Below are 109,607 nucleotides of genomic sequence, written 5' to 3'. Positions count from 1 at the left end.
AGCAGGTCGCTCATCGCCGCAGCGTTCCCGGCCAGTTGCGTGTCGAAAAATTCGCCGCCACCACATTCGGCACCACATACGACCCAAACACCATCGAGCTGTTCGACATCCCGATCCAACACCCGGCGGATCTGTCCGTGTCACGGTCCAATCCGGCTGTGACGGCGAGTACGCGACGAGGATCCACCCGGATCTCGGGCACCCCGGAGCGCATCGCGCGGCTGACCACCGCGCGGCCGCAGCGCCCGGGGGCGTACTCGCTGTGCTCTGAGACGCCCGCCCGCTAGGGGGTGACGATGTCGAAAGCGGGGTCGAAGTCTTCGACCACCGTGGCCAGGGTGTCGAGGACTCCGGTGTCACCGGCGGTGCTCAGCGTGTACTTGTCGATGACAGCCGCGGCGTTCTTGGGCTGGAGCAGGATCGCCGCGAGTGCTGGTTTGGGACCGGTGACGGTGAGCTGAGCCTCAGGGCTGTGGCCGCGTCGGGCGTTGAGGACGCCGTTGCGGACCCACATGGTCCACTCGTCACCGATGTCGTCGAAGGTGGTGTTGATGCGGATATCGACCTCGGCGGCGCGTTCGCCGACGATGTGAACACCGAGGAAGTCGAAGAGCAGCTCGACCGGCATCGCCAAGATGGTGTCCTCGTTGGCGGTCTGCGCGGCATTCTCGGCGTCGATGCCGTTGCGCAATTCCATTGCCGCGGTCAGGAAGATCCCACGGTACTGCGGGACTTCCTGCTGATAGCCGAACTGTTCGTAGGCGTCGGCTTGCAGGTTCTTGGCCTCGGTGTCGTCGGGGTCGGCGAAGACGAGGTGATGCAGAATCTGCACAGCCCAGCGGTAGTCGCCGGCGTCGACCGCTTTGCGGCCTTCGGCCAGGATGCGGTCACGGCCGATCAGTTCGACATGGCGGCGGGCGTTGTCGACCGGCAGCAGCGGCCAGATGGTGGCCGGGTCGCCGTCCCAGAACCCGAGTTCCTTGTGGAAGACCGCGCGGACGTTGTGGTGCAGGCCGCCGTGGTAGTAGCGGTTGTACCAGGGCTTGCCGATCGCGTCGGGCAGCTCGACGATCTCGGCGGCCTCGAGCGGGGTCAGGCCCTGGTTCGCCAGCCGCAGCGACTGATCGTGGATGTACTTGTACATGTCGCGCTGGTCCTCGAGGAACTTCACCACGGTCGCGTTGCCCCAGACCGGCCAGGTGTGGGGCCCGTAGTGCACTTCGGCCTGATCGCCCCAGCGGACCAGGGTTTCGTCGAGGTAGCGGGCGAAGTTGCGGGCATCGCGCGTGCGGGCACCGCGGATGGTCTGGATGTTGTGCATCGTGTGATTCGCGTTCTCCGCGCAGGTCAGTGCCTTGATCTGGGGGATCCAGATGTGCATTTCCTCCGGCGCTTCGGTGTCGGGTGCGTAGAGGAATTCGAAGGTCCACCCACCCAAGGACCGGGTCTCACCGGTCTTGGTGATCGGATCGGTCGGCGCGATATAGGAGATCCGGGTGTGGAAGGAGTCGTCGTTTGCGCCGATACCGCCGGTGACCAGGCCACAGTCACAGCGCGGCAGCATCAGCGCGAAGGTATAGGCCATCCGCCGTGACATCGCGCTGCCGGTGATCACGTTCTCGCCGATCGCGTATTTGTTGAACGACTCGATCGTGCCCGGCGCGATGATCGGGATCTTGGCCGAGACCACGTCGGCTTCCTCGACGACGCCCTTGACCCCGCCATAGTGGTCGAAGTGGGTGTGGGTGTAGATGACCGCCACGACCGGCTTGGCGTTTCCGGTGTGCTTGCGGAACAACGCCATACCCGCCGCGGCCAGATCCACGCTCTGGGTGGTGTCGATGATGACGAGACCCTCGGGCGCGTCCACGATGGTCAGGTTCGCGCTGAAACGCACCTGGTAGAGCCCGTCGACCACCTTGTACAGTCCGACTCGCTTGATCAGCTGCGACTGCCGCCACAGGCTCGGGTTCACCGTGTCCGGGCACGGTGTCTGGTCGGTGATGTAGTCGAGCAGATGCCCGTCATAAACGACCTCGCCGTCTGGGGTCGTGATCCGGTCATCCGGGATACCGGCGATGAACCCTCGATCGATGACGTCGAAATCAGCGCGGTCGTCCATCGCGTAGTTCGCCACCGCGTCCTTGTTCGCCTGCGCGGTGTTCGAGCTCGCGGGTTTAGGGTCCCACTCGGCCATCTGCCCAGCCTCCTGTCCATCAACGGCCCACGCCAGGACGCGCAAGCTCCCACCAGCCAATCCGACCCCGTCATGCTCGCGCCTCACCCGAAACGAATGAACTTTCCCTACCCTGCCGACCCGCCACGACCGCCGCCGACACCGTCGTCCTGACGCTGGACACGAGCCGCTGAACGGGACTTCGAGCAGCCCTGAAGCCGACTTCGAAAGCGGACAGCCGGGCAACACCAGGTGCAGGGTGTGACCCGAACGGGTTTCGAATTCGGAAACCGACAACCGTGTCGATTGTCGAAGTCCTGTTCAGTGCTGACCTGCGGATTCTGTTGCGGTTGAACGGGACTGGCGATCATCGGCGTGTCCCATACTCGTCGGCAGTACCGTGCATTCAGCTCGTACTCGTCTTCAGCACGGGGGTTGCGGGATGGTCGGGGATTCAGCATTGCCCGAGCGTGGTGTTCTGACTGCCGACGAAACGCGGTGGCGGGTCGCGGTGTCCCGTGCGAAGGTCATCGGCCCGCTCGCCGACTCGGACCGGCTCCGTACACCCACACCCGTTGCCCGGTGCGGCGTGCGTCGACGCCGTCACCTACGGCGTCGATGACGCCCGCGGCGTCGCTGTGCGGGATCACCCGCGGGTAGGGCATCGCGGAGCCGGTCCAGCCGCGCCGCTTCTTGGTGTCGCCGGGGTTGACGCCGGAGACGGTGACCTTGACGCGGACCTCGCCGGGGCCGGGAGCGGGGTCCGACAGCTCGCCCGTGCGCAGCACGTCGGCGGCGGGGCCTTGTTCGTCGTACCAGGACGCAAGCATGAAGCCTCTCCGTTTACTGGTCAGCTCGCCGGGGCGTCGAGCGTAGAGGAGCCGGGTGTGCCAGGCGCGCCGACGGGTTCAGGGGTGTCGTCGCCGAGGGTCTCGCGCAGCCAGGTGCGTTCGGCGCGGCTGGTAGCGCGGGCGGTGTGCATCATGCCGCGCCGGTAGGAGCCGCGATCCGGCCCGCTCGAAGCAGGTCCTCACGGACCGGACGTGTCGACGTGCGGGTCGTGTTGCCGGGCGAGCAGTCCGGAGATCGCGACCGCGGCGGTCCGGCGCACGACGTCGACGAAGTCGACCCGCATGGCCGCCAGCGCGGGGTCGGAGGCGTAGGCGGCGGTCATCGCGTCGGACGGATGGCTGCACGGCCAGGCCGCCATGGCCATCAGCAAAGTCGTCTCGATCAGCGTGCTCGCGCCGGTGTCGCCGAGCTCTGGTACCTGCCTGGCGACAAGGGCTTGCAGCGCGCTCAGTGACCGCGCGGCGGCATGTTTGTGGCCGATGGCCAGGTCGGTGGAGATGTTGTGTTCGAGAACGGCGCCTTGGGCGCTGAGCAGATCGCACAGCACCGGCCGGGCGGCCAGCGACGTGGCCAGCAATGCGGCGAGTTCGTCGCCACGCTCGGTCACCGGCCCGGCGCCGGGCGACGCCTGGCGATCGAGTTCACCGATCCACGCCTGTATCTCGGTGTCGAGCAGTTCGAGCAGGATCGCTTCGCGGGACTCGAAGTAGCGCAGCACGTTCACCTTGGCCAGGCAGGCGCGGCGGCTCAGTTCGTTGAGGCTGAGCTTGGCCACCGGCATCTCGCGCAGCATCGCGGCCGCGGTGTCCAGGATCTGGCGCCGGCGCTGGGTGCGCTGTTCCTCGGTGCGGGCTCGCTGGAAAGTCACCACCCAAGAATAAAGTACCTCCGGTTCGTTGACAACAAACCGGCGGTACTTTACGGTGGGAACCATTCAAGATACCGCCAGTACTTAAAGGAGTTAGCGATGTATCAGGTCCCCGACCAGGACGGAAAGCTCGCCATCGTCACCGGCGCGAACAGCGGCACCGGCAAGGAAGCGGCCCGCAAGCTCGCCGGTGCGGGCGCGAGCGTGATCATGGCGGTGCGTAGCCTCGCCAAGGGCGAGCAGGCGAAGAAGGACATCCTCGCGGCCCACCCCCGCGCCGATGTCCAGGTGCGACAGCTCGATCTCGCGGACCAGGCCGGCGTGAAACGGTTCGCCGACCAGGTGATCGCCGACGGCCGCCCGGTCGATCTGCTGCTGAACAACGCCGGGGTGATGATGCTGCCCGAGCGGCACGAGACACCCGACGGGTTCGAGATGCAGCTCGGCACCAACTTCTTCGGACCATTCGCTCTCACCGTGCGCCTGCTGCCCGCACTGCTGAAAGCTACGGCGCCGCGGGTCGTGACGATGTCGAGCAGCAATCAGGGTCCGATCGATTTCGACGACCTGAACTGGCAGCGGAACTACAGCCCGGTCGGCGCCTACGCGCGGTCCAAGCTCGCCGACCTGCTGCTCAGCCAGCAGCTTGCGAGGATCGCGACAGATCGCGGCTGGAACCTGCTGTCTCTGGGCTCCCACCCCGGAAACGCGTCGACCAGCATTTTCGACAACGGCGCCCAGCTCGGCGGCAAGCAGCCACTGGCGCTGCGGATCGCGTGGCGGATGACCCCGCGCCACTCCGCCGAAGCGGGGGCTGACCCGATGCTCTACGCCGCAACCGGGCCAGATGTGACGCAGGGAGGCTACTACGGACCCCGATTCGGCCTGATCGGACGCCCCGCACCGGCATCGGTGTCCACACGAGGCCGAGACGAACAGGTCGCCACCCGGCTCTGGGCCGAAGCCGAAAACCTCACCGGCACATCGATTCCCGCCCCGCGCTGACATCCCCACAACATCCCGACTTACCCAGGAGCCAGAACATGAAAGTGGCGATCTTCGGCGCGAGTGGCCTGATCGGCGACGGCTTCCTCCAGGAAAGCCTGCGCGCCCACGACGTCACCGAGGTCATCACGATCGGGCGCACCCCACCCGGGGTCACGCACCCGAAACTGCGCCACCTCACCCACAGCGACTTCACCGACTTCACCACCCTCGACGACCACCTCGCCGACATCGACGCCTGCTTCTGGGCCCTGGGCGTCTCCGCGACCCTGGTCGACGCCGCCGACTACGAACGCATCACCTACGGCTACACCAGCGCCGCGGCCCGGCACCTCGCCGCCACCCGCCCCGAGACCACCTTCGTCTACATCTCCGGCGGCGGCACCGACAGTACGGAAGAAGGCCGGAGCCGGTGGGCGCGAGTCAAAGGCCGCACCGAGAACATGATCATCGCGACCTTCCCCAACGGCTACGCCCTGCGGCCGGGATTCGTCCTGCCCGCACACGACAAACGCTCCAACACCACCGCCTACCGCTGGGGCGCGACCGCCATCGCCCCGCTGACTCCGCTGCTCCGGCGACTCGGGCTGGGACCGGCCCTGCTCACCGATACCGGGCAGCTCGGCCGGACCGCCCTCCATCTCGCCCGTCATGGCTGGCCCGACCACGTCCTGGAGAACCGCGCAATCACTGCGGCTGCGTCGCCGCACCGCTGACAGAACCCCTCCGTACCTGGTGACCGAAGAAACCAGCACAACTGAACACGCCTTCGAGCGCCACCGAAGGCGACTTCGAAACCTGACAAACCGCCTACGCGGGCTCGCAGGCGCGGGTGTTCGGAAACCCGTTCGGAAACAGGCAGTCTCCGCCGAGTCGTCGAACACGCTTCCCGAACGGCCTCGACCGCCGGATTACACGGCGCCGGCTGCTTCTACGATTTGTACGCGGGTCTGTATGGGTATTCCGGGGAAGGATCCGGCATTTTCAACCACCCAGATAGCCATCTAGCTGCACGAACAGGGTGACATCGGGAAGATGTCGAACAGTTCGGAACCGGCGAAAACGCTGTGCCTAATTCATGACCAACCGGGCATTGGTGCACCCGAGCGGAGCCGACTCGGGCAGGAGGCTTCGATGATCCGTATGGCCTGGTGCGGTAGCCGCCGGTGTCCGGCGGCTACCGGGGGATCAGGCGTCGGCCGGGGCCGGGGTGGCGTGGACGGTGGGGAGACCGAGGTTGTCGCGCAAGGTCTTTCCCGTGTATTCCGTGCGGAGGACGCCTCTGTCCTGGAGCAGGGGGACCACCCGGTCGACGAACTCGTCGAGGCCGGTCGGGACGAGGTGGGAGCCGAGGATGAAGCCGTCGGAGCCGTCGTTCTGGACGAAACTGTCGATCTTCTCGGCGATTTGGGCGGGGGTGCCGACGATCGGGCCGCGTTCGAACTGGTCGATCACGGTTTCGCGCAGCGTCAGCTTCTTGGCTTCGGAGACCTCGCGCAGGCGGCGGACCGTCGCGAAACGGTCCTGGTGCAGGAAGGCGCGGCCCTGGATGATCGGTGCGGCGTCCGGGTCGGGGTCGACGTCGGGGATCGGGCCCTCCGGGTCGTAGCCGGACAGGTCGCGATTCCAGATCTGTTCGAGCAGGATGAGGGCGGTCTGACCGGTCACCTGCTCGTCGCGGATCGCGTGGTACTTCTCGATCGCCTCGGATTCGGTGTCGCCGAGGACGAAACTCGCCGAGGGCAGGATCTTGATGTCGTCCGGGGCGCGGCCCGCGGCGACCGCTCTGGCCTGGATGTCGCGGTAGAAGTCCGCGGCCTCGGGCAGTTTGCCGTACGGCGAGAAGATGGCGTCGGCGTTGGCGGCGGCGAAATCGCGGCCCTGCGGTGAGACGCCGGCTTGCAGGACCACGGGCCTGCCCTGCGGGCTACGGGGCACGGTGAACCGGCCCGCGATGTCGAACTGGGCGCCGTGGAAGGCGAAGGAGCCGGTGTCGGGTCGGGCCAGGAAGCGGCCGGTCTCCTTGTCGGCGACGATGTCGTCGACATTCCACGAATCCCACAGGGCGCGAACGGCGTTCAGGGTCTCCTCGGCCCGCACGTAGCGGTCGGCGGGGTCGAGGAAGCCGCCGCGGCGGAAGTTCTGCCCGGTGAACGCGTCGAAGGAGGTCACCACGTTCCACGCGGCCCGGCCGCCGGACAGGTGATCCAGGCTGGCGAACTGGCGCGCCAGTTCGTAGGGCTCGTTGAAGGTCGCGTTGATGGTGCCGGCGAGGCCGAGATGTTCGGTGACTCCGGCGATCGCGGCCAGCACCCCGAAGGTGTCGGGCCGGCCGATGATGTCCTGGTCGAAGATCCGGCCCGCGCGTTCACGCAGGATGAGGCCCTCGGCGAGGAAGAAGAAGTCGAACTTGCCGCGTTCGGCGGTGCGCGCGGTGTGTTCGAAGGTGCTGAAGTCGATCTGGCTGCCCGCCTCGGGATGCCACCAGGCGGTGTGGTGATTGACGCCGCCGAGGTAGGCGCCGAGGATGACCTGCTTGCGGGGTGTACTCATCGGGGGGACCTCACACGTTCGCGTAGCGGTTGGGGACGGTGGTCGGCAGGCCGAGCAGCCCGCGCAGGGAGCCGTCGGGGTAGCCGGTGCGGAACAGGCCGCGATGTTGCAGAGCCGGTACGAGCCGCCCCGCGATGGCGTCGAGGTCGTCCACGGCGACACCGGGACGCAGCCGGAAACCGTCGATTCCCTGCCCCGTCCACTCGACGAGCAGATCGGCGAGGTCTTCCGCGCTGCCGGTGAAAACGGCCGCGTCGGAGGTGAACTCGGTGCCGGCGAGCTCGTCGAGTCCGGCCAGGCGCTGTGCGCCGGTGGCGTCGTCGGTGTCGAGGAAGACGACCAGGTCGGCGTACACCCGCAGCGGTTCGCCCACCCGGTTCGCCGCGGTCGCGGCGACCTGCTCGACGATCGGCGCCGGGCCGTCCGCCCTGGTCGGCGTGACGAACACGAGATCCGCTCCGGCGGCGGCGAATTCGTAGATCCTTCGGCTGTGCGCGAGGGCGGTCACCACCGGTTGTCCCTGCGGCGGCCGCGGGGTGATCGACGGACCGCGGACCCGGAAGAACTTGCCCTCGAAGTCGACGTAGTGCAGTTTGTCGCGGTCGATGAACCGGCGGGTCGCGACATCGCGGATCTCGGCGTCGTCCTCCCAGCTGTCCCACAGGCGGCGGACCACCTCGACCACATCGGTGGCCTCGTCGAACAGTTCGTGCACGTGCGGCGGGTAGGTGCCGGTGGCGATGGCCTCGGCCCGTTCGGCCGCGGTGAGATCGGGGACCACGCGGCGCCCGAAGTGGGCGGCCTCCTCGGCGGTGCCCGACACCTTGACCTGCCAGCCCGCCCGGCCCCGCGAGGTGTAGTCGAGGGTGGCGAGGGCGGTGGCGACGTGGAACGGTTCGGTGTGGGTGGCGGTGACGGTCGGGATGAGACCGAGGTGCCGGGTGCGCGGCGCGACCCGGGCGGCGATGAGATGGGCGTCGAGCCGGGCGTGGACCCGGTCGACGGCGCCGTCGGCCGGACCGTACGGGCCGCTCGGGATGCGCAGGCTGTCCTCGATGGTGACGAAATCGAGCAGCCCGCGTTCGGCGGTGGTGACCAGGTCGGTCCAATAGCCAGCGTCGAAGAGCTCGGTGGGACGTGAGTTCGGTGCGCGCCAGGCGGCCGGATGCCAGCCCGCGCCGTCGAGCGCGACGCCCAGATGTAGGGGGTTCGATGCCATCAGCTGCCATTTCTGTCGTTCGGGAACTGTGCCGGGTGCAACGCTCGTTTCCGTTGGAATGGACGGCGGAGCACGGTCACCGAGCTCGATGGCGAGGCGGGGCGAGCACGATCGGACGCGCTCGCTCCGCCATCACCGCTGGCAGACGGTCATCGGCCCGCACGCGAACGCGCGGTGCGGGTTCCGTGTCAACGGTTGAATTCTGGCTGATCGACCGGAAATGCCCCGGCTCAGTAGAAGATCGGGCCGGGCACGCCGCCGCCCGCCGCGACGGCGTCACCGGTGATGGCGATGCTGCGCGGGGAGGCGAGGAAGGTCACCACATCGGCGACCTCGCTCGCATCGATCACCCGGCGAATCGAGTTCCTGGCCAGCTCGGCCTCCAGGGTCGCGATATCGACGCCGTCCTCGTCGGCCCGGGCGCGGAGCCGGTCGCTGAGCCGTTCGGTGCGGGTGAGCCCGGGGTGCACGACGGTGACGTTGACTCCGTGCGGGCCGAGTTCGTCGGCGAGGTTCTTGGTCAGCGCCGACACGCTGACGTTGCGGATGGTCTGGCCGATCGAATTCGCCTGCCGCGCACCGAGCCCGCTGATGTTGATGATGCGCCCCCAGCCCTGCTCGACGAGGTGCGGGGCGACGGCCCGGGCGGTGCGCAGATAGCCGAGCATCTTGATCTCGACCTCCCGGCGCACGATGTCGTCGGTGGTGGCCGACAGATCGGCGTTCGCGCCCGCGCTCCAGGGGGTGGCGGCGGAGTTCACCAGGATGTCGACGCCACCGAGTTCGTCCACCGTCCGCGCGACGAGGTGCTGGACCTGCGCGTCGTCGCCGGTGTCGGTCGGTATCGCGATCACCCGTCGTCCCGATTCCCCGGCGATATCGGCCGCGGCGGCCTCGAGCGGTTCGCGCGAGCGCGCCGCGATCACCACATCGACGCCTTCGGCCGCGAGCCCGCGCGCGATCGCGAGCCCGATTCCCTTGCTCGCGCCGGTGACGATCGCGCGCTTTCCCTGCAGTCTCAGATCCACGCCTCGACGCTATCCAGCGCGCGCCCGCCGGAGAGCGATCCGGCTCGAGCTGATCGCAACCTGGCCCGCCCGCGACCGCCGGTCAGCGTATTGTCCTCCATGGAGAAATCCTGCCCAGCTCGGATTCGCCGAATCGGTCGACGCCGACGGCTGACGTAGCCGCGACCGATCCGCGGATCGGCCTGCCGCCACGAGGAGACGTCATGGCTACCGACCAGAGCTTGCTGCACCGGTTCGTCATCGCGCAGTTCGACGCGGCCGGGCTCGATCGCGCGCAACTGATCCGGGATGCCGGGGTCCCGGATTGGTCGATGACCGGCCAGGACGTGCATCTGCCCAGCGCGGTGTTCTCCCGGCTGTGGGAGATCGGCGAACATCGTCTCGGTCCGGATGTCGCCCTGCAGGTGGCGCGCCGGTACCAGCTGTCGAGCCTGGGCCTCTACGACTACCTGTTCGCTTCCGCGCCGACGCTGGGCGCCGGGCTGGCCACCTGTGGGCCCTACGTCACCGCGGTCACCACCAATCACCGGTTCGACCTGGTCGCCGAGAACGAGGACGAGTCCACCCTCTATCTCGAGATGCTCGACGGCGACGGCCGGGGCAGGGACCACACCCAGCTGTGGGGACTGTCGGCCGTGCTGAGCCGCGCCCGCCGGGTTGTCGACGATCCCTTGAACCCCGTGCGCGTCACGCTGCGCCAGGCCGCTCCCCCGCACATCGACAGCTTCCGGGAAGTGTTCGGTTCCGCCACCGTGGAATTCGACGCGCCCACCGATTCGATCACCTTCCGCGCCGCGGACCTGGACCTGCCGCTGACCACCGCCGATCCGGTCCTGGCCGGTGTCCTGCAACCGCTGGCCGCCGCGCTACCACCGCCGCCGACGCTGGCCTCGGCCTGGCCCCGCCGGGTGGCCGACGCGCTGGACCAGGCCATCGAAGCCGGGGAGGTCTCGTTGCACAGCGTCGCCCGGATCCTCACGATCAGCCCGCGGACGCTGCAGCGACGGCTGACCGAGGCGGGCACGACCTGGCGCGCCGAACTGGACCGAGCCCGCAGCGCCCGATTGGCGGCCACGGGCTCGTTCACCGGCGCCAAGCAGGCCGAACTGCTCGGCTATTCCGATGCCGGGTCCTTACGCCGGGCCGCCCGGCGCTGGTCGAGGGCGTCCCCGCCGACCGACAGCCTCACACCCTGAGGTAGGTGGAGGCGATCCGCCAGAAGGTCTCCCGCTCCATCAGGTGGAAGTCCCACCCGTCGGTGATGTCCCGGAACGCGGTGACGATGCCGGCTACGTCGAAGTCGTCCCGGGTCGCCGTCCCCTTCGCCTCCAGCGCGGAAATCACGTAGGCGGTGGCACTCTCCTTGGTCACCGACACCACGCTCCCCTCGTTCGCACACTGATCCGTCTGATTCGTAAGTCTCGAATTCCCTCGAGTCCGCGACAAGGACAGAACGCGCCATTCCCGAGCCGAACGCGCCAATCTGCGCGTACCGGCGAGCGAATGCCGCGGTCAGCTCAGGGTCTTCAGCGCCGCCGCGTCGTAGGGCTTCAGCTCGTCGGTCCGGCCCGCCAGGATCTTGGCCGCCCACTCCGGGTCCTGGAGCAGGGCGCGGCCGACGGCGACCATGTCGAATTCGTCGCGCTCGAAGCGATCCAGGAGGTTGTCGATAGTGCCGAGCGCGGCGCCCTCGCCGGTGAAGGCGCGCAGGAAGTCGCCGTCGAGGCCGACCGAACCGACGGTGATGGTCGGCTTGCCGGTGAGCTTCTTGGTCCAGCCGGCCAGGTTCAGGTCCGAGTCGTCGAACTCCGGAAGCCAGTAGCGGCGGGTGGAGGCGTGGAAGGCGTCGACGCCGGCCGCGGCGAGCGGGGCCAGGATTGCCTCGAGCTCCTGCGGGGTCTCGGCCAGACGGGCGCCGTAGTCCTGCTGCTTCCACTGCGAGTAGCGGAAGATCACCGGGAACTCGGGCGAGACGACGGCGCGCACGGCGGCCACGATCTCGGCGGCGAATCGGGTGCGGGCCACCGGGTCGCCGCCGTAGGCGTCGGCGCGCCGGTTGGTCTGCGCCCACAGGAACTGATCGAGCAGATAGCCGTGCGCACCGTGCAGTTCGACGCCGTCGAAGCCGATGCGCTCCGCGGCCGCGGCGGCGTCGGCGAAGGCGGCGACGACATCGTCCAGGTCGCCCTGGGTCATCGCCTTGCCCGCGCCCTCGGTGCCGTCGGCGCCGATCCCGGACGGGCCCATGGCCGGGGCGTCGGGGTAGGGCTGTTCGCCCTGGTTGCGCACCATGCCGATGTGCCACAGCTGCGGCACGATCGTGCCGCCCGCCGCGTGCACGTCCGCGGCGACCTTCGCCCACCCCGCCAGCTGCTCTTCGCCGTCGAACCGGGGCACCCGATCGCTCTGCCCGGCCGAGTCGTGGCCGACGTAGGTCCCCTCGGTGACGATGAGGCCCACCCCGGCGGCGGCGCGGCGCGCGTAGTAGGACCGCACGTCGTCACCGGGCACACCGCCCGGGGAGAACATGCGCGTCATCGGCGCCATCACGATGCGGTTCGGGACGGTCAGGCCGTTCAGGGTGATGGGCCGGGCCAGGACCTCGGCCGTGCGGGCGGCGTCGGAGGCGGTGACGATCACGGGGTGCTCCTCATGTCACTTGACAATGTCGATGGTTGAGAACTTCAAGCAATGCCCGCAACGGTAGAGGTAACTATTTGAGATGGTCAAGTTTCTGGGGATAAACTGATCGCATGACAGCAGCTCCCCGCGTCGACACGACCCAGCTCATGGAGTTGCTCTCGGTGTCGCTCGGCGTCTACTACGGGGACTTCACGGTGGCGGCGGCGAGTGAGAACCTCACCGCGAGCCAGGGCAAGACACTGACGGTGCTGCGGCGCGGGCCGGTCGCGATGCGCGCCCTGGCCAAGATCCTGTCCTGCGACGCCTCCAACGTCACCGGGATCATCAACCGGCTGGAGAAGCGCAATCTCGTGCGCCGCGAAGCGAGCCCCTCCGACCGGCGCGTCACCTACCTCGTCATCACGCCCGAGGGCGAACAGGTCACCGACGCGATCCGGGCGAAGATGCGGGTCACCCACGACGGCCTGAACCGGCTCAGCGAGGACGACCGCGATCAGCTGTACGCCCTGCTCGAACGCGCCTTCGTCCAGCGCGCCGCCAGTCGATCCGAGTGAGCGCACCGCGACAGCGGCCGCCTGCCGAAAATCGGTCGTGCTCCACGGGGCCGCGTTGCTACCGTGCAGACATGAAGGTCGATCCACACTTCGCCGCCGCGGCCGCACGAGCTCTCAGCTCGCCGGTCGCTGCCGCCTGACCCCTTCTCCCCTGCCGGCGACCGGAAACGGTCCGCCGGCGTGCGTCGGTCTCGGTGCCCGATCGCCGGGTGTGGTCGCTTCCGGTCGATATCCCCTCGATGGAGCAACCACCATGATCACCACCGACCAGACCGTCCGCATCTTCCTCGACTTCTTCCGCGAACGCGGGCACGAACTCACGCCGGGCGAATCGCTCGTGCCCTCGCCGGGAGATCCGGTGCTGTTCACCACCTCCGGAATGCACCCGTTGACGCCGTACCTCCTGGGCCGACCCCATCCCCTCGGCCGTCGCCTCACCGGCCTGCAACGCTGTCTGCGCACCACCGATCTCGACGAGGTGGGCGACGACACCCACCTCACCGTCTTCGAGATGCTCGGGTCGTGGTCGCTCGGCGACTACGGCGGCCCGCGGAGTCTGCGCTGGGGCCTCGAACTGCTGCGCGACGGATTCGGCATCGATCCCGGCCGGATCCACGGCACGGTCTTCGGCGGCGACGACCAGGTCGGGCCGGACCTCGAATCCTGGCGCACCTGGGACGACCTGGGTCTGCCGGTCGAACCGACCACCGACGAGAACTGGTGGTCCAACGGCCCGATCGGGCTGTGCGGCCCCGATTCGGAGATCTTCCTCTGGACCGGCGACGAAACCCCGCAGGGCACACCGACATCCGACGACCGGTGGGTGGAGGTGTGGAACCACGTCCTGATGCGCTATCTCCGCCATCCCGACGGCAGCCTCGAACCGCTGCCCAGGCCCAGCATCGACACCGGGCTCGGCCTGGAAAGGCTCGTGCGAATCCTGCAGAACACCCCGTCGGTGTTCGAGATCGATGTCTTCCAGCCCTGGCGGACCACTCTGCCCCGGCTCTGGGGGCCACTGGAGGAACCGTCACTGCGAGTGTTGTCGGACCACCTGCGCTCCAGCATCGTCGTCCTGGGCGACGGGGTCTCACCCTCCCCGTCCGGCCGCGGTCACATCCTGCGCCGCCTGATCCGCCGCACCCTGACCACGCTGTGGCGCGACGACCCGACCCGCACACTGTCCGATCTGCCCGTCGAGCTGATCGAGCACACTCTCCACCACTTCCGGCAGTCCGTCGAGCCCCACGAGGTGCGCACCATCCTCCTCGACGAGGAACGCGGATTCGGACGGATCCTCCAGCGTGGACGAAAGATACTGTCCCACCGTCGATTCACGCGGCCGCTGACCGACGAGGACTACCACTACCTGCACGACACCCACGGCCTGCCCCGAGACCTCGTGGTCTTCCTGACCACCGAGGACGGCCTCGGGTAACGGGCACCGGGCCGCTCGGCGGGACTCGATCAGCTGGTCCGAGCGGCCCGGAACCATCGCCGCCGCGGCGGGCGCTCGTCCGCGCACGAACAGCGCTGTGCCGCAGGGACATCGCCGAGCACCTGCTCGACGTGGTTGCCACATCCGCTGTAGCCGGGCTTACCGCAGGTACGACAGGTGACTCGCTGACACATAGGGTGTTCCTTTCGATTGGTGTAGAAGCCTTTTCGGCCGGATCTACCGCTGGAGTTCGGCAGTGGCCGCACGCCAGGTTCGATACCCGCCGTCGAGATTGACCGCGTCCCGCCCCAGCTGGGTCAGCAGCCGCGTCGCATTGTTGCCACGCTGGCCGACCTGGCAGAAAACCAGGACCGGGCCGTCCGGGATCTCGTCCGCGCGCGCACGCAGGACATCGAGGGGGATATTGCGTGAGCCGGGGATCGACCCCGCGGCGAACTCCTCCGGCGACCGGACGTCCACGACCTGCGCTCCGGCGGCGACCAGGTCGTCGAGGTCGTACCACTGTGCCGTGCGGAGCGCGCCGATGCGCAGATTGTCGGCGAGGTAGCCGAGCATGTTCACCGGATCCTTCGCGGATCCGTAGGCGGGCGCGTAGGCCAGCTCCAGATCCATCAGCCGTGATGCCGTGATGCCGCCCGCCATCGCGGTCGCCAGGACGTCGATGCGCTTGTCGACCCCTTCTCCGCCGACCGCCTGGGCACCAAGGATCCGATCGGATTCCGGGTCGACCAGCAGTTTCACCGACATGGCGCGCGCGTCCGGGTAGTACCCGGCGTGCGAGAGCGGATGCGTGTGCAGCGCCCGGAACGGACGGCCCACCGCGCGCAGCCGCTTCTCGCTCCAGCCGGTCATCGCCGCGGTGAGATCGAAGACGCCCACGATCGCGGTCCCCTGGGCCGGAGGATCCACGGCGGGCAGGCCCGCGATGACATCGGCCACGAGCCGACCCTGCCGGTTCGCCGCGTTGGCCAGGGGCACCAGCGCGGACTGCCCCGACACGGCGTCCCTCTTCTCGACCACGTCGCCGACCGCGTAGATCCCCGGCGCCGAGGTCCGCAACCGCTCGTCGACCACGATGCCGCCGGCCGGGCCGATATCGATCCCGGCGGCCCTGGCGAGACCGCTTTCCGGGCGGACCCCGATCGCCATCACGACCAGCTCCGCCGGCACCGCGCGCCCGTCGGACAGCGTCACGGTGTCCGCGTCGATGGCGGTCACCTCCGCGCCCAGCTCCACCCGGATCCCGTGCTTGCGCAGCTCGGCGGCGACCGGTGCGGCCATCTCGACGTCCAGCGGTGCCAGCACCTGCGTGCCCCGTTCGATCACGGTGGTCGCGATCCCCCGGCGCACGAGGTTCTCGGCCAGCTCCACGCCGATGAATCCGGCGCCGACGACCACGGCCGACCGCACGTCGGCCGCCGCCTCGACCATCCGGTCCACGTCCGCGACATCCCGCAGCACCAGCGCGCGTTCCACACCGGGCACCGGGGGCACCACGGCGGACGCGCCGGTGCTCAACACCAGCTCGTCGAAGGACTCCACGTACTCGCGGCCCGACTCCAGCGCACGAACGGTCACCGTCCGCGCGACCGGGTCCACCGCGACGGCCTCGTGCCGTACGCGCACATCCAGTCGGAATCGCGCCGACAGCGCCTCCGGTGTCTGCAGCAGCAGTGATTCCCGCTTCGGGATCACGCCGCCGACGTAGTACGGCAGACCGCAGTTCGCGAAGGACACATGATCGCCGCGCTCGAGCACCACGATCTCGGCCGATTCGTCCAGCCGACGCAATCGGGTGGCTGCCGACATCCCGCCGGCCACTCCACCGACGATCACCACTCTCATCTTCTGCCTCCCTGCGCTCATGGCACGGCGGGTGCCGCGCTTCCGGTTCTTATACCCCTAGGGGTATATTCGAGGTCGAGAGCCAATATACCCCCAGGGGTATCGCGCGGGACAGTGAGATGCGACTCCCCGACGGCTTCCCCGAGAGAAAGGCACCGCCATGGTCGGCAACGAAGAGACGATCGCCCAGGTCCTCAACCGCCTGCGACGCGCGAACGGACAGCTCGCCGGGGTCATCTCGATGATCGAGCAGGGCCGCGACTGCAAGGAGGTCGTCACCCAGCTCGCCGCCGTCTCCCGCGCGCTCGATCGCGCCGGATTCAAGATCGTCGCGACCGGCCTTCGGGAATGCCTCACCGGCGACACCGCCGACGGCTCGGAACCGATGACCGAAGCCGAACTGGAAAAGCTCTTCCTCGCACTCGCCTGACCACCGGCGGTCCTTGACCGACCCCACCGATCAGCGAAAGCTGAGGGCCGGTATCCACCTCCCGGAAACCGAGACCTGCGCTCGACATCGATGCACCCATCGCGGTGTTCGTCACATCATCGCCGTAGCCGTGGTCCGGAATTCGTCCGCGACGGATTGTCCGGAAGGAGTGGAAATGCACGCAAGCACTGGACGGATCGCCGTCGTCACCGCCGTTGTCACACCCTTTCTCGCGGTCGGAGTGAGCATGGGGTCCGGGACCTCGTCGGCGGCCACACCGCCGACGATTTCGGTCACCCTCGCCGGTGACGACAGCTGGAACATCTCTTGGGACGGAACTCCCGCCGCGAACTGCTCCCTGTTCGTCAACGACGTCGTCAATCCCGACGCCAATCCCGCGCCCGCGGTATTCACAGCCGGCGTGAGCCCCTCGATCGCGGCGGGTTCGTACGCGGTGCGGGTGGAATGCCCGATCATGAGCGGGAACAAGAGCAATACGGTGACCTTCTACACCCCGCGCGGACCGGTGAACGACGTGCGGACCCAGTTCAGCAACGCGACCCAGGGCGCGACCGGAAGCTGATCCCGGAACCACGCGGCGGAACCCCGACGGCCACGACGGGGTTCCGCCCTCGCGCGCATCACCTGCCAGCTTTTCGGACGGTTGTCCGACTTTATTCGAGTCGACCCGGGTGACGTGTGCGAGAGTTGTGGCGACCTACGTCCGCCCGTGGAGCGAGGAGAGACCCGTGGCCTACGTCAAAGCGTCCGAACGCGAGGAGCAGATCGTCGCGGCGGCGGTCACCGTGCTCAGCAGGGTCGGGGTGCCGGCGACCACGCTGCGCGCGGTCGCCGCCGAGGCAGGGGTCCCGCTCGGCACGCTGCACTACGTCTTTCCCACCAAGGACAAACTGCTGCAGGCGGTCATCACCACCGTCATCGGTGACATCTCGCGGACCCTCGGGACCCAGCTCGAAGTCGACAAGGGCGTCGAACACGCCCTGCGCCACGGCGTCACCGGCTTCTGGGAGATCCTGGTCACCGACCGGATCGGCCTGCAGATCATGCAGTACGAACTGATGACCTACTCGCTGCGCACCGACCCCGGCGGCAGTCTGGCCCAGCTGCAATACGAGCGCTACAGCTCGGTCGTCACCGAGTTCTGCGAACGTGCCGCCGAGGCGGCGGGCGAACGCTGCGCGGTCGGCTTCGACACGCTCGGCCGGCTGGCACTGGCCCAGATCGACGGGCTGATCCTGCAGTACGTGTCCAAGCCCGACCCCGACCGCGCCCGGCGCGACCTGAACCGGGCGGTCGACATGCTGGTGCTGTTCGCCGATCCGCAGCCGGTCGCCCGGAGCACCACCCGGCGATGACCTCCCGGCGCCACCACGTCGTGGCCGCCGGATCACCCCTTGCGTCGTAGGTCACTTCCGCTCTATCGTAATTCGTACGGATGACCGACTTATTCCCCGCAGGCCCGCATCGGAGCGGGCGCTGCGCGGTCGGCACCACGCACCCCTGGAGTGAGAAGATGGCCCACCAGAACTCCCCCACCCAGCCCGACGGCGATGGCGCACCGCGTGCCGCGACAGTCGTCGTGATCGGCGCCGGCATGGCCGGACTGATCGCCGCCCGCGAGTTGCGCCGCCGCGACATCGACGTGCTCGTGCTCGAGTCCGCCGGTCGACCGGGCGGGCGGGTGCTGGCCGAGACCACCGTGCTCGGCTCGCGGGTCGACCTCGGCGGCCAATGGATCGGCCACGGGCACCACCGCTTCGCGACGCTGGCCGCCGACCTCGATGCCCCGGTCTTCGCGATGCGGACGCCCAGTAGGCCCTCGATCGTCGACGGCGACACGGTCGTCTCTAATGCGGGGATGACGGCGGTGGTGGCGAACGCGGTCCTGCTGGTGTGGGAGATCGCCACCCGGGTCGGCGCTCCCGGCTCATGGCGGACGCGCAGCCTGCGGTCCTGGCTGGACCACGTGCCGAACCGGCGAGCGCGGCGGCTGCTGACCGTGATCACCTCGGTGTCCACCACCGCCGACCTCGACCGGTACTCGATGCACGCGTTTCTCGACATGATCCGCTTCCAGGGCGGCTTCCGGACCATGCTGTCCACCGCGGGCGGCGCCCAGGAAAGCCTGGTCACCGCCGGGGCCGGAACGCTGGCCGAACGGCTCGCGGCCGAGCTCGGCGACCGGGTGATCCTCGACAGCGCGGTCACCGCGATCCACCGCGACGACGACGGTGTCACGATCCGGTCGGCCACCGGCACCTACCGCGCCGCGAAGGTGATCGTCACCGTGCCGCCCCCGACGGCCGCGCGCATCGAACACCAGCCGGCTCTGCCCGCCGCGCGAATCCACCTGCAGGACAACACCTATATGGGCTCGGTGTACAAGGCGATCGCGATCTACGACCAGCCGTTCTGGCGCGACCGCACCGACGCCGAGATGCTGGCGCTCACCGAACCGGGCCTGGCGACCTTCGACACCTCACCGCCCAGCGGTCCCGGTCATCTGTGCGTCCTCGTGGCGGGTCCCGAGGCTCGCGCCCTCGACGAACTCGACACTGACGCCCGCCGCGCGGCGATCCTGGGCCCGCTGGCCGCCCACCTCGGCCCGGAGATCCTCGCGCCGCGCGGCTGGCACGAGAAGTCCTGGCACCAGGACCCGCACGCCGGTGGCGGCTACACGGCCCTGCCGATCATCGGCTCCGACGAGGGCTACCTGCCCATCGACACGACCCCGCTGGGCCATCTGCACTGGGCAGGCTCGGAGACCGCGAGCGAGCACGCCGGATACATCGAGGGCGCCATCGAATCCGGCCAGCGTTCCGCCGCCGAAGTCGCTGCCGCTCTGCGGGATTCGCCGCCCGTGTCGATGTGATGCCGCAATGGCGACGATGTCGCCGCGTCCTTGCGTCGCCCGCTTCGACATCGACCAGCACCCGCCGCGCCCCCGGTCCGCCGGTCGGCACCCCGCAGCCCACAGGGCGTGCCGACACCAGACCCGGGATATAGCGGAGCCGTCCTTTCCCGAGGACACTGTGAACGTAGACGTTCGCTCGTCCAGTGTCGTCACGAGGAGGAATTGCCATGGCAAATTTCGGGCCTTTCGACATCGACCCGGAGGATTTCGAACGCGCGCTCCGTGACACCGGAAACGATATTCGCGACATGCTCGGAAAAGCGGGCGATTATCTGGGTCGCGTCGATCAGGGCGGCATCGGCGCCCTGACATCCTTGTTCGGCCAATTCTCTCAGCAGCCACGCCCCGCGGCGCCCGAGGGCGCGACGACCGGTGAGACCGGCAGCGGCGTGTGGGCGGCGTACACCCTCGACGACGACGGCCAGGCCAGGGTCGACCAGGTGTTCCCGAACGAACTCGAGGCGCTGCGCGCACATCGCGACAACACCGACGATCGCCGTCGCGTGCGATTTCTGCCGTACGGGGTTCCGGTGAGCGTCCTGGATCTGCCCTGAATCCCGGCGCCGATCAGGCGCGGTCGTGCAGCGTGATCCGATAGCCGTCAGGGTCGGCGAAGGTGAATGTCCGGCCGAACGGTCCGTCGATCGGCGCGGACACGATGGGGTGACCGTCGGCGACGAGCGCGTCGTGGATGGCCTGGACGTCGGTGGCGTGGAGCCAGATCGCGGCACCGATGCCCGGCTGAGCGGCGGAGGCGAGAGCGGTGCCGGGCACGATGTCGCGCAGCGCGAAGGCGATCGGTGTCGTCTCGAAGACGACGGCGTGCGGCGGTCCGGTCTGCGAGCGGACGAGGCCGAGATAGTGCTCGTAGAACGCCTGCGACGCTGCGAGATCGCGTGCTTGGAGCGAGAGGAAGTCGGGTCCGGTGACGGGCATGCGCATTCTCCTAGGTTCGTGTCAGCTTTCTGACACGCACCAATCTATGTCAGAATACTGACATGAGTCAAGACGGTGTCGACCTGGAAACGTCGCTCGGCTACCTGCTGAAGGAGGCGTCGAGTGCCCTGCGCGTCGCCATGGAGGAGGTGCTGCGGCCACTCGGGATGAACGTGACGCACTACTCCTGTCTCGAGCTGCTGGCACAGCGGCCGGGTCTGTCGAACTCCGAGCTCGCCCGGGGCGCGTTCGTGACCAGGCAGACCATGAACGTGCTGCTCCACACCCTGGAACGGGACGGCTACGTCACCAGGCCCGCGCAGGCACCGGTCGGGAAGGCGCTGCCGACGCGGCTCACGCCGAGTGGCCGACGCAGCCTCGAGCAGGCGACCGTCGCGGTCCGGTCCGTCGAGGTCAGGATGCTGGCCGACCTGACCGAGACCGAGCAGTCGGATGCCTTGCGGATCCTGCGGAGCATGATCCGGTCCCTGCGCGACGACACCGCGTAGCCCGTTCCGGTGCACCCGCCGGAACTGGGATCGCCCTAAGGGAGTGTTAGGAACCTCCCGCGCGGCTTCCGTTCGGTCTGTGACTGGCGACACAGTGGTCTCCGACGGCGCAAGGCCGCGCCGATGGAGGAGGGTGCACAGTGACAACACGGGCCGGAGGTGAACGGCGAGTCGTGGCGAATGTGCTGCGTGGCTCGATCGGCAACCTCGTCGAATGGTACGACTGGTACGTCTACGCCGCGTTCAGCGTCTACTTCGCGAAGGCGTTCTTCCCCGACGGCGACCCCACCGCGCAATTGCTCTCCACCGCAGCGGTTTTCGCGGTCGGATTCATCATGCGCCCGATCGGCGGCTGGGCGCTCGGGCGCTACGCCGACCGGTTCGGCCGCCGCTCCGCGCTCACGCTGTCGGTGACGGTGATGGCCGCGGGCTCGCTGATGATCGCGGTGACACCGGGATTCGGCACCATCGGCATCGCGGCCCCCATCCTGCTGCTCATGGCGCGGCTGCTGCAGGGTCTCTCGGTCGGCGGCGAGTACGCCACCAGCGCCACCTACCTGTCGGAGGTGGCGTCGCCGGGCCGGCGCGGCTTCTACTCCAGCTTCCAGTACGTGACCCTGGTCGCGGGTCAGCTCACCGCCCTCGGGGTACAGATCATCCTGCAGCAGGTGCTCACTTCCGAGCAGATGCACAGCTGGGGCTGGCGCATTCCCTTCCTGATCGGTGCGGGCGGCGCGATCGTGGTGATGCTGCTGCGTCGCGGCATGGACGAATCCGACTCGTTCAAGGCCGTCGCGGGCTCGGCGGAGACCCCGGCCGCCGCGGGCAGCTCGCGCGGGTCGCTGCGGGTGCTGCTGCAGTACCCCAGGGAATGCCTGCTGGTGGTAGGCCTGACCATGGGCGGCACCGTCGCGTTCTACACCTACACGACCTACATGCAGAAGTTCATGATCAACACCTCGGGCATCTCCAAGGACACCGTGGCCTGGATCAACTTCGTCGCGCTGCTGTTCTTCGTGGTCCTGCAGCCGATCGCGGGCGGACTCTCGGACCGGATCGGCCGCCGCAAGCTGCTGATCTTCTTCGGGGTGGCGGGCACGCTGCTGACGGTGCCGATCATGTCGGCGCTGGCCCACACCGCCAACCCGTTCGCGGCCTTCGGCCTGATGATGACCGCCCTGGTGATCGTCACCGGCTACACCTCGATCAACTCGATCGTGAAGGCCGAACTGTTCCCCACCAAGATCCGCGCGCTCGGCGTCGGCCTGCCGTACGCGCTCACCGTCGCGGTGTTCGGCGGCACCGCCGAGATGATCGCCCTGGCGCTGAAGAAGGCCGGGCTCGAGTCGCTGTACTTCTTCTACGTGGCCGGGTGTGTGGCGATCTCGCTGCTCACCTACTACTTCATGCGCGAGACGTCGGCCGAGTCGACCATCGACGCCGAAGCCGCCGTCGAGGCCACGCCGGTCGAGCCGGAGCGGGCGATGGCCACCGTGCGTGGCTGACCGTCCGGCAACCGCGCCGGTCCTGCCCCTGTGGGAGGATCGGCGCGTGCGGCTTGCGGTGGTCGAGGACGACGACGGAGTGGGTGACGCCCTGGTCGAGGCGCTCACCGCGCGCGGCTACCGGGCCGAGCGCCTGCGCCGGGGCGCCGATCTGCTCATCGCCCACCGCGGCTACGACGCGGTCCTGCTCGACCTCGGCCTGCCGGACGCCGACGGGCTGCAGATACTGCGCCAGCTGCGCGAGGTCAGCGCGATCCCGGTCCTGATCCTGACCGCCCGCAGCGACGAACGTTCCATCGTGCGCGGCCTGCGCGGCGGCGCCGACGACTACGTGGTGAAACCGCCCCGTATCGCCGAGCTGATGGCGCGGCTCGAGACGGTGCTGCGCCGGGCGGCGGCCGTGGCCCAGCAGGCCAGGACCGAGGTGATCACCGGGGATGTGCGGGTGGACCTGCGCGCCCGAGTAGTCGAGGTCGCCGGGACCCCGATCTCGCTCACCCAGAAGGAATTCGAGCTCGTCGAGGCGCTGGTGGAACGGCCCGGCGCCGCGGTGAGCAGGCAGCAGCTGATGGACCGTATCTGGGGCGACGCCTTCGTCGCGGTCTCGCGCTCGCTCGATGTCCACATGACCGGGCTGCGCGCGAAACTGAACCGGCCCGGCCTGATCACCACCATCCGTGGCTACGGCTACCGGTGGGGCGAATGACCCGCCGAGGACGCGCATGCGACGCCGGCTGCTGATCGCGCTCACCGTGTTCGCCGCGCTCGCCGTGCTGGCGTTCGCGATGCCGCTGTCGCTGACCGCGGCCACCAGCCGAACCCAGCACTTGGTGCTGGGCCGGTCCGGCGACGCCGACCGTTTCGCCACCCTGGCCGACGCCGCCGGGTCGGCGGGCGGGGTACGGGCACTCGCCGACGAGGTGACCCGCTACCACGAGCTCTACGGGGAGAACGTGCTGGTCGTGGACGCGCGCGGGGCGCCGATCGTCAATGCCGGGGTCGCGGTGGACGACCCGCGGATCCGGGCCGCGGTGGCCGCCGCGCGGCGCAACCAGCGCCCGCAGCAGGTCGATCGGCTGACGCCGTGGAGCGCGCCGGTGATGCTCATCGCGCGCCCCGTCGGCACCGGGGTGCAGGTCAACGGCGCCGTCGTGATCGAGGCGTCGACCGCGGCGGCACGCTCGGCGATCGCCCGGCTGTGGGCGTTGATCGCGGTCGGCGCGCTCGGCGCGATGGTGGTGTTCGTCCTGCTGGCGCTCGTGCTGAGCCGCTGGGTGCTGCGTCCGCTGGCCGCCATGTCCGACGCGGTCGCCGAGCTCACCGCGACACTGCCGAAGCCCCGTGGCCGCGCCCCGATCACCCGGCGGTACGGCGGTCCACCCGAGGTCCGTGCCCTCGCCGAATCCGTCGACGCGATGGCCACCGCCGTCGGCGATTCCGCCGACGCGCAACATCAGCTCGTCGCCGACACCGCCCATGCCATGCGGAACCCGCTCGCCGCCTTGACGATTCGGCTCGACTCGCTGGAAGCCGCCGTCCCCGCCACCGCGTCGGCGACCTTCCGTGCCGCCACCACCGAGGTGGAACGGCTGACCGCGCTCCTGGACGACCTGCTCCAGCTGGCCGTCGCCGAAGCGCCCGCGTCCTTCGGGACCGCGGCCTCCGCCGAGGAGCACTGCGATCCGGCGCAGGTCGCGGCCGACCGCGTCGACGCGTGGACCTCGGCGTTCGACGACGCGGGGATCCGGCTGACGGCGACACCCACCGGCCACTCCCCCGTGCCGGGCGACCGCAACGAGCGCCCGGCGGCCGCCATCAGCGCGGCCGCCCTCGCCCAGATTCTCGATGTGGCCCTGAGCAATTCGTGCCGGTACGCCGGATCCGGCGCGCACACGGCCGTCGACGTCTCGGCCGGTCCGGACTGGGTGACGGTGCGCGTCGCCGACGACGGGACCGGCGTCGCGCCCGACGAGCTCGACCGGCTCACCGCCCGGTTCTTCCGCGGTTCGACCGCGGCCGCCGGTGGCACCGGTCTGGGACTGTCGATCGCCAACGCGCTGACCAAGGCTCGGGGCGGCACCTTGACGGTCGAGGCGGTACACCCACACGGTCTCACCGTCGCGATCCGCGTCCCGGCGGTGGCGCGATGAGCGGCAGGCCGATCAGCCGTCGCCGGCTGCTGGCGCTGGCCGCGCTGGCGTCGGCGGGCGTGGTCGGCTGCGCCACGAACGACCCCGCGACGATCCGGCTCGCCTCCGGCGAAGACGGCGGCTTCTACTTCGCCTTCGCCCGGCTGCTGGCCACCGCCGCCGCGAGAAATACCGACGACCTACGCATCGAGCCGGTGGAAACCGCCGGCTCCCAACAGAATCTGCGCATGGTCGCCGACGGCGAGGTCGACACCGCGCTCGCGCTGGCCGACTCGGCGAGCGACTTCGGTGGCCGCGTGCTGGCACTGGGCCGGGTCTACGAGAACTACTTGCAATTGGCCGTCCGCGCCGACGGCCCGATCACCCAGGTCACCGACCTGCGCGGGCGCCGGGTCAACCTCGGCGCGGAGGGTTCGGGCGCCGCGGTCACCGGTGAGCGCCTGCTGCGCACGGCCGGTGTCGACCCCGCCGACGTCGCGGTCGAACACCGTCCCCTGCGCGAGGCCGCCCAGGCACTGACCGACGGCGCCATCGACGCCCTGCTGTGGGCCGGTGGCGTGCCGACCGCCGCGCTCACCGTTCCCGACCCGATGCGACTGCTCGACCTCGGCGCCTTGGCCGCCCCGATGCGGGAGGAGTACGGCCCCGTCTACGACCGCGTCGCCATCCCGGCCGACGCCTACCCGGGCAGCCCCGCGGTGCACACGATCGGCGTCGCCAATCTCCTGCTCGCCACCGCGGACCTGCCCGACGACACCGCCGCCGCCATCGTCGACCTGCTGGTCCACCACGCGGACGCGCTCGTTCCCGCCGAGGCCGCCGGCGCCCAGTTCCTCGACGGCCGCTTCCTCATCGGCACCGGGACCATTCCCCTGCATCCCGGCGCCGCCGCCGCGTACCGCCGTTGGCACGGATGACGATCAGCCCAGGTGCTTGCCGTAGAACGGCACCAGGCTCGCCAGCGCTTCCCCGGTCGGGCCCGGCTGGTCGTACAGGTCGTAGTGCGAGGCACCCTCGACCACGACGAGCTGCTTGTCCGTCGACGCGGCGCGACCGTAGCTCCATGCTCAGCCGCTGCGAGGCGAAGGCACCCACCTTGTCGCCGATGACGACGCACAGCGGCTGGGTCAGGAACACCTCCACGCGGTCGTAGGCGTCCCAGTCGGCCAGCGCGGCCTGGCGAGCGAAGTTGACGCTGGTCTTGCCGCCGGGGGCCTGGCCACGATCGGTCTTGTAGTACTCGGTGGCCTCGACGATGTCTATGTCGGTGACACCGGCCTGCTTGGCCGCCGCGACCGAGGGCGGCAGCAGATCGTTGATCACCTGGGCCTGACCGCGCGCCTCCGCGGTGCGTTGCGCGGCGATGGCCTCGAGCATGCCCATCGCGTTGTACTCCGAGAAACCTTCCCGCATCAACCGGCCGACATTGCTGCCGACGACGGTGCCCAGTGCCTTGATCCGGCGGTCGATCTTGGTGGCCGCCACCGCGTAGCCCGCGCCACCGCAGATCGCGAGCACACCGATCTTGTCCGCGTCGACATACGGCAGGGTGACCAGGTGATCGATCACGAAGCTGAAGTCGCTGGTCCGGAAACCGGGATCCTCGACCGAGCGCGGATCGCCGCCGCTGTCACCCTGGAAGCTGGCGTCGAACGCCGCCACCACGAAGCCGGCTTCGGCCAGCGCCTTGCCGTAGATATTGCCCGAGGTCTGCGCCTTGCAACTGCCGGTCGGATGGCCGGAGACGATGGTGGGATAAGCCTTCGACTCGTCGAACCCCGGCGGGAAGTAGATGTCGGTCGCGATATCCCAGGCCCAGCCCTTGACCCGCACAGTGGTGATGTTGTCTGCCATGACCTGCTCTCCCATTCGTCGGCTATCTCTTGGCTACGACACGAATCTATGACCGCGTCGACGGCCGAAGAAGGGCGGAACAGTGCATAGGAACGTTCGTTCCCAGTCGGGACCGGTGCCACCCGATCCCGACCGCTCCAGGGCCTAGCCCGCGGCCGCCAGTTCGGCCGCGCTGGTGATTTCGGCGCCGCCCGCCCGCAAACTCTCCCAGTCCTGCGTGTCGTGGCTGATCCAGACGGTGGTGCCGGGCTGGGTGCCGAGCAGTTTGAGCTTCTGCAGCGCGCTGTGCTTGTGCAGGCTGTCGACGTCGAAGGGCATGCCGATGGTGAGGTCCACGCTGGCCCGCTTGTGGGCGGCGTCGCTGGTGAGCACCAGGGTGCTTTCGTCCGGCAGGCGCAACTTCAGCCCGAGGGTGCCGGGGGTGTGGCCGGGCAGCGACAGCAAGACGACGCTGCCGTCGCCGAACATGTCGTGGTCATAGCCCGCCGGGACCTCGTTCCAGCTGATCCTGCCCGCGGCTTCGATGTCCTCGGCACGGAAGAACGGCGCGTCCAGGGTGCGCGGGGTCCGCGCGTAGCGCAGTTCGCCCGCCCCGATGAAGCCCTGCGCGTGCGGGAACAGATCCAGCCCGCCGGTGTGGTCGAAGTGCATGTGCGAGAGCACGATCCGACGGACGTCGGCGGTCCGGTAGCCGAGGGCTTCGATCTGGCGGTCCAACCGGTAGGACTCGGGGAACTCGATCTGGAACGCGGCCGCCATGTCGCCGTAGGCGGCGGCCGGATCACCGGCGCCGGCCAGGCTGGTGTCGAACAGCATCAGCCCTTCGTCGTGCTCGATCAGGAAGGCGGGCGACGGGATCGTGTCGTTCTCCCCGCCGGTGCCGAGCATCAGGATGCCGCAGTCGACGGTGAGTCGTGGGGCATCGAGCGCCCAGACTCGGCGAACGGTATCGATGGCCATGAATTCTCCTCGAATTTCAACGAGCACACCACGCCGTGCGCAATGTGATCCCTTTCACAGACAATTCGGAGACTATCGGCCGAAATGTCACCCACCAAGTGAAGTATTTCGAATACGCGCTTCACGAATCGGAAATTGACCTCGGCGGATTCCGGTGCGAGCATCGCAGTGTCAGGCGTCACACCGGGTCGCGCCAACGATCCGGCACGTTTCCGAGGGAGTAATCGATGTTGACACGGGGCGCAGTGCTGCGCGAATCACCGGGAACCTACGAAATCGTCGAAATGGAACTCGACGATCCACGGACCGGTGAAATCCGGGTCAGAATGGTGGCCAGCGGGCTGTGCCATTCCGACGATCATTTCGCCACGGGTGACCAGACCCCCGGAATTCTTCCCCTCACGGGCGGCCACGAGGGCGCGGGCATCGTGGAAGCGGTCGGGCCCGGCACGACCGGCTTCGCCGAGGGCGACCACGTGGTGTTCTCGTTCCTGCCGGTCTGCGGCCGCTGCCGCTGGTGCGCGAAGGGTCTGCAGAATCTGTGCGATCTCGGCGCGTTCCTGGCCACCGGCGCTCGCTTCGACGACCCCACCTCGTTCCGGCTCTCGCTCGACGGCGCGCCGGTCGGGCAGCTCGCCGGGCTGGGCACGTTCTGCGAGTACGTCACCGTCTCGGTGTCCTCCGCCATCCGCATCGATCCCTCCATCCCCCTCGATGTCGCGGTCCTCGCCGGCTGCGGCGTCGGCACCGGCTGGGGCGCGGCCGTCAACTCCGCCCAGGTGCGGCCCGGCGACGTCACGATCGTGATGGGGATCGGCGGGATCGGCATCAACGCGGTCCAGGGTGCCGCGCACGCGGGCGCCGGCGCGGTGATCGCCGTCGATCCCGTCCCGTTCAAGCGCGACTCGGCCTTGAAACTCGGTGCCACGCACGCGGTTTCCACCATCGAGGAAGCCGAAGAACTCGCCCGCTCGATGACGAACGGGCAGGGCGCGGACTCGGCGATCGTCACTGTCGGCGTGACCACGGGCAAGCACATCGGCCAGGCGCTGCAAGCGGTCCGCAAGGCGGGCACCTGCGTCGCCGTCGGCCTGGGCGACACCTTCGTCAAGGACGGCGATATCGACCTGCACCAGCTCATCCTGTTCCAGAAGCGGTTGCAGGGCTCGCTGTTCGGCGCCTGCGCGCCGACCGCCGACATTCCCGCCCAGCTGGCGATGTACCAGCAGGGCAGCTTGAAACTCGACGAACTCGTCACCACCCGCTACGCGCTCGACGACATCAACCAGGGCTTCGAGGACATGAAAGCCGGCCGCAACCTGCGCGGCGTCATCGTCCACCAGCACTGACGTTCCCGCAACGTCGAGCCGTACGGGGACGAGCCGCCCCGTCACATCTCCATGAGCAACAGTGAGGAAGCACGGAATGAAGACGACTGCCGCGATTCTGTGGGAGGCACCCGGCGCCTGGGACGTGCGGACAGTGGATCTGGACGAGCCCGGCGAGGGCGAGGTGCTGGTCAAGGTGATGGCCTCGGGTCTGTGCCATTCCGACGACCATTTCGCCAAGGGCGACATGCGATTCCACTCCTACCCGGCGTGCGGCGGTCACGAAGGTGCGGGCATCGTGGAGGCCGTCGGGCCTGGCGTGACCCGGGTACGGCCCGGTGATCACGTGGTGACCTCGTTCATCGCCGCCTGTGGCCACTGCCGGATGTGCGTGAACGGGCACCAGAACCTGTGCGACGCAGGCCATCTCATCACAGTCGGCACGCGCCCCGACGGCACCTTCCGCATGCACGCGGACGGGCGCGGCGTCGCGCAGAACGCGTGTCTGTCCACGTTCTCGGAGTGGACGACCGTCCCGCAGGAGTGCGTGGTCGTGATCCCCGACGACATCCCGTTCCGGACCGCCGCCATCGTCGGCTGCGCGGTGCCGACCGGGTGGGGGTCGTCGACCCGCGCCGCCGGCATCGAGGTGGGCGATGTGGTGGTCGTGGCCGGAACCGGCGGAATCGGGATGAGCGCCGTCCAGGGCGCGGCCTTCCGGGGCGCGGGCCGGGTGATCGCGGTGGATCCGGTGCCGAGGAAGCGCGACTTGTCGCTCACCCTCGGCGCCACGGACGCGGTCGAGACGATCGAGGAGGCCGGGGAGCTGGCGCGCGCCGCCACCAACGGCCAGGGCGCGGACTCGGTCGTGGTCTGCATCGGTGTCCCCACCCAGGAGCAGCTGAAGCAGTCCTACGACGCGCTGGGCAAGCGGGGCACCCTCGTGGTGACCAGCGCGGCGCCGCACACGCTGACGGAGATGTCGGTGCCGGTACTCGACCTGACCATGAGCGAGAAGCGCATCCAGGGCGCGCTGTACGGGATGGCGGGGCCGCGGAACGAGGTGCCGATGCTGCTCGAGCTCTACCGGCGCGGCGCGCTGCGGCTCGACGAGATGGTCACCACCGTCTATCAGCTCGAGCAGGTCAACGAGGCGTACGAGGACATGCACGCGGGCCGCAATATCCGCGGCGTCATCGACTTCGCCGGCAGGCACTGAGACCGCGTCCCCTCGGTTCACCCGATTCGGGTGAGGCGCGCGGACGGCGGGCGGCGCACGATTCGCCTATGGGATCGACTCCAGTTCTGGGCTCGGTGCTGTCGGTCGACGCAGCGGGCGCGAGAGCGACGACGATCTCGACGACATGGGACCGACCGAGCTGTGTACGACCCGCTGTCCGACCTTCACAGACCAGGAGATGCCAGTGAAACTCACGAGCAGTGTCTACGGGATAGCGTCGATCGCGGCGGTCGTGCTGATGACCGCCGCGTGCAACTCCGACGACACCGCGTCCACGACGACCGCCTCGACACCCCCGGCCAACACCCTGCAGAGCAGCATCGTCGCCACGGCGTCCTCGGCGGTGAGCTCCGTGCGCGACAACGTGCAGCAGACGGTGCAGGACGCGATCAACAAGATCCTGGTCGCCGCCCCGATCTCCTTCGACCCGGGCAGTTCCGACCTCGGCACGACCGACACCGTCACCCTCAAAGCGGTCGCGGCCGCCCTGCAGGGCAACGACACCAAGATCGAGGTCACCACCTACGCCCAGGACTCGAATGTGGCCACCGCCAAAACCCTGGCCGAGGCCCGCGGTGACAATATCGCGGCCGAGCTCGAGGCCGACGGCATCGACAAGTCGCGCATCACGGTGAAGTCCGACGCGAATCCGTCCGACCCGCAGGTCGACCCCGATCAGGCCAAGATCACGGTAGTCGACGGATAGGCCGGACGGCACCGACGCGGAGCGGATGTGGACGTTCTCGTAGCCGGTTCGACCGGGTTCATCGGACGGCGGCTCTGCCCGGTTCTGCAGGAGTCGGGCCACACCGTGCGAGCGATGACCCGGCATCCGGGCAACTATCGCGGGGCGGGCACCCCGGTCGGCGCCGACGTCGCCGACCGGGAGTCGCTGTATCCCGCGCTGCGTGACTGCGACTGCGCCTACTACCTCGTGCACTCGCTGACCGAGGCGGACTTCGCACGGCGCGACGCGGCGGCGGCGCGCAACTTCGGGCAGGCGGCCGCCGCGGCCGGCCTGGAGCGCGTCATCTACCTCGGCGGGCTGGGGGACGACGCCGATCGTCTCTCGGCGCATCTGCAGAGCCGCAGGCAGGTCGAAGCCCTGCTCGGCGAGGCCGGTGTCCCGGTCACGACATTGCGCGCGGGGATCATCGTCGGGCACGGCGGGATCTCCTGGGAGATCACCCGGCAGCTGGTCGAGCACCTGCCCGCGATGATCACCCCGCGCTGGGTCCGCACCCGCACCCAGCCGATCGCGGTCGACGACGCGATCCGCTACCTGGCGGGCGTGCTCGACGAGCCGCGGACGACCGGCCATACCTATGAGATCGGCGGTCCGGATGTGCTCGCCTATCTCGACATGCTGCGGCGCGTGGCCCGGATCCAGGGACGGCCGACACCGATCGTGCCCGTCCCGCTGCTCTCCCCACGGCTGTCGTCGCTGTGGCTCGCGCTGGTCACCGATGTCGATGTGCAGACCGGCCGCTCGCTCATCGACTCGATGGTCAACGAGGTCGTCGTCCACGACACCACCATCCGCGATCTCCTGCCGTTCGACACGATCGGCTACGACGAGGCGGTCCTGCGAGCGCTCGGCGAGCGCGTCGGGCTGCGGCACGACGCATGAGGACCGGCCCGTGGCCGCGGAGGAGACGGCCGAGGCGGGGCGAGCGACGGCCAGGTGAGGTCGTTGTCATCGGTCTGACCGGCGCGGCGCTGCTCGGCGCCTCGCTGGCCGCGCCGCCCGCGAGCGCCCGCTTCTACGGCCTCACCCTCGCCACGGCGGCCACCCTGACCCTCGGCGGTCTCGCCGCCACTCCACCGCCGGAGCGACCGCGCGACCGGCAGATCCTCGTGCCCGCGATCACCGGCATCGCGGCCTTCGCGGCGTTCTACGGGTGTGCCCTGATCGTGCGACGAATCCCGGTGCTGCGCAGCGCGATCACCGAGCTCCTGCGCTACGCCGATCGTGGCCGGACGCCGGCGGTGCTGCTGACCGCGCTGGCCAACGGCGCGGCCGAGGAGGTCTTCTTCCGCGGTGCCGTCTACCACGCCGCGCCACGCCGACCGGTCGCCGTATCCACCGGCGCCTACGTTCTCAACACGACCGCGACGCGCAATCCGGCGCTGGTGCTGGCCGCGGCGGTCATGGGCACCCTGTTCGGCCTGCAGCGGCGGCACACGGGCGGGATCGAGGCCTCCCTGATCACGCACCTGACGTGGTCGACCCTGATGCTGCACTTCCTGCCACCGCTGTTCCTCGACGACCACCGCCCGACATCGAAGTCCCTAGGATGACCCCATGCCAGTCACGATGAACAATGTCGGCATCGTCGTCGAGGATCTCTCGGCGGCGATCGAATTCTTCACCGAACTCGGCCTCGAACTCGAAGGCCGCGCCATGGTGGCGGGCGAGTGGGCCGGACGCGTGACCGGCCTCGGCGACCAGCGGGTCGAGATCGCCATGATGCGCACGCCGGACGGGCACAGCAGGCTCGAACTGTCGCGCTTCCTCGTGCCGCAGGTGCTCGCCGGTCCCCGCAACGCCCCGGTGAACACGCTGGGCTACCTCCGCGTCATGTTCACCGTCGACGACATCGACGACACGCTCGCTCGCCTGGGCAGATACGGCGCGCAACTCGTCAGCAGCGAGGTGGTGCGCTACGAGGACGTCTACCGCCTCTGCTACATCCGCGGCCCCGAAGGCCTGCTCATCGGGCTCGCCGAAGAACTCCGGTGACGCCGGACCGGAGAGGGCTCGTCCACGGGATCTCATCCGGGCCGGACCGGGTGCGTGGGCTCGGTCACGGCTTCGCAATCTTGCGTCCTGATTCGCCCACGACCGCAGTGCCCGAGACGTACGGTAATCACCGACCACCGTCGTCGATTCCGGCCGCGGTGGTGAACGGTGGCGGAGTCGAAAGTTGGTGAGTACTAGTGGTATCCGAGTCGGAGTTCGAAGAACTGTCGCGTCGAGCCGAGGTCGACGGTACCGCACCGCGAGTCGGTGCGATCATCGATCGCGGCGGACAGGTACTCCTACTCGCGCGCCACGACACCGGCCCGATCAAGGCCACGCTGAAGCTTCCCGGCACCACCGTGCTGCCGCGCGAGCCCCTCGCCGACGCGGTCGTCCGGGGCGTGTACGAGGAAACGGGCCTGACCGTCACCGGGATTCGGCACCACGTCGGGGATTTCGACTACCTGTCCCCCGACGCGCACCCGGTGCGCCGCCTGCATTTCGCGGTGGATGTCGCGGCGACCGATCCGATCCGCCTCACCGTCCACGCCCGGTACGTCTGGGCGCCACTCGACGGCGAGCTCCTGGTGACCTCCTCCATTCGCCGCATCCTCGAGACCTACCGGACTCTCGTCCATCCCTGAGTCCGGACGCACCGAGGACGACTACGGCCGAGCGGTTCGGGCGATGCCGGTCAACCGGCGGTTGGTCACCCGCAGCTGCCGTGCGGTGCTGGTGACCAGCGCGCGCGTCTGCCCGGAATCGAGACGGCCACAGACACGCCCCCAGTGGACGGCGACCTGATCACCGACAGCCACGTCGGTCGCGAGGTGCTCGTCGTCCACTTCGGCGCGCTGGAGCGCCGGGACGGACAGCCGCAGCAGCGAACCGTCCAGGACCAGCCGCTGACAGCGGACAGCGACCGTGCTTCCGTCGCGGGCGGTCACGGTGCCCCAGGTGATGCGGCAGCTGTCCAGGATGCGGATCGGGTGTTCGTCGGCGCCGCGCCCGAGCAGCCGGGTCCAGGGGTACACGCCGAAGACGTGGAAGCCGTGGTTGGCGGCGGCTTCCACGGCGAGGTCGGCGTTCAGGTACGACCAGTAGTGCCCGGCCATCGGCGCGATGATCGCGAGCAGTTCGGTGGTGAAGGCGTCGGCGTCGAGGTCGGCGCCGATCCCGCCGCCGAGCCAGTAGGACTCGACGAGGCGCTGGTCGAGTGGATCGGGGATGCCGGTCAGTCTCGACATGGCCCGCAGGTAGGGCCAGGCGCCGGAGAACTGCCGGGCCAGGACGCGGATGTCGGCGGCGGAGCCGTGGTGCAGCGCCCGCGCGTCGGCGGGACCGCAGTAGCCGAGCCGGTTGGGCGCGTAGGCGTAGCGGGCGAACATCCCGGTCCCGTCGATGATCGCGCCTCCCGTCAGCAGATCCGTGGCAGTTGTTCTCCGGCGGGCAGATCCACCACCCTGGTCCCGCCCAGGGCGGTGCGGGCGACCACCATGCCCGGATGGTCCTCGACGCACACCCCGATGGCTTCGGCGCGGGCGCCCAGCGGGTGCGCCCGCAGGGCCGCGAGCACCCGGTCGGCGCCCTCGGGGGCGACGAAGGCGATCAGCTTGCCCTCGTTGGCGACATACATCGGATCGAGGCCGAGCAGGCCGCACGCGTCCCGGACGGCGTCGGGCACGGGCAACTTCCGTTCATCCAGCGCCACACCGACTTTCGCGACACCAGCGATCTCGTTGAGCGTCGCCGCGACCCCGCCGCGGGTCGGGTCGCGCAGCACGTGCACATCGGCGCCGGTGGCCAGCATCGCGGCGACCAGGCCGTTGAGCGGCGCGGTGTCGCTGCAGACGGTGGTGCCGAATTCGAGGCCTTCACGGCAGCTCATCACCGCGACGCCGTGCACTCCGATGTCACCGCTGACGAGCACGACGTCACCGGGGCGGGCGCGCTGCGGACGGATGTCGACACCCTCGTCGACGACGCCGATGCCCGCGGTGTTGATGAAGATCCCGTCGCCGTGGCCGGAGTCGACCACTTTGGTGTCACCGGTGACCAGCGTGACCCCGGCCGCCAGCGCGGCGGTGCCGACGGCCTCGGCCACCCGGGCGATCTCGGCGAGCGCGGTGCCTTCCTCGAGGATGAACGCCGTGGACAGCACCATCGGCCGCGCGCCCGCCATGGCCAGGTCGTTGACGGTGCCGTTGACGGCCAGGTCACCGATCGACCCGCCGGGGAACACCAGTGGTTTCACGACGAAGGAGTCCGTCGAGAACGCCAAGCGCGTCCCACCGAGGGTGAGCACCGCAGAATCGCCCATCCCGGCGTCGGCGGCGGCGCCGAACGCGGGCAGGAACAGGTGCTCGATCAGCTCACCCGACATCGCTCCCCCGCCACCGTGGCCCATCACGATGGTCGGCGAGTCGCGCAGCGGCATGGGACACACCCAGCTGTCCATGTCGAGCGCGGCCGCGTTGTCCTCACGCATGAGCCACCTCCGCGGGCAGGTCCAGGCGCCGGTACAGGTAGTAGGCCGCGCAGGCGCCTTCGGAGGAGACCATGGTGGCCCCCAACGGGTTACGCGGTGTGCACTGCTTGCCGAACGCGGCGCACTCGTGCGGCTTGATCAGCCCCTGCAGCACCTCACCGGAGCGGCAGATCGAGGATTCGGCGGTGTGCAGGTCGGTGACCGCGAACCGGTCCTCGGCGTCGTAGGCGCGGTAGCGTTCGGAGAGGCGCCAGCCGCTGTCGGGGATCACGCCGATGCCGCGCCAGGCGCGGTCGGTGACCTCGAAGACGTCGGCGAGCATCGTCTTCGCGGCCGGGTTGCCTTCGGCGCGGACCGCGCGGGGGTAGGCGTTCTCGAGTTCGTGCCTGCCGTTCTCGAGCTGGGTGACGGTGCGCCGGATGCCTTCCAGGATGTCGAGCGGCTCGAAGCCGGTGACCACCATCGGTACCCCGTACTTGTCGGCCAGCGGCGGGTATTCCTCGGTGCCCATCACGCTGCAGACGTGTCCGGCGGCCAGGAAGCCCTGCACCCGGCAGCTCGGCGATTCCATGATCGCGGCGATGGCGGGCGGGACGAGCACGTGCGAGACCAGCAGCGAGAAGTTCTCGATACCGAGCTTCTTGGCCTGGTAGACGGTCATCGCGTTGGCGGGCGCGGTGGTCTCGAAGCCGATGCCGAAGAACACCACCTGGCGGTCCGGGTTCTGCCGGGCGATGGTCAGCGCGTCCAGGGGCGAGTACACCACGCGGACGTCACCGCCTTCGCTCTTGACCCGGAACAGGTCGCGTTCGCTGCCCGGCACCCGCAGCATGTCGCCGAAGGAGCAGAAGATCACCCCGGGCTGGGCGGCGATCTCGAGCGCCTTGTCGATCACCTCGAGCGGAGTGACGCACACGGGGCAGCCGGGGCCGTGGATCATCTCGATCTCGTTCGGCAGCAGCTGGTCGATGCCGTGGCGGATGATCGAATGGGTCTGTCCGCCACAGACTTCCATGATGGCCCACCGCTGGGAGGTGGCCGCGCGGATCTGGTCGAGCAAGTTCTTCGCCAGGTCGGGGTTGCTGAATTCGTCGAGATACTTCATGACGTCACCTCCGTGTCGTCGCCGGCGCCGGCGTCGGTCGCTGCCGGTTCTGCCGTGGGATCGGGGAGCCCGGATTGTTTGGCGGCGAGGGCGAACCCGTCGCCGAACTCCTCGTTGAGCACACCGAGGTGCTCGAATTCGGCCAGTGTGCGCAACGCCGATTCCTCGTCGAGGCGCTGGATGGCGAAGCCGACGTGGACCACCACGTAATCGCCGATCGCCGCGTCCGGAATGTATTCCAGGCACACGTCTTTGTGCACGCCGCCGAAGTCGACGACCGACATCATGGTGCCGTCGCGTTCGTGCAGGCTGAGCACCTTTCCCGGGACTGCCAGGCACATCGCTGCTCTCCTTTCGCTCAACCCGCACCGGCGGCGAGTAGTTGCCCGAACGCGAGACCACCGTCGTTGGGCGGCAGTCGGCGATGGGTGATGACATGGAATCCGTTGTCGCGCAATGCAGCACGCGTCGCCGAGAGCAGCAGCGCGTTCTGGAACACCCCACCCGAGAGCGCGACGGTCGTCGGGGGCGGTGCGAAATCGAGGGCGAGGTCGAGGACTAGCGCGGCCACGGCCCGATGGAAGCGGGCGGCGATGACGGCCGCCGGGACGCCGTGTGCGGCGTCGGTGACCACGGCGGCCACGACCGGGCCGGGGTCGATCACGGCCGGGTCGGCGCTGCGCTCGAGCCCGAACCGGTAGGCGCGGGCGCCGGGGTCGACGGCCCGCGCGAGGGCCTCCAGTTCGATCGCGGCCTGGGCTTCGTAGTCGACGGTGTGGCGGACCCCGGCCAGCGAGGACACGGCGTCGAAGAGCCGTCCCATGCTCGAGGTCGGGGTGCAGCCGAAGCCGGAACCGAACTGGTGTGCCAGCACCGCCCGTTCGTCGGCCGGGCAGGCGGCGACCGAGGCGATCGTGTCCGACCATTCCATACCCGCGGACCACAGATGCGCCAGCGCCATCCGGTAGGGCCTGCGCACGCTGACGTCCCCGCCCGCCAGCGGCACGTACTTCAGGTGCGCGAGCCGCCGGTAGCCCTTGTAGCCGGCGGCCAGGACCTCGCCGCCCCAGATCGCGCCGTCGGGTCCGAATCCGGTGCCGTCGAACGCGATCCCGGTGACCGTGTCCGTGGCGCCGAGTCCGTGTTCGCCCATGACCGCGGCGATGTGCGCGTGATGATGCTGCACGGTGTGCACCGGACGGCCGTCGGCGTGGGTGCGCGCCCAGGCGGTGGATCGGTAACGCGGGTGCGCGTCGGCGACGAGCTGGGTGGGGTGCACCCCGGTCAGTTCCGCGAGGTGTTCGGCGGCGAAGCCGAAGGCGCGCAGGGTGGCCAGGTCGTCCATGTCGCCGATGTGCTGGCTGAGCCACGCGTAGCGGCCCTCGCCCACCGCGCAGGTGTTCTTCAGGTCAGCGCCGACGGCGAGCGTCGGCGGCACCGGGACGGGCAGGGTCAGCGGGAGCGGGGCGTAGCCGCGCGAGCGGCGCAGGGGCAGTTCGGTGCCGTCGACGACACGCACCACCGAGTCGTCGCACGGGGTGAGGATGCGGCGATCGTGGGCGAGCCAGCCGTCGGCGAGGCCGGCGAGGCGGGTGCGGGCGTCGGCGTCTTCGAAGCAGATCGGTTCGCCACCGAGATTGCCCGAGGTCATCACCAGGACCCGCGGGCCGGGCGGGTCGCCGGGGAGCCCGAACAGCAGCAGGTGCAGTGGCGTGTAGGCCAGCAGCACGCCCAGGTCGGGGTTGCGTGGCGCGATCGAGGGGGCGAGCGCGTCGCCGCGACGCGGCAGCAGGACGATCGGCCGTTGCGGGCCGCCGAGCAGTGCGGCGGCGTTGTCGTCGACCTCGGCGATCGTGCGCGCGGTGGCCAGGTCGGCGACCATGACGGCGAAAGGTTTGTCGCCGCGCCGTTTCCGGCGGCGCAGGGTCGCCACGGCGGACTCGTCGGCGGCGTCACAGGCGAGGTGGTAGCCGCCGATGCCCTTCACGGCGAGGATTCCGCCCTGGCGCAGGAGGTTTCGGGCCGACTCCACCGGGTCACCCGGCCCGGACCAGGTCAGCCGGGGGCCGCAGTCGGGGCAGGCGATGGGTTGGGCGTGGAAGCGCCGGTCGGCCGGGTCGGCGTACTCGGCGGCGCAGCGCGGGCACATCGGGAAGTCGGCCATCGACGTGCTCGGCCGGTCGTAGGGCAGTGCGGCGATGATGGTGAACCGCGGACCGCAGTTGGTGCAGTTGATGAACGGGTGCCGATAGCGGCGGTCGGCGGGATCGGTGAGTTCGGCGGCGCAGTCGGCGCAGATCGCGACGTCGGGTGAGGCCAGGGTGCGGCCGCCACCGTCGCGAGTGGTGTCGGCGATGCGGAATCCGGTGCCGCCGAGGAGTGCGACGGTGCGCTGCTCGACCGATTCGACGACGGCCAGCGGAGGCGGACGCTCGCGCAGTCGCCGCGCGAACTCGTCCAGATCGGCGGGCGCGCCTTCGATCTCGACGATCACCCCCGAGCTGTCGTTGGACACCGACCCGGCCAGGGACAGTTCGGCGGCGGTGGTGTAGACGAAGGGCCGGAAGCCGACGCCCTGCACCACCCCGCGAACCACGAGGCGACGGCGTTGCCGGTCGGCGGTCATGGCTGTTCGCCTCGGCCGAGCAGGTTCAGCCCGGCCAGCGCGGTGGCGGCACCGGCCTCGTCGGTCTTCTCGACCGCCAGCCCCATGTGGATGATCACCCAGTCGCCGGGGTGCACCGGATCCTCGTCCAGCAGACCGATATTGACCTTGCGGTCCTCGCCGGAGACCGTGACCAGGGCGAGCTGCCCGTGGTAGCCGTCGAGGATCTCCACGACCTGGCCGGGAATGCCGAGGCACATGGTTCATCCCTCCGATCGGTTCGGGTCGGGCACCCGCGCAGCCGAGGCCAGTCGGGTGAGTACCTCGGCCACCGCGACCACGGCCGGGTCGACCGCCGCGAGGACCGGTGCGGACAGTCCGATGCCCTCCGCCACCGAGTGGACCTGGCAGCCGACGACGACGGTCGGCGGCAGGGTTCCGCCGAGCGCGCGCACGCTCGCGAACACGGCGTCGGGGTTCATGGCGTGCGCGTCGAGCTGCGCGGCGCCGGTGGCGTCGGGTTCGGCGTGGAAGACCGACAGCGCGCCGGGGGTGCCGCGATCGGGGATCGCGTCGACGAGGACCAGCGCGTCCCAGGCGTCGAGCAGGTCGTAGGCCAGGTGCATGCCGCGGATGCCGTAGTCGACGACGCGCACGTCCGCCCCGTGCGGCGGGAGCCGTCGCACCACTTCGGGCCCGAAACCGTCGTCGCCGAGGAAGATGTTCCCGATCCCGGCGACGAGCACCCGCGCCGTCATCTCACATCCGGCGCATCTTCAGGTAGCGCTGCAGGTCCGGGATCGACCGGACGCCCAGGACCGCGGCGACGGTCGCCACCACCGCGGCGCACGCCACCGCGATCATTCCTATCGTGGCCATGATTGACCTCTTCTCTCATTCTCGTCGGCTGTCGAGTGGTTCGATCTCCTCCGGGGCGAAATACAGGTAGCGGCCGTACCATTCGTGCAGTTCGGCGGCCGGGTCGTCCTCGATGACCACGCCGACGTGCGCCTGCCCGTCGACATCGGCGTGCACCGTGACGACCCGGGCGATCCGGCCGTCGTAGAACAGGTCGTGCGCGTCGGCACGCCGCGACGGATGCAGGCGGACCCTGGTGCCGCTGCGCACCCGGACCGCGCCGACCATGACCGCGTCGGACTCGGGCCGAACGGCGTTGTCGGCCGCCGGGTCCCACCAGTCGACACCGTCGGGCACCTCCGGGATCAGCGCGGCGGCGTCGGCGTGGGGATCGCGCAGCACCCCGTGCAACTGTTGGAGGGTCTCCGGGGTCATGGCGTCGCAGCGGTCGATGATCTCGGCGGCCCGTCGATCGGTCGCGCGGGCGGCGGCCTTCTCCTGATCGGTCATGGTCATCACCCGCAGGGTCAGGATCTCGTCGATCTCGGTGGAGTCGAACAGCGGTCCTTCGCTCTGCTCGGCGATCTCGGGGTGGTCGTAGAGGATGATCGGGGAGATCAGCACGATGCTGTGGTCGCCGGGCGGCCCGGCCAGCACCGGGAAGCAGCGGTGCTGGACACAGCGGGCCACGGCGGCCTCGGCGTCGGGTGGGGGTTCGAGCAGCGAGACGAACGAGCCGTCGTCGACCTCGGCGATGACGTGCGCGCCGATGAGGGAGCGGGCCATCGCGTCGGGCTGGTCGGCCGCCGGGGCACCGATATTGCGCAGGATCACGCTCAGCCGCGTCCAGCGCCCGTCGGGTTCCACCGCCACCTGCAGCTCACCGTCGAGGTGCTCGCGGGTGCGGACCAACCGGCCTGCCGGTGTCCCGTCGGGTCCCGGGATCGCCTCGACGTCGGTTCCGCCCGGAATCGACAGGCGTGCCGTCGAATCGGCCGGCCGCAGCGGCCCGATCCGCTGCTCGCATTCGACCGCCTCGTCCCAGCCGATCCACGATCGCCCGCCGATCGCCAGCTCGGCGACCGGGACGCCCCCGGCATCCTCGACCGCGCGGCGCTGCAGCTGCAGGAACCGGACGGTCAGGGTGATCGAGGTGCGTGCACCCGCGGCGAGCAGGCACTGGGCCGACAGCTCCGCGTCCTCCCCCAGACCCGCCGCGGCCGCACCGGCCGGGCCGAGGACGCCGAACTGCCAGCGCGACTGGTTCTTCGCCGAGTTCGCGCGGTACGGGTACAGCAGGTAGCCCTCGTAGAGCACCGCGTCGGCGACCGCGCGTGCCCTGGCTCGTGATCGCGTCGGGTCGGCGCTCATGAGGTGTCCTCGGCGGTGTCGAGCAGCCGGGCGACCGCGTCGTCGAAGCCGAGCAGTCCGTGCTCGGACTTGTAGGCGACGATCGCGTCGAGGGTGTCGCGGCGCAGCCGCAGCCAGCCCGAGTTCGGGAAGTGCGCGGTCATCAGGTCGTCCCACACCGAGACCGGCATCTCGAACTTGTCCTCGCGGTCCCACGGGATCTGCTGGATCGCGAAACCGGTGGCGCCGCGGATGAACACGGTGCCGCTGAACAGGAAGATCAGGGGCACGGTCCCCTCGCGCAGCGCGTGCAGATACTTGGTGCCGCTCACTTCGAAGTCGTAGGTGCACGGCATCGGCAGGTCGACCTGGGCACCGCCGTGGAATCCGGGAACCATGGTGGCGCAGTGCATCCAGAGGAAGGAACGCTGGGTGTCGCGCCAGCGTTCGCGCGGCCCGAACAGGTCGATCAGGCCCGCGCTCTCCTCGTCGGTGTAGCCGCGCCGGTGCGGTTCGATCCGCACCTGCGCGCGCAAGGCGATGGCGTGCACCGGCTCCTCGCCGAGCGCGGCGATCCCGACGCGCGCGGTCAGGGTCGGCGTCACGGCGTAGGGCTCGGGCGCGATGCCGAGGACCGCGAAGGTCGTCGAGTAGGCCGGGCACATCACACACCCCCCGGCCGGGCCCGCGCCGACACCGTGGTGAAGAACTCGTCGAGGTACCGGTGCACGTCCTGGCCGCCGTCGAACCCGCGCCACAGCAACCGCATCCGGCCGACGAACTCGTAGCAGGCGTCGATCGGCAGCAGCAGACAGTCGGCCTCGGCGGTGCCGCGCTCGGGGACCCGGATCATCAGCGCCTCGACATCCGGGACGGCCACATCGATCTCCGGGTGCCGGTCGAGCAGGGTGCGCCACTCGTCGAGGGGCAGTTCGGATTCGGTGGCGCCCGTCGGTCCCGGATAGAACGCGACGGTGCGGCCCAGCGCGGAATTGTCGAAGAAGAACGCCAGGCCCACCGGGATCTCGAGCGCGTCCCACTCGCCGTGGCCGAGCGCGAACTCCGGGAAGCTCAGGTACCGGTCGGGCACCGCCCGGTACCGCAGGGCGGCGTTCTGATCGGTGAACAGCAGGTAGCAGCCCCGGCACACGCACAGTAGCTGGCGCCCTTCGACATTCACCACGTGCTGGTGCTCGGCGGTGAGGGACTCCGCGCACATCTCGCACCGCTCGCCCGCCGCGACGGCGGGCTTGCGGTCGACGGTGAGGCGCCGCAGCACCCCCAGCGGAGAACTCACCCGGCCACCCCCACCGGAACGGCCACCGACAGTTCGCCGGCGCGCACGAGCAGCGGCAGCGGTTCGAGATGGCCGTCGCCGTCCACCCTGGCACCGGCGTGGACGGCGTCGTAGTGCGCTCGGCAGGTAGGACAGCGCAGGACCGCGTCCCCGACCGGGAATCCGACCCGCCGCTGCAGCGCGGCGCCGGCCAGGGAGTGGTCACACGCCGGACAGTGATCCCGGTAGACGAACAGTTCGTCGCCGACCCGGCAGGCGAGCACCGCGTACCCACCGATGGCGAAGCCACCGACCTCGCCGGCGCCCAGCTCCCCCAGCTCGGGGACCGCGATCCAGCTCCCGTGCTGCTCGGCCACCGGATGATGCTCGGCATGCACCCGGGCGAACAGCGAGTCGGCCGAGATCAGGGCATCGGACGACACCGGTTGCGCGGCAGCGACTTCGATCGATTCGATCTCCGGCGCCGCGGCGCGCACCGCGTCCTCCACGGCCAGTTCCAGGGTCACCGAGGACGACGGGCAGGTCCGGCAGCTTCCGGACAGTTCCAGGCGCACGACGCCGTCGACGACGCCGAGCAGCTCGACATCACCACCGTGGGACCCCAGGTACGGGCGCACACTGTCGAGGGCCGCGCGGACCCGGGTGTGCACATCGTGCGGATGCAGGCCGTGCACCAGCAGCAGGCTCGCGACGAGGTCGTCGGCGACGAGCCGGTCGCGCACGTCGTCGTCGACGACCGCGAGCACCCGGGCCAGCCCCTCGCCGTAGAGATCGGAGACCTCGCGCACCAGTTGCTCGGCGCGCTCACGGGCGACGACCCCACCCGCCGAACTGGCGTCGAGCAGGGTCTCGATCCGCTCGCCTGCGCCGCGCCATCGGTCTCGGTCGATCGCTGCCTCGTCGTGCTCCCCCGGCCGATCCGGCATCACCGTTACTCCCCGGTGAGAGTCTGGGTGGGCGAGTGGAGTTTCTCCAGCGTCTTGCCGTTGCCGAGGTACATGTGCACCCCGCACGGCAGGCACGGATCGAAGCTGCGCACGGTGCGCATGATGTCGATGCCCTTGAAGTTCTCGCGGTCGTTCTCCTCGAAGATCGGCTGGCCCTGTACCGCGTCCTCGTACGGGCCCGGCGTGCCGAAGCTGTCGCGGGGGTTGGCATTCCACGGCGTCGGCGGATACGGGTGGTAGTTGGCGATCTTGCCGTCCCTGATCACCATGTGATGCGACAGCACCCCGCGCACCGCCTCGGTGAATCCGCAGCCGATGCCCTCGTCCGGCACCTCGAAGTGCTCCCACGTCTTGGTCCGCCCCGCCCGGATCTCCACGAGCGCCTGCTCGGCGAAATGCAGCGCACAGGCCGCGGCGTAGGCCTGGAAGTAGGTGCGGGCGCGATCGCGTTCGATGGTGTTGCTGCCGAACGCGGGGATCGTCCATTCGAGGCTGACCGGCCCCTTCAACGCGGTCTTGGGCAGGTTGATCTGCACACTGTGCCCGGTCGACTTCACGTAGCCGATATCGACCAGCCCGGCCAGCGCCGTCGACCACAACCTGGCCAGCGGTCCGCCACCGGTGTCGAGCGCCAGATGGTCGGTGCCGTCGAACCAGCGCGGCGACATCACCCAGCTGTACTTGTCGTCCATGTCGCGCTTCTGCGGCTTGGGATTGGTGTGCTGGTTCCAGGGGTGGCGCCGGTCGACCGGATTACCGAGCGGGTCGGTCTTCACGAACATCTCCTGATCGGTCCAGTCGTCGTAATACGAACTGCCCAACAGGATTCGGATGCCGAGATTGATGTCGACCAGGGAGGTGGTCACCAGTTTTCCGTCGACGACCACGCCGGGGGTGACGAACATCCGCCGACCCCACTCCTCCATGTCCTTGTACGCGAAATTGCACACCTCCGGGTCCTGGAAGGACCCCCAGCAGCCCAGCAGGGTGCGCCGCAGGCCGACCTGTTCATACCCGGGAAGCGCCTCGTAGAAGAAATCGAAGAGGTCGTCGTGCATCGGTACGACCTTCTTCATGAATTCGACGTAGCGCATCAGGCGCGTCATGTAGTCGGTCATCAACTGGATCGTCGCGACCGTGCCCACGCCGCCGGGATACAGCGTCGACGGGTGCACGTGTCTGCCTTCCATCAGGCAGAACATCTCGCGGGTGTAGCGGCTCACCTGCAGCGCTTCCCGATAGAACTCACCGGTGAACGGATTCAGCGCGCGCATGATGTCGGCGACCGTGCGGTAGCCGTGCTCCGCAGAGTGCGGGGCCGGGGTCTTCTCGGCCTGGGCGAGAACGCCGGGATTGGTCTCGGCGACCATCTTCTCGCAGAAATCCACGCCGACCAGATTCTCCTGGAAGATGTTGTGGTCGAACATGTATTCCGCGGCCTCACCGAGATTGACGATCCACTCGCCCAGGTGCGGCGGTTTCACCCCGTAGGCCATGTTCTGGGTGTAGCACGAGCAGGTGGCGTGATTGTCGCCGCAGATACCGCAGATGCGGCTCGTGATGAAGTGCGCGTCGCGCGGATCCTTGCCCCGCATGAAGATCGAGTAGCCGCGGAAGATGGACGAGGTGCTGTGACACTCGACCACTTCCCGGTTCTCGAAATCGATCTTGGTATAGATTCCCAGGCTGCCGACGATGCGGGTGATCGGGTCCCAGGCCATCTCGACGAGACTGTCCGGTTCGATCTTCTTGTGCGACGGCTCGGGGATGATCGCAGTCATTCCAATCGCCTCCTACCAGGTGCGGGTGGCGCCGGATTCCAGCTTCTCGCCCTTGTGCCGCCAGCGCGGCTCCTTGTCGACCGTGCGTCCGGTGATGTGGCGCAGGCTGCGGATCACCGACCCGTACAGCCCTGATGCCGTCGAGGAGATCTTCCCGCCCGGCGGCTCGTCCATGAACGGCATGAATTTGTCCGGGAACCCCGGCATGGTGCAGCCGATGCAGATGCCACCCACATTCGGGCAGCCACCGACGCCGTTGATCCAGCCCCGCTTGGGGACGTTACATTTGACCACCGGGCCCCAACAGCCCAGTTTCACAATGCATTTCGGTGAGCCGTATTCGTCGGCGAAGTCACCTTCCTCGTAGTAGCCCGCCCGATCGCAGCCTTCGTGGACGGTGGCGCCGAACAGCCATTTCGGCCGCAGCGCCTCGTCGAGGGGAATCATCGGCGCCTGTCCGGTGGCCATGTAGAGCAGGTAGGTCAGCGTTTCGGACATGTTGTCCGGGTGGGCCGGGCAACCCGGTACGCACACGATCGGGATTCCCGCCTTGGATTTCCAGTCCCAGCCGAGGTAATCGGGCACCCCCATCGCGCCGGTGGGATTCCCCGCCATGGCGTGGATGCCGCCGTAGGTGGCACAGGTGCCGACCGCGACCACCGCGGTGGCCTTCGGGGCCAGCCGATCGAGCCATTCGCTGGTCGTCATGGGCTGACCGGTCGCGGGATCGTTGCCGAAGCCGCACCAGTAGCCCTCCTCGTGGAGCTGTTCGTTCGGAATGGAGCCCTCCACGACCAGCACGAACGGTTCGAGTTCACCGCGGTCGGCTTTGAAGAACCATTCGAGGAAATCGTCGGCGCCGCCGGTGGGACCGCATTCGAAATCGATCAACGGCCAGTGCACCGCGATCTGTGGGAGCCCGGGAAGAGCGCCGAGGGCGATCTCCTCGATACTGGGCTGCGTCGCGGCGGTCAGCGCGACCGAATCACCGTCACAACTGAGGCCTGCGTTGATCCACAGCACGTGGATGAGGGCCTGTTCTGCTTTGATTGCTTCCTGGGTGGGCATGGGCTGTGCCACTTTCTGAAGCGGGGCATCGCAGGCTCGTGGTGGCCCACGATGTGATCCTGATCACGTCAGTCTATGTCTCCGCTGAGTGATCCTCAATAGTTGCCGAGCGCTGCCGCCGCAGCCACTCGTACCACTGCGTCATGCCGGAACCGCTGGTCACCGACAGTGGCAGGATCTGCGCGTGCGGGTTGATCGCGGTCGCGTATTCCCGGCATTTGTCCAGGTCGAAGTCGACATACGGCAGGAGATCGATCTTGTTGACCAGGACCAGTGATGCCGCCGCGAACATGTGCGGGTACTTCAGCGGCTTGTCGGTGCCCTCGGTCACCGAGATCACCACGACTTTGCCGCGCTCGCCGAGGTCGAACAACGCCGGGCACACCAGGTTGCCGACGTTCTCGACGAACAGCAGGGTGCCGGGCGCTGGATCCAGCGTCTCGAGCGCGCGGTAGATCATCTCGGCGTCGAGATGACAGCCGGCGCCGGTGTTGATCTGCACCACCCGGCAGCCCGTCGCCCCGATCCGCTCGGCGTCGAGCAGGGTCGCCTGGTCACCCTCGATCACCGCGATGGGCACCTCGGTGAACTCGCGGATGGTGCGTTCGAGCAGCGTGGTCTTGCCCGCGCCGGGTGAGCTGGTCATGTTCAGCGCCAGGATGTCGCGGGCGGTGAGCCAGTCCCGGTTGCGCTCGGCCAGGAGGTCGTTCTTGGCCAGGACCTTCTGCTCGAGGGTGATGGTCTCGGTCGCCGACAGGTGCACGTGATCACCGTCGTGACCATGACTGTGCCCGTGGTGCTCGTGCTCGTGCTCGTGCTCGTGCTCGTGCTCGTGCTCGTGCGGGAGGGTGATCACCGCGGCGTCGTCGTCGCCACATCCACAGGTTGCGCACATTCTCGGCTCACTTCCATCGACCGGATTCGGAGTTCGTGCCCGGCGCTGATCGCCACATCGGCGCTGCCGCATTCGCACAGGACAATCGGTTCGAGCACGGTGAACTCGGCGCCGCAACGTCGGCAGGCCGCACGGCCGGGCACCACGTCGATCTCGAGGCGCGCGCCCTCGGCGAGAGTTCCCTCGGCGGCGAGTTCGAAGCAGAACTGCATCGCCTCCGGGACGACCGCGCACAGTGCGCCGACCTCCAGGAGCACGCTGTGCACCCGCGCTCCCGCCGCGTGTTCGCAGACGGCGTCGATGACACTCTGGGTGATCGCCATTTCGTGCATCGCAGTCTCGGCTCGTCGAGGGAGGAACCCACTGCTGAGGCTACTCCTCGGCAACCCGCCGACGCGACGGCCGAGTGTTCAGCTGAGGCGGTGCGCGGCGAGCAGGGCGGTATCGCCGAGGATGTCGGCGGTGGGGCCGTTGGCGACGACTTCGCCGCCGTCGAGGATGACGACCCGGTCGCAGATCCGTTGCGCGTAGGGCAGATCATGGGTCACCACGAGCATGGTGGTCGGCAGCGACAGCAGGATCTCGGCCAGCTCGCGGCGGGCCACCGGATCGAGGTTGGCGGCGGGCTCGTCGAGCACGAGCACCTCGGGCCGGCACGACAGCACCGTCGCCAGCGCGGCCCGACGGCGTTCCCCCAGTGACAGGTGCGCCGGTGAGCGCCCGGCCCGATCCGTCATCCCCACCGCGGCGAGCGCCTCACGGACGCGATCGGCCAGGGCCTCGCCGCGGACACCGAAGTTGGCGGGCCCGAACGCGACGTCCTGTTCGACGGTCGGCATGAACAGCTGGTCGTCGGGGTCCTGGAACACCACCCCGACCCGTTCCCGGATCTCGCGCACACTGTCGCGGTCCAGCCGCAGACCGCCGATGTGCACCTGTCCCGAGGTGGCGGTGAGCACCCCGTTCAGGTGCAGCATCAAGGTGGACTTGCCCGCCCCGTTGGGCCCGAGAACGGCCACCCGCTCCCCCGGCGCGATCTGCAGGTTCACCCCGTTCAGCGCGCCGGTCCCGTCGGGATAGGCGAAGGTCAGGTCGACCACGCGGACCGCGGGTGTCGTCGGTTCGGTCACCGCACCATCCAAGCAGCAGCGCAGACGACGATCGCGGCGGCCGCGGGCAGGCAGCCGAGAAGCCACTGCCTGCCGGTGGCGGACGGGGTGCCGACATCGGGCACGGCGCCGTCGAATCCGCGCGACAGCATCGCCAGGTGGACCCGCTCGCCACGTTCGTAGGACCGCAGGAACAGGGTGCCCGCACCGCGCGCGGTCGCCCCGGCCTGGCGCAGGGTGCGCGGATCGTCGCCGCGCGAGATCCGCGCCAGCCGCATCCGTGCCGCCTCGGCGACCAGCACGTCGACGTAGCGCAGCATCAGCACCACGATCATGACGATCGTGCCCGGCACCCGCAGCCGGGTCAGCCCTTCGGGCAGGGCGCGCACGCTCGTCGTCGCGGCCAGGGTCAGTGAAATACCCACGCCGATCGTGCCTTTCGCGATGATGCCCCACGCGGCGTACAGGCCGGTCACCGACAGCGACAGCCCGAGGACCTCGGTGCGGGGTTCGCCGGCGGCGAAGGGCAGCAGAACCGCCAGCACGACGAAGGGCAGTTCGATGAGCAGCCGAGGCGCGATCCAGCGCAGCGGGATTCCCCACCATCGCCACAGCGCGAGCAAGCCGAGGGCATAGCAGCCGAACGGCCACAACAACTCCCGCGGGGTCGCCACGACCGCGAACACCGCGACCACCGCGCAGACGATCTTCACCTCGGCCGGCGCTCGATGCGCGGGCGAGTTCCCCGCCAGATACAGGCGGTGGACCGGGCCGCTCACCTACTCCGGCTCCGCGTCCGACAGCACCGCGGCATCATCGGCACGACCCGCCGGGCGCGTCCCGCTCCGCCCGATCCGGATCGTGCGGACCACCGCGAACAGCACGGCGAAGGCCGCCGCGACGCCGACGATGCCCGCCAGGCCGGCCAGCTCGCTGTTGCCGTCGATCGCGTAGTCGGCCAGCGGTGAACCGGCGAACCGGTGTTCCTCGGCGCTCTGGGCGATGCACTCACCCCGCAGTTCCTCGCCGCCGTCCACCTCGACCGTGGTGCACCCACGCTGGGTGGTGGCGTCGAGCCCGTCCGGATGGGAACTCGCGGCGTAGGACAGCACGCCCGCGACGAGTACGGCAGCCGCGGCGAACGCCCACAGGAATCCGGTGAACGACAGCCGCGCGCGAGCGGGAGACGCCGTGGCGGACACCGGTTCCGCCGCGCGGAGCACGTAGACCAGGTCGGGCCGCGCGTTGAACACCGCCACCACCGTGATCGCGGTGATGATGCCCTCCCCGATCCCGATCAGCGCGTGCGTGACGAACATGTAGCCCGCGACGGCGCCGACCGTGGAGCCCGCGGCACCGCCGATCGCATACTCGACGACGAAACCCATGGCAGCACAGAGTGTTCCGATGAGCGCGGCGACGAAAGCCACGATGCCGATACCGGTGTCGGTGCGCCTGCGCAACAGCGACACCCCGGTGCGGGCGACCAGATATCCCACGCCGACACCGATGAGCGCCATATTCGTGATGTTGGTGCCCAGTGCCGTCAGCCCACCGTCGGCGAACAGCAATGCCTGGACGACCAGCACGATCGCCACGCACAACGCCCCGAGATAGGGCCCGACCAGGATGGCGGCCAGCGCCCCGCCCAGCAGGTGCCCGCTCACGCCGGGCAGGATCGGGAAATTCACCATCTGCACCGCGAAGATGAACGCGGCGACGAGTCCGGCCATCGGTGCCGCTCGCTCATCCAGCTCGGCCCGTGCTCGCCAGCCCGCGAACCCGAGCCCCACTGCCGCGATCCCCACGAAGATCAGCGACGTCGGCGCATCGACGATCCCGTCGCTCATGTGCATTGCCACGGTATTGCCGTTCACCTATCAGAACACTACGCCCATTATCTGTCCATGTGAACAGATAATGGGATATCGGGCCGCGAGGTCGACCAGATGCGACCCGAATGCGAGGCGACTAGACTCCGATGATGGAGCGCCGCAGCGAAGCCGCGCGCAGCCGTCGCGGACGTGATCACCGGTCGCCGTTCGACCGGTTCGTCGAGCAGGCCGAGCTGCGAGTGAGTCAGGCTCCGTTCTTCTTTCTCTGCGCCGGAATCGTCGCCGCGTGGTTGATCAGCCTGCCGTGGTGGACGGATCTCAAAACCTGGCAGGTCGCCATCCACACCGTCGCCAGCGTCTTCACCCTGTTGTTGGTGGTGCTACTCGAGAACGCGGGCCGCCGCGCGAGCGAGGCCGCGCAGGAGAAACTCAATGTCATCGCCGAGGCGCTGGCCACGCTCATGACCTCGTCGGCGTCCACCGATCCCGAACTCCGCGCGGCGGCGGAACGGCTGCGAGAGTCGGTCGGACTCGAGGAACGCCACTGACCCGGCAGCGCCGGGTGGCGACGCCCAGCTGGAGTGACGCACCACACAGGTAAGGCTAAGCTTAGTTCTGGCACACTTTTCGGGTGCTCTTCTTCGATGGACCCCGTGGGCTGGTGCACTACCGGCGTTGGCAGGTAGCGAGCCCTCGCATGGGGGTGATTCTGCTGCACGGCCTCGGCCAGCAGAGCGCGGACTACCACCGGTTCGGCAGGTTCCTGAATCGCCACGGCATCGAGGTCTGGGGCATCGACCACATCGGGCACGGCTTGAGCGAAGGCGAGATCGACGGACTCCCGTCGGTGGACGAGCTCGCCGCCTCGGCCTCGCAGCTCATCTCCATCGCCCACGCCGCCGACACCGCAATTCCGCTCGCCGTCGTCGGACACTCGCTCGGAGCGGGCACAGCACTCATCGCGATGCAGTCCAATCCATCAGCCGCACAATATATTTCCAGCGTCGCTCTCACCGGGACGCCCGAACGCGCGCACACTCTCGCCGTGCCCGCCCCCGAGGTACCGACGTTGGTCCTGCACGGCCAGGACGACCGGCGCGCGCCGATCGGCCCGATCAGGAGCTGGTGCGTGGACAAGCCGACGGTCGCGCTGAGGGAGTTCGCCGATGCCGGACACGATCTCCTGCACGAGCCGGTCCACCACGCGGTGTCCACCGCGATCGTCGAATTCGTGCTCGCTCGACTGTCGACGGACCTCGGTCCCGCGTCGCACCACGAAGCCCCGAACCCGCCCTCGTCGGCGCCGCACCGCGCATCCGCCGGACGCCGCTCCGCGCTACGCCCTCGCCTCCCACTCCCGGTGGGCTGAGCAACCTCCCGGACCCGGCGAGTCAAGGGCCCGCCTCGTCATCGACGACTCGGTCCAGCGGGGCTGATCTCGCTCAGGAGTTGCGTCGCGACCGCGGTCACGTGGGTGGCGAACGCGTCCCTGTCGGTACCGAGACTGCCTTCCGTCCACTCGACGAACAGCGAGATCAGGGCACCGAAGAGGGCGGAGAAGCGCATCCGCACACCGGGATCGTCCGGCGAGCCGGTGACGTGATCGCCGAGTACGGCCAGGGTGATCGCCGGAATGGTCTCGCGCACATAGCCCCGCAGCCGCGCGTCCGCCACCGGCTCGATCAGCAGAATGCGACAGATCCGCGGATCGGCCTCCATGAGCCGGGCCGCGGCCTCGAACACGGCGTGCAGATCGCCGGACGCCGCCGCCGGCGCGACGGCTTCCTCCAAGCGGGACAGCGCCGCCTGGTACACCGCGTGCAAAAGCCCATCCGTATCGGCGAAGCTCTCGTAGAAGAACCGCTGACTCAACCCCGCCGCACGGCACACCGAGCGCATCCCCAGGGCGGAAACACCCTGCGTGCCAACCATATCGACACCGACATCGATCAGGCGCGCCCGCCGATCGGCAGCGCGGCCCTCGGCAGTCTGCCCGCCGTAGCTCCTTGACACGGCACCACTTTACAAGAACCATTCCCATCAGGAAGCAGGTGCTTCCGGATGGAGAAAGCGATGTTCACCGACGAACAGTTCCAGCTGTCGCTGCGACAGCCACGCCTGGCGCAACCGATCCCGGCGGTGTTGACCAACCGCGCCGAGCCGGTCGATGTCCTCGACGAAGCCGCGCTGACCGCCATGACCCGCACATGGTTCGACGACTACGAGAAGAAGATCGAGTTCTACGCCGGGCACGGCCTCGATATCGCCTGGACTCTCGACTGGGCGAAGAAGTACTGGTGGAGCTGGCAGACCCGGGACATGAGCTTCAACCACGAGCTCTACACCGACGACCTGCGCTACAAGGACGTGACGACACTCGGCGCGACCATGGTGGGACTCGACGAATTCGTGGCCTACAACTTCGCCTTCTTCGACGCCATCCCCGACTGGCGCTACGACCCGATCCCCGGCCAGTGCTACATCGACCTGTCCCCGACCGGCGAGGTCCGAATGGTGGTGCGCTACTACGGAAGTGGCCACATCGTCGGGCCGCTGAAGCTGCATCCTTACGGCGCGGACGCCACCGCGATCCCGGGCAACGGCGCGTTCATCCAATGCACCGCCGTCGACCGCTATCACTTCAACGCCGAGCACCTGATGTACGAGGGTGAAACGCTCTACGACCTGCTCGACGGCGTACAGCTGGCCGGAATCGTGCCGGGCCCGTCCACCACCGCGTTCAGGTGGCTCCTGCGCGGGGCGGGCCTGGCCACCCGGGCCATCACCCGGCTCCGCCCTCCCGCCACGCTGCCTCGCTCGGCCGCTCCCCGCTGACCGCCGCCCGACCTCTCCAGAGACGACGAACCCCCTCCGACCCGAGCCGGAGGGGGTTCGTCGGGAGTGCTGACAGGATTCGACCGCCAGCAGCCCCGTGCGCGGAGATCAGCCCGCGGTGACTTCGCTGCGGTCACCGCTCCACAGGGTGTGGAACTTGCCCTCGGCGTCGATGCGCTCGTAGGTGTGCGCGCCGAAGAAGTCGCGCTGGCCCTGGGTCAGGGCGGCGGGCAGGCGCTCGGCGCGCAGCGCGTCGTAGTAGGACAGCGAGGACGCGAACGCCGGGACCGGGATGCCGAGCAGGGTGGCGGTGGACACCACACGCCGCCAGCTGTCGATCGCCGTCTCGATCGCCTCGCGGAAGTACGGGGCCAGGATCAGGCTCGGCAGCGCGGGGTCCTGCTCGTAGGCTTCCTTGATCCGGTTCAGGAACCGGGCCCGGATGATGCAGCCGCCGCGCCAGATCGTCGCCATGTCGCCCGGGCGCAGATCCCAGCCGTATTCGGCGCTGCCCGCGGCGATCTGGTCGAAGCCCTGTGCGTAGGCGACGACCTTGGACGCGTAGAGCGCCTGCCGGATGTCCTCGGTGAACTGCTCGACATCGGTCGGCTTGGCGGCGAGCGTGCCCGCGGCGAGACCCACCGCGGCCTTGCGCTGGGCACGGGAACCCGACAGCGCCCTGGCGAAGACGGCCTCCGCGATGCCGGTCACCGGCACACCGAGATCCAGCGCGGACTTGACCGTCCAGCGGCCGGTGCCCTTCTGCTCGGCCGCGTCGACGATGACGTCGACCAGCGGCTTGCCGGTCTTGGCGTCGACCTGCGCGAGCACCTCGGCGGTGATCTCGACGAGGTAGCTCTCCAGGTCGCCGGAGTTCCACTGGGTGAACACGTCCGCGATCTGCTTGGCGTCGAAACCGAGCGCGTCCCGGAACAGGTGGTAGGCCTCGCCGATCAGCTGCATGTCGGCGTACTCGATGCCGTTGTGCACCATCTTGACGAAGTGGCCGGAACCGTCGGGGCCGATGTGGGTGCAGCACGGGGTGCCGTCGACCTGCGCCGCGATCGACTCCAGCAGCGGGCCGAGCGACTCGTAGGACTCCTTGGGCCCGCCGGGCATGATCGCGGGGCCGTTGAGCGCGCCCTCCTCGCCACCGGAGATACCGGCACCGACGAAGTTCAGGCCGCGCTCGCGCAGGGCGGCCTCGCGCCGGATGGTGTCGGTGTAGAGGGCGTTGCCGCCGTCGATGATGATGTCGCCCGGCTCCATCGCGGCAGCCAGTTCCTCGATGACGGTGTCGGTCGCGTCGCCTGCCTTGACCATGATCAGCACACGCCGCGGCTTCTCCAGCGCCGCGACGAACTCCTCGACGGTCTCGGTGCGGACGAAATCGCCGTCACCGCCGTGCTCGGCCAGCAGCGCGTCGGTCTTTGCCACGGAACGGTTGTGCAGTGCCACGGTGTAGCCGTGCTTGGCGAAGTTGCGGGCAATATTGCTGCCCATCACGGCCAGGCCGGTCACACCGATGTGTGCACGCGCGGTCGAGGTCGACATTGATCAGCTCTCTTCGTTCGGCGGTTCGATGGGCGCGGGAAGACGGACTTCTTGGCAGCGAAGTTACCGGGTGCCGGTCCGCCGCCGAACACCTACCACCGTGACCGGGGCTCCGGGCGGAACCCGGCACGGCCCGCGTGTCGGAGGTCGCTGCTAGTCTCGATCGAGTTCCGACACGGGGTGCCTCGCGACCGCGAGGCTGAGAACAGACCCGCTGAACCTGTTCAGGTAATGCTGACGAAGGGATGTCACGGTGTTGCGCGCCCACACCACGAATACAGACTTGTTCACCGATCACCTCTGGGACCGGACCAAGGTCCTGCGCACGGCGATCGATGAGCTGGAGTTCCTGCGTTACCTCGGCGAGGGCACCTTGCCGCTCGAGGTGTTCCGCACCTACATCGAGCAGGATTCGCTGTACCTCACCGGGTACTCGAAGGCGCTGGCGCTGCTCGCGGCCAAGTCGCCGGACCCGCAGACCGCGGCCTTCTGGGCGACCTCGTCCGCGAACGCCGCCGCTGTCGAATCGGCCATGCACGAACAGCTGCTCACCGGTGGCGTGCTGCCCCCGCGCCAGGGCGAGCCGGAGCCTTCGCAGACCTGCCTGGCCTACGTCTCCTACCTGATCGCGGCCGCCGCGACCGAGTCCTACGCCGTCGCCGCGGCGGCGGCACTGCCCTGCTTCTGGATCTACGCCGAAGTGGGACGCGACCTGGCCGAGAGCGCGGCGAAGGTGATCGCCGCCGACCCCGCGCACCCGTACGCCCAGTGGGTCACCACCTACGGCGCGGCGGAATTCCAGCAGTCCGCGGCCACGGCGCGCGCACTGGTCGACGCCGCCGCCGAGTCGGCGAGCGAACAGGAGCGGGCGGCGATGGAGCAGGCGTTCGTCGTCGCGACGCGCTACGAATTGCTGTTCTGGGACACCGCCCTGCATCCGCAGCCCTGGCCCGCCGCATGACCGGGCGTCTGTGCCGCGCGCTCGCGGTCCTGGCCACCACCGTCGCGACCCTGTCGCTGCTCACCGCCTGCGGTTCGGGTGGCGGCTCGGACAACACCATCCGGTTCGCGCTGGACTGGACACCGAACACCAACCACGTCGGGCTCTATGTCGCGTTGCAGCGCGGCTACTTCACCGACGCCGGCCTGGATGTGCAGGTCCTGCCGTACAACAACACCGCCGTCGACACGGTGATCGACGCCGGCAACGCCGAATTCGGGATCAGCACGCACAATTCGTCGACCTTCGCCCGCGCGTCGGGCGCGCGGGTGAAGTCGGTGCTCGCCCCGCTGCAGCACTGGGCGACGGGCATCGGCGTGCGCGCCGATCGCGCCGACCTCGCGAGCCCGAAGAACCTCGACGGCAAGACCTACGCCGGTTTCGGCGACCCGGGCGAGAAGGAAGCGCTCCAGCAGGTCATCCGCAACGACGGCGGTACCGGCGATTTCACCTCGGTGATGCTGGGTTCGTCGGCATACGAAGCGGTCTACTCCGGCAAGGCCGACTTCACCGTCTCGTATCTGGCGTGGGAAGGGATCGAGGCCGAACATCACGGCACCCCGATGCGCTACTTCCGCTACACCGATTTCGGTTTCCCGGACGCCTACGCGATCGTGGTCGACGCCAACGAGGGCTGGCTGGCCCAGAACCCGGACCGCGCCGCGAAATTCGTGCAGGCGCTGCAGCGCGGCTACCAGTTCGCCGCGGACAATCCGGACGCGGCGGCCCAGGATCTCATCGACGCCAATCCGGGTGCGTTCACCGACGAGAAGCTGGTCTTCGAGAGCCAGCGCATGCTGGCCGAGCAGTTCATGAAGAACGCCGCGGGCAAGGTCGGCACCCAGACGGTGGAGCAGTGGACGGCGAATTCCGGCTTCCTGTACCGGGGCGGTCTGCTGACCGGACCCGACGGAAAGCCGCTGACCACCGAACCCGACTGGTCGACCTACTTCACCAATGAGTACCTCGCCGCCCCGTGAGCGGTCCGTAGCCGGGCCGCCGCCGGTCCCCGCCGGTGGTGACGGCGGCACGGCTCGCTGGGCCGGAATCCGGTGGGCGGTGCCGTCGTTGGTGACGGTGGTGGTCCTGGTCGCGCTCTGGCAGGTCTACGTCACGAGCAGCGGTGTCCGTCCGCAGGTGCTGCCCTCTCCCCTGCGGGTCGTCCAGCAGGGGTGGGCACACCGCGACGAGATCGCCACCCACGCGGCCGCCACCCTGCAGGTGACGCTGGTCGGGTTCGCGGTGTCGCTGACGCTGGCCTGGGTGCTGGCGGTGATCGTGGACTTCTCGCCCTGGCTGCGGCGCGCACTGGTGCCGCTGTTCGTCGCGTCGCAGACCGTGCCGATCGTCGCGATCGCACCGCTGATGATCATCTGGTTCGGCTTCGGTCTGCTGCCGAAGATCCTGGTGGTCGCGCTGGTCACCTTCTTCCCCATGGCCATCGGCCTGATCGAGGGATTCGCCGCGGCCGACCGTGAGGCGGGCGCGCTGCTGCGCAGCATGGGCGCCTCGCGGCTGCAGGAGTTCCGCTATGTGCGGCTGCCGTCCGCGCTGCCGCGGTTCTTCACGGCGCTGCGGATCGCGATCACCTACGCGGTCGTCGGCGCGGTGTTCGCCGAGTATGTCGGCGCGAGCGCCGGTCTCGGCATCTACATGAGCCTGCAGAAGAACTCGTTCCGCACCGACCTGGTCTTGGCGGCGGTGCTGGTCACGGCGCTGCTGAGCATCACGCTCTACCTGTCGACGTTCGCGATCGAACGCCTCGTCGCACCGTGGGCACGCGCGCAGAACAGGAGCCGACGTGACTGACGCCGGGGACGACCGGATCGTCGTCGACCATCTCACCAAGTCGTTTCCGCAGGGTCGGCGCAGCCCGGATCTCGAGGTACTGGGCGGGGTGTCGTTCACGGTGCGCTCGGGCGAGTTCGTCTCGGTGATCGGGCCGAGCGGGTGCGGCAAGAGCACGGTGTTCAACATGCTGGCCGGACTGGAATCCCCCGATTCCGGCAGCGTCGGCTTCCGCGCCGCCGACGGCGAGGACACCGCGTCGCACTGCGCCTACATGCCGCAGAAGGACCTGCTGTTCCCCTGGCGCACCGTCCTCGACAACACCATCCTCGGCTTGCGCGTCCAGGGCGTCCCGACAGCGGAGGCCCGGCGCCGGGCCCGGGAACTGTTCCCCGTCTTCGGCCTGTCCGGTTTCGAGGACGCCCGCCCGTTCCAGCTGTCGGGCGGAATGCGGCAGCGCGCGGCACTGCTGCGGACGGTGGTCCAGGAGCGCGAACTGCTGCTGCTCGACGAACCCTTCGGCGCGCTCGACTCCCTGACCCGCACCGAGATGCAGTCGTGGTTGCAGGAGGTCTGGCAGCGCTACCGCTGGATGGTCCTGATGATCACCCACGATGTCCGTGAGGCGGTGTACCTGTCGGACCGCGTGATCGTCCTGTCGGCGCGCCCGGCCACCGTGCGTCACGAAGTCCGCGTCGACCTGCCGCGGCCGCGCGGCTTGTCCACGATCACCGCCCCCGAATTCGTCGCGCTGGAAGAGGAACTCCTGACGATCCTGCACGAGGAGTCGCGCCGGGCGTTCACCGACCAGCGCTAGCTCGACCGACGCCGCGCGGGTCAGTGCTCGAGCGAAGGATCCCAGCGGTTGGCCAGCAGCTTGAAGCTCGGGAGATCCGCCAGCGAGGTCAACGCCTCGTAGATGCGCTCGTACCGGGTCGAGGCGATCCGCCACACCCCGTCCGGATCGCGCCGATAGGTGTCGGAATAGTATCCGCCACCACGGATCTGCACTTTCGCGCCCGGGACGAGCACCGTGTCCTCGAACGCCCAGGAACCCGACGCGGTATCGCCGTCGACATCGATCTCGGGATGGTTGGCGATGTGGACCGTGACGATCCCGGGCCCGAGGTTCCCGCTCATGTACGCCACGACGTCGGCCCGGGAGTCGAAATGCAGCGGCTCGGCCGTGGCCTGGGTGCCGTAGCGCGCGGAGATGTCCGTGGCGAGGCAGTCCGCGAACTCGTCCCACAGCTTGAGGTCGAGCGTGCGGAAGTAGCGGTGCTTGAGACGCTTGATCTCCTCGATCGCGACAAGGTCCATGGCCGGATTCTAGAACGCGTTCTAGGTTTGAGCGGGCGTTCGGCCGAGGTTCGACCGGAAACTTAGGTTTGACTAACCTTATCTCGAAAAGTAGCGTGCTGGGCACTATCGGAGCTACCGACGGCACCCGCCCGTCTCGATCGTCCGCGGAGGACATGTCATGAAGAAGATCGCCGGCCTCGTCGCCGCCCTCGGTCTCGCCGGTCTGCTAACCGTGGGCACCGCCTCCCCCGCGCTCGCCGACCGCTCGGTCCGCGACGCGACCGTCGCCGACCTCTACCTCCGGGACGCGGACCCGTCGCTCGACGCCATCGCCGGGCAGTTCGCCGCGCTGTGGAACCCGAATCTGCCGATGAGCGCGAAGGAAGAGGTCAGCTACCACGGGTCGACGGTCGGTCCGGCACTGCAGGGCATCCTGTCCCAGGGCGGGGTCTACGACTTCCTGTCCATCCAGGAGCGCGCGACCTCGAAGACCATCACCGGCAACACCATGACCGCCACGCTGTCCGGCGTGATGGCGGGCTTCCCGGCCACCAGCGGAACCTACAGCTACATCCGCGAAGACGGCCTCTGGAAGGTCGACTGGAAGGCCACCTGCGACGCCATGGGCGGCTGCACGGGCAACCCGGACTTCGGCTACTGATCCCCGAACGTTCGCGACGACTCGATCGCCGATGATCACAGTTTCCGGTATTTCCAAGCGATTCGGCGACCGGGTCGCGGTCAGCGATGTCAGCTTCGAGGCGGCCCCCGGCTCGATCACCTACCTGCTCGGGCCCAACGGCGCCGGTAAATCCACGACCATGCGGATGATCGCCGGGCTGACCACCCCGGACACGGGCACGGTGCGGATCAACGAGCGCCCACTGCGCGAACTCCCCCACACCATGCGCGAGGTGCGCTTCAACCTCGACACCTTCGCCAGGCACCCGAAGCACACGGCGAAACAGCATCTGACCTGGCAGGCGCGCCTCGGCGGCATTCCCGTCGGCGAGGTCCGGCGGGTGCTCGCGCGCGTCGGCCTCGCCGAGGTCGAGGACCGCCTGGTCGGGCGGTTCTCGCTCGGCATGCTCCAGCGGCTCGGCATCGCGACCGCGCTCCTGGGCGACCCGCGGACCATCGTGCTCGACGAACCGGACAACGGCCTCGACGTGGACGGCATCCTCTGGCTGCGCGAGCTGCTGACCGGGCTCGCCCGCGAAGGACGAACCCTGCTGGTCGCCTCGCACAATCTGACCGAGGTCGCCATCACCGCCGACCGGATCGTGATCATGGGCCGCGGGCGGGTTCTCTCCGACGCCGGCCGGGACGAGACCGTGGCGCTCGGCTCGGGACCACGTCCGCTCGAAGCGGCGTATCTGACGGTCACCCGCGGCAGCGTCGAATACCACGGCGACACCGGTGCGCCGGGTGAGGTGGAACAGTGAGCGCAGCAGTGGATCTCGGTCGCGCGGTCCGGAGCGAACTGGCGAAACTGTCCTGGCGCAGCCCGGTGTGGTTCGCGATCGTGCCGATCGCCGTGGTGCTGCCGATCGCCCTGAACGCGAGCCTGGCGATCGCCACCCGGATGAACAAGGTCAACGGCAGCGGCGGCATGGACACCAACAATGCCGGCTACTGGGTGATGATCTTCTCGACGATCGTCCTGATGTCCGCGGGTGTCGCCTCGCTCAGCAATGAATTCAAATACGCGACAGTGGAATTGGTCTACTGCGCGCAGACCCGGCGTCCGCTGCTCCCGCTGGCGAAGCTCCTGGTGTTCGGGCTGATCGCCGCGGCGGCGACGCTGGTCACCGCGATCGTCCTGCTCGCCGGTTTCCCGGCGGTCTTTCCCGAGGTCTGGGGACGAGTCGAGCTGACCTCGTCGGCCGGTCTCCGATTGCTGTGGGGGCTACCGGTATTCGCGTTCTTCGTCACCGCGCTGGGGATCGGGATCGCCGGGCTGATCCCACGACCGGGTGTCGTCGTCGGCGTGGTGTTGCTGTGGAAGTTCGGGATCGAGACCTTCTCCGCGATGCTGCCGGTGAAGATCGGGAACGTCGTCGCGCAGTGGATGCCGTTCAAGAACGGTGAACTGGGCGCGGGCCAGTACCCGACGATGCGGCCGGTCTTCGGCGGCGCCAACGGTTCGCTGGCGTATTTCGCGGTGATCGCCACGGCGTTCTTCGTGCTCGGGACGATACGGCTGTCCCGACGCGATATCACGACGGACTGATCGGCGGATCGAGTAAGCGCGGACCGCGCGCTTCTACTCTGTCGCACCGGTGCGAACGACCCTTCTCCTCGGTGTGCGCGAATCCCTGGCCGCCGTCCCGGCCGGCACGAACGATGGATGCGGAGATTCGTATGTCGCCACCCATCGACCGGAGGACGCCGCCATGACCGTCACAGACGAATACCTCACCAACAACGCCGCCTACGCGGGGCAGTTCAGCGGCCCGCTGCCCCTGCCGCCCAGCAAGCACGTCGCCGTGGTGGCGTGCATGGACGCCCGCCTCGACGTCTACCGCATCCTGGGCGTGCAGGACGGGGAAGCCCACGTCATCCGCAATGCCGGCGGCGTGGTCACCGACGACGAGATCCGCTCGCTGGCCATCAGCCAGCGGCTGCTCGGCACCACGGAGATCATCCTGATCCACCATACCGACTGCGGCATGCTCACCTTCACCGACGACGATTTCAAGCGCGCCATCCAGGACGAGATCGGCATCAAGCCGACCTGGTCCGCCGAGGCCTTCGGCGATCTCGACGAGGACGTCCGCAATTCGCTGCGCCGTATCGACCGCAGCCCCTTCATCACGCGCACCACCTCCCTGCGCGGCTTCGTCTTCGACGTCGCGACGGGGAAATTGAACGAAGTGCTCGACTGACCGCTGCCGCTATCGGAAGATGCTCATGAAAATGATGTTCGCGACAATGCTGGATTGACTCCAGGTGTTCCCGAGGCCGTCGTCCCGGTAGGCATAGACAAACGCCCCGACAGTGAACGTGTACGTATTGCCCGGACGCATCGTCCAGGACACCTCGATGGTGGCGCCGGGGCCGAATCCGTTGCTGCTGAAGACGTCGGTCTCGTTCTGGCTGACCCGCTTGCGCCAGCGCTTGTCGACGGCGGAGGTGACGAAGTTGCCGTTCTCGAACACCGTGAGATCGGTGCCGCCCTCGGTGATGGCGGAGCCGCCGAGTCCGCAGCCGACCGAGTAGTGGTCGTCGGTGGTCCGGTACGAGCGCCCCGTCACGGCCACCTCGTGATCGGTCTGCAGCGTGATGCCGTACCCGGCCCGCGTGTACACGAACTCCTCGGCGCCGCCGATCTTCGGGCCCGCGCGGCCGTCGATGGCCACACGGCCGTTGTCGCGATCGACCACGAGCTCGAACGGCCTGCCGCCCGCCGGGTCGTGCCATGCCCAGTCGAAGTGGTACGGGATCGCGAAGATCTCGGTGCCTGCCCGGATGTCGAGCGTTGCCGTCGCGTCCGGGTTGATCCCGTGCGGTGCGATGTGTACCAGGTCCTCGTCGAACGGTACGGGGGTATCGTCCGCTTTTCGCAGCGTGTCCGCCGTATCGGGATCCTGTCGTGCCAGTCGGATCAGGGGCGCGTAGAGCGCCTGGGTGATCGCGTTCCGCTCGGCGGCGTCGGCGCGCCTGCGCGCGGTCTCCGCGGACGAACGTTCGATCATGCTGTCGATCGACTTCTCGACGAAACGACGGTGATCGGCGGGGAAACCCGGCGAATAGCGGATCTGCGGCGAGCCATAGTCGGTGCGGGGAGCCGGTGTCGTGGTCGATGTCATGAGCGCACCTCCAAAGATGATGTTGTGCTCTCGACCAGCCTGCGCCCGCGAACTCACGCCTGTCACGCGTAGTCGACTACGCCCACGCAGCCGGGATCAGCCGCGCGGTGAGATCTCGATCCCGATCGAGGCGCTCTGACGGCGGGTGATCCAGGTCCCGAACTCGCTCAACGGGCCGAGGAGCCAGTACTTGCGGTTCATGATCTTGCGGACGCGTGACGTGTCCTCGGCCTCGAGCACCCGCGCGGTGCCCTCGACAACGGGTGAGCCGGGATCGATCGTGCCCCGCAGGTTGCACGGCTGCACCGTGACCTCCGGATTGCGGCGGATCCGCTTGACCTTGTACGCGTCGACCCCCGACAGGAAGTAGAGCTTGCCGTCGGCGGGGGCGATCCAGACCGGAAGGGCGACCGGGGTGCCGTCCTTGCGGTAGCTCGTGAACGACACGTAGGTCGACGCGCCGACCGTCTCCCACGCCGAAGCGCCCGCCGTCACGACATCGCCCCGAACGTCGTGGTCTCGATCATCGAAATCTCCCTTGCCTTTCGGACACTGTCGCAGTCGCAGGCGATACATTACCCGCGAAAGTAAGCGGCGCCCACATCGGCGGAACGTGGGGCTCCCCGCCCATTCTTCACGCGTCGAACAACCCCCCGACCAGTCCGGCCGCCTCGGCCGCGAGACCGGGCGGGTTGGTGGCGATGAACAGGGAATCGGCCGCGAGATTGCCGAGCACGTGCCAGTTGCGGTCCGGCGTCCCGCCGACCATCGAACGCCGGGTCACCGGCTCCACCCGGAGGCCGCCCGAGGGGTGTGATTCGGCCGCGCCCGCCGCGAGCAGCGCACCGATCAGCGACTCGGTGTCCGGGGGCGTCGTGTAGGCGGGCGGGTTGACCGCGTTGACCACGGTATCCGCGGACCAGCTCCGGCCGTCGTGCACGGTGAACCCGCCGCCTGGCCGCGCCTCGATCTTGCTGACCCCCGCCCGCAGCCGCAGCTTGCCGGAATCCAGCAGCCGCAGCACGATGCGGGCGTTGTGCGGCACCATGGGCGAGCTGAGGCTGTTGATGGTGCGGAAGTGCTCGGTACGCAGCATCGCTCGGTCCCGGTCCACCAGCATTGGCCACGCGATGGGGCCGACGGTGCGGATGACCATCGCCAGCAGACGCCGCCCGTGATGCGGCGCGTCGACCGCGTCGAGCTGGCGGCGCAGACGCGTCACCGGATCCTCGGCGTCGCGGATCTCGGTGGCCAGGGTCTCGAAATCCTGTCCCAGTGCGGCGAGTTCGGCGCGCAGGAGCGAAACCAGCTGAGCGAAGGCGAGTTCGCCGTGTTCGGCGGCCAGTGCGCGCACCGCTCCCGGGGTCAGGTGGACGGGGTCCAGCCGGACCGGACGCTGCTGCACGAACGGGAGTCGCCCGCTGCGGGAGAGCAGGGTGATCGGGCCGGTGTGCCCGGTCGCTGCGAGGGTGACGGCGACATCCACCGCGGTCAGACCGCTGCCGATGACGGCGACATGATGGTCTGCGGGCAGCCCGGTCACGGTCCGGGCGAGCGGGTAGGGCTCGTCCACATAGCCGGGCGCGCCGGTGAGCCCGTAATGGTCACGTGGGCGGCCGCTGCCGACCGCCAGGACGGCCCGGTCCACCGGGACACGATCGCCGCCGGCGGTGTGCAGGACCGCCTGGCCGTCGCGGGAGAATCCGGTGACCGTCGAGCGCACCACGCGGACCCGGCAGCCGACCCGCCCCAGCCGCGAGATCGCCTCGCGCGCGGTGTCTTCCAGGTACTCGCCGTAGACAGCGCGCGGCACGAGCGGTTGCCCCAGGCGCTCGTCGAGATAGTCGGTGACGTCACGATCGGCCAGCCAGCGCTGGTAGTGCCCGGCGTCGCCGGCCCGCACCGACATGATCGGCGGCGGCGCGTTCACCCGCACGGTGTCGAGGTCGGGCTGGTACGGGCGGCCACGCCAGAGCGCGGGCGCGCCGTCGAAGACGGTGACGCCGCTCGGGTGGTGGTCGGCATGGGCCAGCGCGTCGAGCAGTGCGACGGCAGCCGCGCCCGCTCCGATGATTCCGATGTGCATGGTGCTCCTTCGTTTTCGTGTGTGCCGGACCCAGCGTCGCGAAGTCGCGCGACACGGACCATCCCGCGATCGAGGGGTTCGCACCGGGGGCGCCGTGGGCACCACCCCCTCAGTTGTGGGGTGGCCGACGCGCGACCGGCCGTCGAAGATGACACCTATGACCGCGACGACCGCACTCGACGCACTACTCGCAGGCATCGCCACCGCGCCCGACGCGCACGCGCTGTTCGCCGACACCTCGGCCCGCCTGCGGCGCATCACGCCCTTCGACGCCGCGGTGTGGGTGGCCACCGACCCGGTCAACGGGCTCACCACGGCACCGGCGCGGGTGGAGAACCTGCACGAGGGCGGCTGCGGAATCTATTGGGAGTCGGAGTTCTTCGCCGAGCACGTGAATCTGTTCCGCGATCTGGCACTGGCGAAGGTCCCGGTCGCCGGGCTGCGCGAGGTGACCGGCGACCGGCCCGCCTCGAGCCCGCTGTACCGGGGCTTCATGCGCCCGCGCGGATTCGACGACGAGTTGCGCGCGGTGTTCCGGATCGGCGGGCAGCCGTGGGGCCAGCTGAGCCTGTTCCGCGAGCGGGGCAGGCCACCGTTCCGGGCCGAGGACATCGCCCTGGTCCACGCGATCTGCGCGCCGATGGCCCAGCGCTTGCGCGCCTTCGCCCGGCCCTGCGCGACACCACCGTCCGCGCTCGCCGCCGCCCCCGGGCTGCTGCTGTTCGGGCCGGGCGGGGACCTGCTGTCCCTCAACGACGAGGCCCGCGCGCTACTGGCCGAGATGCCGCCCGGCCCCAGCACCGGAACCCCGCTCGGCATCGATCTGCCGCTACCCGTCTGGATCCTCAGCACGGCAGGCCGCGCCCGGCTCACCGGCGTGGCGTCGCGGATCCGGGTGCGCACCACCGCGGGCCGCTGGCTGGTATGCCACGCCACCTGCCTGCGCGACGCCGAAGGTCGTTCGGGTACAACGGCTCTGGTGATCGAGCAGGCCGAGCCCGCGGAGGTGGCTGAGCTGATCGTGGCAGCCTACGAACTCACGCCGCGCGAACTCCAGGTCACCGAGCTCGTCGCGCACGGTCTGCCCACCGCCGAGATCGCCACGCGGCTGTTCCTTTCCCCGCACACCGTGCGCGACCACTTGAAGTCGATCTTCGACAAGGTCGGTGTCACCAGCCGCGGCGAGCTGGTCGCCCGGCTCTTCACCGAACACCGCGCGCCGCTCGCGGCCACGGTCCGCGTCCTCGATGTCGCGAGCTAGCGCGCTTGTCCCGCCGACGGTCGTCAGAACATGCCGTGCGGGGTGCTCGCCGGTTCGGGGACCGGCTGCACCACATCCCAGTGTTCGGTGATCCGGCCGTCCACCAGCCGCCAGACATCGATGACGGCCGATCCGCGGCCGCCGCCCGCGTCGATCATGTGATAGTGCACGACCGCGTAGTCGTCATCGGCGATGACGCGTTTGATGTCGAGGCGTGCGCGCGCGACGGGTGCGGTCGCGATGAACGCGAGGAAGGCGTCGCGCCCGGAGGGGTTGCCGGGGCTGTGCTCGACGAAGTCTTCGTGCAGGAGCTCACGCAGGACGCCGATGTTTCCCCGGGTGAACTCCGCCAACCCGTGCACGATCAGTTCCCGGTTACGGTGCGCCACAGTGTCTGATGTCATGGTGGCACTGTGGCATCCGCGTCGTCGCGGAGGCGATTACCAGCTGGGTAATGGTGCGGCGTAGTTCCGGCCGCGATACTCGGGTGATGAACAGTCCGGTCGGTGAGCTCCTCCGTGCGTGGCGGATGCGAAGTGGGCTCAGCCAACTCGCGCTCTCCGCGCAGTCGGGCATCTCCACCCGGCACATCAGCTTTGTCGAGACCGGCCGGACGGTGCCCAGCACCGCCATGATCGAGCGATTTGCCGACAATCTGAATATTCCACTGCGCGAACGCAATCAGCTGCACCTGGCGGCCGGTGCGCTGCCGATCCATCCGCAGCGCACCCTCGACGACCCGGATCTCGCGGCGGCGACAGCGGCCGTCCGCCGGGTCGTCGCCTGCCACGCGCCGTACCCCGCCGTCGCCGTGGACGCGCGCTGGAATCTGCTGTTCGCCAACGACGCGGCCGAGATCTTCTTCGACGGCGCGTCACCCGAGCTCCTGACCCCGCCGGTGAACATGATGCGCCTCGGTCTCCACCCCGACGGGTTCGGCGCACGTCTGACCAACCACGCCCAGGTCAGCGCCTACCTGCTCCCCCGGCTGGCCCGGCAGGCCGAACGCAGCGGCGATCCTGGTCTCGCCGCGCTCCACGCCGAACTCCACGCGTTCGCTCCCGCCGACGACAGGCCGGTCGATCCCGCCGATGTCGCCCTACCGATCCGGCTGGTGCACGACGACACCGAACTGTCCTTCTTCAACACGATCACGACGTTCGGTGCCGCGTTCGACATCACCCTCGCGGAGATCGCCGTCGAGTCCTATTTCCCTGCCGATTCCCAGACAGCCGAGTATCTCCGCCGCCGGGCACTCTCGGCTCAATCCGCCTTGATGGCGGCCACCCCTTCGGCGTAGGTCGTCACAGGGAACTCGGGAAACGCCCGTTTGAACTTGTCCGAGACGAAGAGATTGTTCGTCTCGTAGCGCGGCAGCAGTTCCCACAGTTCGCGCACGCCCTGATTGAACAGTCGAGCGACGAAGAACGCGGGCCGCTTCATCACCGAGTAATCGATCTCGCGACCCCACGACGCGGAAGCCAGCTCGATCAATCCCCGGTACGTCACCCGATCGTCGTCGCACGGTAGATGCCAGGTCTGCCCGTACGCCGACGGCGTGTTACCGATCAGGGCCATGGCGCGGCTGGCGTCCGGTGTCCAGATCAGGGTACGCAGCGTGTCGTCACGCAACGGAACGCGTGGCCGCTTGCCCGCCGCGATCGGCTCGAACACCAGCGCGTTGGTGAAGCTCTGCGTCTTGCCCGGACCGTAGAACTCCGGCGCGCGACAGATGACCGCCTCAACCCGACCCGCGGCGATGGCGTCCAACAGCATCGTCGCCATCGCCGCCCGGGTGCGTGCCTTGCTCCCGGCCGGGGCGAATCGCGTCTGCTCGGTCTGCGGGTCGCCGTTCATCGGATACATGTAGGTGTTGTCGAAGAACACGAGCTTGGCACCGTGTTTCTCGCACGCCGCGATGGTGTTCTCCATCATCACCGGGAGCTGATCGGCCCACAGCTTCGCGTCCGGCGGCAGGCCCACGGTCAGATACACGATCTCACTCCCCGCGACCGCCGCCGCGGTCTGCTCGGCGTCCATCAGGTCCGCCACGACCAGCTCATCGGTGTCGTGCAGCCGCCGCGGGTTGCGGCTGACCAGCCTGATGTCCTCGGTGAACCGCCGATGGAGCTCGTGCGCGAGCTCGGTCCCGATCTGTCCGTTTGCTCCGAGAATCGTCTGCACGGGAGGAACCCTTTCGATTGCCGACTGTTGACCGGCTTCCACGATAGCACCGATGTAAGCGTTGTTAACATTTGGGTTCGCCCCTCGGCTGCCGGCCGCGCACAGGTGATCACCCACCGACCTGGCCGCGCTGTATGTGCTCACCCACGCCGCCACCGAGGAGTTCAACGCGCTGGAGTCCGAACGGTTTCCAGGAAGCCGATGCGGAGGAGTTGATCGCCACGCGCGAGTGGTGAACGCGCCGACGCGTCAAATCAGGCGACTCCTGCGCGGAAGTCCTTGCCGCACAGGCTAATCGAGGACGACGTTGAGCACGATGATGATCAGCCCGAGGGTGGTGTTGGCGATACCGACCCCGCAGGCGCCCCACTTGGAATAGCCACCCACCCGGGCCGCCACCACGCCCCAGCCGAACAGGATCGCGGCATTGATGCCCAGAGCCAGCGTCGTGTAGCCGGGTGTCACCGACCCGTCGGGATGGACGATATCGTCGCTCCACCCCGCGAGATGTGCGATCAACAGCACGATCAGCGTCGGCACGCAGGCGATGACCAGCGGTATCCCCGTCAGCATGTTGCGCCCGAGATCGGTCCAGAACCCCGACGTCGCCCCGGCCTTGTGCGTCGACACATGCTGGCCGTAGCTGCGCGTGATCGCCGCGATGGCCACGCTCACCACGACCCACTCCGCCGCGTACCTCGGCGTCTGATCGGCCGGAACAGCCGCCAGCATGACACTGGCGAGCACCGTGCCCACCACCCCGCCGTAGAGGTCGTTCACCTGTAGCTGCATATTCGCCGATGATAGGCGAGCGGCATGCCCGTGCCCGTGCACGACGTCACCCGGCGACCGCTGGTGTCGATTCCGGTCGAGAACCGAGGCCATCCCACGGCCGACGAAGCCGACCCCGGTCAGTCCTGCGCGCGCATCAGGCCCTGCGCATCCACCGAGGCCACCAATTCTCCTGCGCGCGTGAAAATCTGGATGCGTGCGTACATGCGGCCCGCGCCCGCGAAGGGGCTCTCGCAGCGCAGCAGCAGCCAGTCGTGCACCGTGAACGGCCGGTGGAAGGTGATGGTCTGGGTGAGCATGGCCGACTTCCCGCGGCCGCCGCGGCGCGCGATCTCGGCCTGCGGGTAGGGGCGCGTGGCGACCGGCCCGAGGAAGCCCTCGCTGCCGTGGGCCAACAGTGCCCGCGAGAACACCGGCAGATCGGGTGCCTTGTCGCAGCGCATCCACACATCCAGCGACGGTGGGCCCGCCAAGTCGAGGGCCAGCGCGTCGGCTCCGCCGGGTGTCCTGACCTCCCACGGCAGCAGGGCACATGGCAGGTCGGCGCAGTCGTCCGGACCGGGGACCTCGGGCGGCAGCGCGGCATGGTGTGCCAGGAAGTCCGGCTCGTCGACGCTGAGCATGGCCAGCACTCGCGCGTGCTCACGCCCGTCCTGGCGGAACGACACCTGCGCGGTGGCCAGCGACCGCCCCGACTGGACGACCTCGACATCCACGTCGACCTCCCGGTCGGCGTACCCACCGCGCGGGAACACACCGTGCAGCGACTGCACCGCCATATGCGGCACCGTGCGCTCGGCCGCGACAACCGCCTGGGCCAGCGTCTGACTGCCCAGTGTCGTCGGCAGCGTCGACGTCACATTCCTGGCCCGGAACCGGCCGGGCGCGACCTCGGCGAGATCCAGCACGTCGAGGAGGTCGGCCAGGTCGACGACCGGCCAATTATCTGTTCCACCAGCCACAGCGGAATGCTCGCATACGCCGCGGCCGCCGGCGTAGTCGCGGTGCGCGGTGAGTGGGACGCTTTTCCACCGGGGCACCTCGTCGACGGCCGACCGGTGGTACGAGGTGGCGGACGGCCCTGGGTCCCAGGGCCGGGTTCCGCTACCTCGACTGGATCACCTGTCGGAGGAACCGCTCGCCGAGCCACTGCCCAGCAGACACAGCGGGTTCGCCACCATCGCCGCCTGCGCCGAACCCGAGGACGAACCGGTGATGCCGGAGTCGACCGGCGGTGTGTTCGGCACCGGTGCCGCCGGGTTCCCCGAGCCGCCGGCCAGCATCGACTCGCCGTCGAGGTTCGCCGGAGCCGCGACATCGAGCAGGTCCAGCACGGTCGGCGTGATGTCGGCGAGGGTGTACCCGTTGTTCTGCGCGCCCGCCGCGAAACCCGCCCCGCGGGCGATCACGAAGCTGGCCGTCTCGTAGGCGCTCTGGCCGCCGTGGCCGCCGTCCGGCTTGTGCCCGTGGTCGGTCGTGACCAGGATCGTCCACCGCTCGTTCGAGTGCGCGGCCGCCCGCGCGTCCACCGCGGCGGTGATCTTTCCGACGAGCCCGTCCACGCGGCCGATGGCATCGCGATACGCCTGCGGCCAGACCCCGCGCAGCGTGTGTCCCACGATGTCGACCTGGTCGAGGTGGGTGAACAGCAGGTCGGTCCCGTCCTCGGTGATGGCCGAGACGACCCCCGCGGCGGCATTGTCGTCGGCGGTGGTCTCACAGACGCCCGCGCCGGTGGGGTCGATCTGGGTGACGGTCACCCGATCGGCCTGCGGGCTGCCGGTGCGCGCGATCATGCCGATCGTGTCCCAGGTCCCGATGGAGGCCGTCGACAAGGCCGGACGCTCCCGCTCCACCTGCGTGAACACCGTCGGATACTGCGCGAAAGGTCCGGCATTGCAGGTGGATCCGTTGTCCTGGATGCCGTGCTTGGTATCCCACACGCCGGTCAGCACCGTCGCCCACGAGACACACGACATCGTGGTGTGCGGGGCGATGGAGGTGCGGGCCAGGGTGCCCTGCGCGGCGAGGCGGTCGAGGTTCGGGGCATCGGCCGCGGACACCTCACTCCACAAGGTGCCATCGATGCCGATGACCACGACCTTGTTCACGATCGGAGCCGCCGGCGCCGGAGCCGCGACGGCGAGTGGAGCGGCGGCCAGAACTGCGGCCACGAGGATGCGGTGAGTGCGAGACATGCGCGGCACCGTAGCTGCCGAGCGGCCACGGCACCCAGCAAATTGGACAATTGACCGGCACAGTCTCGGCTACCGGAATTCGCAGGGCTTCCCGCTCGACCCCGACCGGAACCGGCGGGAAGCTCCCCGATTCTCAGCGACCGCGCAGACGAGCACGCGCGCCCGCGATGATGGTGATGATCATGACCGTCATCACCTGCAGCGCGGTGAGCGGCGGCGCCGGGGGTGACTGGACAGGTGCGGCGTACTCGACCGTGGACGGCGGCAACGGCAACGGCGGGACCGCCGCGGGGAGCGGTGGGATCACCTCGGGCACCCGCACAGGAACAGGTTCGACGGCTGGTGCCACCGGCGCCGGTGGAATGGCCAGCGGGATCCAGGGCTCGGGCAGGCGCGGAACCGGTAGCAACAGCAGACAGGTCAGCACGGCGCTCCCCGCCGCAGCGCTGCCGACCGCCACACTGCCCGCACCCGCCGAGCCCGTGCCGACGCTGCCGCTGGAACCGACGCCGACCAGGCTCGAGCCCATGCCGCTACCGGTGATGATGCCGGACCCCAGCGCGGCGCTGCCGACTGCCGCGCTGCCGACACAGGCGGGCAGCACATAGTCGGGGTCGAGGAGCAGGAGGCCGCCGAGCGTGTCCGGGGCGGCGATGAGGGTCGTCGATGCCGCGTCAGGCGCGGCATCGTCAACGATGGGATCGGTCACCACGGACTCGGGACCGTCGACGGCGCTCGGACCGAGGCCGAGCGCTTGCCCTGCCGCCGGATTCGGGACAGCTCCCGCCGAACTGCCGGTCGGCGCCCCGGACCAGCCCGGTCCACCCGCGCTACCGGTGCCGAGACCCAGTTCCTGTCCGGCGGATTGCCCGTCGCCCGGAGCTGTCGTTGTGCCCGGAGCCGCACTGCCGCTGATGATCTGATCGATCGTCGGCATTCCGGGAGCAGCCGCGGCGAGTGGGGCGGGCACGGCCAGCAGCACTGTCGCCGCCCCTACTGCCGCGAATCCTCGTACTGGTCTTCCTCTTCCGTCCATCATGCCTCCGAGAGAGCGCTGTTCGCCGCGGTCAACGAGGAAGATCGCCACCGGAGGAGGGTTCCTCGGCAAGATCCTGGAAGCGCGTGAGCGCGAGCTCGTAGGCATCCTTGGCGACGTGATTGCCGCCCGCGAACGGCCGATCCAGTTGGTAGACAGCCAGAATCACCGCACCGATCACCAGTCCGAACAACGCGGTCATCAGGACGCTGCGCTTGGTGACCACGACACCCGAGAAGACGGTGCCGAACAGCAGCATGGCCGTGGCGAACCACAGTGCGACATAGAGGAAACCGGGCAATCGGTACCCGGCGTCCAGGCCGCGATCGAAGCGGGCGTCGGTGATCGCCGCGACGGCGGCGGCGGTCTCGTCCTGGTCCGCCTTCGCCTCCGCGGTGGCGGCGGGCACGGAATCCACCGCTTCCCGCAGTTCGTCCAGTGTTGCCTGCGTGGACGGGCTCAGCCGGCGCTGTTCGTCCATGACCTGCCACTCCTCGTCGATCACCTGCCGGGTGTAGGCGGTCACCAGGGTGCGGACCTTCTCACGATCCGCCTCGGGCATGGCGTTCGCGGCCTCGTAGACGTTCACCAGCGCCTTGCCCTCCGACACGGTGTGCGCGTGTGAGGTGTCGTACTGCTGCCACAGGATCACCACCACGAACGCCACGATGGCGGCGAAGAACATATTGACCATGTCCAGCATCATCGAACCGGCACCGGAATCGTCGTCGTGCCGCCACGAGGCAGGCCGCACCCGATCCCCCAGCACGAAGATTCCCACCGCGACGCCGACGAACAGCGCCAATACCGCCAGCTGCAACAGAATTCCAGGCATTCCGCGACTCCGTTCACGCCGGGGGTGGAAGCGATCACACAGTATTCGCGGCGGACACGCGGATGGATTGCGCCCGGAATCCCTTCCACCCCACGGGTTTACAACCGAGCGGTCGCTTTCGGGACCTATCTGTCGCGCTTGCCGACCAGGCGTCGCGTGGGGCCTAGGGTTTTCATGGTGAACGCCATCGCCGCGGCGAGGCCGGCCGCGCCGGCGAGTGCCAGCGGCATCGGCGATCTCAGCGTCACCAGGCCGAAGAGGAAGAACACGCAGGTGGCCAACATGATGATGGTGTTGGTCAGATCCATGCTCGGCGTAGTCGTTGTGCGATTACGTGAGTTGGTCATACCGAGAGGGTTGACCATCGCGGCCGTTGCCAAACCGTGACAGTGCAATCGGCCACAAGTTCACAGCCGATACCGAGGGCCGGTGCGCGCTCACCCGCGTCGCCGTTCGGCGAGCACGTCGGACCACCAGCGTTCGGCGACCGCCGGATGGGATCGCAGCCAGCCGACCAGCGCGTTCTCCCCGAATGCCGCCAGCAGCGGGTTGTCGGCGTCCTGGCTGACGCCGCGGGCCTGGGCCGCGAGATCGGCGGGCAGGTCGAGCGGTTCGACGATCGCGTCGAGGCGGGGGCCGAGAAAGAACGGCACCGAGTACCGGTCGACGCCGGCGGGCGGGCTGACCACTCTGTGCCGGGTGGCGGTGAGGTAGCCCCGGGTGGCGATCTCGAGCATCTCGCCGATGTTGACGACGAAACTGCCCGGCACCGGAGTCACGTCGATCCAGCCCGCGGGCCCCTGCACCTGCAGCCCGCCGACCTCGTCCTGCTGCAGCAGCGCCAGATACCCGTAGTCCTTGTGGGCGCCGACGCCCTGGTCATCGCCGGTGGTGTCCCGGCCCGGGTAGTGGATGATCTTGAGGTGGGTCGAGGCCTCCTCGTCGAACCATCGGTCGAAGTAGCCCTCGTCCTGCCCGAGCGCGACAGCCAGGGCGCGCAGCACTTCCCGGCTGACCCGCAACGCCTCGGCCTGCCACGCCAGGGTGACCGCACGCAGGCGCGGCACCGCGACCGGCCACTGGTTCGGCCCGATCAGCCGCTCCCAGGCCGGTCCCCCGGCCGGCCGCGCGGCCCGCTCGGGGCCGATGTCGAGCTGTTCCCGCCGGTCCGGTGCGCCCGCCGTGTATTCGTGCCCGGTGCTGGTGTAGCCCCGGAACTGCGGCGAGTGGATGTTGGCGATCTCCCGCCGCTGCTCGGCCGGTAGGGCGAAGAACTCCCGCGCGACCGCGAACACCCCGTCGGTGAGCACCGGATCGACCCCGTGTCCGACCACGTAGAAGAACCCGATCTCGTGCGCTGCCCGGCGCAGCTCATCGAGAAAGACGGCGCGATCGGTGTCCGGGCCACGGAACCGCGAGATGTCCACGAGCGGAAGGCTGGAGGTCACGAATCCCGAGTCTAGGTCGGACACCGCCCCTGACAAGGCCTTTCGTTCACCGTGAACCCAACACCCGGCCCTTTCCGCGCGCCGGGATTCGACCCCGCCGTCGCGCCTCGGCGCGGATCAGCACGACACCGTATCGCCGGACGAGCTGTCCAGGCGCACCCCCAGAACCCTCTTCAACTCGCCGACACTGTCGGCACTGGGTGTCACCACATCGCGCTCCCACCGGCTGATCTGGTTGCCGTCCCTGATCCCGATCCAGTCGGCCAGTTCCGCCTGCGTGAACCCGGAGGCCATCCTCGCCGCCCGAATCGCTTTACCGATCGTGGACATGGTCTCCCCTCTCTCTCGATGCCCTCGGCGGACCGCATCGGCGGCGGGTGTCCGTCGGCGAACACTCGCTCTCCTGAAACGGTCTCGCGCAGCCACATTCGAACGATAAGGGCGAATCCACTGCCGAAAGAGACTGTGACTGCACGGCAACTGACTGTGCACGCACAAACTCGAGCGCCCGCCGAGCAGCGAACGCCGGCTACTCCGGTGGGGTGTCCGTGACGGTGGCGCTGCGGCGCCAGTCCCGCGGCGTCATCCCGTATGTTTCGCGGAATCGGCGAGCGAAGTGGGCGGGGTCGCGAAAACCCACGGCACCGGCCACCGCGGCGATGGATCGGTGTGCGTAGCCGCGGTCGATCAGCATGTCGCGGGCCCGGACCAGACGTTGTTCGATAATCCACTGCTCGAGGCTGATTCCCGACTGGGCGCAGACCTTGTACAGGTGCCGGACGGAAATATTGTTGGCAGCGGCGATCCCGGGGATCTTCAAGGTCGAATCGGACAGGTGGTTCCGCACATACCCGAGGACCTGCTCGATCAGCAGCTGGTCCGGGATGGCGGCGCCGTCACCCGGCCCGCGGCCCGCCGCCGAGATCAACAGCGCCCGAACCATTTCCAGGCACGACTCGCCCACCGAGGCGGCGGCCGGATCGGCCTCGAGCTGGTCGGCGACCCGGACGAGATGCTCGATCTGCGCCGTGACCATCGGGTACAGCGGCGACGCCGCCAGCCGCCCGTGCGCCGCGGCGACCGTCTCCACGGAGATACCCAGGCGCTGGCGGGACAGCTGCAGACACAGCGTGCCGCCGAGGCCGTACCAGCCGGAGGCGAAGGTGGTGGCCAGGTCGATCACTTCGCAGGCGCCGGGTTCGATCAGCGTTTGCGCGCCGAATTGTTCGTGCCTGCGGAGCTGTCCGCTCTGCACGGTCACCGTCAAGGTGTCGCTGGGCGTGGATCGCTCGTGTCGGCTCGTTCGGCGGACCTGGTGACCGGAGACCTCCGAGCGGGTGAGCGCGATCGGACCCAGCATCCACGATTGGTGCCGGCTGACCACCTCCGCCGGCGCGTCCCACATCTGCAGGTTCGCCCCGAGATCGGCTTCCTGCAGGATGGCGGTGACCGCCTCCCGCCGGTCCGCCGGAGCGAAATAGTCGGAGTCGATCAGCACTGCCATGGACGATCTCCACTTCGGATTCTCGCCGGGCGGTGGAGGCCCTCCCGTCACCGGCCGTTACGCGTCTCGGGTGGTGGCACATCGGACCGAGGCGATTGCCCGCGGCCTGTAGTCGGCGATGTTATCGCGCAATGAGGCGCCCGGAGCCCGATTCGGCAGGGTTCCACCCCGGCTTCACCGACCCGCGACGGCGTGTCCCTTTGCCGCGGTTGACCGTAATGCCAGGATTCGACGTTCGGCGGGTGTTGCTGTCGCCGCCCATTCCGGCCGCACGGCCGCATAGGTGCACACGTCGCGCCATCGGCCCTGGGTTCGGTAGAGCTGTCGCAGCCGCGCTTCCGGTGTCAAGCCCACTCCCGCCATCACCTGGTCCATCACCGGGTGATCGTGCCGGTGCCCCGCCCAGACCCGGTGGATACCGAGCGGCCCGAAGGCGAAAGCCGCCATGAGCCGTCCCGCCTCGATGCCACCCGCCCGCAGCGCTCCTTCCGGAATCACCACCAGCCCGCCGATCATCGCGTTGCTGCCGAAATCCTCGACCAACAGGCCGATGGTGCCGACCATGGTGTCCGCGTCGGGTGCCGTGATCGCCAGCGTGTACTTGCGCCGCGGGGTCTCCCCGCGCGAGCGCAGCGCGGCGTCGAACGACGCGGCCGCCGCCGGGACACCCATGCTGTCGGTGCCCATGTACCGGGTCAGATTCGGGTCGGTGAAGATCCGCTGATAGACGCTCAGATCACCGGCACGCAGATCCCGCAGCCGCAGCCGCGGGCCGACCAGTTCCACGTCGCGCAGGTCGATCGTCAACGGACTTCCTCCATCACGCGCGCGAATTCCGGAGCCGTCCACGGGCTCACCGCGGGGATGAGCTCATCGAGGTCGATATACGTTCGCCCCGACGGGACGTGCTCACCGAGCAGGATCCGGCGAGCCGTATCGGCCACCAGCGCGCCGCCGAGCATCACGCCGGAGGCGAGTTGCGGCCAGCTGGACAGGCTCCGGCCGATCTCACCGACGGCGGCGCGCATCGTCGGACTAAGCCGCGGCTCGTCGACCACGGTCAGCAGCAGCGACAGTTGTTCGCCCCGAGTCATTCTCGCGACATCGGACGCGGTCGACCCACCGGTGCGGCCGTGGAACAGCGGGCGATGGGGTTCGAGATCGAAGCGCTCCACGTCCAGCAGGCCACGATCGTTGGTGTCCATCAATACCGGAACGGCGCGGTGCCGCGCGCATTCCCGGGCAGCGACTTTCGCCCACAGGGTGTCGCATTCCTCCACCAGCAGATCCAGCGGCCCGGTGCCGCCCACGCCGTCGAAGAACGGTCCGATCGATTCCTCGGTCAGCCCGTCCGGGAACACCTCGATGTCGAGATACGGGTCGATCTCGAACATCTGACGCGCCGCCAGTACCGCCTTGTGCACCCCGAGATCCTCGACGCCGGCCCGCAGCCGGTTCAGATTCGACAGCCCGAGGGTGTCGAAGTCGGCCAACCGGAACGATCCGCCGACCCCTTCCATCGCCAGCGTCACCGCCGCGCTGTTCCCCACCGACAGCCCGACGACACCGATCCGCCGCTCGCGCAGCTCTCGCTGTTGCGCCCGGTCGATCTTGTTGCGATTCCGGTCGGTGCGCACACGCCGGAATTCGTCGCGCGGCAGCACATGCACCAGCCGACCGTGCCACGGATAGAACACCCAGATTCCCCAACGCCACAACGGCGTTCCGCCACAGATCCGCTGACGGGCCGCCGCCAGCGAGTCCGCCGAATGCGCGACGGCGGGGTCCTCGCAGCGGATCAGTTCATCGAGCTGATCTTCGATCGTGTCGTGCACGGCACCGACCGCACTCGACGCCGCCAACGCTGCCAGGTCTCGCAGTCCCTCCGGACTCGACGCATCGAGCAGCACCGGGCGGAAATGCGATGTTGCGGCGCCGGGAGTGAGTACCGCCGGACGCGGAACCGAGCTGTACCGAACCATGTGCGCGTGAACCTCCGACCCTCGTGAAACGAACGGGCACCCGCTCGCCTCTGTCGACCAGGACGCGCAAACAATACATACAGCACACTTTCAGCTAACACACCTTCGGTCCACCGGCATGGCGCGCGAGAACCTAGCCCAAACTGGGACGATGACCAATTGCCCCAGGCGCGTCAGACGATCCCGGCCCGCACCGATCCCCAGTCGCGCGATAATCCCGCAAGCATCGATTCGGAGCCGTCGGCGACGACCACCGTTCACCGCCGACGATCGTCGGAATCTCCACCGAGCACCCGCCCCGTCGCCTTGATCCAGAGCCGTCCCGAACCCGACGGACGAGTGCGAGCAAATGCCGACGACGGCGACAGGAGCGTAGACCGGCGCAGATCACTAGAACCTGTATCGATTTCAATTCCCTGGCATTGTTACCGGCCACCGTTCGGGCGATTCGTTCCGACCGCGTCCTTCGTCCGGACTTCACGCGGGTGATCGGGGTCCCCGCGAAGTATCCCGTCCGATGCGCGATGTCATTGCCGTCGTCGCCCGTCGGGTCGATTTGTCGAGCGGTCATGTGCCCGTGTGCGCGATCGGCGGCCGACGAACCGAGGATCTCGATGGTAATTTCATCTGCCTTACCGACCCGCGCGATTCGCGCCGTAGTGGCAACGGTCGCGTTTCTCTTCGCGACATGGCTCGCCGGACCCGGGACAGCGACGGGTGCCGAGAGTACGAACCACCTCGTCGACGCCTCCGGACGTACCGTCCGGGCAGTCGAATCGGACACCAGAATCGACTTCGTCGCACCGCTGGACCAGAACCCCACCACCAGGTATCAGTCATATCCACCGGCACCACAGAGAAACCGGTCCGATAGCTACTTGCGGTACGCAAATGACGACCGATCGAGAACCGGAGTTCACAAATCACCGGACGCTACGTCGCCAGCCCACGCCGGACCCACAGGCTTCGGCCTGCGGACGTCCACCGGCACATCGGTGAACCCAGGCGTTCATCGCCCGGCGGCCGCGTACGGGACCTGAGCCACCGAATCATGGCGCCGGTGTAGGCCGGCTCCAGGAGGATGTCGTTGACCGTGCGGCCGAGACCGACACCCGCCACGCTCGGCACTCCTGCGGACGTGCGGACCAACGCTCTTCCCGACGCGACCGCGTTTCTCCCGGACGCTCGCGAACTCGGTGTCTACCCTGTGGAAATGCCCTTCAGAATTCTCACGATTGTCGCTACCGCACTCGGAGTTTCTGTCATGCCGGTTCTCGCCTCCCCGGCACATGCCGACTCGGTCGCCATGGCAGCCCACGAGGCGTCGTATGTGTCCCCCAACGGCGTCACCTTCATGGTCGGAAATCGCAACGAAGTCATCAATCGGATCCCCCCGTTGAACATGCTGGCAACAAGCAGGGAAGCGTTTGTCAGCAGCGTCTCCTACGGTCGCCTGGACGGCGGCGACAGCGGAAAGATCATGGTCGGATACCACGTGGGATGCGCGGTGACCTTGGGCTCGGGAACAGTCGGCGTCGAGCCCGACGTCTATGTCGACTCGAATTCGGACAACTCTGTCGACGACTTCAACGTCGGCCCGGTCGCGGTCGTGGAACTCAGTCCCGGCGAGATCGTCGACGTCCCGGTCGCGGAGAAGAAGATGGTTCCCGGAGACACGATCAGCCTGGGCGTCCGCGACTTTCATATCACGGTCAATTCGTGCGTGGGACCGGTGAACATCCGGCAGTACACCTACGTCCTCTTCGAATCCACGAAGGCCGACGACTCCGGCGCGGTATTCGGCGATCCACTGTGGCTCTGAGCGCCGCGGGCTGATCCAGTCGACCGGAATGGCGACCTCGGTCAGTTCCTGGGAGATCCGCCAGACGCGGTGAGCGTCGTCGGTGCCCGAGCTTCTGCTCGGCGGGGGACCACTCAGGTGACCGGGGCCGCTGGGTCCGTAGAGCCGCCCGCCCTGCGCGGCGGGTGCGGTCGCGGCATACAAGGCCGGGAGTTTCGCGGTCTCGACGGTACCGAACAGGATGCCGCGGGCAGACAGGGCGCTGATGAACCTGCAGCGCGGGGTCTGTTTCGTACCAGCCGACCTCCGGCCGGGCGGCGAGCAGGTTCGTCGGCGCGACGCCGGGGTGCGACAGGTTGCTGGTGATGCCCCATCCCCCAGCCCGGCTTTGGCGGTCGAGTTCGGCGCCGAAGAGCCCCCGGGCGATCTCGGATCGACTGTAGGACGTCGCGCCGCTGGCGTGCCGTCGTCGCCCACGAGGTCGAGAACGGCGAGCCAGGCTGCGCAGGCCATCGCGAAACCGCCGGCTGACAGCCGACGCAGCGCCCATGCACCTCCGGACAGGGACAGCTCGATATCGAATCTCCGCCGAGAGCGAGGCGAAGCGCGAGGCCATCCTGGCCGCCGCAGTGCAGGTGTTCGCCGAATCGGGCTGTGCCGGCGGACGTTCCGAAACGTCGCCGAGCATGTCGGCATCAGTCCGGCGAGCGTCTTCCACCACTCGCCGACAAGCAGGCACCCCTCCGGCAGTGCTGGGTGCCGTCTCCAACGCCTGACGCAGCGCCCGGATAAATCTTTCCAGAATTAACTATTCGGAGAAAATATCTAATCGCAAATAATGATAATCACGACATGTTCAGATTCGCGATTTCGGCCACAGAAAAGAGCACGGCGGGCTATATTTTTTGAACACCCAATTGCGGCCCGACAACCCGTCACACCGCTGCTCGATATTTCTGGAGATCGCCATGAGCTCGACCTCTTCCCTGTTTCGCGCCGGATTTCTCGCTCCGGTGGCCGTCGCCACCGTATTCTGCTTGGCCGCACCGGTGAATGCCGCCCCGGTCAGCGTGAATTGGAGCTGCCGCGGCACCATCTTCGGCATCGGCCAGACCTCGAGTATGAACACGTCGGTGACCGGCACGGCGCCGGGCTCGGCGGCATCGGGTTCCGCGGTGGCCATCACGATCACGCCGGGCGCCTCGTCGGTTCCCAGTTCGGCGTCCGGCTTCACCGTGAACAACATCAGCAACCTGAAGATGACCATTCCGACGCCCGCGAATTCGACGTTGGTCTCGGCGACCGCCTCTGGGGGTACCGTCGCCGGCTCGGTCTCGACGTCGGGCGGGAATGTCGTGCTGACCGTGCCGGGTCCGATCGCGGGCGGCACCAGTTTCACTCCGCCCGCGGTGACCATCAACGTCACCGCGGGCGCCGCGGGAACGCCGATCACCAGTAAGTACGCGGGGACCAGCTACACCAGTCCCGGCATGACGATGACGACCAACGTCTCCTTCGTCGGCAACGTCGCGACGGCGTGCTACCCGAACCCGTCCCCGACCCTCACCACCACCAATGTGACCTGAGCCCGCGCACGAACGCAGGCGTCGGCACGTCCGGCCTGCGGCGAACACCTCCGGACCGGGTCGCGCACGTGACCCGGTCCGACCTCGCCCGACCCGCACCCGGCGCCTACGGACTCCGATAGTGATTGCCCCACTTGGCGTTTGGTTCATTGTGACCACTTCGACCGAAATCTTCGATGCGCGGTATCACACGAGCGACCATGTCGTACAGTGCATGTCCGGCACCGCCACGAACGCTCCGACGGCCGGAGCAAGTGCCACTTTTTCGTGATGTTCGTCAGCCACGGGTCCGAGCTGTCGGTCGATCGATTGACAGGAGCCACCATGCCCGATTTCACACCCCGACATCCCCGGCCGGCATCGGGCGCCCGGCGATCGAGCACGCTCTGATCGTCGATGGGAAAGCCTGTGTGCCCGACAACGAGCGAACCCGCCAGGATCCCGGCCGAGCTCACCCGAGCGCTGGATTTCTATCACGGATCCGTCGAGGACCTGATGCGCGAGGTGATCAGAGTGCTCGGCGTGAACGAGACCGATCGGCGCGCCCTGGAGATCGTGCTGCTGGAAGACGAGAAGTCCACGACGCCCGGCATGCTGGCCGAACGGCTCGGACTCACCTCCGCCGGCGTCACGATCATGCTCAACCGGCTGGAGAAGCAAGGCTATATCGCCCGCTCGCTGCACCCGACCGATCGTCGTCGCGTGATCGTGATGGCTACCGAACTCGCGGCTCATCGCGTACAGGAACTCGTCGTTCCGATGATCGTCGAGAGCTACAAGATGTTGCTGAGCTATTACGACACCGCTGAACTCGAAATAATTGCCGACTTTCTCACCCGCGCCGGTGAGTTGCAGCGAATTCACCGGCAACGGCTGCGCGAGGTCGATCCCTATTCGAATCCCTGACACTCGCCCCCGCCGACCACGATAATCACGGTCGGCACAGTTCCGCGGAGAAAGCAGGAGCTGAATGCCCCACGTCGACAACTCCGAAGAACCGGTGACGGAGCCGGACCGCGACCCGACAATTCTCCAGCGATATCACCGACCCGCCGCGACATCAGCAGCCGACCGTTTTCGTCGACAGCTGACGCGCGCGGGCGTGGCGGCGGCGTTGGTCGCCACCGCGATCGGGACGACGCTCGCCGTCCGGGCGGACTCGGGCGCGCCGCTCCGGGCGAACGAGGCGACGACCTTCTCGTGCGCACCGGCCGTAGGACTGTCCGATTCCACGGTGACCCCGTCCGATTCCACCGTGGCCGGAAGTGCGGCCGCCGCGCCGCCCCCGAGCGCGGCCGACGACCTCCCGAGCGAGGCCGTCGCCCCAGGCGACATCGGCAGCGACACACCGACCACCGATCCCGCCCCCACAGGCGCAGAGAGTTCGACGGAAACACAGACGGTCGCACCGACCGGGACCGCCCCGGAAAACTCGACCGTGATCTCCGTGAGTGCGAGTTTCTCCGCCACGGCGAGCATTTCGCTCGAGAGCACATCCACTGCGCAGGAACCGGGCAGGGTGACGACGACCTCGACGTCCACGGCGTCTGTCTCCCTGACACCGACGGACACGGTCACCCCTGGTCCGAGCACGGTGACGACCGATCCGTCGACCATCACCGCCACCGCGCCGACCACCACGAACCCCGCGCCGCCCGGCACCACGACGACCACGGTCTCGGCCGGTTCGACCACGACATCCGCGTCGCCGACGTTCTCCACCCCGCGACCGACAACCACGTCGGCACAGCCCTCGACGACGACCGTGCCACGACTGTCGCCGAAGACGCCGCCCCCGACGACATCGCGCTCGATTCCGTCCATCGCGCGCCCACCGGCCCGGTCGCCCCAGACGGGATAGAAGACTCGTCGACCCGGCGGTGGATTCCGACGTGCCCTCAGTACCGGGTGGGACTGCAGGGATTGGACGACCCCGCGCCGACAACCAAGTCGCACACACCTCCGGTGATCATCTGGACCGGGGTGATCGCCATCAGCACGACGAGTCCGATGAGATCACCCCGCTGAGCGAGTTCGACCGCGGATTGCGCTGCCCTGGAGGCGGAATCGACGACCGACGAACCGGTGCCCGCGTCCGCGACGGGACCGGCCGGTTGGGCTGTCGCGTTCGGTGCGGCGCCGAGAACGGCCGCCGACGTGAGAGCGGCAGCGGCGAGAAAGAGCGATGGACGCATCGTGCGTCTCCTTTGCTTTGAGGGAGGGGAACTGCGGGACGGGACACGGGTCAGCGGTGCGGCCTGCTCATGTCGCGGTTCATCGTCGGGATCTCGATGCTGATCGGCATACGCAGTTCGGCCAGGTAGATCAGGGCCGCCTTGCGCAGGAACTCGTCGAGCAGCCAGTACGGATCGCCGATCGGCGGGACCGCGGTGAGCAGGCCCTCGCGCACCGCGATGAACGGCCCCCAGCTGACCCGCAGCAACGGATCCCACACGGGTTCGCGCGGGATGGCCAGGCCGTCGGCGATGGTGTCACCGAGCAGGAAGCGGGTGAACGCGCCGAGGATCGGCTTGCTCAGGACGGCGAAGTCGATGTTGGCGCCCAGTCCCAGCAGCCGGTCGGCGAGTTTGACGCCTTCGGGAGTCACCGCGAGGATCGGGTCGAGAACCTGCGCGGCTTGACCGTTCGCCTCCGGCCAGGAGTTCGGGATGTACTCGTCTCGGACACCGAGCAGGTGCGCGGCTACCTGCCAGGAGTGCAGGAAGCCCTCGGACTCGCTCGCCGGCATCGGCACGTTCCACGAGAGCAGGTATTTCATCACCGTGGTGGCCAGGCTGTGCCAGGTGACCATGATGTCGTTCTGGCTGATCGGGATGTCCTCCTCGGCAGAGTGCACCCAGTGCGGCGATTGCGGCAGCAGGTGCCGGACGGCCGCGTGCACGAGGCGGGTCTTGACGCACGTGACGATCATTTCCCCGTCGGGGGCATACGAATTCGCGGTGCCGATGTCGTAGCCGAGCTTGGCGGTCTTGGTGATGCGGTCCTTGAGATCGTGCCCGCCCTTGGAGTAGTAGACCGCCTTGGCCTCCTTGGGGATGACGGTGCTCATCATGCCGCTGGCGAATCCGTACAGCACCCCGAGGTAGAGGCCCCGCTTCCTGTTGAACTGGATCGCCGCGTCGAGCTTGCCGGGGTCGGTCCAGGGTGGCAATCGGCGCGCGTCCTCCATGAAATCCCGGAGGTCGTCGGGCAACCCGGCCGGTAGTGGTTGCCCGTTGGTCTTCCAGGTCCGGAGCAGTTCGTTGACGCGGGGGACGTCGCCCCGCTCGATCAGTCCGGGGACCAGGGCATCGGCTTCGGGATCCCACACCGTCATCGGATCCGCGCCGGAGCCGGAGCCCGCGATGGATCCTCCCGGTGACCAGCTCCACGGCTCCGCGCGTGTGGGCGTGGCCAGAGCGAAGGCGCCCGCCACCCCCAGCATCCCGCCGAATTTCATTGCATCGCGCCTGTTCAGTGCATCCATGGCGCCACTCCTCATTGAGTATCAAGCAACCCGACCGTCGTAGCACGATGAGCTTCAACCCATCGATTCTGACGGAATGAGGATTAACTTAACACCACAGAGGGCGGCGGGGGCCGGTTCCGGGTCACGCCCTTCAACAGGCAGACTCTCGCCATGCATCCAGCTGACAATCGGAGATTTTCTGGCGAAACGCCCATGAGCCCGTTCGCCTATCATCACGCAACCCATCGCGAGTTGACGAAACGCAAAGTAACTTACAACGCCTAGAGTCCCGGTTCACGCGCCAGCACCACTGGGCGCGCTCCCCCATCCGGCTCGTCCCGCCGCCGATTTCACCTCTTGCGCGACCGACACCTGGTCGACATATACTATTAAATATATTTAACTCGGTGGGTTGCCTCTGCGTCCCATCGACCTGTCGTCCATGCCACGCATGGAGGGAAGTGAGAGACCATGTTGCGTTTCGACGGGAAGGTCGCCATCGTCACGGGCGGCGGCCGGGGACTCGGCCGCTCGCACGCATTGCTGCTGGCTTCACGCGGAGCATCGGTGGTAGTCAACGACTTCGGATCCTCCGCCGCGGGCAACGGGTCCGACACCTCCCCGGCCGACGACGTGGTCGCCGAGATCATCGCGGCGGGCGGCAAGGCCGTCGCGAACTACGACAGCGTGTCGACCGGTGCCGAGGCGATCGTGCAGACCGCGATCGACGCCTTCGGCCGTCTCGACATCCTCGTCAACAACGCCGGCATCAACCACATGACGCCCTTCGGCCCGGAGGCGATCGAGGGCATCCGCCAGCACATGGAGGTCAACTTCCTCGGCACCGCCGCCGTGACGGCCGCCGCCTGGCCCCATCTCATCGCCTCGGGCGCGGGGCGTGTCGTCAACACCGCGTCGCCGACCCTGGTCGGCTTCGAACAGCAGAGCGCGTACGTCGCGTCCAAGGGCGCCGTCTTCTCCTTCACCCGCACCCTCGCCATGGAAGCGCTCAAAGTCGGCATCCGGGTGAACGCGATCGCCCCCACCGCCTACACGCGGATGGCGGCGGAGGCGGAGATCCCCGACGACCTCAAGAAGATGCTCGAGAAGACGATGACCACCGCCATGGTCTCCCCGACCGTCGCGTACCTCGCCCACGAGGACTGTTCCATCACCGGCGAGACCCTGCTCAGCCAGGGTGGCCTGATGCAGCGCTTCGCGCTCACGATGAACACCGGGTACACCGACACCGAGGCCACCCCGGAGGACATCCAGGCGAACCTCGAGGCGATCCTCGACGACGCGAGCAGCAAGCCGGTCGGCATCATCGGCACGGCCAACGAGGGTTCGCTGCTCGATCTGTTCGACTGAGCGGTTACTGCGCGCAGGTGCGTATGCCGGTGTCGGCATACGCACCGCCGGTGTCGGCATACGCACCGAAGGGATCAGCGGGTCTACTGCGGCCGCGCGTCGGCGAGTACCTCGGGCTGACGGGATTCGTCGGGCTCGAAGTACTCGTCCAGCAGAGCCCGTGCGGCGTACACCACGGGCTCACCTCGCCCGGGCCCCGCGTCGTCGAGGATCTCGCGCACCCTGGCCCGGAATTGCCCGCGCGAGAGGGCGAAAGCGCTGCGGATCGCCTCGTTCGAGGGACCGCCGAGAGGTTGCAGCCGCAGGGCGAAGTCGATGATCGCTTCGTCCTCGGGGCACAGGATCGAGTAGCCGCTCATCGGTTCCGGTCCTCAGAAGGCGGCTTCGTCGAGGTCCATCACCGACAGGTCCAGCTCGGCCAGGACGGTGCGGGTCGCGGTGAGGCGGGGCAGCACGTTGCGGGCGAAGAACGAGGCCACGGCGAGCTTTCCGCGATAGAAGGCGACATCACGATCTGTCGCGCCGGCGGTGAGCGCGGCATCGGCGACGGTGGCCTGAACCAGCAGCCGCCAGCCGATCAGCAGGTCACCGACGGCCAGCAGGAAACGCACGGAGCCGAGCCCGACTTTGTACAGTTCGCGCGGGTCTTGCGCGGCGGCCATCGTGTAGCCGATGAGCGTGGCCGCCATGGCCTGGACGTCGGCCAGCGCGGTGGCCAGCAGTTCCAGATCCGATTTCACGGCCTCACAGCCGGAGTTCACGGTGCGGTCGATCTGCTCGGCGAGATGCGCCAGCGCGGCACCCTGGCCGCGAACGATCTTGCGGAAGAAGAAGTCCAGGGCCTGGATAGCCGTGGTGCCCTCGTACAGCGAGTCGATCTTGGCGTCCCGGATGTACTGCTCGATCGGGTAGTCCTGCAGGTATCCGGATCCGCCGAAGGTCTGCAGTGATTCGGTCAGCAGCTCGTACGCGCGTTCCGAGCCCACACCCTTGACGATCGGTAGCAGCAGATCGTCGACCTGATGCGCCATGCGCGGGTCGGCACCGGAGACCGCTCGGGCGACGACGGCGTCCTGGTGGGCGGCGGTGTAGAGGTAGACCGCGCGCAGGCCCTCGGCGTAGGCCTTCTGCAGCATCAGGCTGCGTCGCACGTCGGGGTGGGCGATGATCGGCACTCGCGCGGCAGTCTTGTCCTGCATCTCGGTCATGTCGGCGCCCTGCACCCGTGTCTTGGCGTAGGCCAGCGCGTTGAGATAGCCGGTGGACAACGTGCCTGCCGACTTGACGCCGACGGTCATCCGGGCGTGCTCGATCACCTCGAACATCTGGGCGATGCCGTCGTGCACGTCGCCGACCAGATATCCCACGGCCGGGATGCCGTGCCCGCCGAAAGTGAGTTCGCAGGTCGGCGAGGACTTCAACCCCATCTTGTGCTCGACCCCGGTCACGAAGACGCCGTTGCGCTCGCGTAGTGCGAGTGTGTCGGGATCGAACAGGTGGTTCGGTACGTAGAACAGGCTCAGGCCCTTGGTGCCCGGTCCCGCGCCGTCGGGGCGCGCCAGCACCAGATGGAAGATGTTCTCGGCGGTGTCGCCGACGTCGCCGCCGGAGATGAACCGCTTGACGCCCTCGATGTGCCAGGTGCCGTCGGGCTGGGCGATCGCCTTGGTCCGTCCCGCGCCGACGTCGGATCCCGCGTCCGGTTCGGTCAGCACCATCGTCGCCGACCAGCCGCGCGCGATTCCGCCTGCGGCCCAGTGCTTCTGCTGCTCGGTGCCCACCGAGTACAGGACATCCGCCATCGCCGGGCCGAGGCTGTAGAAGAAGGCCGCCGAGGGGTTGGCGCAACTCAGGATCTCGTTGAGTGCCCAGGTCAGGGCCGCCGGTGCCGGCTGGCCGCCCGCGCCTTCGGCCATCCCGACCCGCCACCATCCGGCGTCCTTGGCCACCCGCACGGTCGCGGCCAGTGCCTCGGGCACCACGAGGCGATGCTCCTCGGGCGCGAATGTCGGCGGGTTGCGGTCGGCGGCGGCGAACGATTCGGCCAGCGGCCCTTCGGCCAAAGCGCAGGCTTCGCGCAGCATCACCCGTGCGGTGTCGGCATCGAGGTCGGCGAAGGCACCGGAATCCAAGACGGAATCCACCCGCAGTACTTCGAACAGATTGAATTCGATATCTCGTACGTTCGCGATGTAATGCCCCATGTGCCGACTCCCTTTCCGAGGATCAGACGAACGTGTCGAAACGATCCCCTTCGGCCGGGTGCTACGCAACCGTAACCCGAGAAACCTACGGCAACGAAACCGTAGGAAACCAGCAAGAAACGTACTGTGATACCGGACACATCATTTTCGGGTCCGGCCGACGCATCCTCGCCGTCGGTGTCCGCACGGGGGCTCCGACCGGTGCGGCTCACCTGCCGACACTCGCTCGCGGGACAGCCCTGGTCGTGTCTCCATTCCAAATATCATGTGCGCGTTGTCTATTCATTGGCGGATCTGATCCGCGCGACGTAGCGATCCCGAGAGTCCAAGGGGTCGTCGACCACCGTTGGCCGATGCGGACGCCGTCATTTTCGGTCTCGCCGCACTGTAGATCGGAAGCGAGAAATCTACGTCCACCATAATCGCGCAAAGACCCGCGGCGCACAACCGGAATCTGTCGATAAAGCCAGAAACCCGGTCAACGGCCGAAATGGACGCTCGGCATACCATTTGTGAAGAAATTCGGTCAAAAGGAACTAGCTGCACCGATTCGGGCATCGGCGCACTCGCCCGAGCAGGCGCGGGTCGAGGTCAAGCGCGGTGTAGAGCCAGGACAGGGATCGTGCGGATCCCGGCGGTCTTCTCCGCGTAGCCCGCGAATCCCGGATAGCGGCGAGCTTGTTCGGCGTAGATGCGGTCACGGTCGGCGCCGGTGACCTCGGCGACGGTGACCGGGTAGGTGTCGGTGCCGATCTCGATGTCGGCGTCGCCTGCCGTGGTGAGGTTGTAGTACCAGGCGGGGTTGGTGGGTGCGCCGGCTTTGCTGGCGAAGACGTAGATCGTGTCGGGGTCGTGTTCGTCCGGCAGATACATCATCGGGGTGACGAGTTCACGGCCGGTTTTGCGGCCGCGATGGTGGACCAGCACCATCGGGGCGCCTTCGAAGTTGCCACCGACACGGCCCTGGTTGGCACGGAACTCGGCGATGATCTTGGTGTTCCAGTCCTCGGGTGTGCTCATGGTCCGGATTCTCCCGCCGGGCACCTCGATGATCTCGGAACCGCCGCGGCGCGGCGACGAAAGTGCTGGGCCGTCGGATCAGAATCCGCCACCGCAGGAGGAGAAGCTGTCGAAGCCGCCGTAGCTGGAGTGGCCGCCTATGGAGGGGCCGGACCGGGTCGGCGGGCGGGTGGGGACGCGCCGGGAATCGTACCAATGACGGGGAGCCACCACCGCCCACCAAGTGGTGAAATCCGCGCCGCTGACATCTTCGATCTCGGCACGATCACCAGCGGCCCAGTGCACGGTGTAGCCGGTCAGGTGATGGGTGGGGCGCTGGAGCTCGTCGATCAGTTCACCGGTGGTCAGGGTCGAGTCGTCGGCGCGGAAGACGTGAACGGTTCGCTCGGCTTCGGTCACGCGGTAACTCCATCGCGTCCGGGCGGCCAGCGCGGCGAAGCGATCATCCCGTTCTTCCCGCTCGCGCTGGGCTTTCCAACGCCGCGCCTGTTCCTCCTCGGCGCGTGCCTCGGCCTCCCGCACGCGGACTTCGATCTGCTCGCGGACAGGGCGATAGTGCGCCGCGATGTCGTACAGCCGCCGGTCGAGTCCGCCGAATGCCTGCCATGACGCCGCCTTGCTGCGGCGGCGAGCCGCCGACCACCCGGAACCACGCCGCAGTCCGGGCGAGAAGCCGCCCTCGATCCGCATGCCGAGATCGTGGACGACCTGCTGCTCGGCGATCCACAACGCATCCAGTGCCGCGGTCTGGGCCCGGATCCAGGCCTTGCACTCCTCGGCGGTGGCGTCGACCCCGACGCTGTGTATCGCGATCCTCCGGTCGAGGCAGGTCCAGCCGCGCTCGTCCCGGCCTTCCGGCGTCTCGACCGCATAGATCTCGGTGAGTGCCCGACTCGGGTCGAAACCCGCCAGCTGCCGGTCGGTCAGCGCATAGTGGAAATCGAACGAATAGCGGTACAGGGTCACCGATACCATCGTGTTCCTCCCCCATGGGTACCTCCACGATAGCGCCGGTACGGTCGGGAACGGTCGAGCTTCGCAGGTGTGGAACTGCCACAGCCATCGCGGCGCACCCAGATTCGTGTCGTCCCAGCGACATTCGCCATCGCGACCCGCTCGCTTCGCAACTCTCGCGCACCGCGAGATCCCGTGCCGAGCAACCCATCGTCGCGAAAATAGGAAGAAGACAGGATGATTCGGATACCCGGCCCCTGTGGCATGACCGTGTGACGGGAAACTACGTGGTGGCGGTCGGGTCGGATTGTGCGTCGGCGACGGTGTTGGCGTAGTCGATCTCGGCCATGTGGTCCTCGGCCCAGGTGCGCAGGGCCGCCAGTGGAACCTCCAGGGAGAGGCCGAGTTCGGTGAGGCGGTAGTGCACGCGCGGTGGCACCGTCGGCTCCACCCGGCGGGTGACGAGACCGTCCCGGACCAGATTCTGCAGCGTCACCGACAGCATCTTCTGGGACACACCGGGCATACGGCGCCGCAGCTCGGCGAACCGGACCTCGCCCGGAGCGGCCTGCGCGAGCACCTTGACCGCCATCGACGTCCATTTCGTGCCGATGCGGTCCAGCAGCTGACGGGTCGGGCATTCGCGATCGAACAGATCACCGCGAACCGGCATCTGCTCTGATCGAGTGGTCAAGGGTTCCATGGCCCGCACGCCACCGCTCCCCACCGCCACCGTCGAGCTGCGCCGGATCGAGACCAACGGCATCCAGGCCAACGTCGCCCTGGCCGGCTCCGGCCCCGCGATCGTTCTGCTGCACGGTTTTCCGCACACCTGGCGACTGTGGAGCGAGATCATCGGCCCGTTGTCCACGCACTACCGGGTGATCGCCCCGGACCTCCGCGGGTTCGGCGCCTCCACCCGGGCACCGGACGGCTACGACGCCGGCACGCTGGCCGCCGATATCGCCGGGATCCTCGATGCCCTGGGCGAACCCACCGCCGACGTGGTCGCGATCGATGCGGGCACCCCGGTCGCCGTTCTGCTCGCCCTGCGCCACCCGGCCCGAGTACGACGGCTCGTGGTCATGGAGGCACTCCTGGGCAGGCTCCCCGGTGCCGAGGACTTCCTCGCCGCGGGTCCGCCGTGGTGGTTCGGATTCCACGCCGTGCCCGGCCTCGCCGACACGGTCCTGCTCGGCAACGAGGCGCGGTATGTCGATTGGTTTCTCGCCACCGGTACCCGGGGCCGGGGCGTGCGGACAGATATCCGCGACGCGTTCGTCGATGCCTACACCGGAGCCGAGGCCCTCCGGTGCGCCTCCTCCTACTACCGCGCGCTGCCGACCAGCGCACACCAGCTCGAGCTGGCCGTGGCGGCCCACCGGCTCACCACACCCACCCTCGCGATCGGCGCCCACCCCGTCGGCGACGCACTGGAGCGGCAGCTCCGGCTCTTCACCGATCACATTGCAGGACAGGTCATTCCGGAGTGCGGTCACATCATCCCGCTGGACCGGCCGAACGAACTACTCCACCTGGTGATGCCCTTCCTCACCGCCTCACGAGCCGCCTGATCTTCGCCCGATACCGCCGGAGCTCGCGCCTATCGTCCAAGACCGGTTGAGCACGGCCGATACCGTGTGGGTATCGGCCGTGCGCAGGTCCGGAACGCGCTAGGTGACCGGGACTCTCGCCGACACGGTGAGGGCGGAGAAGCCGGATGCGTCGGCCGCCGCGCTCACCGGCCCCGGGCAGTCGCACAGAAGATGATCGCCGGGTAGGTGGCGACGAACGCCCAGAAGAAGGTCGTCAAGCGCATGACGAAGGCGGTTCCCAGGTGCAGTAGCGCTCCGCCGATCAACAGCGTGTAGGTCAACACCGGGACACCGAGGAGGACCAGCGGAAAAGCGCACTCCAACGCGATGACCGACCAGCACATCGCCACCGCGACACCACGATGACGAGCCAGCACCCGCCCGGCCCAGGGGTTCCCGTAGGACTGGGTCGCCAGCACCTCGGGCAATGCCGCGCCACTGCGCCACAGCGGGCCGGCCAGCTTCGCCACCCCCGCGGTGAAGTACGCCAGACATGCCTGTGCCGTCAGGAACCACAGGACGATCTCGTCGGCGCGAGCCTGCCCCACGGCGAAGGCCAGAGCCAGCGCAGCGAAGACGATGACGGTCATCTGATCCGCCCCGTCGCCGCCGAACCGCGAACGCATGCCCAGCAGGATGTAGGTCACGGCGATCACGGCGGCAGCCACGACGTTGAGGGCCGACGACGGGCGCAGAACCAACAGGATCCCGCTGGCCAAGCAGGCCGCGACCAGACCCAGCACCCTCGGATAGACCAGCAGCTGTCCGACGCTGCGCTGGAAGGACTTCGTGGTCAACAACGGGAAGCTCGTCGCCGAGACCGGCCAGCTGGCCAGGGCACCGTCGGCGAGCAGCCGCGGAGTCGCCAGTCGCTCCAGCGATCCGATGATCACGGCGACCGACCCGATCGCCGCGGACAGGTGCAGCGCGTCGGTGCTGCTCAGCATCGACTCGCCGCCTCTCGCGTGACAGCCGGTCCGCCCGGATGCATGGCCGACACAAAAAGCACCTGGTGGTCCGGATTGTCGTCGGACCCCTTCGACCGCATGATGAGGAACTGGGTGGCATGCGCACGACGGTCCCGGGGAAGACTGCAGACGAAGTTGAGCATCGCGATATAGGACAGCGTGGTCTGAATCCGGTCGGTGTCACCGTTCAGCGACAAACCGTCTTTCAACAGTTCCAAAGTGATGTCGATCATCGCCTTGTTCTGCCTTCGGCCGGGATGCCACACCGCGCCCAGCCATTTCGCCGGCTTGCGCGGGCTGATCTCGCGCCAGGGCGCCAGTTGTCCGTCCACCGAGAGATCGCGGTAGAGCAGATGCAGGTCATCCGTGGCGGGCGAGGGGGCGAAGAAATGCCACCGCGGTAGCAGTCCGAGCACGTCGTGCGCGCGAAACCAGTGCTCCAGTCTGCCGGCTTCCCATTTCGCCACACTCCGGGGTATCTGACAGATCACCGATATGGCGAACCAGGTCAGCAGCAGGATGGCGAGCAGCGCGTAGACCAGATCGTCTATGGCCATTCAGTGCACGTGCCCGAGCGCTTCACGTCGGATATCCAGCAGTTCTCTCGCCGTCGCGGCTGGGCCCAATTTCTGGACCTGTTCGTCGGACAGGTGCTGTTCTATCTGCACCGGCGGGACGCTGACGGCACAACAGATCGCGGTGGTGAAGGCCACGGCCGTGACCATGATGAACGTGCCGTTCGGACAGCAATCCCCGTTGATCGTGAGGTTGGCCTCCAGCTGGTCGTTCGGCACCTGCGTCAACGCGGCGCGTTCGGCCGGCGTCAGCGGTGGCGCGTGCCGGAGGGCGACCGCCTCCAGCGCCGCGTCGGACTCGTCCAGCCGGTGCTCGATCAGCGTCAGATGCGACGGACTCAGTTCCCCACCGTTGTAGGGATTGTCCAGAATGACCACGCCGAGATCCGGTGGCGGGAAAACGTTGGTCGCGAGAGTCCTGCCACCGTATCGAATTGTCGCGAAGACAGGTGAGCGCTGGAGCAAACGCCAGGCCTGATAGACCGAAAGTCTCTTACGGTCCACGAACCGGGGCACGATCTCGTTTTCGACCATGTCGACATCACCGTCATGGTGGCGAATGGCGATATCGCGAACGCGCTGCAATATCGGATCGCCCTGAGCGGCGACGAAGACTCGAACAGCCCCGGGCGGGCAGAGCAGCGCGCGATCGGGCTGTGACGGGACATAATCCAGAATGTCGATCTCGCGATACCGCAGTGATCGAACAGCGAGCTCATCGGCTGCCAGATGCAGCAGGGTCTGCTCATCCACGTCTAGACCTCCCAGCATATCGGCGATGCCTTCAGGTTAGGTGGGTAAAATACCACACACCCCTATGGCACCCCATGCCTTCTGCTCAGGTCTCGACGAGGACCGCGGCATCCACATATCGTGGATCACGGGCGATCGCGGCGATATTCGAATCACCGCCGACGTCAACGGATTCCTCTTCCTCGGCCAATCGGTCGAGCAATTCGAAATAGCTCGCCTCGGCCGTCCGCAACGACGCGATCGTCGCCGTGAGATCGATGTCGGCGGTGAACCGCGCCCCGTCGACACCTACCGACAAGGTCGCCAGCCAACCGTCGGAATCGGCCGCGAACATCGCCCCGCTGGTCTCGGCCCAGAACAACACCGCGCTCGGCACCGCCGCAGTGCTCGAGCGCCCTGCCGCGGCGAGCATCACCAGCGCGGTATAGATGTTCGACTCGCAGAACCCGAAGTGCATCAGATACGCCTCGAGCGCTCCCTCCCGATATCGCAGGACATAGGTCAGCCCACCGGTGTCCTCCCCGAAGCAGTCGGCGAGATACTCCCGAGGTGTCATCCCCTCCTCGGCCTGCCCCCACTCCGGCGCCTTGCCGTCCCAGAACCACCGGTCATACATCGCGCCGCGGTTCTCGATGACCTCCGGCCCCGGCACCGGGGTCTCCAGCCACTGCTCGAATGCCGCCCGCCCCAGAGGAATTCGTGCGGCAACGACAAATGTGTCCGACACAACCGGCTCCTCATCGATCTCGACGGCGCCCACCATCTCGGGCCCGCGCGCCATCCTAAGATCTCGCCGCTTCCCCGGGCTGCCCGATCACCCAGCGAAATCGTTCTTGCGATCGACTCCCCCGGCCCCTAACCTCTACTCTCATCCGAATATTCGAACCACTGCCTCCGAATATTCGTCGAAGGACGGAGTTCTCCCGATCTGGTGAACCCGTCGGCACTGCACAACCAGGGAGTCGCCCGTGTTCGAGCGAATGGGTCGCGCCGCCACGGCGGCCGCGATCGGCATGACAGCACTGTTGACAGTCAGCACCGGCACCGCCGCGGCGGGCTTCGGTTCACTGCCGCCGGCGAACCCGCACCTGGGCCCACCGGGCACGGCAACAATGCACGGCGACGCCGAATCCTCCGACGCCACACCGTTCGCGGGTCCCGGGGCGGGGAACATCGACAGCGATTTCCGGGAGCTCGCCGCAGCGTGCCCGACCATCCTCCAGGGTGCCGACGGTCTACCGCAGGCCTTGTGCACCAAGATCATCGACCGGGCCCCGAAGGTCTTCCTGCTCGATCCGGCCAACGGCCGGCCACTCGCGTCGCTGGACCTCACCAAAGGCAGCCTTCTCGGCGGCGTCTATGCCTATCTGGACAGCAGCGACCGCATGGTCACCGTCGACGGCAGCGGCAAGCTGCTGCGTATCGGCCACCGCAGGAACGGCGACGACTGGACGGTCTTCATCGAATCCTCGACCGACATCTCCCAGGCCGTGACCGGGCACTGCGGCGGCGGAGATTGCGACGCGGTCAGCTCGGTCATGCCCGACTTCGACGGCCGGGTCTGGTTCGCCACCGACAATGCCGCGGCGGGCTTCTCCGACCCCGCGACGGGTGCGGTCCGCTCGATCGTGCTCGGTCCCGGCGAACAGGTCGCCAACAGCATCTCCACCGCGCCGGAAGGCGTGGCCATCGCCACCACGCACGCGCTGTACCTCGTCGACGTGGACGGCTCCGGCAATCCCCGGGTGGTGTGGCGGCAGGCCTACGACCGCGGCCCGGCCCGCAAACCCGGCCAGTTGTCCTGGGGCACCGGCGCCACGCCCACCTTCTTCGGCCCCGGCACCGGCACCGAATACCTGGCGATCACCGACAACGCCGTCCCGAAGGAGAACCTGCTCGTCTTCGACACCGCGACCGGCCACCGGGTCTGCTCGGTGCCGACGGTCGACGGCACCGAGAACTCCCCGATCGGCGCAGGCAACAGCCTGTTCGTCGCCGGCACCTACGGCTACCCGTACCCGGCCGTTCCGGAAGGCGCGGGGCCGAGCGAACCGGCCGATGCCGCGTTCACCGGTGGGATGGTGCGGGTCGACGTGATCGGCTCCGACTGCCGGGTGGTGTGGACCAACAAGGCGCTCTCGGCCGCGGTTCCCCGGCTCTCGGTGGCCGACGGCAAGATCTACACCGTCACCCGGCACACCATCATCCCGACCGGCAGCGTCGGGGTGACCGACAACTTCCGCTACACCGTCATCGACGCGGCCTCCGGGCGCATCGAGACCGAGAAGCTGATCGGCGCGACGGCCGTCCACAACACCCTGCAGATGGTCGGCACCATCACCCCCGATCGAACCCTCTACCAGGGCACGATGAGTGGCCTGTTCCGCATAGCACCACGCTGAGTGGCGTATGCGATCATCGGAGTCGATCGGTGGCCTGTGATCCGGGAGGGGGCGAGATGCGATCGGATTCGGCTCGTCCCCAGGATGATTCACCGCCCACCAGCCGGGTGGTCGCGGTCGTGGAACTCCTCGCCGCCCGCGGCACCGCGCTCTCGGCGGCCGAGATCGCCCAGTCGCTCGAACTGAGCAGGTCGACGGTGGGCGCCATCCTGTCCACGCTCGACCGGCACGGGTGGGTCCGGCGACAGCCCGACCTGGCCTACCAGCTGGGCCCCGGACTGTCGCGGGTCGGGCTCTCGGCACCGGCGACCCTCGTCGAGAGCACCGCGGTCGGCGCGGAACTCGAACGCCTGGCCGCTCGCGTCGGTTGTGGCGCCGCGCTCACCGTGCTGAACGGCGACGAACTCACCTTCGTCGCGGTCACCGGCGGCCAGGGGCTGATTCCCGCGGGCATCGAGAACGGGACCCGGATCCCGCTGCTCCCACCCGCCGGCGCCACCCTCCTCGCGCACGCCCCCACCGCGGCGCAGAACCGATGGCTCGACCGCGGCGACCCGGAGCGGCGCGCCGAGTTCCGTGGTGTTCTGGAAACGATCCGCACCACCGGCTTCTGCGCCTGGAGCCTGCGGCCCGGCGCGCTCACCGCGCTACGGGTCCTCTCCGACGTGGTCGACCATCTCGGCGACCGCCCCGCCACCGATGAACTGCGCGGGCGGGTCCTTGGCCTGCTCGGCGACGTCACCGGCAGCGCGCATACCGAGCACGACCTGCACTCCCCCGAGTCGCTGTCACTCGGCTACCTGAGCGCGCCCGTGCTCACCACCGAGAACCGCGCCCTCTTCGAAGTCCAGATCGGCCCCCTGCGCACCGAGGCCACCCTCCCCGAGCGTCGACACTTCATCGACGAACTCCGCGCCACCACGCGCCGGTTGGAGCGCATCGCCACCGGCGCAATGTCGACCGGGAAGCCGGGGAGAACACCGGCACCGTGACGGCTCGGTCAGGGAATTCGGTTCGGAGGGGCTCCTGATCGCGCCGGCGGTCGCCCTGAGCGTAGCTACCGAGCCGACAGGAGAGCCGGAGGCCATTCCGCCGGCTCGACGTTGGCGGGTTTTCGGCTGAAGTCCTGGTCCCAGTCGAAGACGGGCGCTGGCGGACCCCACTGTTCCGGGCGGACGAACGAGACTGTCTCAGTGCCGAAATCGACCTGGGCGAACGAGGCCGCGCCGGCGAAGGTCACGCGATCGAACCCGGTGACGCCGGAGAAGGAGGCGCTGACGAACCGGACGATGTCGGCGAAGGTCGCCCTACTGAACATAGCGCTGGAGAAGGAGGCGCGGTCGAACGTGGTGCTGCCGGAAAAGGCGGCGCGGTCGAACGTAGCGATGCTCGAGAAGATCGCACCGTCGAATCCGGTGGTGCTGTTGAACGTCGCGCCATCGAATCCGGCGGTGCCGGAGAAGGTCGAGCCCTCGAACGAGGTCGGACTGGAGAACATCGCGCCATCGAACTCGGCGATGCCGAAGAAGGCCGCACCATCGAACCGCGCGATTCCGGCGAAGATCGCGTCGGCGAACCCCGCGGTGCCGAAGAAGATCGCCTCACTGAGCCAGGCGGGCCCGGAGAAGGTCGCGCGATGGAACGCGGCGGTATCAGAGAAGGTCGCGCCACCGAACCTGGTGGTTCCGGAGAAGATCGCGCCCTCGAAATCGGTGGTCCCGGCGAAGGTCGCGCCACTGAACATGGCGAGTCCGGAGAAGGTTGCCGTGCCGAACCTGGCAGCACCCGAGAATTTCACACGGCTGAAGTCGACGTCCTCGAGATGTGCCGTGCGGAAGTCGAAGTCGCCGGCGGACCAGCTGTATTCGGCGGTGAGACGCAGGTGGTCAGCGATGACGCGGACGATGGTGGCGCGGACCTCGCGATCGTTGTGTCGATATTCGAGGTGGTGTTCCTGGTCGTCGGCACGGGTGCCGTCAGCGGTGGCGCGGTGATGTTTGAGGACGAGTTTGCTCTGGTGGTTGGCCCCGAGTTCGGGGCTGTAGGGCAGCCGTAGATAGCCACACAGCACATCGATGCACTGCTGACGGCGCAGTCCCTCGGATTCGTCGGCGACACCGGCCATGGCGTAGACCCCGGCGATACGGACCGCGACGTCGGTGGCGCCGAGCTGGGCAGCCGCGGCGCCGAAGCGTTCGACGAACCGGGACTGTTCGAGGTCACGTTGACGTCGGTAGGCGATCACCAGTGCGACGACACCGCCCACACCGGCGACGACGGTCAACGCGACACGGGTGACGTCGATCTCCGCGGCGGTCTTGTTCGCGTCGACCGGGGTGATCCTGCGCAGGAACCCGTACGCGACGAACGCGATGCCTAGGCCGGCGAGCAAAGCGAGCGTGACCGCTGGGAACAGCTGGATCCTTCCGGCGCGGCGGCCGAGCGCCGCGCGGGAGTTCCTGCTGAACCGAGCGCGCAGCGCGGCTCGTCTCGTATGTGCTTGCACGCCAGCGGCGCTCACCCTCCCAGCCATTGCTCAATTCTCACCGTATCCATGACCGACCACCAGATTTCAGTGAGGGCGCCGGCGTTCGGCATCGTGTGGACACGGCGCTCACGCCGCAGGCTTGGTCAGGGTCGCGGGAGTTCTCGCCCTTCGCCGCCGAGCTCTGGGAGGATGCGAGCTTCAGCAGATCCCTGGACGACCGGCGCCGGGCTCGTGCGCATGAGCCACAGCGCGGCGGCGAGCGTCAGCACCCAGCCGATCACTTCGATGAGCAGGTGGTCTGTCGCATCGGGAACCGATTGCAGCAGGAACACCCGGACGCTGTTGATCGCGCCGTGCGCCAAGACCGCCGGCCAGACACTGCCCGACCGCCAGCGAAGGGCGAGCAGCAGTGGCGCCCACGGCAGCATGCCCGCGAAATAGATGACGATGTCCCACGGTGGGCGGTCTCCGATGACGGCGAGCACCGGCAGGTGCCAGACGATCCAGACCGCACCGCTGACCAGGGCCAGCGGCCAGAAACCCCAGGACGCGGCGCGGGTCACCAGCCAGCCGCGCCAGCCGAACTCTTCGCCGATCGCGAAGACCGACTGCAGCACGAAGACCGGAACGACCCACACCGTCGCCATCAGGATCTGGTCGAGCGGGTTGAGCGGCCAGATCCCCACTGCCAGTGCGATGCCCGTCTGGATGGTGGCGATCGCGGTGATGAGGCCGATACCGATACCGGCCCACCTGGGTGTGCCGCGCCACCCGGTGGCGAAGGTCTCCCGGAAGGTTCCGGGTCGCCGGGCTCGCCACATGATGACCGCGGCGAGCAGCGGGGTCAGTTGCAGGATCGGAACGATCAGGTTGTCGACATCCGTGGAGACGAGCCGAAAGACCATCGGAATCGACAGCGCGTAACACAGTGCGATGGCGATCGCGAAGAACCACGCGACATCGGTGCCAGTCGATCCAGGAGAACCGCGGCGCGCACGAACTGTCGTCACGACTGCCCACCACCTCTGACAACAGAATCCCTGCCAACCCACTTTCGCTTCGACCGCGACGCCGACACCCGGCCACGCAGACCAGAATTCGTTGTCGGAGAACAGGAACCTCGGTTCATGCACGGACCGTAGCAATCTGTTTCGGGTCTCCGGATCCTGGAAAGACCCGGAAATGCACCCTGAAAAAGCCCCTACCCGGCTTCCGCCGCTAATCGGCTCGCACACGTCTGGTGTCGTAGGCCCACATCGCGATCTCGACGCGGTTGCGGGCCCCGAGCTTGCCCATCAGCGATGCGACGTGGCTCTTGACCGTGCTCAGGCCGACGAAGAGCTCGGTGGCGATCTCGGCGTTCGTCCGGCCGCGCGCCACCAGCGCGAGCACCTCCTCCTCGCGGTCGGTGAGCGGGTCGATGGGCTGGACCGGTACCGCCGGGGCCTGGTCGGCGAAGGTCGCCAGCAGCCGGCGGGTGACGTTGGGGGCGATCAGCGCGTCCCCGTCGGCCGCCGCGTGGATGGCCTGCACGAGGAGCTCCGGCCCGGCGTCCTTGAGCAGGAAGCCGCGGGCGCCCGCGCGGAGGGCGCCGAGGACGTACTCGTCGAGGTCGAAGGTGGTGATCACGACGACCGCCATCGGGTCCGTGACGCCCGGCCCCGCGAGGCGTCGCGTCACCTCGATGCCGTCGAGCCCGGGCATCCGGATGTCGACCAGGAGGACATCGGGACGCAGCCGGGTCGCCAGGTCGAGCGCTGTGAGCCCGTCTGCCGCCTCCCCCACGACCTCGAGGTCGGGGTGCGCGCCGAGGATCATCACCAGCCCGGTCCGGACCAGGTCCTGGTCGTCGGCGACGACCACGCGAATGCTCATGTCGGCGCCTCCACGGGCAGCATCGCCTCGACCAACCAACCACCCTCGGGCCCCGGCCCCGCGGTGAGCGATCCGCCGAGGAGCTTCACGCGTTCGGCCATGCCGAGCAGGCCGAATCCGGGCTCCGGGACCGGCCCCGGCGCGGTCTGTCCGTCGTCGCTGACCCGCAGCCTGACGGTGTCGCCCTCCCGGCACACGTCGATCGCGACGCGGGTCGCGCTCCGGGCGTGCCGGACGGCATTGGTCAGCGACTCCTGGGCGAGCCGGTAGAGCGCGGCGTCCACGGGTCGTGCCAGCCGGGTCAACGAACCGTCCAGCGAGACCTCGACGGTGGGCGTCGCGTCGGCACGCGCCAGGGCGGGCAGGTCCGCGACACCCGGCTGCGGTGCGTAGGCGACGGGTTCCTCCGCACGCAGCACCCGCACCATGGACCTCATCTCCGCCAGGGTTCGCGACGCTTCGGACTCGATCGCGGCCAGGACCTCGACAGCCTTCTCCGGCTGGACGGCAGCGACCACGCGACCGGCCTGCGCCTGCACCGCGATGGCCGAGACGTGGTGGGCCACGGTGTCGTGCAGCTCGCGGGCCAGCGCCACCCGTTCCTGATTACGGACCTCGCGCTGTTGGCGACGCCAGAGGTCGGCGCGGTAGCGGAACACCGCCGCCAGAGCGACGAACAACAGCAACAGGACAGTGCCGCCGAAAACGTCAGCCCAGCCCGCGGAAGCGGCATACATCCCCAGCGCGACGACGACGGCCACGAACGTCGTCCCCACCACGATCTCCCGGCCCGAGCCCCACCGCACCAAGGCGTAGAGCAGGATCAAATCGGCCATCATGGCGTAGAGGCCGAGGTCCCCGGCATGCGCGGTCAGCTGCAGCACCGAGAGCAGCCCGGCGGCAGCCCAGCCGACCAGAGCGGCCGGCAGCGGGTGGTTTCGCCGCCAGAGCAGGGCGGGTATCAGCGCCACGGCGAGCACCACTACCAGGGGTCGCCAGGCCAAGTCCGGCCGAACGATGCTCTCGACCGCGGCGGCAGCCGCGAACACGCCCACCAGCAGCCAGTCGAGGCGACCGATGGGTGGGGCGTCACCGGGCCGCGGCTCGTGCCAGAGGGAGCGCCGGACAGTGACCACGGCTTCAGCATAGGGATCGGCGCGCCTCGGCGGACCCGCCGAAAGTACGAGAGCGAGATCATGCCATCGGCCAGGCGAACTCCGGCCTCCGGGCCGGTGTGCCCGGCGTCGGGCTCGGCGATCGTGGACCTACCGATCCGCCCGACCACGGAGCCCATGATGAGCACACGTCAACCCACCACTCTGGACGACCAGCCGATGCCGGTGCGAGCCAAGCTCGCCGCAGCGTGGACGAGCTTCATGTTCCTGTACGCCTACGTGGACATTCTCAACTTCTTCACGCCCGGCGTCATCCAGGAGATCCTCGCCGGCAAGGTCTTCGAATTCGATCTCTCCCAGACGTTTTCGACCACGGCCCTGACCCTCATGGCCGTCCCGATCTTCATGATCTTCCTGTCGATGACGCTGCCCGCCGGGGTGAGCCGCGTCGCCAACCTCGTCGTGGCTTCGCTCTACGTTCCCGTCACGGCGTTCAACGTGACGGGCGAGTCCTGGCTGTACTTCTACGGCCTCGGCGTCGTCTTGGAAGTGGTCCTTCTCGTCCTCATCCTGCGGTACGCCTGGACCTGGCCCCGCACCGCGCCTTCGCCGACCAAGACGACCAGCTCGGCTGACACCGTTCGAGCACAGCAGCGAGCGTGAACCGAGAGCGGAACCGTCCCGTTCGGAACCGCTGACAGGCACCGCAACGGCATTCGCGACTTCATGCCCATCAGGAGCATGAAGTCGCGAAAGCAGCAAGCGGTTTACCCCGGACTCCGCTCACCATCAAGGATCCCGTCGATCCATGCGACGACGTCGGCCAGGATGACCGGGCCCTCGGGTTCATCCTCCACCCCGTGGTACATGCCCGGACAGGTCCGCAGTGTCGCCGACGGCACGAGGTCGACCACCCGGCGGCTGGCGGAGATCGGATTGATCAGATCGGCGTCGCCGTGCACCACGAGCAGTGGTGCGGAGACCCGGGTGGCAGCCGATGCCACCCGATCCATCTGTGCCAGAACATCGATCGCGAAGCGTGCCGTCGCCCGCCCGTGGACCAAGGGATCGGCGTACCGCTCGGCGACGACGGCGGGGTCGCGATTGACCCGCTCGAACCGCAGCCCGTTCGGCACTGTCAGGGTGGCGAAGACGCGGCCGAGGCTCCTGACCACGGCCACCTTGAGACGCTGGTTGCGCAGCTCCGAGTCGAAGGCGGGTCCGGTCGCCACCACCGCGGCCACGTCCGCCCCCGGCCGGTCCGCCGCGTAGAGGAACGCGTAGAGCCCGCCCAGGCTGTGCCCGTACAGCACGACCGGTGCGCCGCTCGTTCGCGCACGCTCGTGGGAGATGAGATGGTCCACGGCCCGCGCCGTCGACTCGTAACGGACGTCGCCGCGGCGTCCTTCGGATCGCCCGAATCCTTCGTAGTCCATCGCGAGCACGGAGAAACCGGCCGCGGTGAACAACCGAGCCGTGCTGTCGTAGCGGGCCGCGTGCTCGCCGAGACCGTGCAGGAGGACGACACTGGCCCGCGCGGGCCCGCGCGGGACCCAGCGCAGTGAGGTGAGTCGGGGGCCGCCGCCATCCGGGGTGAAGGAGTCGACGAGGGGTGATGTGTTCACGAGCAGTTCCTTTCCGGTCTGCTCGAGCCTCGCCGCTTCCCCGGTGTCCAGGATTGGACCAACCTGCTAGATCGGCAGGATCTCCCAACGGATCGTGCTGAACGCGGTGGGCGGAGCGCCGAAGGTTCGGCGACACGTCCGCGTGAGATGGGAGCTGTCGGTGAATCCCGCCAGGTGCGCCGCCTCGGTGAGCGTCCGGCCCTGCGCGACCGCCGCGGTCGCCCGGAGCAGCCGGAGCCATCGGACGTACGCCCGGAAGGTGATTCCGAGCTCCTCGGCGAAGAGATGGGACAGCCTGCTCTCCGACAGATGAACGGTCGCGGCGAGGTCGCGCAGCCGGATGGGTCGTGAGTCCAGCTCGGTCTGCAGGCGGGTGCGCGCGGCGGCGACTCCCGGATGCAGTGGGTGCGAGGTGTTTCCGGGAAAACGCAGGCGCCCTTCCACGTACGCACTGTGGCCCTGGGTCAGAGTCTGTCCTGCGTCGTGCCAGGCGCGAGCGTGGGACGGATCGTCGACCAGCTCGATCAGCTCGGCCCCCAGGGACGACTCGGGCTCGACGTGCGCCACGACGCCCCAGGCGCCGACGGCGCTGAACGCGTGCGGCTGATCGGCGGGAACGATCGCCGCGTTCGTCCGTCGCCGATTGCCTTGGCGATCCTCGATGACGAACGTTCCCTGGTGCGCGACGGCCACCTGCACGGAGTGGTGTGAATGTCGCGGCAGACTGCCCAGCGGACCCTCGATCTCGAGCACACCGGGTCGCATACGCCCTGTACCTGACCACCGCGAGATCAATGGTTCTCGCTCGTCCGACGCGTGCATCGGCTGAAATATACGCGGCGCGGAAGCGCTACCGGCAGCGCCGAGATCGACTCCGCCGAGCCACGCCCGCTGGCAACGGCCTGAAGGGCGAGCGACCACGAGGCCGGTGTCCGCCGGCTCGATGCGGAGCCGGCGGACACTCGCGACAGCGTGCCGCTAGCGGGCCGGCACCACCGCGCCGGCGAGATGATCGACCGTGGCCGCGAGATCGCCGCAGGCCTGCTCGTACTGTCCGCGCAGCGTCGCCACGAGTTCGGCGGTGGTCCCGGCCTCGGTGACGGCACCGATGCCCTGACCCGCACCCCAGACATCGCGCCAAGCCTTGGCGTCGGTGCCGGAGGAACCGAAATTCATCTGCGAGGGATCCGACTCGGGCAGGTTGTCGGGATCCAGGCCCGCGGCGACGATGCTGCCGCGCAGGTAATTTCCGTGCACGCCGGTGAACAGATTGCTGTAGACGATGTCGGCCGCGGTGGAGTCGACGATCATCTGCCGGTAGCCGGGCACCACATTGGCCTCGGCCGTCGACAGGAACGCCGAGCCGATGTAGGCCAGGTCGGCGCCCGCGGCCTGCGCCGCCAGGATCGACCGGCCGTGCGCGATGGAACCCGACAGCAACAGCGGACCGTCGAACCAGGTCCGGATCTCCTGGATCAGCGCGAACGGCGACTGGGTCCCGGCGTGCCCGCCCGCGCCCGCGGCGACCGCGATGAGCCCGTCGGCGCCCTTCTCGATCGCCTTGCGCGCGTACTGGTTGTTGATCACGTCGTGGAGCACGAGCCCGCCGTAGGAGTGGACCGCGTCGTTGATCTCGGTCCGCGCGCCCAGCGAACTGATCACGATCGGCACCTCGTGCTCGACGATCACCGCCATATCCTGCTCGAGCCGATCATTGGACCGATGCACGATCTGGTTCACCGCGAACGGCGCCACCACCGCCTCCGGATTCGCCGCCGCGAACGCCGCGTTCTCCTCGACGATGCGATCGAGCCAGTCGCCCAGCAGCGACGCCGGCCGCGCGTTCAGCGCCGGAAACGATCCGACGATCCCGGCCTGGCACTGGGCGATGACGAGCTCGGGGCCCGACGCGATGAACATCGGCGAGGCGACCACGGGCAGGGACAGGCGGCCGGAAAGCTGCGGGGGCAGTGCCATTGAATCCTCCGAAGGCAGGACGGACCGGCGGGCGGGCCGCCGGGCGAACGTCAGTTCCTGCACGATAAGAGCCCCACCGCCCGATATGCAACCAGTTGCATAGCAAGCGTGGCATCAATCACGTGCCCACCCGAGCCCGGGCCTCGAGTTCAGGACGGCGCACGGGCCGGCAACCGCGCGTCACCACGATCACCTCCCCATCGACCGACTTCAACCTCGAACTTGGTCGACCGTACGACTTCAATTCAGGCGACGACGCAGTGCGTCCCGCAAGGGCCTCGAAGGCCCCGAGCGCGGCGCGGAGCGCCGTTCCATGACGAATACCACCAGTTCCGAGTGGTTAGATCGCAAACACTCGCCCATCTCCTATTGCACCCACGGCCGCACTCGTTCTATCGTAATTCATACGGCCGACCGACTTACTTCGCGTTCCCTTCGATGGGAGACGCGGTCGGTTCGACCTCGACGGGCCTTGCGAACAGGTACCGGCACCACAGGCCCTCGGTTCGCCCTCTGGAGTGAGACGACATGACTCGACACGGCTCGTTCGACCGACCCGATCACCGGGAGCCGCACCGGGCCGCGCGTGAGGTCATCGCCCTGCTCACCACGGACCTCCCGGCCCCGGGCGCACCAGCGCCCTCCTGACAACCAACCGACAACCGAGGAGACCATCACCGTGCCCGACGACACCACACCCCACCTGCACCGGCCGGCGGACGTCTCGCACTTCGCCGCCGAAGCCGAACGAATCGCCAACGAAGGGCTCGTCGAGGAGCTGCTCGACCTGTTCGCGCCGGACGCGGTCGCCGACTGGATCATGGACGGCGCCCACGACCACCATCAGGGCATCGACGCCATCCGCGCGGCCACCACCGAACTCGTCGCCGTCGGCAAGGCCCTGCGTCTGCACGTCCGCAAGACCGTGCAGAGCGCCGACGACGACACCATCGTGCTGACCTGGACCGGTGGATTCGGTCGGAGCAACCGCCAGTTCGGCACCGAGATCTGGACCTTCCGCGACGGACTGGTGGTCCGCCAGCAGATGTACTCCTACCTCGACGTGCGCCCCAAGACCTCGCCACTGGCCGGCCTCCGGCTCCTGGCGACCTCACCCGCGGTCGTCACCACGCTCGTGAAATACCGCTGGCAGAACCGCTCTCGACGCTGACCGCAGCACTACCCACCGGGAAAGGCCCCATCGAATCCATGACCACCACGCCCGTGAACAGCACAACCACTGTCGCCCGCACGATGGATCGCATCTATCACGATCTGCTGAGCCCGTCGGACGTCCAGGAAACGCGCCGACGCGTTCGAGCACTGGCTGACGAGATCGTCGCGCCCGCAGCGCATTCGATCGCGACCGGCGACGAGCGAGTGGACGGGTTCCCGCGCCACGTGTTCGACGAACTCGCCGCCGGAGGACTCTTCCGGATTCCTTTCGGCGCGCAGGTCGGCGGCGACGGAGCGGCTCACCCCGCGACCGCGACCGCCGTAGCGGTCGAGGAGCTGGCCTATCATTCCAACAGCATCGCGGCCGTGTTCGACGTCGATTGCATCCTGGCAGGCAACGCGCTCACCCACGGCACCGCCGAGCAGCAACAACGGTGGCTGGCACCGCTGGTCGCCGGTGACATCGTCGGCTCCTTCGCGACCAGCGAGCCGGGAGCATCCAGCGACCTCTCCCCGCAGGCGGTCCAGACACTCGCGACGCGAGACGGCTCCCGCTGGCGCCTGCACGGACGCAAGCGCTGGATCACCAATTCCCCGGTGGCAGCATTCGTCGTGGTCCTGGCACGCACCGACGACCGGCTCACGACTTTCATCGTGCCCACCGACGCCGATGGGGTCACCGTGGGTGTGCCGGACCGCAAGATCGGAAACCGTGGCCAACTGACGGCCGACGTCGAATTCGACGACGTCGTTCTCGGGGACGAGAATGTCCTCGGCGAACCCGGGCAAGGACTGCGGATCGCGTTGCAGACACTCGTGTACGGCCGGATCGGGATCGGCGCCGCGGGCGTCGGGATGGCGCAAGCCGCGTTCGACCACATGGTGCATCATCTGACCACCCGCCATGCCTTCGGCAAACCGCTGGGCGCAAACCAGCATTGGCAGTTCGCCGTCGCCGACTACGCGACGCGGATCGAAGTCGCCCGCAACACCTATCTCAAAGCCGCACTGCGACTCGACAGCGGCATCGGATTTCCCGAGCCGGAAGCGGCGATGGCCAAACTGCTCGGCACCGAACTGTCGGTCGATATCGCCCGAGACGCCGTGCAGGTCTTCGGCGGAATGGGCTTCGTCGAAGAGCGCGGCGCGGACGGCGTCGTCTCACCGGTGTCGGCGATCTATCGCGACAGCAAGATCGGCGAAATCTACGAAGGCGCCAACGAGATCCAGAGATGGGTTATCGCGCGCAGCATCCTGGGCCGCGACATCACCGGTTGATCCGTACCCCGGCGAGCCGCGACCGCAGCCGACACGAGATCTCCGTCACACCTTTCACCCTAACTGGATTGATTCAAGATTACACAGCCAGCTTTTATTGGCTCGGACTATCAGTAGGCTCGCACGATTTGATTAGTGCTATCAATCGGCGATCTATAGCTTCGGGAATCGAAAGATCCCACTACCGTTTGGAATGAGGCCACTTTCATGTCGCTGATCAACAAGAAGATCAAGCCCTTCGCCGCGGAGGCGTTCAAAGACGGTGCCTTCGTCAGCGTTTCCGACGAGGACATCAAGGGCAAATGGGCGATCTTCTTCTTCTATCCGGCGGACTTCACCTTCGTCTGCCCGACCGAACTCGGTGATCTCGCCGATCACTACGACGAGCTGCAGCGCCTGGGCGTCGAGGTCTTCTCTGTCTCGACCGACACCCACTTCACCCACAAGGCGTGGCACGCGTCGTCCGACACCATCGGCAAGATCAAGTACGCGATGATCGGCGACCCCACCCTGCGGATCAGCACCGCCTTCGAGGTGCTCCGCGACGACGAGGGCCTCGCCGACCGCGGCACCTTCCTGGTCGACCCGGACGGCGTCGTCCAGTTCACCGAGGTCACCGCCGAGGGCATCGGCCGCAACGCGGCCGAACTGCTCCGCAAGGTCAAGGCCGCGCAGTACGTTCGCTCGCACCCGGGCGAGGTCTGCCCGGCCAAGTGGGAAGAGGGCGACGACACTCTCGCCCCGTCGCTGGAACTCGTCGGCAAGATCTGATTCGCCGACCGCAGCTGCCCCGGTGGCACGGGACCCGACTCCCGTGCCCCGCCTCAACTCTCAACGTCCGGAGTAGACCCGCATGCTCGAGACCTCGCTCGCACGCCAATTGAAGACCCTGCTCGAGAAGGTGACCCAGCCGATCGAGCTCGTGTCCACCCTCGACGATCGCCCCAAGTCCACCGAACTGGCCGAGCTCCTGGACGAGATCGCCGGCATGTCGGATCTGGTGACCCACCACCGCAGCGGCATCGACGCGCGCCGGCCGTCGTTCGTCGTCCGTCGCACCGGCTCCGACATCGAGGTGGGGTTCGCCGGAATCCCGCTCGGACACGAGTTCTCCTCCCTGGTGCTGGCCCTGTTGCAGGTCGGCGGGCACCCCTCCAAGGAGGCTGCGGACCTGATCGCGCAGGTACGAGATCTCGAGGGGCAATGGAACTTCGAGACCTACTTCTCCCTGTCCTGCCAGAACTGCCCAGACGTCGTTCAGGCCCTGAACCTGATGTGCGTGCTGAACACCGACATCAAGCACGTCGCGATCGACGGCGCCCTGTTCCCGGACGAAATCGACAACCGCCAGGTCATGGCGGTGCCGACGGTATTCCTCAATGGTGAACCGTTCGGTTCCGGGCGGATGAGTCTCGAACAGATCGTCAACCGGCTCGACACCGGGTCGGTCGAACGCACCGCAGCAGCCCTCTCGGCGAAGGAGCCCTTCGACGTGCTCGTCGTCGGCGGCGGGCCCGCGGGAGCCACGGCCGCGATCTACGCGTCGCGGAAGGGAATTCGCACCGGCGTCGTCTCGGAGCGCTTCGGCGGCCAGGTGCTCGACACCATGGGAATCGAGAACTTCGCGT

Annotated in this window: 118 protein-coding genes, 1 pseudogene and 1 riboswitch (2 of these 120 running past the window's edge); of the genes and pseudogenes, 48 read left to right on the top strand and 71 right to left on the bottom strand. The window is 68.4% G+C overall.

The genetic code is table 11. The features are described 5' to 3' along the window. Positions 1-287: the 3' portion of a hypothetical protein gene (locus ACFYWJ_RS20710; RefSeq protein ID WP_355272618.1), read on the top strand. 64 nt of this gene lie to the left of the window's left edge; only the last 287 of its 351 coding nucleotides appear in the window; its start codon lies off the left edge, out of view; its stop codon occupies positions 285-287. Here the strand turns inward: ACFYWJ_RS20710 and ACFYWJ_RS20705 are convergent. From ACFYWJ_RS20705 to ACFYWJ_RS20695, 3 genes are all read right to left on the bottom strand, one after another. Continuing rightward, positions 284-2,197, bottom strand: a complete 1,914-nt coding sequence (locus tag ACFYWJ_RS20705) for an alkyl sulfatase dimerization domain-containing protein (RefSeq protein WP_355272619.1) — start codon at positions 2,195-2,197, stop codon at positions 284-286. The genes ACFYWJ_RS20710 and ACFYWJ_RS20705 overlap by 4 nt on opposite strands. Before the next feature lie 506 nt (positions 2,198-2,703). After that, positions 2,704-3,006 carry an alcohol dehydrogenase catalytic domain-containing protein gene (locus ACFYWJ_RS20700; RefSeq protein ID WP_355272621.1) on the bottom strand — a complete coding sequence of 101 codons (303 nt, stop codon included), beginning with the start codon at positions 3,004-3,006 and terminating at the stop codon, positions 2,704-2,706. Positions 3,007-3,206: 200 nt separating this feature from the next. After that, positions 3,207-3,896 carry a TetR family transcriptional regulator gene (locus ACFYWJ_RS20695; protein ID WP_355272624.1) on the bottom strand — a complete coding sequence of 230 codons (690 nt, stop codon included), beginning with the start codon at positions 3,894-3,896 and terminating at the stop codon, positions 3,207-3,209. 99 nt (positions 3,897-3,995) lie between these two features. On the opposite strand from ACFYWJ_RS20695, the gene ACFYWJ_RS20690 reads away from it, so the two are divergent. Together ACFYWJ_RS20690 and ACFYWJ_RS20685 are read left to right on the top strand one after the other, a co-directional pair. After that, the gene (locus ACFYWJ_RS20690; protein ID WP_355272625.1) at positions 3,996-4,901 is read left to right on the top strand and encodes an oxidoreductase; all 906 of its coding nucleotides are present in this window, start codon (positions 3,996-3,998) and stop codon (positions 4,899-4,901) included. A 38-nt stretch (positions 4,902-4,939) separates the two neighbouring features. After that, positions 4,940-5,617 (top strand): NAD-dependent epimerase/dehydratase family protein, encoded by a 678-nt coding sequence (locus ACFYWJ_RS20685; protein WP_355272626.1) that lies wholly within the window; start codon positions 4,940-4,942, stop codon positions 5,615-5,617. 472 nt (positions 5,618-6,089) lie between these two features. Here ACFYWJ_RS20685 and ACFYWJ_RS20680 read toward each other — a convergent pair whose 3' ends face one another. The 3 genes from ACFYWJ_RS20680 to ACFYWJ_RS20670 all read right to left on the bottom strand — a co-directional run bounded on the left by ACFYWJ_RS20680 (position 6,090) and on the right by ACFYWJ_RS20670 (position 9,701). Then, complete coding sequence (locus tag ACFYWJ_RS20680) at positions 6,090-7,454, bottom strand: NtaA/DmoA family FMN-dependent monooxygenase (RefSeq protein WP_355272628.1); 1,365 nt, start codon at positions 7,452-7,454, stop codon at positions 6,090-6,092. Between the two features lie 10 nt (positions 7,455-7,464). Beyond that, complete coding sequence (locus tag ACFYWJ_RS20675) at positions 7,465-8,673, bottom strand: LLM class flavin-dependent oxidoreductase (protein WP_355272629.1); 1,209 nt, start codon at positions 8,671-8,673, stop codon at positions 7,465-7,467. Positions 8,674-8,903: 230 nt separating this feature from the next. Then, positions 8,904-9,701, bottom strand: a complete 798-nt coding sequence (locus ACFYWJ_RS20670) for an SDR family NAD(P)-dependent oxidoreductase (protein WP_355272631.1) — start codon at positions 9,699-9,701, stop codon at positions 8,904-8,906. Positions 9,702-9,904: 203 nt separating this feature from the next. Here ACFYWJ_RS20670 and ACFYWJ_RS20665 point away from each other — a divergent pair, with 203 nt between their 5' ends. After that, a complete protein-coding gene (locus ACFYWJ_RS20665; RefSeq protein WP_355272633.1) occupies positions 9,905-10,897 on the top strand; it encodes an AraC family transcriptional regulator ligand-binding domain-containing protein in 993 nt (330 codons plus the stop codon). Here ACFYWJ_RS20665 and ACFYWJ_RS20660 read toward each other — a convergent pair. Beyond that, a complete protein-coding gene (locus ACFYWJ_RS20660; protein WP_355272635.1) occupies positions 10,887-11,072 on the bottom strand; it encodes a hypothetical protein in 186 nt (61 codons plus the stop codon). The genes ACFYWJ_RS20665 and ACFYWJ_RS20660 overlap by 11 nt on opposite strands. Before the next feature lie 141 nt (positions 11,073-11,213). Beyond that, on the bottom strand, positions 11,214-12,341 hold the full coding sequence (locus tag ACFYWJ_RS20655; RefSeq protein ID WP_355272637.1) for an NADH:flavin oxidoreductase: 1,128 nt from the start codon (positions 12,339-12,341) through the stop codon (positions 11,214-11,216). A 113-nt stretch (positions 12,342-12,454) separates the two neighbouring features. On the opposite strand from ACFYWJ_RS20655, the gene ACFYWJ_RS20650 reads away from it, so the two are divergent. Continuing rightward, positions 12,455-12,898 carry a MarR family transcriptional regulator gene (locus tag ACFYWJ_RS20650; protein ID WP_355272639.1) on the top strand — a complete coding sequence of 148 codons (444 nt, stop codon included), beginning with the start codon at positions 12,455-12,457 and terminating at the stop codon, positions 12,896-12,898. Between the two features lie 253 nt (positions 12,899-13,151). Beyond that, positions 13,152-14,336, top strand: a complete 1,185-nt coding sequence (locus ACFYWJ_RS20645) for an alanine--tRNA ligase-related protein (RefSeq protein ID WP_355272640.1) — start codon at positions 13,152-13,154, stop codon at positions 14,334-14,336. 237 nt (positions 14,337-14,573) lie between these two features. On the opposite strand, the gene ACFYWJ_RS20640 is transcribed toward ACFYWJ_RS20645, so the two are convergent. Beyond that, complete coding sequence (locus ACFYWJ_RS20640) at positions 14,574-16,202, bottom strand: FAD-dependent oxidoreductase (RefSeq protein WP_355272642.1); 1,629 nt, start codon at positions 16,200-16,202, stop codon at positions 14,574-14,576. A gap of 160 nt (positions 16,203-16,362) precedes the next feature. On the opposite strand from ACFYWJ_RS20640, the gene ACFYWJ_RS20635 reads away from it, so the two are divergent. From ACFYWJ_RS20635 to ACFYWJ_RS20615, 5 genes are all read left to right on the top strand, one after another. Further along, positions 16,363-16,632: a metal-sensitive transcriptional regulator gene (locus ACFYWJ_RS20635; RefSeq protein WP_355272644.1), complete on the top strand. Its 270-nt coding sequence runs from the start codon at positions 16,363-16,365 to the stop codon at positions 16,630-16,632. 175 nt (positions 16,633-16,807) lie between these two features. After that, on the top strand, positions 16,808-17,215 hold the full coding sequence (locus ACFYWJ_RS20630; RefSeq protein ID WP_355272645.1) for a hypothetical protein: 408 nt from the start codon (positions 16,808-16,810) through the stop codon (positions 17,213-17,215). A 166-nt stretch (positions 17,216-17,381) separates the two neighbouring features. Beyond that, on the top strand, positions 17,382-18,008 hold the full coding sequence (locus ACFYWJ_RS20625; RefSeq protein WP_355272647.1) for a TetR/AcrR family transcriptional regulator: 627 nt from the start codon (positions 17,382-17,384) through the stop codon (positions 18,006-18,008). Between the two features lie 80 nt (positions 18,009-18,088). Beyond that, the gene (locus ACFYWJ_RS20620) at positions 18,089-19,525 is read left to right on the top strand and encodes an FAD-dependent oxidoreductase (RefSeq protein WP_355272649.1); all 1,437 of its coding nucleotides are present in this window, start codon (positions 18,089-18,091) and stop codon (positions 19,523-19,525) included. A 209-nt stretch (positions 19,526-19,734) separates the two neighbouring features. Further along, the gene (locus tag ACFYWJ_RS20615; protein ID WP_355272651.1) at positions 19,735-20,121 is read left to right on the top strand and encodes a hypothetical protein; all 387 of its coding nucleotides are present in this window, start codon (positions 19,735-19,737) and stop codon (positions 20,119-20,121) included. A 13-nt stretch (positions 20,122-20,134) separates the two neighbouring features. Here the strand turns inward: ACFYWJ_RS20615 and ACFYWJ_RS20610 are convergent, their stop codons facing one another. Further along, entirely contained in the window at positions 20,135-20,503 is a 369-nt protein-coding gene (locus ACFYWJ_RS20610) for a VOC family protein (RefSeq protein WP_355272653.1), read from the bottom strand. A 62-nt stretch (positions 20,504-20,565) separates the two neighbouring features. On the opposite strand from ACFYWJ_RS20610, the gene ACFYWJ_RS20605 reads away from it, so the two are divergent. The 5 genes from ACFYWJ_RS20605 to ACFYWJ_RS20585 all read left to right on the top strand — a co-directional run bounded on the left by ACFYWJ_RS20605 (position 20,566) and on the right by ACFYWJ_RS20585 (position 25,584). Continuing rightward, a complete protein-coding gene (locus tag ACFYWJ_RS20605) occupies positions 20,566-21,012 on the top strand; it encodes a MarR family transcriptional regulator (RefSeq protein WP_355272655.1) in 447 nt (148 codons plus the stop codon). A gap of 140 nt (positions 21,013-21,152) precedes the next feature. After that, positions 21,153-22,517, top strand: a complete 1,365-nt coding sequence (locus ACFYWJ_RS20600) for an MFS transporter (RefSeq protein WP_355272657.1) — start codon at positions 21,153-21,155, stop codon at positions 22,515-22,517. Between the two features lie 46 nt (positions 22,518-22,563). After that, complete coding sequence (locus tag ACFYWJ_RS20595) at positions 22,564-23,223, top strand: response regulator transcription factor (RefSeq protein ID WP_355272659.1); 660 nt, start codon at positions 22,564-22,566, stop codon at positions 23,221-23,223. Between the two features lie 16 nt (positions 23,224-23,239). Beyond that, positions 23,240-24,667, top strand: a complete 1,428-nt coding sequence (locus ACFYWJ_RS20590; RefSeq protein ID WP_355272662.1) for a HAMP domain-containing sensor histidine kinase — start codon at positions 23,240-23,242, stop codon at positions 24,665-24,667. Then, entirely contained in the window at positions 24,664-25,584 is a 921-nt protein-coding gene (locus tag ACFYWJ_RS20585; protein ID WP_355272665.1) for a TAXI family TRAP transporter solute-binding subunit, read from the top strand. Before ACFYWJ_RS20590 ends, ACFYWJ_RS20585 begins: the two co-directional genes overlap by 4 nt. On the opposite strand, the gene ACFYWJ_RS20580 is transcribed toward ACFYWJ_RS20585, so the two are convergent. Continuing rightward, positions 25,517-26,521 (bottom strand): alpha/beta hydrolase, encoded by a 1,005-nt coding sequence (locus tag ACFYWJ_RS20580; RefSeq protein WP_355272668.1) that lies wholly within the window; start codon positions 26,519-26,521, stop codon positions 25,517-25,519. The genes ACFYWJ_RS20585 and ACFYWJ_RS20580 overlap by 68 nt on opposite strands. A 144-nt stretch (positions 26,522-26,665) precedes the next feature. Then, the gene (locus tag ACFYWJ_RS20575; protein WP_355272670.1) at positions 26,666-27,481 is read right to left on the bottom strand and encodes an N-acyl homoserine lactonase family protein; all 816 of its coding nucleotides are present in this window, start codon (positions 27,479-27,481) and stop codon (positions 26,666-26,668) included. Between the two features lie 227 nt (positions 27,482-27,708). On the opposite strand from ACFYWJ_RS20575, the gene ACFYWJ_RS20570 reads away from it, so the two are divergent. From ACFYWJ_RS20570 to ACFYWJ_RS20540, 7 genes are all read left to right on the top strand, one after another. Beyond that, a complete protein-coding gene (locus ACFYWJ_RS20570) occupies positions 27,709-28,830 on the top strand; it encodes an NDMA-dependent alcohol dehydrogenase (RefSeq protein ID WP_355272672.1) in 1,122 nt (373 codons plus the stop codon). Between the two features lie 76 nt (positions 28,831-28,906). Beyond that, positions 28,907-30,028: an NDMA-dependent alcohol dehydrogenase gene (locus ACFYWJ_RS20565; protein WP_355272674.1), complete on the top strand. Its 1,122-nt coding sequence runs from the start codon at positions 28,907-28,909 to the stop codon at positions 30,026-30,028. Between the two features lie 205 nt (positions 30,029-30,233). After that, the gene (locus tag ACFYWJ_RS20560) at positions 30,234-30,755 is read left to right on the top strand and encodes an OmpA family protein (protein ID WP_355272677.1); all 522 of its coding nucleotides are present in this window, start codon (positions 30,234-30,236) and stop codon (positions 30,753-30,755) included. 27 nt (positions 30,756-30,782) lie between these two features. Continuing rightward, a complete protein-coding gene (locus ACFYWJ_RS20555; protein WP_355272680.1) occupies positions 30,783-31,679 on the top strand; it encodes an NAD(P)H-binding protein in 897 nt (298 codons plus the stop codon). Then, positions 31,676-32,350 carry a CPBP family intramembrane glutamic endopeptidase gene (locus ACFYWJ_RS20550; RefSeq protein ID WP_355272682.1) on the top strand — a complete coding sequence of 225 codons (675 nt, stop codon included), beginning with the start codon at positions 31,676-31,678 and terminating at the stop codon, positions 32,348-32,350. Before ACFYWJ_RS20555 ends, ACFYWJ_RS20550 begins: the two co-directional genes overlap by 4 nt. A gap of 4 nt (positions 32,351-32,354) precedes the next feature. Next, a complete protein-coding gene (locus ACFYWJ_RS20545) occupies positions 32,355-32,792 on the top strand; it encodes a VOC family protein (RefSeq protein WP_355272685.1) in 438 nt (145 codons plus the stop codon). Positions 32,793-32,989: 197 nt separating this feature from the next. Beyond that, positions 32,990-33,436: an NUDIX hydrolase gene (locus tag ACFYWJ_RS20540; RefSeq protein WP_355272687.1), complete on the top strand. Its 447-nt coding sequence runs from the start codon at positions 32,990-32,992 to the stop codon at positions 33,434-33,436. Positions 33,437-33,457: 21 nt separating this feature from the next. Here ACFYWJ_RS20540 and ACFYWJ_RS20535 read toward each other — a convergent pair whose 3' ends face one another. From ACFYWJ_RS20535 to ACFYWJ_RS20440, 20 genes and pseudogenes are all read right to left on the bottom strand, one after another. Beyond that, complete coding sequence (locus tag ACFYWJ_RS20535) at positions 33,458-34,180, bottom strand: DUF6390 family protein (RefSeq protein ID WP_355272690.1); 723 nt, start codon at positions 34,178-34,180, stop codon at positions 33,458-33,460. 29 nt (positions 34,181-34,209) lie between these two features. Continuing rightward, positions 34,210-35,280 carry a hydrogenase expression/formation protein HypE gene (gene hypE / locus ACFYWJ_RS20530; RefSeq protein ID WP_355272693.1) on the bottom strand — a complete coding sequence of 357 codons (1,071 nt, stop codon included), beginning with the start codon at positions 35,278-35,280 and terminating at the stop codon, positions 34,210-34,212. Then, positions 35,273-36,385 carry a hydrogenase formation protein HypD gene (gene hypD, locus ACFYWJ_RS20525; protein ID WP_355272695.1) on the bottom strand — a complete coding sequence of 371 codons (1,113 nt, stop codon included), beginning with the start codon at positions 36,383-36,385 and terminating at the stop codon, positions 35,273-35,275. Before hypD ends, hypE begins: the two co-directional genes overlap by 8 nt. Beyond that, positions 36,382-36,726 (bottom strand): HypC/HybG/HupF family hydrogenase formation chaperone, encoded by a 345-nt coding sequence (locus tag ACFYWJ_RS20520; RefSeq protein ID WP_355272698.1) that lies wholly within the window; start codon positions 36,724-36,726, stop codon positions 36,382-36,384. The genes hypD and ACFYWJ_RS20520 overlap by 4 nt, the downstream gene beginning before the upstream one ends. A 17-nt stretch (positions 36,727-36,743) precedes the next feature. Then, on the bottom strand, positions 36,744-39,011 hold the full coding sequence (gene hypF, locus ACFYWJ_RS20515; RefSeq protein ID WP_355272701.1) for a carbamoyltransferase HypF: 2,268 nt from the start codon (positions 39,009-39,011) through the stop codon (positions 36,744-36,746). Beyond that, on the bottom strand, positions 39,008-39,250 hold the full coding sequence (locus tag ACFYWJ_RS20510; RefSeq protein WP_355272704.1) for a HypC/HybG/HupF family hydrogenase formation chaperone: 243 nt from the start codon (positions 39,248-39,250) through the stop codon (positions 39,008-39,010). Before ACFYWJ_RS20510 ends, hypF begins: the two co-directional genes overlap by 4 nt. A 3-nt stretch (positions 39,251-39,253) precedes the next feature. Next, positions 39,254-39,748 (bottom strand): hydrogenase maturation protease, encoded by a 495-nt coding sequence (locus tag ACFYWJ_RS20505; RefSeq protein ID WP_355272706.1) that lies wholly within the window; start codon positions 39,746-39,748, stop codon positions 39,254-39,256. Between the two features lies 1 nt (position 39,749). Next, the gene (locus ACFYWJ_RS20500) at positions 39,750-39,869 is read right to left on the bottom strand and encodes a DUF6893 family small protein (protein WP_378828935.1); all 120 of its coding nucleotides are present in this window, start codon (positions 39,867-39,869) and stop codon (positions 39,750-39,752) included. 15 nt (positions 39,870-39,884) lie between these two features. Beyond that, complete coding sequence (locus ACFYWJ_RS20495) at positions 39,885-41,219, bottom strand: hypothetical protein (RefSeq protein WP_355272709.1); 1,335 nt, start codon at positions 41,217-41,219, stop codon at positions 39,885-39,887. Beyond that, complete coding sequence (locus tag ACFYWJ_RS20490) at positions 41,216-41,863, bottom strand: DUF6084 family protein (protein WP_355272710.1); 648 nt, start codon at positions 41,861-41,863, stop codon at positions 41,216-41,218. Before ACFYWJ_RS20490 ends, ACFYWJ_RS20495 begins: the two co-directional genes overlap by 4 nt. Continuing rightward, the gene (locus ACFYWJ_RS20485) at positions 41,863-42,495 is read right to left on the bottom strand and encodes a DUF5947 family protein (RefSeq protein ID WP_355272713.1); all 633 of its coding nucleotides are present in this window, start codon (positions 42,493-42,495) and stop codon (positions 41,863-41,865) included. The genes ACFYWJ_RS20490 and ACFYWJ_RS20485 overlap by 1 nt, the downstream gene beginning before the upstream one ends. After that, positions 42,492-43,421 (bottom strand): NifU family protein, encoded by a 930-nt coding sequence (locus ACFYWJ_RS20480; RefSeq protein ID WP_355272715.1) that lies wholly within the window; start codon positions 43,419-43,421, stop codon positions 42,492-42,494. Before ACFYWJ_RS20480 ends, ACFYWJ_RS20485 begins: the two co-directional genes overlap by 4 nt. A gap of 5 nt (positions 43,422-43,426) precedes the next feature. Further along, positions 43,427-45,223, bottom strand: coding sequence for a nickel-dependent hydrogenase large subunit (locus ACFYWJ_RS20475; protein WP_355272718.1), 1,797 nt, complete (start codon positions 45,221-45,223; stop codon positions 43,427-43,429). 12 nt (positions 45,224-45,235) lie between these two features. Beyond that, on the bottom strand, positions 45,236-46,291 hold the full coding sequence (locus ACFYWJ_RS20470; RefSeq protein WP_355272721.1) for a hydrogenase expression protein HypE: 1,056 nt from the start codon (positions 46,289-46,291) through the stop codon (positions 45,236-45,238). A gap of 73 nt (positions 46,292-46,364) precedes the next feature. Further along, a complete protein-coding gene (gene hypB / locus ACFYWJ_RS20465) occupies positions 46,365-47,186 on the bottom strand; it encodes a hydrogenase nickel incorporation protein HypB (RefSeq protein WP_355272723.1) in 822 nt (273 codons plus the stop codon). After that, the gene (locus tag ACFYWJ_RS20460) at positions 47,144-47,518 is read right to left on the bottom strand and encodes a hydrogenase maturation nickel metallochaperone HypA (protein ID WP_355272726.1); all 375 of its coding nucleotides are present in this window, start codon (positions 47,516-47,518) and stop codon (positions 47,144-47,146) included. The genes hypB and ACFYWJ_RS20460 overlap by 43 nt, the downstream gene beginning before the upstream one ends. Before the next feature lie 78 nt (positions 47,519-47,596). Beyond that, positions 47,597-48,316, bottom strand: coding sequence for an ABC transporter ATP-binding protein (locus tag ACFYWJ_RS20455; RefSeq protein ID WP_355272727.1), 720 nt, complete (start codon positions 48,314-48,316; stop codon positions 47,597-47,599). After that, positions 48,313-49,074 carry a cobalt ECF transporter T component CbiQ gene (cbiQ, locus tag ACFYWJ_RS20450; RefSeq protein WP_355272730.1) on the bottom strand — a complete coding sequence of 254 codons (762 nt, stop codon included), beginning with the start codon at positions 49,072-49,074 and terminating at the stop codon, positions 48,313-48,315. Before cbiQ ends, ACFYWJ_RS20455 begins: the two co-directional genes overlap by 4 nt. Further along, on the bottom strand, positions 49,075-49,497 hold the full coding sequence (locus ACFYWJ_RS20445) for a PDGLE domain-containing protein (protein WP_387208245.1): 423 nt from the start codon (positions 49,495-49,497) through the stop codon (positions 49,075-49,077). Continuing rightward, positions 49,492-50,172 (bottom strand): annotated as a pseudogene (locus ACFYWJ_RS20440) (energy-coupling factor ABC transporter permease); the annotation flags it as partial. The pseudogene ACFYWJ_RS20440 and the gene ACFYWJ_RS20445, both read right to left, overlap by 6 nt. Before the next feature lie 107 nt (positions 50,173-50,279). Here ACFYWJ_RS20440 and ACFYWJ_RS20435 point away from each other — a divergent pair. Together ACFYWJ_RS20435 and ACFYWJ_RS20430 are read left to right on the top strand one after the other, a co-directional pair. Next, entirely contained in the window at positions 50,280-50,678 is a 399-nt protein-coding gene (locus ACFYWJ_RS20435) for a low affinity iron permease family protein (RefSeq protein WP_355272733.1), read from the top strand. Between the two features lie 149 nt (positions 50,679-50,827). Beyond that, positions 50,828-51,499 carry an alpha/beta fold hydrolase gene (locus ACFYWJ_RS20430; RefSeq protein ID WP_355272736.1) on the top strand — a complete coding sequence of 224 codons (672 nt, stop codon included), beginning with the start codon at positions 50,828-50,830 and terminating at the stop codon, positions 51,497-51,499. Positions 51,500-51,537: 38 nt separating this feature from the next. Here ACFYWJ_RS20430 and ACFYWJ_RS20425 read toward each other — a convergent pair whose 3' ends face one another. Beyond that, entirely contained in the window at positions 51,538-52,143 is a 606-nt protein-coding gene (locus tag ACFYWJ_RS20425) for a TetR/AcrR family transcriptional regulator (protein WP_355272738.1), read from the bottom strand. A 48-nt stretch (positions 52,144-52,191) separates the two neighbouring features. On the opposite strand from ACFYWJ_RS20425, the gene ACFYWJ_RS20420 reads away from it, so the two are divergent. Continuing rightward, positions 52,192-52,965: a nuclear transport factor 2 family protein gene (locus tag ACFYWJ_RS20420; protein ID WP_387208221.1), complete on the top strand. Its 774-nt coding sequence runs from the start codon at positions 52,192-52,194 to the stop codon at positions 52,963-52,965. 108 nt (positions 52,966-53,073) lie between these two features. Here ACFYWJ_RS20420 and gndA read toward each other — a convergent pair whose 3' ends face one another. Beyond that, entirely contained in the window at positions 53,074-54,519 is a 1,446-nt protein-coding gene (gene gndA / locus ACFYWJ_RS20415; RefSeq protein ID WP_355272744.1) for an NADP-dependent phosphogluconate dehydrogenase, read from the bottom strand. A gap of 166 nt (positions 54,520-54,685) precedes the next feature. Next, a riboswitch (TPP riboswitch) is annotated at positions 54,686-54,782 on the top strand. Here gndA and ACFYWJ_RS20410 point away from each other — a divergent pair. The 4 genes from ACFYWJ_RS20410 (at position 54,773) to ACFYWJ_RS20395 (ending at position 58,124) form a co-directional block, all read left to right on the top strand. Further along, the gene (locus tag ACFYWJ_RS20410; RefSeq protein ID WP_355272747.1) at positions 54,773-55,480 is read left to right on the top strand and encodes a TenA family protein; all 708 of its coding nucleotides are present in this window, start codon (positions 54,773-54,775) and stop codon (positions 55,478-55,480) included. Its footprint overlaps the riboswitch before it by 10 nt. Further along, the gene (locus ACFYWJ_RS20405; protein WP_355272749.1) at positions 55,477-56,499 is read left to right on the top strand and encodes an ABC transporter substrate-binding protein; all 1,023 of its coding nucleotides are present in this window, start codon (positions 55,477-55,479) and stop codon (positions 56,497-56,499) included. Before ACFYWJ_RS20410 ends, ACFYWJ_RS20405 begins: the two co-directional genes overlap by 4 nt. After that, positions 56,477-57,328 carry an ABC transporter permease gene (locus ACFYWJ_RS20400; protein WP_355272752.1) on the top strand — a complete coding sequence of 284 codons (852 nt, stop codon included), beginning with the start codon at positions 56,477-56,479 and terminating at the stop codon, positions 57,326-57,328. Before ACFYWJ_RS20405 ends, ACFYWJ_RS20400 begins: the two co-directional genes overlap by 23 nt. Then, entirely contained in the window at positions 57,321-58,124 is an 804-nt protein-coding gene (locus tag ACFYWJ_RS20395) for an ABC transporter ATP-binding protein (RefSeq protein ID WP_355272755.1), read from the top strand. Before ACFYWJ_RS20400 ends, ACFYWJ_RS20395 begins: the two co-directional genes overlap by 8 nt. 20 nt (positions 58,125-58,144) lie before the next feature. Here ACFYWJ_RS20395 and ACFYWJ_RS20390 read toward each other — a convergent pair whose 3' ends face one another. Next, entirely contained in the window at positions 58,145-58,627 is a 483-nt protein-coding gene (locus ACFYWJ_RS20390; RefSeq protein WP_355272758.1) for a nuclear transport factor 2 family protein, read from the bottom strand. A gap of 160 nt (positions 58,628-58,787) precedes the next feature. On the opposite strand from ACFYWJ_RS20390, the gene ACFYWJ_RS20385 reads away from it, so the two are divergent. The 4 genes from ACFYWJ_RS20385 (at position 58,788) to ACFYWJ_RS20370 (ending at position 61,497) form a co-directional block, all read left to right on the top strand. After that, a complete protein-coding gene (locus ACFYWJ_RS20385) occupies positions 58,788-59,270 on the top strand; it encodes a hypothetical protein (protein ID WP_355272761.1) in 483 nt (160 codons plus the stop codon). 31 nt (positions 59,271-59,301) lie between these two features. Then, a complete protein-coding gene (locus ACFYWJ_RS20380; RefSeq protein WP_355272764.1) occupies positions 59,302-60,054 on the top strand; it encodes an ATP-binding cassette domain-containing protein in 753 nt (250 codons plus the stop codon). Then, on the top strand, positions 60,051-60,842 hold the full coding sequence (locus tag ACFYWJ_RS20375) for an ABC transporter permease (RefSeq protein ID WP_355272766.1): 792 nt from the start codon (positions 60,051-60,053) through the stop codon (positions 60,840-60,842). Before ACFYWJ_RS20380 ends, ACFYWJ_RS20375 begins: the two co-directional genes overlap by 4 nt. A gap of 163 nt (positions 60,843-61,005) precedes the next feature. Then, positions 61,006-61,497, top strand: a complete 492-nt coding sequence (locus ACFYWJ_RS20370) for a carbonic anhydrase (RefSeq protein ID WP_355272769.1) — start codon at positions 61,006-61,008, stop codon at positions 61,495-61,497. A gap of 9 nt (positions 61,498-61,506) precedes the next feature. Here ACFYWJ_RS20370 and ACFYWJ_RS20365 read toward each other — a convergent pair whose 3' ends face one another. The 3 genes from ACFYWJ_RS20365 to ACFYWJ_RS20355 form a co-directional block, all read right to left on the bottom strand. Then, the gene (locus ACFYWJ_RS20365; protein WP_355272772.1) at positions 61,507-62,421 is read right to left on the bottom strand and encodes a hypothetical protein; all 915 of its coding nucleotides are present in this window, start codon (positions 62,419-62,421) and stop codon (positions 61,507-61,509) included. A 96-nt stretch (positions 62,422-62,517) separates the two neighbouring features. Beyond that, the gene (locus ACFYWJ_RS20360; RefSeq protein ID WP_355272775.1) at positions 62,518-62,916 is read right to left on the bottom strand and encodes a PPOX class F420-dependent oxidoreductase; all 399 of its coding nucleotides are present in this window, start codon (positions 62,914-62,916) and stop codon (positions 62,518-62,520) included. A 139-nt stretch (positions 62,917-63,055) separates the two neighbouring features. Continuing rightward, positions 63,056-64,507, bottom strand: coding sequence for an FAD/NAD(P)-binding protein (locus tag ACFYWJ_RS20355; protein ID WP_355272778.1), 1,452 nt, complete (start codon positions 64,505-64,507; stop codon positions 63,056-63,058). Positions 64,508-64,664: 157 nt separating this feature from the next. Between ACFYWJ_RS20355 and ACFYWJ_RS20350 the strand changes: the two genes are divergently transcribed. Then, positions 64,665-65,768: a helix-turn-helix transcriptional regulator gene (locus ACFYWJ_RS20350; RefSeq protein WP_355272781.1), complete on the top strand. Its 1,104-nt coding sequence runs from the start codon at positions 64,665-64,667 to the stop codon at positions 65,766-65,768. 23 nt (positions 65,769-65,791) lie between these two features. Here the strand turns inward: ACFYWJ_RS20350 and ACFYWJ_RS20345 are convergent, their stop codons facing one another. Further along, on the bottom strand, positions 65,792-66,172 hold the full coding sequence (locus ACFYWJ_RS20345; protein WP_355272784.1) for a nuclear transport factor 2 family protein: 381 nt from the start codon (positions 66,170-66,172) through the stop codon (positions 65,792-65,794). Between the two features lie 86 nt (positions 66,173-66,258). On the opposite strand from ACFYWJ_RS20345, the gene ACFYWJ_RS20340 reads away from it, so the two are divergent. Beyond that, a complete protein-coding gene (locus tag ACFYWJ_RS20340) occupies positions 66,259-67,068 on the top strand; it encodes a helix-turn-helix transcriptional regulator (protein WP_355272787.1) in 810 nt (269 codons plus the stop codon). Here the strand turns inward: ACFYWJ_RS20340 and ACFYWJ_RS20335 are convergent. The 12 genes from ACFYWJ_RS20335 to ACFYWJ_RS20280 form a co-directional block, all read right to left on the bottom strand. Then, positions 67,032-68,096: an NAD-dependent epimerase/dehydratase family protein gene (locus tag ACFYWJ_RS20335; RefSeq protein ID WP_355272789.1), complete on the bottom strand. Its 1,065-nt coding sequence runs from the start codon at positions 68,094-68,096 to the stop codon at positions 67,032-67,034. The genes ACFYWJ_RS20340 and ACFYWJ_RS20335 overlap by 37 nt on opposite strands. Positions 68,097-68,243: 147 nt before the next feature. Next, positions 68,244-68,744 carry a hypothetical protein gene (locus tag ACFYWJ_RS20330; protein ID WP_355272792.1) on the bottom strand — a complete coding sequence of 167 codons (501 nt, stop codon included), beginning with the start codon at positions 68,742-68,744 and terminating at the stop codon, positions 68,244-68,246. Between the two features lie 119 nt (positions 68,745-68,863). Continuing rightward, on the bottom strand, positions 68,864-69,706 hold the full coding sequence (locus ACFYWJ_RS20325; RefSeq protein WP_355272795.1) for an acyl-CoA thioesterase domain-containing protein: 843 nt from the start codon (positions 69,704-69,706) through the stop codon (positions 68,864-68,866). A 156-nt stretch (positions 69,707-69,862) separates the two neighbouring features. After that, positions 69,863-70,942: an alkaline phosphatase family protein gene (locus ACFYWJ_RS20320; RefSeq protein WP_355272798.1), complete on the bottom strand. Its 1,080-nt coding sequence runs from the start codon at positions 70,940-70,942 to the stop codon at positions 69,863-69,865. Between the two features lie 133 nt (positions 70,943-71,075). Beyond that, positions 71,076-71,912: a hypothetical protein gene (locus tag ACFYWJ_RS20315; RefSeq protein WP_387208218.1), complete on the bottom strand. Its 837-nt coding sequence runs from the start codon at positions 71,910-71,912 to the stop codon at positions 71,076-71,078. Between the two features lie 97 nt (positions 71,913-72,009). Further along, entirely contained in the window at positions 72,010-72,813 is an 804-nt protein-coding gene (locus ACFYWJ_RS20310; protein ID WP_355272804.1) for a DUF4239 domain-containing protein, read from the bottom strand. A gap of 125 nt (positions 72,814-72,938) precedes the next feature. Beyond that, entirely contained in the window at positions 72,939-73,121 is a 183-nt protein-coding gene (locus ACFYWJ_RS20305; protein WP_355272807.1) for a hypothetical protein, read from the bottom strand. A gap of 129 nt (positions 73,122-73,250) precedes the next feature. Further along, positions 73,251-74,261 (bottom strand): 2-oxoglutarate and iron-dependent oxygenase domain-containing protein, encoded by a 1,011-nt coding sequence (locus ACFYWJ_RS20300; protein ID WP_355272808.1) that lies wholly within the window; start codon positions 74,259-74,261, stop codon positions 73,251-73,253. 117 nt (positions 74,262-74,378) lie between these two features. Continuing rightward, complete coding sequence (locus tag ACFYWJ_RS20295) at positions 74,379-74,591, bottom strand: helix-turn-helix transcriptional regulator (RefSeq protein WP_355272810.1); 213 nt, start codon at positions 74,589-74,591, stop codon at positions 74,379-74,381. 199 nt (positions 74,592-74,790) lie between these two features. Beyond that, positions 74,791-75,765: a helix-turn-helix transcriptional regulator gene (locus tag ACFYWJ_RS20290; RefSeq protein WP_355272813.1), complete on the bottom strand. Its 975-nt coding sequence runs from the start codon at positions 75,763-75,765 to the stop codon at positions 74,791-74,793. A gap of 174 nt (positions 75,766-75,939) precedes the next feature. Beyond that, entirely contained in the window at positions 75,940-76,572 is a 633-nt protein-coding gene (locus tag ACFYWJ_RS20285; protein WP_355272816.1) for a GNAT family protein, read from the bottom strand. Beyond that, complete coding sequence (locus ACFYWJ_RS20280) at positions 76,569-77,747, bottom strand: ThiF family adenylyltransferase (RefSeq protein ID WP_355272818.1); 1,179 nt, start codon at positions 77,745-77,747, stop codon at positions 76,569-76,571. The genes ACFYWJ_RS20285 and ACFYWJ_RS20280 overlap by 4 nt, the downstream gene beginning before the upstream one ends. A gap of 1,093 nt (positions 77,748-78,840) precedes the next feature. On the opposite strand from ACFYWJ_RS20280, the gene ACFYWJ_RS20275 reads away from it, so the two are divergent. Further along, positions 78,841-79,569, top strand: coding sequence for an MspA family porin (locus ACFYWJ_RS20275; RefSeq protein ID WP_355273062.1), 729 nt, complete (start codon positions 78,841-78,843; stop codon positions 79,567-79,569). 835 nt (positions 79,570-80,404) lie between these two features. On the opposite strand, the gene ACFYWJ_RS20270 is transcribed toward ACFYWJ_RS20275, so the two are convergent. Then, positions 80,405-80,965: a hypothetical protein gene (locus tag ACFYWJ_RS20270; RefSeq protein WP_355272821.1), complete on the bottom strand. Its 561-nt coding sequence runs from the start codon at positions 80,963-80,965 to the stop codon at positions 80,405-80,407. Here ACFYWJ_RS20270 and ACFYWJ_RS20265 point away from each other — a divergent pair. Both ACFYWJ_RS20265 and ACFYWJ_RS20260 read left to right on the top strand, forming a co-directional pair. Then, complete coding sequence (locus ACFYWJ_RS20265) at positions 80,958-81,134, top strand: hypothetical protein (protein WP_355272822.1); 177 nt, start codon at positions 80,958-80,960, stop codon at positions 81,132-81,134. The genes ACFYWJ_RS20270 and ACFYWJ_RS20265 overlap by 8 nt on opposite strands. A gap of 495 nt (positions 81,135-81,629) precedes the next feature. Next, positions 81,630-82,040 carry a MarR family transcriptional regulator gene (locus ACFYWJ_RS20260; protein WP_355272825.1) on the top strand — a complete coding sequence of 137 codons (411 nt, stop codon included), beginning with the start codon at positions 81,630-81,632 and terminating at the stop codon, positions 82,038-82,040. A gap of 135 nt (positions 82,041-82,175) precedes the next feature. Here the strand turns inward: ACFYWJ_RS20260 and ACFYWJ_RS20255 are convergent, their stop codons facing one another. From ACFYWJ_RS20255 to ACFYWJ_RS20245, 3 genes are all read right to left on the bottom strand, one after another. Beyond that, positions 82,176-82,958: a hypothetical protein gene (locus ACFYWJ_RS20255; protein ID WP_355272828.1), complete on the bottom strand. Its 783-nt coding sequence runs from the start codon at positions 82,956-82,958 to the stop codon at positions 82,176-82,178. A gap of 74 nt (positions 82,959-83,032) precedes the next feature. Then, positions 83,033-83,329 carry a hypothetical protein gene (locus tag ACFYWJ_RS20250; protein WP_355272831.1) on the bottom strand — a complete coding sequence of 99 codons (297 nt, stop codon included), beginning with the start codon at positions 83,327-83,329 and terminating at the stop codon, positions 83,033-83,035. Positions 83,330-83,379: 50 nt separating this feature from the next. Then, complete coding sequence (locus tag ACFYWJ_RS20245; RefSeq protein WP_355272834.1) at positions 83,380-84,621, bottom strand: oxygenase MpaB family protein; 1,242 nt, start codon at positions 84,619-84,621, stop codon at positions 83,380-83,382. A gap of 453 nt (positions 84,622-85,074) precedes the next feature. On the opposite strand from ACFYWJ_RS20245, the gene ACFYWJ_RS20240 reads away from it, so the two are divergent. Next, positions 85,075-85,974 (top strand): SDR family NAD(P)-dependent oxidoreductase, encoded by a 900-nt coding sequence (locus ACFYWJ_RS20240; protein WP_355272837.1) that lies wholly within the window; start codon positions 85,075-85,077, stop codon positions 85,972-85,974. An 83-nt stretch (positions 85,975-86,057) separates the two neighbouring features. Here ACFYWJ_RS20240 and ACFYWJ_RS20235 read toward each other — a convergent pair whose 3' ends face one another. From ACFYWJ_RS20235 to ACFYWJ_RS20215, 5 genes are all read right to left on the bottom strand, one after another. Further along, positions 86,058-86,333 (bottom strand): hypothetical protein, encoded by a 276-nt coding sequence (locus ACFYWJ_RS20235; RefSeq protein WP_355272839.1) that lies wholly within the window; start codon positions 86,331-86,333, stop codon positions 86,058-86,060. Between the two features lie 12 nt (positions 86,334-86,345). Beyond that, positions 86,346-88,178, bottom strand: a complete 1,833-nt coding sequence (locus ACFYWJ_RS20230; RefSeq protein WP_355272842.1) for an acyl-CoA dehydrogenase — start codon at positions 88,176-88,178, stop codon at positions 86,346-86,348. A gap of 591 nt (positions 88,179-88,769) precedes the next feature. Then, entirely contained in the window at positions 88,770-89,198 is a 429-nt protein-coding gene (locus ACFYWJ_RS20225) for a nitroreductase family deazaflavin-dependent oxidoreductase (RefSeq protein ID WP_355272845.1), read from the bottom strand. Positions 89,199-89,276: 78 nt separating this feature from the next. Then, a complete protein-coding gene (locus ACFYWJ_RS20220; RefSeq protein ID WP_355272848.1) occupies positions 89,277-90,164 on the bottom strand; it encodes a hypothetical protein in 888 nt (295 codons plus the stop codon). A gap of 271 nt (positions 90,165-90,435) precedes the next feature. After that, positions 90,436-90,825, bottom strand: a complete 390-nt coding sequence (locus ACFYWJ_RS20215) for a helix-turn-helix domain-containing protein (RefSeq protein ID WP_355273065.1) — start codon at positions 90,823-90,825, stop codon at positions 90,436-90,438. 13 nt (positions 90,826-90,838) lie between these two features. Here ACFYWJ_RS20215 and ACFYWJ_RS20210 point away from each other — a divergent pair, with 13 nt between their 5' ends. Then, on the top strand, positions 90,839-91,726 hold the full coding sequence (locus ACFYWJ_RS20210) for an alpha/beta hydrolase (protein ID WP_355272851.1): 888 nt from the start codon (positions 90,839-90,841) through the stop codon (positions 91,724-91,726). A gap of 164 nt (positions 91,727-91,890) precedes the next feature. On the opposite strand, the gene ACFYWJ_RS20205 is transcribed toward ACFYWJ_RS20210, so the two are convergent. The 4 genes from ACFYWJ_RS20205 to ACFYWJ_RS20190 form a co-directional block, all read right to left on the bottom strand. Next, the gene (locus tag ACFYWJ_RS20205) at positions 91,891-92,694 is read right to left on the bottom strand and encodes a hypothetical protein (RefSeq protein ID WP_355272854.1); all 804 of its coding nucleotides are present in this window, start codon (positions 92,692-92,694) and stop codon (positions 91,891-91,893) included. After that, the gene (locus ACFYWJ_RS20200; protein WP_355272856.1) at positions 92,688-93,272 is read right to left on the bottom strand and encodes a hypothetical protein; all 585 of its coding nucleotides are present in this window, start codon (positions 93,270-93,272) and stop codon (positions 92,688-92,690) included. The genes ACFYWJ_RS20205 and ACFYWJ_RS20200 overlap by 7 nt, the downstream gene beginning before the upstream one ends. Next, positions 93,273-94,043: a hypothetical protein gene (locus ACFYWJ_RS20195; protein WP_355272859.1), complete on the bottom strand. Its 771-nt coding sequence runs from the start codon at positions 94,041-94,043 to the stop codon at positions 93,273-93,275. 85 nt (positions 94,044-94,128) lie between these two features. Then, positions 94,129-94,824: a hypothetical protein gene (locus ACFYWJ_RS20190; protein WP_355272862.1), complete on the bottom strand. Its 696-nt coding sequence runs from the start codon at positions 94,822-94,824 to the stop codon at positions 94,129-94,131. A gap of 199 nt (positions 94,825-95,023) precedes the next feature. Here ACFYWJ_RS20190 and ACFYWJ_RS20185 point away from each other — a divergent pair, with 199 nt between their 5' ends. Together ACFYWJ_RS20185 and ACFYWJ_RS20180 are read left to right on the top strand one after the other, a co-directional pair. Further along, the gene (locus ACFYWJ_RS20185; RefSeq protein WP_387162258.1) at positions 95,024-96,445 is read left to right on the top strand and encodes a hypothetical protein; all 1,422 of its coding nucleotides are present in this window, start codon (positions 95,024-95,026) and stop codon (positions 96,443-96,445) included. Positions 96,446-96,501: 56 nt separating this feature from the next. Further along, entirely contained in the window at positions 96,502-97,437 is a 936-nt protein-coding gene (locus ACFYWJ_RS20180; RefSeq protein WP_355272867.1) for a helix-turn-helix domain-containing protein, read from the top strand. A 65-nt stretch (positions 97,438-97,502) separates the two neighbouring features. On the opposite strand, the gene ACFYWJ_RS20175 is transcribed toward ACFYWJ_RS20180, so the two are convergent. From ACFYWJ_RS20175 to ACFYWJ_RS20160, 4 genes are all read right to left on the bottom strand, one after another. After that, a complete protein-coding gene (locus tag ACFYWJ_RS20175) occupies positions 97,503-98,837 on the bottom strand; it encodes a pentapeptide repeat-containing protein (protein WP_355272869.1) in 1,335 nt (444 codons plus the stop codon). Positions 98,838-99,076: 239 nt separating this feature from the next. After that, positions 99,077-100,168: a lysostaphin resistance A-like protein gene (locus ACFYWJ_RS20170; RefSeq protein WP_355272872.1), complete on the bottom strand. Its 1,092-nt coding sequence runs from the start codon at positions 100,166-100,168 to the stop codon at positions 99,077-99,079. After that, positions 100,152-100,808 (bottom strand): response regulator transcription factor, encoded by a 657-nt coding sequence (locus ACFYWJ_RS20165; RefSeq protein WP_355272875.1) that lies wholly within the window; start codon positions 100,806-100,808, stop codon positions 100,152-100,154. Before ACFYWJ_RS20165 ends, ACFYWJ_RS20170 begins: the two co-directional genes overlap by 17 nt. Beyond that, positions 100,805-101,944, bottom strand: a complete 1,140-nt coding sequence (locus tag ACFYWJ_RS20160) for a histidine kinase (protein ID WP_355272878.1) — start codon at positions 101,942-101,944, stop codon at positions 100,805-100,807. Before ACFYWJ_RS20160 ends, ACFYWJ_RS20165 begins: the two co-directional genes overlap by 4 nt. A gap of 159 nt (positions 101,945-102,103) precedes the next feature. On the opposite strand from ACFYWJ_RS20160, the gene ACFYWJ_RS20155 reads away from it, so the two are divergent. Further along, entirely contained in the window at positions 102,104-102,586 is a 483-nt protein-coding gene (locus tag ACFYWJ_RS20155) for a DUF6326 family protein (RefSeq protein WP_355272879.1), read from the top strand. 104 nt (positions 102,587-102,690) lie between these two features. Here ACFYWJ_RS20155 and ACFYWJ_RS20150 read toward each other — a convergent pair whose 3' ends face one another. The 3 genes from ACFYWJ_RS20150 to ACFYWJ_RS20140 all read right to left on the bottom strand — a co-directional run bounded on the left by ACFYWJ_RS20150 (position 102,691) and on the right by ACFYWJ_RS20140 (position 105,525). Next, positions 102,691-103,548, bottom strand: coding sequence for a lysophospholipase (locus tag ACFYWJ_RS20150; protein ID WP_355272882.1), 858 nt, complete (start codon positions 103,546-103,548; stop codon positions 102,691-102,693). A gap of 66 nt (positions 103,549-103,614) precedes the next feature. After that, positions 103,615-104,313, bottom strand: coding sequence for a helix-turn-helix transcriptional regulator (locus ACFYWJ_RS20145; protein WP_355272883.1), 699 nt, complete (start codon positions 104,311-104,313; stop codon positions 103,615-103,617). A gap of 213 nt (positions 104,314-104,526) precedes the next feature. Next, entirely contained in the window at positions 104,527-105,525 is a 999-nt protein-coding gene (locus tag ACFYWJ_RS20140) for a nitronate monooxygenase family protein (RefSeq protein WP_355272886.1), read from the bottom strand. Between the two features lie 679 nt (positions 105,526-106,204). On the opposite strand from ACFYWJ_RS20140, the gene ACFYWJ_RS20135 reads away from it, so the two are divergent. The 4 genes from ACFYWJ_RS20135 to ahpF form a co-directional block, all read left to right on the top strand. Beyond that, the gene (locus tag ACFYWJ_RS20135; RefSeq protein WP_355272888.1) at positions 106,205-106,696 is read left to right on the top strand and encodes a nuclear transport factor 2 family protein; all 492 of its coding nucleotides are present in this window, start codon (positions 106,205-106,207) and stop codon (positions 106,694-106,696) included. Between the two features lie 38 nt (positions 106,697-106,734). Then, a complete protein-coding gene (locus ACFYWJ_RS20130; protein ID WP_355272891.1) occupies positions 106,735-107,979 on the top strand; it encodes an acyl-CoA dehydrogenase family protein in 1,245 nt (414 codons plus the stop codon). A 207-nt stretch (positions 107,980-108,186) separates the two neighbouring features. After that, positions 108,187-108,750: an alkyl hydroperoxide reductase subunit C gene (gene ahpC, locus ACFYWJ_RS20125; protein ID WP_355272893.1), complete on the top strand. Its 564-nt coding sequence runs from the start codon at positions 108,187-108,189 to the stop codon at positions 108,748-108,750. Positions 108,751-108,832: 82 nt separating this feature from the next. Next, positions 108,833-109,607, top strand: partial view of an alkyl hydroperoxide reductase subunit F gene (gene ahpF / locus ACFYWJ_RS20120; protein WP_355272896.1) — the start only. The gene runs 845 nt beyond the window's last position; 775 of the gene's 1,620 nt are visible here — the first part of the coding sequence; the start codon lies at positions 108,833-108,835; its stop codon lies off the right edge, out of view.

Source organism: Nocardia sp. NPDC003269 (assembly GCF_042888005.1).
Classification (GTDB): domain Bacteria; phylum Actinomycetota; class Actinomycetes; order Mycobacteriales; family Mycobacteriaceae; genus Nocardia.
This window is presented reverse-complemented; position numbering and strand designations above follow the sequence as displayed.

What these genes read in the sequence shown, in the direction of transcription:
- ACFYWJ_RS20200 (WP_355272856.1), bottom strand. Translation starts at nt 93,272, where the DNA reads ATGGCCATAGACGATCTGGTCTACGCGCTGCTCGCCATCCTGCTGCTG.
- ACFYWJ_RS20550 (WP_355272682.1), top strand. Translation starts at nt 31,676, where the DNA reads ATGAGGACCGGCCCGTGGCCGCGGAGGAGACGGCCGAGGCGGGGCGAG.
- ACFYWJ_RS20370 (WP_355272769.1), top strand. Translation starts at nt 61,006, where the DNA reads ATGACCGTCACAGACGAATACCTCACCAACAACGCCGCCTACGCGGGG.
- ACFYWJ_RS20535 (WP_355272690.1), bottom strand. Translation starts at nt 34,180, where the DNA reads ATGTTCGCCCGCTACGCCTACGCGCCCAACCGGCTCGGCTACTGCGGT.
- ACFYWJ_RS20640 (WP_355272642.1), bottom strand. Translation starts at nt 16,202, where the DNA reads ATGAGAGTGGTGATCGTCGGTGGAGTGGCCGGCGGGATGTCGGCAGCC.
- ACFYWJ_RS20585 (WP_355272665.1), top strand. Translation starts at nt 24,664, where the DNA reads ATGAGCGGCAGGCCGATCAGCCGTCGCCGGCTGCTGGCGCTGGCCGCG.
- ACFYWJ_RS20605 (WP_355272655.1), top strand. Translation starts at nt 20,566, where the DNA reads ATGAGTCAAGACGGTGTCGACCTGGAAACGTCGCTCGGCTACCTGCTG.
- ACFYWJ_RS20255 (WP_355272828.1), bottom strand. Translation starts at nt 82,958, where the DNA reads ATGGACGGAATCGAGCGCGATGTCGTCGGGGGCGGCGTCTTCGGCGAC.
- ACFYWJ_RS20380 (WP_355272764.1), top strand. Translation starts at nt 59,302, where the DNA reads ATGATCACAGTTTCCGGTATTTCCAAGCGATTCGGCGACCGGGTCGCG.
- ACFYWJ_RS20630 (WP_355272645.1), top strand. Translation starts at nt 16,808, where the DNA reads ATGCACGCAAGCACTGGACGGATCGCCGTCGTCACCGCCGTTGTCACA.
- ACFYWJ_RS20570 (WP_355272672.1), top strand. Translation starts at nt 27,709, where the DNA reads ATGTTGACACGGGGCGCAGTGCTGCGCGAATCACCGGGAACCTACGAA.
- ACFYWJ_RS20690 (WP_355272625.1), top strand. Translation starts at nt 3,996, where the DNA reads ATGTATCAGGTCCCCGACCAGGACGGAAAGCTCGCCATCGTCACCGGC.
- ACFYWJ_RS20650 (WP_355272639.1), top strand. Translation starts at nt 12,455, where the DNA reads ATGACAGCAGCTCCCCGCGTCGACACGACCCAGCTCATGGAGTTGCTC.
- ACFYWJ_RS20145 (WP_355272883.1), bottom strand. Translation starts at nt 104,313, where the DNA reads ATGCGACCCGGTGTGCTCGAGATCGAGGGTCCGCTGGGCAGTCTGCCG.
- ACFYWJ_RS20215 (WP_355273065.1), bottom strand. Translation starts at nt 90,825, where the DNA reads ATGCCGGTTCGCGGTGATCTGTTCGATCGCGAATGCCCGACCCGTCAG.
- ACFYWJ_RS20565 (WP_355272674.1), top strand. Translation starts at nt 28,907, where the DNA reads ATGAAGACGACTGCCGCGATTCTGTGGGAGGCACCCGGCGCCTGGGAC.
- ahpC (WP_355272893.1), top strand. Translation starts at nt 108,187, where the DNA reads ATGTCGCTGATCAACAAGAAGATCAAGCCCTTCGCCGCGGAGGCGTTC.
- ACFYWJ_RS20180 (WP_355272867.1), top strand. Translation starts at nt 96,502, where the DNA reads ATGCGATCGGATTCGGCTCGTCCCCAGGATGATTCACCGCCCACCAGC.
- ACFYWJ_RS20305 (WP_355272807.1), bottom strand. Translation starts at nt 73,121, where the DNA reads ATGGATCTGACCAACACCATCATCATGTTGGCCACCTGCGTGTTCTTC.
- ACFYWJ_RS20635 (WP_355272644.1), top strand. Translation starts at nt 16,363, where the DNA reads ATGGTCGGCAACGAAGAGACGATCGCCCAGGTCCTCAACCGCCTGCGA.
- ACFYWJ_RS20250 (WP_355272831.1), bottom strand. Translation starts at nt 83,329, where the DNA reads ATGCGTCCATCGCTCTTTCTCGCCGCTGCCGCTCTCACGTCGGCGGCC.
- ACFYWJ_RS20520 (WP_355272698.1), bottom strand. Translation starts at nt 36,726, where the DNA reads ATGTGCCTGGCAGTCCCGGGAAAGGTGCTCAGCCTGCACGAACGCGAC.
- ACFYWJ_RS20460 (WP_355272726.1), bottom strand. Translation starts at nt 47,518, where the DNA reads ATGCACGAAATGGCGATCACCCAGAGTGTCATCGACGCCGTCTGCGAA.
- ACFYWJ_RS20340 (WP_355272787.1), top strand. Translation starts at nt 66,259, where the DNA reads ATGAACAGTCCGGTCGGTGAGCTCCTCCGTGCGTGGCGGATGCGAAGT.
- ACFYWJ_RS20675 (WP_355272629.1), bottom strand. Translation starts at nt 8,673, where the DNA reads ATGGCATCGAACCCCCTACATCTGGGCGTCGCGCTCGACGGCGCGGGC.
- ACFYWJ_RS20290 (WP_355272813.1), bottom strand. Translation starts at nt 75,765, where the DNA reads ATGGCAGTGCTGATCGACTCCGACTATTTCGCTCCGGCGGACCGGCGG.
- ACFYWJ_RS20270 (WP_355272821.1), bottom strand. Translation starts at nt 80,965, where the DNA reads ATGGTCACCGCGGGCGGAGTGAAACTGGTGCCGCCCGCGATCGGACCC.
- ACFYWJ_RS20645 (WP_355272640.1), top strand. Translation starts at nt 13,152, where the DNA reads ATGATCACCACCGACCAGACCGTCCGCATCTTCCTCGACTTCTTCCGC.
- ACFYWJ_RS20495 (WP_355272709.1), bottom strand. Translation starts at nt 41,219, where the DNA reads ATGAGCGCCGACCCGACGCGATCACGAGCCAGGGCACGCGCGGTCGCC.
- ACFYWJ_RS20165 (WP_355272875.1), bottom strand. Translation starts at nt 100,808, where the DNA reads ATGAGCATTCGCGTGGTCGTCGCCGACGACCAGGACCTGGTCCGGACC.
- ACFYWJ_RS20190 (WP_355272862.1), bottom strand. Translation starts at nt 94,824, where the DNA reads ATGGCGCGCGGGCCCGAGATGGTGGGCGCCGTCGAGATCGATGAGGAG.
- ACFYWJ_RS20390 (WP_355272758.1), bottom strand. Translation starts at nt 58,627, where the DNA reads ATGGACCTTGTCGCGATCGAGGAGATCAAGCGTCTCAAGCACCGCTAC.
- ACFYWJ_RS20365 (WP_355272772.1), bottom strand. Translation starts at nt 62,421, where the DNA reads ATGACATCGACCACGACACCGGCTCCCCGCACCGACTATGGCTCGCCG.
- ACFYWJ_RS20580 (WP_355272668.1), bottom strand. Translation starts at nt 26,521, where the DNA reads ATGGCAGACAACATCACCACTGTGCGGGTCAAGGGCTGGGCCTGGGAT.
- ACFYWJ_RS20475 (WP_355272718.1), bottom strand. Translation starts at nt 45,223, where the DNA reads ATGACTGCGATCATCCCCGAGCCGTCGCACAAGAAGATCGAACCGGAC.
- hypE (WP_355272693.1), bottom strand. Translation starts at nt 35,280, where the DNA reads ATGCGTGAGGACAACGCGGCCGCGCTCGACATGGACAGCTGGGTGTGT.
- ACFYWJ_RS20610 (WP_355272653.1), bottom strand. Translation starts at nt 20,503, where the DNA reads ATGCCCGTCACCGGACCCGACTTCCTCTCGCTCCAAGCACGCGATCTC.
- ACFYWJ_RS20615 (WP_355272651.1), top strand. Translation starts at nt 19,735, where the DNA reads ATGGCAAATTTCGGGCCTTTCGACATCGACCCGGAGGATTTCGAACGC.
- ACFYWJ_RS20400 (WP_355272752.1), top strand. Translation starts at nt 56,477, where the DNA reads ATGAGTACCTCGCCGCCCCGTGAGCGGTCCGTAGCCGGGCCGCCGCCG.
- ACFYWJ_RS20700 (WP_355272621.1), bottom strand. Translation starts at nt 3,006, where the DNA reads ATGCTTGCGTCCTGGTACGACGAACAAGGCCCCGCCGCCGACGTGCTG.
- ACFYWJ_RS20320 (WP_355272798.1), bottom strand. Translation starts at nt 70,942, where the DNA reads ATGTCTCGCACTCACCGCATCCTCGTGGCCGCAGTTCTGGCCGCCGCT.
- ACFYWJ_RS20260 (WP_355272825.1), top strand. Translation starts at nt 81,630, where the DNA reads ATGCGCGAGGTGATCAGAGTGCTCGGCGTGAACGAGACCGATCGGCGC.
- ACFYWJ_RS20490 (WP_355272710.1), bottom strand. Translation starts at nt 41,863, where the DNA reads ATGTGCCCGGCCTACTCGACGACCTTCGCGGTCCTCGGCATCGCGCCC.
- ACFYWJ_RS20620 (WP_355272649.1), top strand. Translation starts at nt 18,089, where the DNA reads ATGACCGACTTATTCCCCGCAGGCCCGCATCGGAGCGGGCGCTGCGCG.
- ACFYWJ_RS20345 (WP_355272784.1), bottom strand. Translation starts at nt 66,172, where the DNA reads ATGACATCAGACACTGTGGCGCACCGTAACCGGGAACTGATCGTGCAC.
- hypB (WP_355272723.1), bottom strand. Translation starts at nt 47,186, where the DNA reads ATGTGCGCAACCTGTGGATGTGGCGACGACGACGCCGCGGTGATCACC.
- gndA (WP_355272744.1), bottom strand. Translation starts at nt 54,519, where the DNA reads ATGTCGACCTCGACCGCGCGTGCACACATCGGTGTGACCGGCCTGGCC.
- ACFYWJ_RS20505 (WP_355272706.1), bottom strand. Translation starts at nt 39,748, where the DNA reads ATGACGGCGCGGGTGCTCGTCGCCGGGATCGGGAACATCTTCCTCGGC.
- ACFYWJ_RS20430 (WP_355272736.1), top strand. Translation starts at nt 50,828, where the DNA reads ATGGGGGTGATTCTGCTGCACGGCCTCGGCCAGCAGAGCGCGGACTAC.
- ACFYWJ_RS20225 (WP_355272845.1), bottom strand. Translation starts at nt 89,198, where the DNA reads ATGAGCACACCCGAGGACTGGAACACCAAGATCATCGCCGAGTTCCGT.
- ACFYWJ_RS20330 (WP_355272792.1), bottom strand. Translation starts at nt 68,744, where the DNA reads ATGCAGCTACAGGTGAACGACCTCTACGGCGGGGTGGTGGGCACGGTG.
- ACFYWJ_RS20685 (WP_355272626.1), top strand. Translation starts at nt 4,940, where the DNA reads ATGAAAGTGGCGATCTTCGGCGCGAGTGGCCTGATCGGCGACGGCTTC.
- ACFYWJ_RS20590 (WP_355272662.1), top strand. Translation starts at nt 23,240, where the DNA reads ATGCGACGCCGGCTGCTGATCGCGCTCACCGTGTTCGCCGCGCTCGCC.
- ACFYWJ_RS20705 (WP_355272619.1), bottom strand. Translation starts at nt 2,197, where the DNA reads ATGGCCGAGTGGGACCCTAAACCCGCGAGCTCGAACACCGCGCAGGCG.
- ACFYWJ_RS20500 (WP_378828935.1), bottom strand. Translation starts at nt 39,869, where the DNA reads ATGGCCACGATAGGAATGATCGCGGTGGCGTGCGCCGCGGTGGTGGCG.
- ACFYWJ_RS20575 (WP_355272670.1), bottom strand. Translation starts at nt 27,481, where the DNA reads ATGGCCATCGATACCGTTCGCCGAGTCTGGGCGCTCGATGCCCCACGA.
- hypD (WP_355272695.1), bottom strand. Translation starts at nt 36,385, where the DNA reads ATGAAGTATCTCGACGAATTCAGCAACCCCGACCTGGCGAAGAACTTG.
- ACFYWJ_RS20185 (WP_387162258.1), top strand. Translation starts at nt 95,024, where the DNA reads ATGGGTCGCGCCGCCACGGCGGCCGCGATCGGCATGACAGCACTGTTG.
- ACFYWJ_RS20680 (WP_355272628.1), bottom strand. Translation starts at nt 7,454, where the DNA reads ATGAGTACACCCCGCAAGCAGGTCATCCTCGGCGCCTACCTCGGCGGC.
- ACFYWJ_RS20480 (WP_355272715.1), bottom strand. Translation starts at nt 43,421, where the DNA reads ATGCCGGATCGGCCGGGGGAGCACGACGAGGCAGCGATCGACCGAGAC.
- ACFYWJ_RS20385 (WP_355272761.1), top strand. Translation starts at nt 58,788, where the DNA reads ATGAAGAAGATCGCCGGCCTCGTCGCCGCCCTCGGTCTCGCCGGTCTG.
- ACFYWJ_RS20245 (WP_355272834.1), bottom strand. Translation starts at nt 84,621, where the DNA reads ATGGATGCACTGAACAGGCGCGATGCAATGAAATTCGGCGGGATGCTG.
- ACFYWJ_RS20310 (WP_355272804.1), bottom strand. Translation starts at nt 72,813, where the DNA reads ATGCCTGGAATTCTGTTGCAGCTGGCGGTATTGGCGCTGTTCGTCGGC.
- ACFYWJ_RS20420 (WP_387208221.1), top strand. Translation starts at nt 52,192, where the DNA reads ATGGAGAAAGCGATGTTCACCGACGAACAGTTCCAGCTGTCGCTGCGA.
- ACFYWJ_RS20140 (WP_355272886.1), bottom strand. Translation starts at nt 105,525, where the DNA reads ATGGCACTGCCCCCGCAGCTTTCCGGCCGCCTGTCCCTGCCCGTGGTC.
- ACFYWJ_RS20230 (WP_355272842.1), bottom strand. Translation starts at nt 88,178, where the DNA reads ATGGGGCATTACATCGCGAACGTACGAGATATCGAATTCAATCTGTTC.
- hypF (WP_355272701.1), bottom strand. Translation starts at nt 39,011, where the DNA reads ATGACCGCCGACCGGCAACGCCGTCGCCTCGTGGTTCGCGGGGTGGTG.
- ACFYWJ_RS20405 (WP_355272749.1), top strand. Translation starts at nt 55,477, where the DNA reads ATGACCGGGCGTCTGTGCCGCGCGCTCGCGGTCCTGGCCACCACCGTC.
- ACFYWJ_RS20130 (WP_355272891.1), top strand. Translation starts at nt 106,735, where the DNA reads ATGACCACCACGCCCGTGAACAGCACAACCACTGTCGCCCGCACGATG.
- ACFYWJ_RS20355 (WP_355272778.1), bottom strand. Translation starts at nt 64,507, where the DNA reads ATGCACATCGGAATCATCGGAGCGGGCGCGGCTGCCGTCGCACTGCTC.
- ACFYWJ_RS20205 (WP_355272854.1), bottom strand. Translation starts at nt 92,694, where the DNA reads ATGCTGAGCAGCACCGACGCGCTGCACCTGTCCGCGGCGATCGGGTCG.
- ACFYWJ_RS20280 (WP_355272818.1), bottom strand. Translation starts at nt 77,747, where the DNA reads ATGGTTCGGTACAGCTCGGTTCCGCGTCCGGCGGTACTCACTCCCGGC.
- ACFYWJ_RS20295 (WP_355272810.1), bottom strand. Translation starts at nt 74,591, where the DNA reads ATGTCCACGATCGGTAAAGCGATTCGGGCGGCGAGGATGGCCTCCGGG.
- ACFYWJ_RS20510 (WP_355272704.1), bottom strand. Translation starts at nt 39,250, where the DNA reads ATGTGCCTCGGCATTCCCGGCCAGGTCGTGGAGATCCTCGACGGCTAC.
- ACFYWJ_RS20665 (WP_355272633.1), top strand. Translation starts at nt 9,905, where the DNA reads ATGGCTACCGACCAGAGCTTGCTGCACCGGTTCGTCATCGCGCAGTTC.
- ACFYWJ_RS20435 (WP_355272733.1), top strand. Translation starts at nt 50,280, where the DNA reads ATGGAGCGCCGCAGCGAAGCCGCGCGCAGCCGTCGCGGACGTGATCAC.
- ACFYWJ_RS20155 (WP_355272879.1), top strand. Translation starts at nt 102,104, where the DNA reads ATGAGCACACGTCAACCCACCACTCTGGACGACCAGCCGATGCCGGTG.
- ACFYWJ_RS20350 (WP_355272781.1), top strand. Translation starts at nt 64,665, where the DNA reads ATGACCGCGACGACCGCACTCGACGCACTACTCGCAGGCATCGCCACC.
- ACFYWJ_RS20470 (WP_355272721.1), bottom strand. Translation starts at nt 46,291, where the DNA reads ATGCCCACCCAGGAAGCAATCAAAGCAGAACAGGCCCTCATCCACGTG.
- ACFYWJ_RS20235 (WP_355272839.1), bottom strand. Translation starts at nt 86,333, where the DNA reads ATGAGCGGCTACTCGATCCTGTGCCCCGAGGACGAAGCGATCATCGAC.
- ACFYWJ_RS20545 (WP_355272685.1), top strand. Translation starts at nt 32,355, where the DNA reads ATGCCAGTCACGATGAACAATGTCGGCATCGTCGTCGAGGATCTCTCG.
- ACFYWJ_RS20240 (WP_355272837.1), top strand. Translation starts at nt 85,075, where the DNA reads ATGTTGCGTTTCGACGGGAAGGTCGCCATCGTCACGGGCGGCGGCCGG.